The sequence below is a fragment of the Micromonospora sp. IBHARD003 genome, from assembly GCF_056106285.1.
On record NZ_JBWBBX010000001.1, the window covers coordinates 5,450,982 to 5,566,324 of the forward strand.

The following is a 115,343-nucleotide window of genomic DNA, read 5'->3' on the forward strand; positions in this document are numbered from 1 at the left end:
CCCTCTCAGGCGCGCATCCGCGAGGAGTACGGGGTGTCGGACACCGTCGCTCTCGAAGCGCGCAAGGTGCTGATGGCCGAAGGGCTGGTCGAGGGCCGCTCGGGCTCCGGCACCTATGTGCGCGAGCGACCGGTGCCGCGCCGGATCGCCCGTTCCGGCTTCCTGTCCGCGTCCGGCGGTAACCCCTTCCGTCAGGAGCAGACGGCGGAGGGTGCCCAGGGCACGTGGGAGTCCAGCAGTGAGCAGGTGGAGGCGGGCACGGCCGTCGGCGTCCGGCTCGGAGTCGGCCCGGACGACCGGGTGATGCGCACCCGCTACGTCTTCCGCGACGCGGGGGAGGCGATGATGCTCTCGACCTCCTGGGAGCCGCTCGGCATCACGGGGCGCACGCCTGTGATGCTGCCCGAGGAGGGGCCGCTCGGCGGTTGCGGCGTCGTCGAGCGGATGGGCGCCATCGATGTCGTCGTGGACAACGTGGTGGAGGAGATCGGCGCGCGCCCGGGGCTGGCGGAGGAGCTCCTGACGCTCGGCGGTGTTCCCGGCCATGTGGTCATGGTCATCCAGCGGACTTACTACGCGTCGGGGCGTGCGGTGGAGACGGCGGACGTGGTCATCCCGGCGGACCGCTACCGGATCGCCTACCACCTTCCGGTGCGGTGACCGTCCCGCGGACACGGCCGTCCGCCGGGCTTGATCGCGCGTGAAGCGCCTCCCGGACCCGGCGCTGTAACTCACGCCCGCAGCGCCGGAGGGGTGTGCGCCGGGCAACTCGGTGGCGTCTTCCCTATTTCGTGACGCTGGAGCGGGGTGCGACGCGTGCCCCGGAGCCGACCGCCGGAACCGACCACCCCTCAGATCGTGGTCCACGGGCCCCGAATTCGTTCGACGGCGCTGCTCACCGCGGCGCTCTTCGTCGCCCTTGACATCGGACGGCAGTCTGTGAGGGGGGCGCCCGGCCATGCGCGCCCCCCTCCGCTCGTCCGGCTCCTGGCTGGATCCGTATCTCTTTGTGAAAACACGTAACCGCTGAGTAAATGTCAGGCGTAAGCTCGGGCATATGCAGAGTGCGGTTTCCTGGGGTTCGTCGAAGATGTGCAGGCAGGCGGCGGGAGGGTCGCGATGAGTGAGGACAGCGCGACACTGCCCTGGCTGGTGATCCGTCAGGACGACAACGGCAACCGCTATCGCGTCGGGAGGTACGCCACCGAGGGGGAGGCCCAGAGGATCGCGGACAGCCTCGGCGACCGCGGTCATCGGCAGCTCTACTGGGTGGAGCGCTTCGGCCAGGCCGCGCCCTCGCCCGACCGGGCGTAGAGGCCGGGGCCGTCGCCCCCCGGCTTCCCGCTGCCCGCGCCTGCGGTCCGCGGTCCTCACGCGCTCCTGCAGGGCGCTCCACGGCGCGAGCGGCGCAATGGCCGTCGCCCGGCGGGTTACGCTCCGGCGCATGACGGATCGCGTGACAGCCCGGGTCGTGGTGGCCGGAGCGGTGTACGACCAGGGGCGTCTGCTGGCCGCGCGCCGGAGCGCGCCGCCCGAGCTGGCCGGCCGCTGGGAGCTGCCCGGCGGCAAGCTGGAGCCGGGTGAGACACCCGAGCAGGCGCTCGTGCGGGAGCTGCGTGAGGAGCTCGGTGTCGAGACCGAGCCCCTCGAGCGGGTCCCCGGGCAATGGCCGCTCGGCCCCGGCTATGTGCTCCAGGTGTGGACGGTCCGGCTGCTCGGGGGCGAGCCCGTACCCCTGGAGGACCACGACGAACTGCGCTGGGTGGCTCCAGGGGAGCTGGACAGCGTGGACTGGCTGCCCCAGGACCGGCCCGCGGTCGACGCCGCCATGCGCCGGCTCTCCCCGGATTCCCCGCAGTGAGGGCCTCCATCCGGTGACAGGGCCCGTGACCCCTCACCCGCGGACCGGGTCTCCGTGCTCGGCGCGCGGACCGGGTGGCGCGCGGACCGGCACTGTCCACCATTCGCGCCACCGTGCTCATCCCACGGCGGTAGCTGCCCCAAATATCGGGTATGTGGTCAATGACCCTCCGGATTCAAGTGTGGTCAGAAGCCGTGGCCGGCCGTGGGAAGTGATCGGTGTGGGCGACATCGCTGACGACGTCGCCGAGTGGACCTTCCCTGGTGCGCCCGGTGCCGTACGTTCTGCCCGTCACGCCGTGCGCGGCGCACTGCGGACCTGGGGGCTGGACGCCGTTCTGGGCGATGTGACGGAACTGCTGGTCAGCGAGCTCGTGACCAATTCCCTTCGGTACGCCTCCGGCCCCATCGGCGTACGCCTCGTCCGGCTGAGCGTCGACGGCGACACCCCGCTACCGCGGCCCGCCCTCCTGGTCGAGGTCAGCGATCCCCTGCCGGATCCGCCCCTGGAACGCCCGGCCGGTCCCGACGACGAAGGCGGGCGAGGACTCCAGCTCGTGGCCTGCACGGCCAAGCGATGGGGCACACGTCACGGCAGAACCGGCAAGACAGTGTGGTTCGAGCTGCCTCTGCCTGGTTAGAAGTGTGAATGGACAACGATCATCGCGTTCTCGGCTCAAAATGAACGAGACCGCTCTGTGATCGTGAACGCCGTGTCGTCAGAAGCCGTAGTGCTGAATACTGCGGGGCATGGCCGGTCCGGTGCGGTGAGCTGGAGGGGACGGTCGCGTGAGCGAGATACCTGAGACGGCGAGCGGCGTGGTGTGGCAGAGCAGTCCGCCGGGCTCGATCTACGACTACATCAAGGTCGCGTCGTTCTCGATTGGACCGGACGGGCTGGTCGACCAATGGAGTCGGCGTGCCGCCGAGCAGTTCGGGCTCGAGCCCGCAGCCGTCATGGGCAAGGATCCGATCGAGGTGTTCATGCCCGCGGAGCTGCGCTCCCGGGGCCACCGCAAGATCGCCGAGATACTCGACGGCAAGGAATGGACGGGCCTCGTCCCCTTTCGTGTGCCTGACGGTGACGGCACCCACGGCGTGGCCGAGGTCTACGTCATGCCGAGCGAGACCGAGAGCGGTGAGCGTGCCGCGCTCTGCATCGTCGTCGATGTCCACGCATTGCGCGGTATAGAGACCGAACTGGCGGCATCGCAGGCCATTTTCGGTCAATCTCCTTTTGGCTTCCTCCTGTTCGGTCCCGACCTCACCGTCGTACGCGCCAACAAGCGTTTCGCGACCGTGTTCGGCGGCGCGGTGGCGGACCATCGCGGCCGTACCGTCTACGACTACCTCTCCCGGCCCGAGGCCGAGCGGATGACCGCCGCGCTCCGACGGGTGCTGGAGACCGGCGAGTCCGTCACCGATCTGCAGATCGTCGGCACCGTGCCCGGCGGTGGCGAGCGCCGTCACTGGTCCGTCAACCTCTACCGCGTCCACAGCGGGTCGGGGCGCCCCATAGGCGTCGCCGGACTCGGCGTCGACGTCACCCGCCGCCAGATCGCCGCGCGTGAGGCTGCCAGCGCCCGGCGCAATCTGGCCCTTCTCAACGAGGCCAGCGCCCGGATCGGCAACTCGCTCGACCTCGAGACCACGGCCCGCGAACTCCTCGACGTCGCCGTGCCCGGCTTCTGCGACCTCGCCTCCGTCGACCTCTACCAGGGTCTGCTCACCGGCGACGAGGCCCCGCCCGGACACTGGGGCTCGGCCCACCCCGACGGGTACGGCGGCGCCAGTGCCGAACTGCGCCGTGTCGCCTTCGCCAGCGCGGTCTCGGGCGCCCTGCTGCCCGAGGGCCCGGAAGGCTCCGCCGCGGGCACACCCGCGTCGCTCCCCGTCGGGGCCCTCCACCACTTCCCGTTCAGCTCCGCATCCGCCGTCGCCCTGCGCACCGCCCGGGTGCAGATGATCCCCGGGGAGGAAGGCTCCCTCGTCCAGTCCACCCTCGCCGTGCCGATGGTCGCGCACGACGCCGTGGTCGGGCTGGTTCAGTTCTCCCGGGCCAAGGGCAGCGAGCCCTTCGGCGAACGGGACCGGGCCCTCGCGATCGAGCTCGCGGCCCGGGCGGCCGTCTGCATGGACAACGCACGGCTCTACCGCCGCGAGCACGAACGGGCCCTGATCCTCCAGCGGAGCCTGCTGCCGCCGGGGGACCCCGAGGCGGCGGGACTCGACATCGCCTGCCGCTATCTGCCCGGCAACACCGCGACCGAGGTCGGCGGCGACTGGTTCGACGTCATCGAACTCCCCGGGCACCGCACCGCCCTGGTCGTCGGAGACGTCATGGGCCGCGGACTGCGCGCCGCCGTCGCGATGGGCGAACTGCGCACCGCCGTGCGGACCTTGGCACTCCTCGACCTGGAGCCGGCCGAAGTGCTCTCCGCGCTCGACGAGATCGCCCGGGGGCTCGGCAGCCCCAGCGGCGCCCAGCAGGCGTCCCGGGTGGCTCACAAGTCCCGCGGTCCCGAGCTCTCCGAGGTCTACCTCGCCACCTGCGTCTACGCCGTGTACGACCCGGTGACCAGACGCTGTACGTTCGCCAACGCCGGGCATCTGCCGCCCGTCCTCGTCGAGCCGGGTGAGGAGGCGCTGCTGCTCGACGTGCCGCCGGGCATGCCCCTCGGGGTCGGCGGCGAGCCCTTCGAAGAGGTCCAGGTCGAACTGCCGGAAGGCGCGCTGCTCGCGCTCTACACGGACGGACTCGTCGAGTCCCGGGACCATCCGCTGGACGAAGGCCTGAGCGCCTTCAAGGCGGCACTCACCGAGCCCTCACGTCCGCTGTCCGGCCGCCGGATCCCGTCCCAGGCGACACCCGACGACGCTCCGGTCGCCGAGGGGCCGGCCGGCCGCTCGCTCGAGGACATCTGCGACCACGTGCTGAACACCCTCGACACCCGGCACGGCGAGGACGACATCGCCCTGCTGATGGCCCGGATCCAGGGACTGCCGACCGAGGCCGTGGGGGACTGGCGGCTGCCCCGCGAACCCCGCTCGGTGGGCCGTGCCCGCGAACTCGCCCGGGCCCAGCTGGTCGCCTGGGACCTCGAACCGCTCGTGGACACCGTCGAGCTGCTCGTCAGCGAACTGGTCACCAACGCCCTGCGCTACGGCGAGGGGGAGATCCGTCTGCGGCTGCTGCGCGACCGCACCCTCGTCTGCGAGGTGTGGGACGCCGGTCTCGTACAGCCCAGACGGCGGCGTGCCCGGGACACCGACGAGGGCGGCCGCGGGCTGCAGCTCGTCGGACTCCTCAGCGCGGCCTGGGGCTCACGGCGCACCCCGCGGGGCAAGACGGTGTGGTTCGAACTCGCCCTGCCGGAAGGCGGCGCGGCGGCCGAGCCCAGCGTGGAGCAGCTGCTCAGCATGTTCTGACCGGGGGTCCCCAGGAACCGGCACGCACCCGGGACCACAGGACCCGGTACGTACCCGGGTCGGGGCCGCCGCCCGCGCCGCGCCGCGCGGGCTGATCCGTCCGCGCGGCGCCTCATGGTTATGCGGCCTTCAGGGCCGCGAGCCGCGCCTCGATCTCCGCGCTGTCGCCGAGGGCGTCCAACTGTTCGAACTGCGCGTCCAGCGAAGAGGCGGCGAGCTCCTGCTTGCCCAGAGCCCGGGCCTCCTCACGGCGTACCTTGTCCTCGAAGCGGCTCAGATCGCTCGTCGGGTCGAGCACGTCGATGTTCTTGACCGCGTCCATCATCTGGTTCTGCGCCTGGGCCGACCTGGAGCGGGCCACGAGCTCGTCGCGCTTCGCCTTCAGCTCACCGAGCTTGGCCTTCATCTGGTCGAGTCCGGACTTGAGCTTGTCCACGACCTGCGTCTGCGCGGCGATCGTCGGCTCGGCGGTCCTGGCCTCCCGTTCGGACTGCAACTGCCGCTGCAGTGCGACCTTCGCGAGATTGTCGAAGGTGTCGGCTTCCGCGCTCTGTCCGGACGACCTCAGCTCGTCGGCCTTCGTGCTCGCCGCGAGGGCCTTCCCGCCCCACTCCTTCGCCGCCTCCACGTCCTCCCGGTGGTCCTGCTCCATCAGACGCAGATTGCCGATGGTGGTCGCGACGGCCTGCTCGGCCTCCGCGATGTTGTTCGTGTAGTCGCGGATCAGCTGGTCGAGCATCTTCTGCGGGTCCTCGGCCTGATCCAGGAGCGCGTTGATGTTCGCCTTCGCCAACTGGGCGACCCGGCCGAGAATCGTCTGCTTGGTCATGGCGCTTCTCCTTGAGCGGACTTGCGAGTCGGACGACGTCGTGGAGCGCGGAGCTCGAGGGGTCGGTGCCCGGGGTCTGTGGCGCGGGCTGGGATCTGGGGTTCGGAACTCGGAATTCGGAATTCGGGATGCTGAAGGTGCCAGGGCGCTACCGCTTCAGAATCGGCCACCGCCTCCCAGCCGGCCGCGCGTGCCGCCGCCGCCGAAACTGCCGGGAAGACCACCGAAGCCGCCGTTTCCCGGACGGCCGCCGAAACCGCCCCCACCGCCCCGGTGCCCGCCTCCGCCGCCGAACAGGCCGCCGAGGATGATGCCGCCGAGCACGGCGCCCCCGAGCCCGCCCCCGCCGCTCGGGAAACCGCCCCCGTCGAACGGGCTTCCGTAGGAGCGGACGTCCTGCTCCGCGAGGCTCTGCGCTTGCCGTGCGAGCGCGTCCGCCTGCTGTGCCTCGGTCAGTGCGCCCTGGGCGTCCACGTCGGCGAGTTCCCGGGCCCGTTCCAGCCGGCGGTGGGCTTCGGCGAGCCGGGTACGTGCCGGGGCGCCGATCGCCCCCCGGTGCGTCGTGATGAAGTCGGTGGCCGCCGTGACCGCCGAGCGTGCGGTGAGCGTCGCCTGGTCGAGAAGGGCCCGGGTCCGCCGCGCGCCCTGCTCGTCCTGCCGGGCGTCCAGCAGAGCCTCGTCCAGCATGGCGTCCGCCTCCTCGACCCGGCGCAGCGCCTCTATCGGGTCGTACGGTCCGGCCTCCGCCTCCCGCCGTACCTCCGCGACGACCGTCTCCGCGCGGGCGATGCGGCCCTGCAGATCTGCCGTGGAGACGCCCGCCCCGGTCCCTTTGAGCAGGCCCCGGGCATCGGCCAGATCGGCATCCGTCTCGGTGAGCGCGCCCGGGAGCTTCCCCGCCGCCTCCGCAAGGTCCTGAGCGCGCCGGTCGACCGCGTCGATGAGGCGGGCCGCCTGGTCGACGGCGCCTTCGGCGGCCCTGATGCGGACGGCGGCGGCGGCCTTGTCCCCTGCGTCGCAGGACCGGCGTGCCTCGTCGAGCGTCGTGGACGCGAACAGCAGCCGCTGCCGGGCCTGTTCGACATCCCCGGCGACGGGGGCCGACGCGGACCCGGCATACCTCTGGCGCATCACGGTGAGCGTGGCCTCGGCCGTGTCCACCCGTCCGGTGAGCTCCCGGTACACCTCGTCCGCGGCGGCGAGAGCCTGGGGCGCGTTCTCCTCGAGGGCGCGCAGCCCGTCGAAGCTCTCGGTCTCGGCGTCGAGGCGCCGGTTGGCCTCCGCGCAGCGGGAGATGATCTCGTCCAGCATCTGCCGCCGGGTCGCGTCGTCCTCCGGATAGGCGTCGTCGAGTGCCTGCCGCAGCCGGAAGGCGGCCGTCAGCTCGCCCTGGGCGTACTCCAGCGCCTCGGTGAACGGCTTCGCGGCGTCCTCGCCGAACTGGGCGGTCGCGAACCCCAGTTCCTCGCGGCTCGTGCGGACCGCGTCGTCCGTCTCCACGAGCGTCTGCTTGGCCTGCGCGTCGAGTTCGGGCAGTTCGGGCAGCGGGGCCGCGGGACCCGGCGTCGCCTCCTCGGGCGAGGCCCCGCCCGCCCAGGAGGTGTCGCCCGGTGTCGTGCGCTCCACAGCCCGGCGTCTGCGCCGGTTGAAGGTGTACACGGCGAGCGCGCTCGCCCCGCCGAGCACGGCCAGCGGCACGATCAGATCCGTGCCGGACGCCCCTTCGCTTCCGGAGCCGCCCGGGTCGGCCACCCCGGGGGTGACGGAGACGGCGGGCACGGGTCGTCCGGACAGTACGGCGGCATAGCCGTTCGCGGCTCCGATCGCGGCGCCCGCCCAGTCGTTCTGCCGCAGTGCCGGTTCGATCGCCGTCCGGGCCACTTCGTCGAGCTGCGCCGCGGTGAGGGGGGAGCCGGGGTCCGCCGAGTAGGCGTACCGCCGGTCGTGTGTGGCGACCGCCAGCAGGACGTCGTCGCGACCCAGGCCGTTCTTCGTCGCGGTCTCGTCGGCCCAGGTCTGAGCGGGACGGCCGGAGAAGTCGTGCACGTACACGACGAACAGCTGGACGCGGTGGTCGTCGTAGAGCCCGTCCAGGGCCGCTGCCACCTGGCCGTCCAGATCGCCGAGCGCGTCCACGGGATCGGTGATCTGGCCCTGGCGCGACAGCTGCACCGGGTCCTCGGCACGTGCGGCGCCCTGAGCGGCGGGCACGAGGAGCCACCACGCCGCCACCAGCAGGGCGAGCAGGGCCCGGGTGGCTATTCGTGTCACGTTTGGGAGGTTATGTCCGCTCTTCGGGTCGCGCGACCGGACGAGGGGGCTGGATACGGACGGGCGGGGGCCCCGGAGTCGTAGGGAGCCCCGGCGGCCGCTCCCCGGCCCGGTGGCAGGGGGGAGACCGCGTGGCTGCGGGGTGCCGCAGGGGCATTACCCGTACGGCCGCATGGCACGCGATGGCGGGTAGTCGCCAGGATCGCCCCCTGAGGGTCGTCACTGTCAGTAGCGGAGTCTAGTGTTGGAGACCAATGCCAGTGCCAATGCCAGGTGCCAGTATCGGCATCGGTACGCACTGCCGAACCGGACACCACAGCTGACGGGGGATCTGTTGAAGGGACAACCGCGCGCCGTGATGCGGCGCGTTCGCGCACTGCTCGGGAGTCCGCGGCTGCGCTGGCCCCGGCGCATCGGGCTCGTGGTCGCCGTGCTCCTGGTCGTGCCCGTCACGACCGCGGGCGTGGCTCTGCGGCTGAACTACGCCGGGGAGTACGAGAAGGGCACCGGTACCCGCGGGAAGGACGCCGTCTGGCTCGGCCACGCCTGGGTCGACGGCCGGAAGAAGGACGCCGACCTCAAGGCCTTCGCCGGGCGGATACGGGGCACGGGGATACGCGATCTGTATGTGCACGCGGGCCCGTTGGAGCACGACGGGACGCTGCCCGCCGCCCGCTATGCACGGGCACGATGGCTGATCGACGGCGTGCACCGCACCATGCCCGGAGTGAGGGTGCAGGCATGGCTGGGCGACAGGCTTGCCACCGAATCACCGGACGGGTTGAGGTTGCCGGACAGAGCCACCCGTGACGCGGTGGTGCGTTCCACCGGCCAGGTGCTGGACGCCGGCTTCGACGGGGTCCACTTCGATCTGGAGCCCCTGCACTCGGGCGACCGTGACTATCTGTCACTGCTCGACGAACTCCGGGCGCTCACGACACGGCGTCGTGTTCCGCTCTCGGTGGCCGCCCACCAGATAGACCCGCTGCCGGCCGCGCATGCGGTCAACAGCGCGCTCACCGGACGGGGCAAGTGGTGGTCGCAGGAGTTCTTCGGCGAGGTGGCCCGCCGGGTGGACCAGATAGCCGTGATGTCGTACGACACCTGGATGCCGCTCGAGAGCCTCTACGGCGGCTATGTCGCCCAGCAGACCTCGCTCGCGCTCGAAGCGGCTCCGGAGGGCACCGATGTGCTCATGGGGCTGCCGTTCTTCCATGAGGACGACCTCGGGCACTGGGAGAACGCCGAGTCGGTGGCCGCCGCGGTCCGCGGCACCCGTCTGGGGCTCGGGCGTACGGACCCCGGACGGGAGCGGTTCGGCGTGGCGCTCTACGTCGACTTCGCTGCAGAGGAGGGGGACTGGGAGGCCTATCGCAAGGGGTGGCTCTGACGGGCCGCCCGGCGCCGTCACGAGAGGGCGCCGGGCACTGCCCAGTGCCGCGTCACGGGGTGCGGCGGCGGATCTTGCTCCCCAGCCAGACCAACGGGTCGTACTTGCGGTCCACGGCGCGTTCCTTCAGCGGGATCAGCGCATTGTCGGTGATCTTGATGCCCTCGGGGCACACCTCCGTACAGCACTTGGTGATGTTGCAGTAGCCCAGACCGTGTTCCTCCTGGGCCGCGCGCTTGCGGTCCAGACCGGACTCGGCGGCGGCGTCCAGGGGATGCATGTCCAGCTCCGCGACACGCATGAGGAACCGTGGCCCCGCGAAGGCGGGTTTGTTCTCCTCGTGGTCACGGACCACATGACAGGTGTCCTGGCACAGGAAGCACTCGATGCACTTCCGGAACTCCTGGGAGCGATCCACGTCGGCCTGCTGCATCCGGTATTCGCCCGCGGCGACACCGGGCGGCGGCACGAACGCGGGGACCTCACGGGCTTTGGCGTAGTTGAAGGAGACGTCTGTCACCAGATCGCGCACCACGGGGAAGGCCCGCAGCGGTGTCACAGAGATCGTCTCCTCGCGCGAGAAGACCGACATCCGGGTCATGCACAGCAGCCGCGGACGTCCGTTGATCTCCGCACTGCACGAACCGCACTTGCCCGCCTTGCAATTCCAGCGCACCGCCAGATCGGGTGCCTGGGTGGCCTGCAGCCGGTGGATGATGTCGAGGACGACCTCGCCGTCGTGCACCTCGACCGTGAAGTCCGTGAGTTCACCCCCCGCCTGGTCGCCCCGCCAGACCCTGAACCGAGCGTCGTACGTGCTCATGCGTACAGCTCCTCTTCGGCGAGGTACTTGACCAGCTCCTCTTTCTCGAAAAGGGCGAGCAGGTCGTTGCGGATGGGCTCCGTGGTCTTCCGTACGAGTTCGATCCGGCCCCGTGCCGGGTCGCTGACCGCGAGCGCACCCGTGGGGTCGGCGAGCCGGCACAGCAGATTGATCCTGCGCCACTCGCGTTCCATCCCCGGGAAGTCCTCGCGGGTGTGCCCGCCGCGGCTCTCGGCGCGCTCCAGCGCCGAGCGGGCGATGCACTCGCTGACCAGCAGCATGTTGCGCAGATCCAGGGAGAGGTGCCAGCCCGGGTTGAACTGCCGGTGCCCCTCCACCCCCGCGCGCCGTGCCCGGACCCTGAGCTCGGCCAGCTTCTTCAGAGCCTGCACCATCTCCGCCTCGCGCCGGATGATGCCGACGAGATCGTTCATGGCCTGCTGGAGTTCCTGGTGCAGGGTGTACGGATTCTCGGGAGCCTCGCCCGGTTCCTGGCCCTCCGGGCTGAAGGGCCGCAGCGCCTCGGCCGCGGCCGTGTCGATCTGGGCCCCGTCCACCACCGGCCTGGTCCCGCCGAGCGCGGACGCGTACTGCGCGGCGTACAGACCCGCCCGTCGGCCGAACACCAGCAGATCGGAGAGCGAGTTGCCGCCGAGCCGGTTGGAGCCGTGCATACCGCCCGCGACCTCGCCCGCCGCGTACAGCCCGGGCACGCCGACCGCCGCCGCCGTTTCGGAGTCGACGGCGATACCGCCCATCACGTAGTGACAGGTCGGCCCGACCTCCATCGCCTCCGCCGTGATGTCCACGTCGGCCAGCTCCTTGAACTGGTGGTACATGGACGGCAGCCGCCTGCGGATGACCTCGCCGGGCATCCGTGTCGACACGTCGAGGAACACCCCGCCGTGCGGGGATCCCCGTCCTGCCTTCACCTCGGCGTTGATGGCACGCGCGACCTCGTCACGGGGGAGCAGTTCGGGCGGCCGGCGGTTGTTGTCCGGGTCCTCGTACCAGCGGTCGCCCTCCGCCTCGGACTCCGCGTACTTCTCCTTGAAGACATCCGGGATGTAGTCGAACATGAACCGCTTGCCGTCGCTGTTGCGTAGCACCCCTCCGTCGCCACGCACCGACTCGGTGACGAGAATGCCCTTCACCGACGGCGGCCAGACCATCCCGGTCGGATGGAACTGCACGAACTCCATGTTGAGCAGGGGAGCACCGGCGAGCAGGGCCAGCGCATGCCCGTCGCCCGTGTACTCCCACGAGTTGGACGTCACCTTGAAGGACTTGCCGATGCCACCGGTGGCCAGCACGACCGCGGGCGCCTCCAGTACGAAGAAGCGGCCCGACTCGCGCTCGTAGCAGAAGACCCCCGAAATCCTTCCCCCGGGACTGAGGCCGGAGGGTGCCCCCTCCTCGCTTTGCTCGCCGTCCTTGAGCACGCGCGTCACCGTGCACTCCTGGAAGACCTTCAGCCGCGCCTCGTAGTCGCCGAACTCGGCCTTGTCCTCCTGCTGCAGGGAGACGATCTTCTGCTGGAGGGTCCTGATCAGCTCCAGGCCGGTCCGGTCGCCGACATGGGCGAGGCGCGGGTACTCGTGCCCGCCGAAGTTGCGCTGGGAGATCTTCCCGTCCTTCGTGCGGTCGAAGAGCGCGCCCCACGTCTCCAGTTCCCACACCCGCTCGGGCGCCTCCTGGGCGTGCAGCTCCGCCATCCGCCACTGGTTGAGGAACTTCCCGCCGCGCATCGTGTCTCGGAAGTGGACCTGCCAGTTGTCGTGGGCGTTCACATTGGCCATGGAGGCGGCGATCCCCCCTTCCGCCATGACCGTATGCGCCTTGCCGAACAGCGACTTGCAGATCACGGCGGTACGGGCGCCCTGCTCGCGGGCCTCGATGGCGGCGCGCAGTCCCGCGCCGCCCGCGCCGACCACGACGACGTCCCACTCCTGGCGTTCCAGCTCGGTCATCGATGAGCACCTTCCCTAGAAGAAGCGCGGATCGGCGAAGGCGCCGGTGGCGAGCAGATACACATAGAAGTCCGCGAGCGCGACGCTGACCAACGACGCCCAGGCGAGCAGCATGTGGCGCTCGTTCAGCCTGCTCACCAGGCCCCACAGCCGATAGCGCACGGGGTTCTTGGAGAAGTGCTTCAACCGCCCGCCGATGATGTGCCGGCAGGAGTGACAGGAGAGGGTGTACGCCCAGATCAGCACGATGTTGACGAGGAAGACGACGGTGCCGAGACCCATGTGGCCCCAGGCGTAGTGCTCGTCGCGGAACGCCAGCACCGTGTCGTAGGTGAGGATGCCCGCGACCGGCAGCGCCAGATAGAAGAAGTACCGGTGGATGTTCTGCAGGATCAGCGGGAACCGGGTCTCGCCCGTGTACTTCCGGTGCGGCTCGGCGACCGCACAGGCCGGGGGAGACGCCCAGAAGCCCCGGTAGTAGGCCTTGCGGTAGTAGTAGCAGGTCAGCCGGAAGCCGAGCGGGAAGATCAGGATCAGCAGCGCAGGGGAAAGGCTCCACCAGCTGCCGAAGATCTCCCAGTTGGGTCCGCCCCTCATCGTCTCGCAGTTCTCGGCGAGGCAGGGCGAGTAGAACGGTGAGACGTACGGCGCGGCGTAGTAGTCGCTGTTGGCGAAGGCCCGCCAGGTCGAGTAGACGACGAAGGCGAGCAGACCGGCCGCGGTGACGGCGGGCGCCAGCCACCAGCGGTCGGTCCGGAGATGGCGGGGTGCGATGGCGGCGCGCGAGGCGTCGTGCACGCCCGTTTCGCTATGAGGTTGGGTGCCTGTGGCCAACGAGGTCTCCTAGGACATGTCCTTCGGGTCGTGTGCGTGCCTCGGCACGCGAACCCGGCAAGGTCCGGAAGACACCCCCCTAGGGCGCGTGTCGGTCGCGCGCGCCCAGACCCTCGTCGTCCGAATCCGTCCACAGCGTGCTGTCGTACGGAGTGTCGGGAATGCTGACCAGGTCCTCGGGGCGGTGGGCCGACTTGGCAGGGGGGGCGTCCCCACGCATGTGGGTGAGGCTCCGCTCCAGCCGATCGACCGTACGGACCAGGTCGTCGAGACTGCGCTTGACGGCAGTCAAATCGTCCTGCAGGGACATGTATTGCCCTCACTTCCGCGGTCGCGGGTGGCATGCGGGTGTCTGGGGGTCGCTCCCCAGAGGGCTCTTTGTGCGCCTGGCAGTGTCGCGCGTCACATCCCCTGTTGTGAAGGCGCGTGCACCGATTCGCGGCGCGCGCCACCCGGAAGGGGGCGTCCCCGGTGGGCCGCACGGGTGGGCTTACGAGCGGTTCCGCCGTGTCGGCGGCACGCCCCGCCCGCCGTGCCTTTCAGTGTAGGCGCAATAGGTGTGATCATCTCCAAATTCCCGAACCAGGACGAAGAGGTACAGGCCATGTCCGACGTCGTCGCCTTGCGCCGGTTGCGCCGCAGGACCCTGCGCTCCGTCGCCCTGATCGCCGGCGGTGTGATCGCGCTGCCCGCGCTGACCGGATGCACCACATCGCAGCTGGGGTCCCGCGAGAAGCCGGTGCCCATGGACATCGGCCCCGTCGCCCGTGAGCAGCTCGACGACGGCGGCACCCTGCGCTGGGCCGTCGAGGTCGTGCCCGCCACGTTCAACGCCTTCCAGGCCGACGCCGACGCCGGCACCTCCCGTGTCACCGGCGCGGTGCTCCCCTCCCTCTTCACGCTCGACGAGCGCGGCCGTCCGCAGCGCAACGCGGACTATCTGGCATCGGCCGAGATCGTGGCGCGCGAGCCCAAGCAGGTCGTCGTCTACAAGATCAGCCAGCAGGCGGTCTGGAGCAACGGCCGTGAGCTCGGAGCGCCCGACTTCGTCGCCCAGTGGCAGGCGCTGAGCGGCAGGAACACGGCGTACTGGAGCGCGCGCAACGCCGGCTACGACCGGATCGAGAAGATCGAGCGCGGCAAGAACGACCTGGAGGTCCGGGTCACCTTCGCCAAGCCGTACGCCGACTGGCAGGCCCTGTTCACCCCGCTCTACCCCAAGGAGATCATGGGGGCGCCGAACGCCTTCAACGACGAGGCCCGGAACGCGCTGAAGACCTCGGCCGGCCCCTTCATGCTGCAGGCGGCCGACCGCAACGCCGGCACGGTGACGCTGGTGCGCAACCCGCGCTGGTGGGGCGAGCCCGCCAGGCTCGACTCGGTCGTCCTGCGTGCCGTCCCGCGCGACCAGCGCGCCGCGGCGCTCGCCAGGGGGACCGTCGACGTGGCGGATATCGACCGGAACGTCGCCGACCGGATCGCCGTCGCCGTACGGGACGGGAAGAACGGACCCGCTGGCCGGTCTCCGGGCGCGGGAGGAGCCGGGTCCGCGACGCAGTCCCTGGCCAAGGCCTACGGCGCCGACGAGGACGAGGCCGAGACGGCGCAGCTGGCGGGCGGACGGGGGGAGGCCGCGTTCGCGGAGTACGTGACCGAGCAGAACGCGCTCCGCGACTTCACCGTCCGCAAGTCGCTGGAGCCCGCGTACACCCAGCTCGCGCTCAACGGGGAGTCCGGGCCGCTGTCGGACGAGCGGGTCCGTCGCGCCGTCGCCCGCGCGCTCGACCGCAAGGCGCTCGCGGAGATCGCGCTCAAGCCGCTCGGCCTGCCCGCGCAGCCGGTCGGCAGCCATCTGGCGCTCGCGGGGCAGCAGGCGTATGCCGACAGCAGCGCGGCGCTCGGCGGCCATGACACCGAGGAAGCCCAGGCCCTGCTCGCCGACGCGGGCTGGACCAGGGAGGGAGCGCGCGAGAAGGCGCCCGACGGGACCAAGGCCGGGGCGGGGGCGGACGCCGACAGGGGCCGGACGCCCAAGAGCCCCGCCGCGAAGAGCCCGGCCGGCGGCGGTCCCGCCGGGCAGAGCCCCGGCACCGCGGCGCCGGACGGCGGTGCCTCCGACGGCGTCGCCGGGGACGGCTCGGCGACCGGAAACGGTTCGGCGACCGGGGGCGGCGCCTGGACCCACGACGGATCCGAGAGCCAGTACGGCACCGGAGCCGGGGTGGATGCGGACGGCCGCGACGACTCCGCATCCGCGGAAGGCGCCGAGGGTACGGACACCATGGCGGCGAACCCCACGTCGGACGACGAGGCGGACGGCTACGCGGAGGACGACGCGTCCGACGACGGCCCCTACGCCGTCGGCGACGACGACAAACCGGGAGACGTGGTCCCCCGCCGTGAGGCCGGATGGAACGTCCTCGCCCCCGCCCGCACCGCCGCCCTGCAGCGCGCGGCCCTGCGCCGCCAGGCCGACGCCCTCGACAGCGCCCCCGTTCCGGACGGGCACTTCGGTGACGGGACGTACGACGACTCCGCCGCCGGTGACAGGGACGCGGACGCGAAGCAGGGCGGCGGCATGGCCGGCGCGTACGCCCCGATCGGCACTCGTGCACCCGCCCCCGCCGGCTCGGCCGGACGCCCGGCGCGCGGCCCGCTCGGCAAGGACGGCAAGCCGCTCACCCTGCGGTTCGTCGTCCCCTCGGGAGCGGGCTCGGGGACCTTGCGCAGTGTCGGCAACCGGATCGTCCGCATGCTGGAGGACGTCGGCATCCGCACCGAGATCACCAAGGTCGCCGACGAGAGCTACTTCAGGGACCACATCGCGTCCGGCGACTACGACCTCGCCCTCTACTCCTGGCCCACCAGCGCGTTCCCCGCGACCGACGCCCGGCCGATCTTCGCCAAGCCCCGGCCGGCCGCGGACGGCTCGCTGCTCGTGGAGCTGAACTACACCCGGGTCGGCACGGACCGTATCGACCAATTGTTCGAGAAGGCGCTGTCCGAACTCGACCAGAAGGACTCCGTGGAGCTGGTGAAGCAGGCGGACGCGCACATCTGGGCCGCCGCGGGCTCGATTCCGCTCTATCAGCGCCCGCAGCTGGTGGCGGTCAAGAACGATCTCGCCAACGTGGGCGCCTTCGGATTCGCGTCACCGCGCTACCAGGACATCGGATTCCGGGAGTCGAAAAACACAACGAACCAGAAGAACCGGAAGAACGAGATGCCCTAGCCGGTATCGCGGCACGGTTGCCGCGCCGCGCGCCGCGCACCAGGGCAGCACACCGGGAACCTCAGAACCAGCTCAAGTCCCTTGCCCGCCGGAGCCCCCGGCGGGCAAGGTCATGTCTGACTCTTGACCCGAGTACCCGAGTACCCGAGCCTCGCGCTCGCTGTTTTCCCGCGTCTTTTCCGCGTCTTTTCCGAACGGCTCCGTAGCTTCCCCAAGCAGCTCCGCAGCTTCCCCGCACGGCTCCCCAGCCCTCCTCGGATCGGGCCGGGGAGCCCCTTTCCCGGCCCGCCCCGTACCATGGACAGAGCCGTGGCGCGTCCGCCCGGCGGGCGTACGAGCACACAGACGCCGCATCCCACGATCCGAGAGAAGCGCAAGCCACCCATGCCCACGCGCCACGACATCCGCAACGTCGCCATCGTCGCCCACGTCGACCACGGCAAGACGACCATCGTCGACGCCATGCTGAAGCAGGCCGGAGCCTTCGCCGCGCACCAGCTCGACTCCGTCGACGACCGGGTCATGGACTCGAACGACCTGGAGCGTGAGAAGGGCATCACGATCCTCGCCAAGAACACGGCGGTGAAGTACCACCCCAAGGATGGCGGGGCCCCGATCACGATCAACATCATCGACACCCCAGGCCACGCCGACTTCGGCGGCGAGGTCGAGCGCGGACTGTCGATGGTCGACGGCGTGGTGCTCCTGGTGGACGCCTCCGAGGGTCCGCTGCCGCAGACCCGCTTCGTGCTCCGCAAGGCGCTGCAGCGCCGGATGCCGGTCATCCTGTGCATCAACAAGACGGACCGTCCGGACTCCCGGATCGACGAGGTCGTCAACGAGACCTACGACCTCTTCCTCGACCTGGACGCCGACGAGGAACAGATCGAGTTCCCGATCGTCTATGCCTGCGGCCGTGACGGCATCGCCTCGCTGACCAAGCCGGAGGACGGCACCGTCCCGGCGGACAGCGAGAGCCTGGAGCCGTTCTTCTCCACGATCCTGGAGCACATCCCGGCCCCGACGTACGACGACGAGGCGCCGCTCCAGGCCCATGTCACCAACCTCGACGCCGACAACTTCCTCGGCCGTATCGCGCTGCTCCGCGTCGAGGAGGGCGAGCTGCGCAAGGGCCAGACCGTCGCCTGGATCAAGCGGGACGGCTCGATCGCCAACGTCCGCATCACCGAGCTGATGATGACCGAGGCGCTCACCCGCAAGCCGGCCGAGAAGGCGGGCCCGGGCGACATCTGCGCCGTCGCCGGTATCCCCGACATCATGATCGGCGAGACGCTGGCCGACCCGGAGAACCCGGTCGCGCTGCCGCTGATCACGGTCGACGAGCCCGCGATCTCGATGACCATCGGCACGAACACCTCGCCGCTGGTCGGCCGCGGCGGCACCGGAAAGGGCGCGGACAACAAGGCCGCGGTCAAGGACCGCAAGGTCACCGCCCGCCAGGTCAAGGACCGTCTCGACCGCGAGCTGATCGGTAACGTCTCGCTGCGCGTTCTCGACACCGAGCGCCCCGACGCCTGGGAGGTCCAGGGCCGCGGCGAGCTGGCGCTGGCCATCCTGGTCGAGCAGATGCGCCGTGAGGGCTTCGAGCTGACCATCGGCAAGCCGCAGGTCGTCACCAAGGAGGTCGACGGCAAGGTCCACGAGCCGGTCGAGCGCATGACGATCGACGTGCCCGAGGAGCACATGGGTGCGGTCACGCAGCTCATGGGCGTCCGCAAGGGCCGGATGGACAACATGTCCAACCACGGCTCCGGCTGGGTCCGTATGGAGTTCGTCGTGCCCTCCCGTGGCCTCATCGGCTTCCGTACGGAGTTCCTGACCAACACCCGCGGCACCGGTATCGCGCACTCCATCCACGAGGGCCACGAGCCCTGGTTCGGCACCCTGACGACCCGTAACAACGGCTCGCTGGTCGCCGACCGCTCTGGGTCCGTCACCGGCTTCGCGATGACGAACCTCCAGGAGCGCGGCGTTCTCTTCGTGGAGCCGGGCACCGAGGTCTACGAGGGCATGATCGTCGGCGAGAACTCGCGCTCCGACGACATGGACGTGAACATCACCAAGGAGAAGAAGCTCACCAACATGCGCTCCTCCACGGCCGATGTCGCGGAGTCCATCGTGCCGCCGCGCAAGCTCTCGCTGGAGCAGTCCCTGGAGTTCTGCCGCGACGACGAGTGCGTGGAGGTCACCCCGGAGGCCGTGCGTATCCGCAAGGTGAACCTGGACGCGCGCGAGCGTGCCCGCGCGGCGTCGCGCGCCAAGCACGGCTGAACCACCCCGCGCACCGAGCGCGGTTGACGCACGCAGGAAGGCTGCGGCCGGGTTTCCCGGCCGCAGCCTTCGCCGTTGGCACGTCGTAGCCGCCGGGGTCCCAAACGAGGCCGGGAGCGCCCGGGAGCGTCTCGGGAACGCCCCGGAGGGCGATCCGGGCGTGTATGCGGGCGGAGCCGCGGACGGCGGGGCTGCGGACGGCGGGACCGCGAACGACGGGGCTGCGAACGACGGTCGTGGGCTACGTCGTTCGACGGCACCGCGTCAAGCTGTCTTTCGGCCATCTCGGGACCACCGTGGGCGGGTGTGCGGTACCGTCTGCTTCTTCCGGGTGCTACCTGGCGGGCCGATAGGCGTCTTCGTGCACCTCGTGGGGCAGGCCTGCGGCCTGAACCCGGGGCTCGTGGGCAGGTCCGCACACGACGGAGCGAGTGCCGCGGTACCGATACGGCCGTTCCCGGTGGTGCGGATGCTGTGGCCGGACGGGCTCGGCGCCGTGGATCTTGCGGTCGAACGGCCTCCGCGGTCAATCCATTTTCTGCACCCGAGCGTGGGCGAAGTGTCCGTTTATCGAACGCCGCCCTCCGGAATCATGTGTTAACGGTCCGTTTCGCGGGTGTCTGTCTGTTATCGTTTTGTCCGGATTTTGGGCCGGTTCGCTGCACTGATGTTGTCAAAACGAGACCCTTTAAGTGTGGTTTACAGCTCAGACCTCCTTAATAGTTGGCTCCACTGAGCTCGGGTCAATGGGTCACGCGCTGTTGGGGAGCGCCGACTCACGAGCACTCGGGGTACCGGAAGTCATCGCCGTCAGGGGTGTCGGCGATCTTTTTGTGCCTTTCTTGATGTGACAACTCATGAGGAGGAACCCATGCGCGGTGCCAAGAGCGCCAAGTGGGTCGTGGGCGCGATCATCGTTGCCCTTTCTGCGACCGCCTGTGGCGGTGGCAAGGACAGCGGTTCTGACGCCAAGGGCGAAGTGGACCCGAACGGCATCTTCTCCGTCGAGCTCGGTGAGCCGGAGAAGCTGCTGTACACCGGCGACACCATGGAGTCCAACGGCTCCGCGGTCATGGCGGGTCTGTACTCGCAGCTCGTCGACTACAAGGCCGACGGCTCGCTGGAGATGATCAACGCCGAGTCGGTGGACACCAAAGACTCGAAGACGTGGACCGTCAAGCTCAAGAAGGGCTGGACCTTCCACGACGGCACCCCGGTGACCGCCAAGTCCTACGTGGACGCGTGGAACTGGAACGCCAACGTCAAGAACGCCATGGGCCTGTCCTCCTGGTTCGCGGACATCAAGGGCTTCGACGCCGTCCACCCGGAGAAGGAAGGCGCCAAGCCGACCGCCGAGGCCATGGAGGGTCTGAAGGTCGTCGACGACAGCACCTTCACCATCGAGCTGGCGAAGCCCACCCCGGCCTTCGGCCACAAGCTCGCCTACATCGTCTTCGCCCCGCTGCCGGCGTCCTTCTACAAGGACCCGAAGGCCGCCGCGGAGAAGCCGGTCGGCAACGGTCCCTACAAGTTCGAGAGCTGGGACCACAAGAAGCAGATCAAGATCGTCCGCTACGACGCCTACAAGGGCCCGAACAAGGCGAAGAACGGCGGTGTGGTCTTCAAGAACTACACCACCCTCGAGGCCGCCTACGAGGACCTGAAGTCCGGCAACGTCGACGTCCTGCGCCAGATCGGCCCGAAGGACCTGCCGGTCTACCGCCAGGACCTCGGTGCCCGCGCCGTGGACCAGGCCTACTCGGCCGTCCAGACGCTGGCCATCGCCTTCTACGCGGACCAGTGGAAGAAGCCGAAGGCTGTCGACCCGAAGGTCGTCCAGGGTCTGTCCATGGCGATCGACCGCGACACGATCACCAAGACGGTGCTCCAGGGCACCCGCGAGCCGGCCACCGGCTGGGTCGCCAAGGGCGTCCTGGGCTTCCAGGAGAACGCCGCGGGCGACGTCACCAAGTTCGACCCGGCCAAGGCCAAGGAGCTCATCAAGGCCGGCGGTGGCGTCCCGAACAACGCCATCACCATCCAGTTCAACGCGGACGGCGGCCACAAGGAGTGGGTCGACGCCGTCTGCAACAGCATCACCCAGGCCACCGGCGTCAAGTGCACCGGTGACAGCAAGCCCGATTTCCAGGCCGACCTGACCGCTCGTAAGAACCAGCAGGTCAAGTCGATCTACCGGTCCGGCTGGGTGCTGGACTACCCCGTCAACTCCAACTTCATCAGTGACCTGTTCCGCACCGGTGCGGCGGGCAACCAGGGTGGATTCACCAACAAGACGCTCGACACGAAGATCGCGGCCGCGGACACCGCCGCCACGCTCGACGAGTCGGTGAAGCAGTTCCAGGCCATCGAGAAGGACCTGGTCAACTACATGCCGTCGATCCCGCTCTGGTACTACAAGGTCAACGCGGGCTACTCGGAGAAGGTCTCCGGCGTCAAGTACGGCCAGGACGGCGACCCGATCCTGACCGGCGTCGAGGTCAAGAAGTAAGCGCCCAGGCGTAGTCCGCAGCCGCTGCGGGGATGGCGTTCCGGCCATCCCCGCAACGGCGCCTTACGTAGTGGCTGGGGGGCCCTTCCACGCCGTTCGTGTGCCCGAGAGGTGCGCGGACGGCGGGGGAGGGCCGTTCGGCTGCGGCTGTCACATCTCAACGGAGGCATGATGGGGCGCTATGTCGCACGACGACTGCTCCAGATGATCCCGGTATTTCTCGGGACAACCTTTCTGATCTTCTTCATGGTCTACAGCCTGCCCGGCGACCCTGTGCTGGGCCTGTTCGGCGACAAGGGCGCAGACCCGGCGACGCTCGCCAGGAAGAGACACGAACTGGGGCTGGATCTGCCGATCTGGCAGCAGTACTGGAACTACATGATCGACATCATCCTGCACTTCGACTTCGGCAACCAGATCCGCAATGGTCGCCCGGTCACCGAAGTGATGGCTGGTGCGTTCCCCATCACGTTGCAGCTCGCGGCCCTGGCCTTTGTCTTCGAGCTCGTCTTCGGCATCGGCCTCGGCATCGTCGGCGGCCTGCGGGCCGGCCGTCTCGCCGACAACGCGATCCTGATCTTCACCCTGCTGATCATCGCGATCCCGGTGTTCGTGCTCGGCTACATCATCAAGGTGGTCTTCGCCTTCCAACTGCACTGGATCGATCCGAACGTCAGCAACGACCAGTTGCTCTCCGAGATGATCGCCCCCGCCATCGTGCTGGGTGGTCTGTCACTCGCCTATGTGGCCAGGCTCACCCGGACCTCCATGGCGGAGAACCTGCGTGCCGACTACATGCGCACGGCTGTCGCCAAGGGCCTGCCCAAGCGCCGGGTGATCGGTGTGCACCTGATGCGCAACTCGATGATCCCCGTCGTCACCTTCCTCGGCACCGACATCGGCGCCCTCATGGGCGGCGCGGTCGTCACCGAAGGCATCTTCAACGTCAAGGGCGTCGGCGGGCTCATCTACGAGTCCATCAGCCGGCGTGAGGGCACCACCCTCGTCGGCCTCGTCACCATCCTGGTGCTCGTCTACCTGGTCACCAGCCTGCTCATCGACCTGCTGTACGCGGTCCTGGACCCGAGGATCCGGTATGCCTGACGCGACCAAGACCGCCGCCCCGTCGACGGAGCCCGTGGACGCGGCAGCCGTGGCGGAGGCCGCGCCCGCGAAGCAGGAGAAGCCGCGCAGCCTCTGGGGAGATGCCTGGCGGGACCTGCGCCGCAACCCGTACTTCCTGGTGTCGTCCGTTCTCATCGTGCTGCTGCTGGTGATCACGGCCTTCCCCACCTGGTTCACCGGCGTCTCGCCCACGGCGGGCGACCTGGTGCACCACTACCTGGGCAAGCCGGAGCTGAGCAAGATCGGCTCGGACAGCTGGCTGGGTTGGGACGGCCAGGGCCGTTCCGTGTACGCCCGGCTGATCCACGGCACGCGTGCCTCGATCATCGTGGGCGTCTGCGTCACCCTGATCGTCACGGTCTTCGGCGGCATCCTGGGCATGATCGCCGGCTACTTCGGCGGCATCCTCGACGCGGTGCTCTCCCGGCTCACCGACATCTTCTTCGGCATCCCGTTCCTGCTCGGCGCCATGGTCGTCCTCCAGTCCTTCACGGAGCGCACCATCTGGGTGGTCGTCTTCGCCCTGGCGTTCCTCGGCTGGACCCAGATCACCCGCGTCATGCGCGGTGCGGTGATCACCGTCAAGGAAGCCGACTACGTCCACGCGGCCAAGGCGCTCGGCGCAGGGACGACCCGGATCCTGTTCCGGCACATCCTGCCCAACGCCATGGCTCCGGTGATCGTCGTCGCGACCATCGCGCTCGGTGCCTACATCTCCGCCGAAGCGACCCTGTCCTACCTGGGCCTGGGCCTCGCCTCGCCGATCGTCTCCTGGGGTGTCGACATCTCCGCCGGCGTCGCGCAGATCCGTACGGCGCCGCACATCCTGCTGTTCCCGTCGATCATGCTGACCCTCACCGTTCTGGCGTTCATCATGCTCGGCGAAGCCGTCCGCAACGCCCTCGACCCGAAGCTGCGCTGAGGAGGGCGTACGTGACCATCATCGACAAGACCGCGCCCGTCCCCGCACCTCGGGGCGGAGAGGACCACGAAGGTCCGCTGCTCGAAGTACGCGACCTGCACGTGGAGTTCCATACCCGGGACGGTGTGGCCAAGGCCGTCAACGGAGTCAACTACTCGGTGAACGCCGGGGAGACACTTGCCGTGCTGGGCGAGTCCGGCTCCGGCAAGTCCGTCACCGCGCAGGCCATCATGGGCATCCTCGACATGCCGCCCGGAAAGATCCCGCGGGGCGAGATCCTCTTCCGCGGCCAGGACATGCTCAAGATGTCCTTCGAGGAGCGCCGGCAGATCCGCGGCCAGAAGATCGCCATGATCTTCCAGGACGCGCTGTCCTCCCTCAACCCGGTGCTCACCGTCGGCTACCAGCTCGGCGAGATGTTCCGGGTGCACCAGGGCCTCTCCAAGAAGGAGGCCAAGGCCAGGGCCATCGAACTGATGGAGAAGGTCAAGATCCCGGCCGCCGCGGCACGGGTCAACGACTACCCGCACCAGTTCTCCGGCGGTATGCGCCAGCGCATCATGATCGCCATGGCGCTGGCGCTGGAGCCGGACCTGATCATCGCGGACGAGCCCACGACCGCGCTCGACGTGACCGTGCAGGCCCAGGTCATGGACCTGCTCGCGGAGCTCCAGCGCGAATACAACATGGGTCTGATCCTGATCACCCACGACCTCGGTGTCGTCGCCGACGTCGCGGACAAGATCGCCGTGATGTACGCGGGCCGCATCGTGGAGCAGGCGCCGGTGCACGAGCTGTACAAGCGCCCTGCCCACCCGTACACCAGGGGTCTGCTCGACTCGATCCCGCGCCTGGACCAGAAGGGCCAGGAGCTCTACGCGATCAAGGGCCTGCCGCCCAACCTGCTCCACGTGCCGACCGGCTGCGCCTTCAACCCGCGCTGCCCGAAGGCCGAGGACATCTGCCGCACGGAGATCCCCGCTCTGCACCCGGTGTCGGAGCAGGACGGAACCGACCTGCCCGGCCGCGGCAGCGCGTGTCACTTCTGGAAGGAGACGATCCATGGCTGAGGCCAGCAGGAAGGATGAGGCCGTGGACGCGACCCCGAACACCACCGAGGTCGAGACGGTCGACGCGAGCAGCGAGGCCGAGGCCGTAGCGGCCATCGAGGCTCCGGTCGACCGCGGCGAGCCGATCCTCCAGGTGCGCAACCTGGTCAAGCACTTCCCGCTGACCCAGGGCATCCTCTTCAAGAAGCAGATCGGCGCCGTCAAGGCCGTGGACGGGGTCTCCTTCGACCTCTACCAGGGCGAGACCCTCGGCATCGTGGGCGAGTCCGGCTGCGGCAAGTCCACCGTCGCCAAGCTGCTGATGTCGCTGGAGCGGGCGACCTCCGGCGAGGTCTTCTACAAGGGCCAGGACATCACCCGGCTGTCGGGACGGGCGCTGAAGGCGGTCCGCCGGAACATCCAGATGGTGTTCCAGGACCCCTACACCTCGCTGAACCCGCGTATGACGGTCGGCGACATCATCGGCGAGCCCTTCGACATCCACCCCGAGGTGGCTCCGAAGGGCGACCGGCGCCGCAAGGTGCAGGAGCTGCTCGACGTCGTCGGTCTGAACCCGGAGTACATCAACCGGTACCCGCACCAGTTCTCCGGCGGCCAGCGCCAGCGCATCGGCATCGCCCGTGGTCTGGCGCTCAACCCGGAGATCATCATCTGCGACGAGCCGGTCTCCGCGCTCGACGTCTCCGTGCAGGCGCAGGTCATCAACCTGATGGAGAAGCTCCAGGACGAGTTCAACCTGTCCTATGTCTTCATCGCCCACGACCTGTCGATCGTCCGGCACATCTCCGACCGGGTCGGCGTGATGTACCTCGGCAAGATGGCCGAGATCGGTACGGACGTGCAGATCTACGACCACCCGACGCACCCCTACACCCAGGCGCTGCTGTCGGCGGTCCCGGTTCCTGACCCGGATGCCCGTGAGGGCCGCGAGCGGATCATCCTCACCGGTGACGTCCCGTCGCCGGCGAACCCGCCGTCCGGCTGCCGCTTCCGGACCCGCTGCTGGAAGGCCGAGGAGAAGTGCGCCACCGAGGTGCCGCTGCTGGCGGTCCCCGAGCGCTTCCAGGGCGCGGACACGCCGGCCGCGCACGAGTCGGCGTGCCACTTCGCCGAGGAGAAGGACGTGGTCCACGCGGCCTGAGCGGCGACCGGGCCAGGCCACCGAGGTACACCGTCCAAGGGCGCCCTTCCTCCGGGAGGGGCGCCCTTGGGCATGTCCGGGTGCCGTGCCGCTGCTCCTGGGGCCTGTCCGGGCGGACAGGGCCTCGGAGTCACCCCGACACCATGACTGCGCGTAATGTCAGGTTTTGGGGTGATAGTGAGGTCTACTTGTCTCCCCGGACCCGAGGAGGCACCCATGCGCCCGGTCGTGCATGCCCCACCTGCCGCGCGGGCCGCCGCCGCGATCGCTCTCGCACTCGCGACGGCGGCCTGCGGCGGCGGGAGCGGGGGCGGCACCGGGGCCGACGGCATCGTCAGCTCGTCCTGGGGTGACCCGCAGAATCCGCTGGAGCCTGCGAACACCAACGAGGTCCAGGGTGGCAAGGTCCTCGACATGATCTTCCGTGGTCTCAAGCGCTACGACCCGAAGACCGGCGAGGCGCAGAACATGCTCGCCGAGAAGATCGACACCACGGACTCGACCACCTTCACCGTCACCGTCAAGGACGGCTGGACCTTCTCCAACGGAGAGCCCGTCACCGCGCAGTCCTTCGTGAACGCCTGGAACTACGGCGCGCATCTGAAGAACAACCAGCGCAACGCCTACTTCTTCGGCTACATCGAGGGCTACGACCAGGTCCACCCCACCTCCGGCGAGCCCACTGCCCAGACCCTGTCCGGCCTCAAGGTGACCGGCCCGCAGACCTTCACGGTGACGCTCAGTCAGAAGTTCTCCACCTGGCCCGAGACCCTCGGCTACGCCGCCTTCTCGCCGTTGCCCGAGAGCTTCTTCACCGACCACGACGCCTGGCTGAACAAGCCCGTCGGCAACGGCCCGTACACCGTCGACTCCTACGCCAAGGGCTCGCAGATGTCCCTGCGCCGCTGGGACGGGTACCCAGGGGACGACAGGGCACAGAACGGCGGGATCGACCTCAGGGTCTACACGGACAACAACACCGCCTACACGGATCTGACGGCCGGAAACCTCGACCTCGTCGACGACATCCCCGCCTCGCAGCTGGGGAACGTGAAGGCCGACCTCGGCGACCGCTACATCAACACCCCCGCCGGCATCATCCAGACCCTGGCCTTCCCGTACTACGACCCGGCCTGGAACAAGCCCGGTCAGGAGAAGGTCAGACAGGGCCTGTCCATGGCGATCAACCGCCCGCAGATCACCGACACGATCTTCATGAAGACCCGCACCCCCGCCAAGGACTGGACCTCGCCCGTACTCGGACCCGACGGGGGTTTCGACGACTCGCTCTGCGGCACGTACTGCACCTACGACCCGGCCGAGGCGAAGAAACTGATCGCCGAGGGAGGCGGTATCCCCGGCGGCAGCCTGACGATCTCGTACAACGCGGACGCCGGCTCGCACAAGGAGTGGGTCGACGCCGTGTGCAACTCCATCAACAACGCCCTCGGCAACAACCGGGCCTGCACCGGAAACCCGGTGGGGACCTTCGCCGACTACCGCAACCGGATCACCCAGTCCAAGATGAGCGGCCCCTTCCGGGCCGGCTGGCAGATGGACTATCCCCTGATCCAGAACTTCCTCCAGCCGCTCTACTACACGGGCGCCTCCTCCAACGACGGCAAGTGGACGAACGAGGAGTTCGACCGGCTCGTCGACGAGGCCAACGCCGAGACCGATCAGGCGAAGGCCGTCGGCACCTTCAAGAAGGCCGAGGGCGTCCTGCGGGACCAGATGGGGGCGATCCCGCTCTGGTACCAGAACGGCAGCGCCGGCTATTCGGACCGGATCGCCGATGTCTCGCTGAACCAGTTCAGCGTCCCCGTCTACAACGAGATCAAGGTCGCCGGCTGACGGGCGGCCTCCCGGCCCGCTCGCCCGGACCCGCACGACCCCAGGGAGTCCGTGATGGGACGCTATGTGATCCGGCGTCTGCTGCAGATGGTCCCCGTCTTCTTCGGCGCCACACTGCTGATCTTCCTGATGGTGAACGTGATGGGCGACCCCGTCGCCGGCCTGTGCGGAGAGCGCCAGTGCGATCCGGCGACCGCCGCCCAGCTGCGCAGGGAGTTCGGACTCGACAAGCCCGTCTGGCAGCAATACCTGACCTACATGGGCAATGTCTTCACCGGTGACTTCGGCACGGCCTTCAACGGACAGCCCGTCACCGAGCTGATGGGCACCGCCTTCCCGGTCACCATCCGGCTCACCCTCGTCGCGATCTTCTTCGAGATCGTCATCGGCATCACCCTCGGCGTGCTCACCGGACTGCGGCGCGGGCGGCCCGTCGACACCTCCGTGCTGGTGCTGACCCTGGTCGTCATCTCCGTCCCCACCTTCGTGACCGGACTGCTGCTGCAACTGCTTCTCGGCGTCGAGTGGGGCTGGATCCGGCCCTCCGTGTCCTCCGAGGCGCCGCTGGGTGAGCTGATCGTCCCCGGGCTGGTCCTCGCCTCCGTGTCCCTCGCCTATGTCACCCGGCTCACCCGGACGTCCATCGCCGAGAACCGGCGCGCCGACTACGTCCGCACCGCGATCGCCAAAGGGCTCCCGCGCCACCGGGTGATCGGCCGCCATCTGCTGCGCAACTCGCTGATCCCGGTGGTCACCTTCATCGGCGCCGACATCGGCGCGCTGATGGGCGGAGCGATCGTCACCGAGCGCATCTTCAACATCCATGGCGTCGGCTACCAGCTCTACCAGGGCATCCTCCGCCAGAACACCCAGACCGTCGTCGGCTTCGTCACCGTGCTGGTGCTGGTGTTCCTGGTGGTGAATCTGCTGGTCGACCTGCTGTACGCCGTACTCGACCCGAGGATCCGCTATGCATGAGCCGCGATACGACGACCGGGGAACCGGTGGCGCCGGGGGAGCGGGGGGAGCTGGGGGAGCCATCGCCCCGACCGGTGCCGGGGGTGCGATGGACCTCGCGACGAGCGAGGGCGGGACCCTGGAGCAGGGCGCGGCGGGACCTGGTGCCCCGTTCGGCGCCGGACCGAAGGGGCGCCCCCGGAGCCTGTGGTCCGACGCCTGGCGCGATCTGCGCCGCAACCCCGTCTTCGTCCTCTCCGCCCTGGTCATCCTCTTCCTGGTCGTCATCTCGGTGTGGCCCTCGCTGATCGCCTCCGGCAATCCGCTCGACTGCGACCTCGCCAAGGCCCAGCAGGGCTCCCAGCCCGGCCATCCCTTCGGCTTCGACGGCCAGGGCTGCGACGTCTACACCCGGGTCGTCTACGGCGCCCGCACCTCGATGACCGTCGGGGTCTGCGCGACCATGGGAGTGGCGCTGCTCGGGTCCGTACTCGGCGGGATCGCGGGGTACTTCGGCGGTGCGGCGGACTCCCTGCTTTCCCGGCTCACCGACGTCTTCTTCGCCATCCCCGTCGTCCTCGGCGGACTTGTCCTGCTGTCCGTCGTCACCAGCAACACGGTCTGGCCGGTGATCGGATTCATGGTGCTGCTGGGCTGGCCGCAGATCACCCGCATCGCCCGGGGCGCGGTGATCACCGTCAGACAGAACGACTACGTCCAGGCCGCGCGGGCGCTCGGCGCGTCGCACACACGGCTGCTGCTTCGGCACATCGCGCCCAACGCGGTGGCACCGGTGATCGTCGTGGCGACCATCGCGCTCGGTACGTACGTCGCCCTGGAGGCGACCCTCTCCTACCTCGGCGTCGGGCTCCGGCCGCCCAGCGTGTCCTGGGGTATCGAGATCTCCGCCGCTTCCCCGTACATCCGCAACGCCCCGCACATGCTGCTCTGGCCGGCCGGTGCGCTCGCCGTCACCGTCCTCGCGTTCATCATGCTCGGCGACGCGGTCCGTGACGCTCTCGACCCCAGACTGCGCTGAGGAGCCCGCCGACATGCTGCTCGAAGTACGCGATCTGCACGTGGAGTTCCGCACCAGGGACGGTGTCGCCAGGGCCGTCGACGGCGTCAGCTGCGCGGTGGACGCGGGTGAGACCCTCGCGGTGCTCGGCGAGTCGGGCTCCGGGAAGTCCGTCACGGCCCAGGCCGTCATGGGCATCCTCGACACCCCGCCCGGCCGGGTCACCGGCGGTGAGGTCCTCTTCCAGGGACGGGATCTGCTGAAACTCCGGGAGGACGAGCGGCGGCGGATCCGCGGCGCCGCCATGGCCATGATCTTCCAGGACGCCCTGTCGGCCCTCAACCCGGTGCTGACCGTGGGCGACCAGATCGGCGAGATGTTCACCGTGCACCGGGGCATGTCGCGCAAGGACGCGAGGGCCCGGGCCGTCGAACTGATGGACCGGGTGCGGATTCCCGCGGCCAAGGAGCGTGCCGGCCAGTATCCGCACCAGTTCTCCGGCGGTATGCGCCAGCGCGTCATGATCGCCATGGCGCTGGCCCTGGAGCCGGACCTGATCATCGCCGACGAGCCCACCACCGCGCTCGACGTCACCGTCCAGGCGCAGGTGATGGACCTGCTGGCGGAGCTCCGGCGCGAGTACCGCATGGGACTGGTCCTGATCACGCACGACCTGGGGGTCGTCGCCGACGTCGCGGACAAGATCGCGGTGATGTACGCCGGCCGGATCGTGGAGACCGCGCCCGTCCACGACCTCTACAAGGCGCCCGCCCACCCGTACACACGCGGTCTGCTCGACTCGATCCCGCGTCTGGACCGGAAGGGGCGGGAGCTGTACGCGATCAAGGGGCTGCCGCCGAACCCGATGGACATCCCGTCCGGCTGCGCCTTCCATCCGCGCTGCCCGATGGCCAGGGACGTGTGCAGGACGGACGAGCCGGAGCTCGCCGAAGTGGACCGGGACCGGCGTAGCGCCTGCTTCTTCTGGAGGGAGTGCCTCCGTGGCTGAGCCGATCATCGAGGTGCGCGGGCTCCACAAGCACTACCCGCTCACCCGCGGCATCCTGTTCAAGAAGCAGGTGGGTCAGGTCAGGGCCGTCGACGGGGTCGACGTCGACCTCTTCCCGGGCGAGACGCTGGGCATCGTCGGTGAGTCGGGTTGCGGGAAGTCGACGCTCGCGAGGCTGCTGGTGCATCTGGAGCGGCCGACGAGCGGGCGGATCCGCTACAAGGGCGACGACATCACCACGCTGTCCGGCCGGGCGCTCAAGGCGGTCCGCCGCCAGATCCAGATGGTGTTCCAGGACCCCTACACCTCGCTGAACCCGCGTATGACGGTCGGCGACATCATCGGGGAGCCCTACGAGATCCATCCGGAGGTGGCGCCGAAGGGCGACCGGCGGCGCCGGGTGCGGGAGTTGCTGGAAGTCGTGGGGCTCGACCCGGAGTACGTCAACCGCTACCCGCACCAGTTCTCGGGCGGTCAGCGCCAGCGCATCGGCATCGCCCGCGGTCTGGCACTGCGGCCGGAGGTCATCGTGGCGGACGAGCCCGTGTCCGCCCTCGATGTGTCCGTGCAGGCGCAGGTCGTCAATCTGCTGGAGAAACTGCAGGACGAGTTCAGGCTCAGCTATGTGTTCATCTCCCACGACCTGTCGATCGTGCGTCATATCTCCGACAGGGTGGGGGTGATGTACCTGGGCAAGATCGTGGAGATCGGCGACGACCAGGGGATCTACGAGCATCCGACGCATCCGTACACCCAGGCGCTGCTGTCGGCTGTCCCGGTGCCGGACCCCGGGGCGCGCGAGCGCGCCGGCGGCCGGAGGATCGTCCTCACCGGCGACGTCCCGTCCCCGGCGGACATCCCTTCCGGCTGCCGCTTCCGCACCCGCTGCTGGAAGGCACAGCAGCGGTGCGCCGTCGAGGTGCCCGCACTGGCGGTCCCGGAAGTGTTCCACCGGTCGGAAGGACCTGTGAGGCACGACTCGGCGTGCCACTTCGCCGAGGAGAAGCGGGTGGTGCCCGGGACGGAAGAGGGGGAGGAGTGAGCCGGGTGGCGCGCCGGCCGCACCGCCGGGGGGTTCAGGCGTACGCGGCCTCGACCGTCGCCCGGTCGAGCAGGACCAGCCGGGCCCGCTTCTGCGGCAGGAACACCTCGGGGAGGTCGACCTCGGGCAGCACGACCTCGGGGCCGAGCTCGAAACCGCTGCGCACGAGCCGCTCGATCGCCTTCGCGTTCCGCAGATCGGGTTCCGCCACGACCCTCCGGACGCCAGGGTCCCGGAAGACGAAGCCGACGAGGAAGGACAGCAGGGAGCGGGTGTAGCCCGGGAGCCCGGGGCCCTCGGGGGCCCCGGTCATCAGATGGAAGCCGATGTCGCCGGGTCTGACCTCGTAGCACTCGCCGACACGGTCGGCCCCGGGATCGTAGGTCTGGAAGAGCATCACGGGTCTGCCCCCGCACTCGACCATCCATGCGTGATGTGTGGTCAGCGAGTCCAGGTGCCGGTACATGTCGCGGACCATGTCACGTGTCAGCTCGCCCATGCCCCAGAAGGCGGCGCGCTCCTGGACGCCCCAGGAGTGGATGGTGCCGGCGTCGTGCTCCGGGTCCACGGGACGGACGCCGATCGTCCCGAAGCCGTCGACGGTCTGCTCGTAGACGGCCGTGCGGTACGCGGGTTCAGCGGACATGTCTCTCCTTGGTTGGGTGCTCGGGGGTGAGCCGGTCGAAGTCGGTGACGACAGGGACGAGTTCGCCGCGCAGCCAGCGGGGCAGCTGGTCGCGGTGGTGGGGATCGCCCGGGATGCCGCGGGCGCCCAGCGGGACGACCCAGAGGCTGTCCTCGCGCCGCGCGAGGTCCCAGACATAGCGGGCCGCCGGACCGCGTGCGCCGTGGTCCGTGACCCCGGGAACGCTGGAGGTGGCCAGGACGCAGTCGTGGTCGCCGGCCATGCCGGGCCACTGCTCCTCGGCCAGGGGCAGCGCCTGCCAGGGCGCCAGCCGGTGCCGTTCGCCCCACGCGGCGGGCTCCGGAGCCGCCGCGACCTCCTCGAGTGCCTGGCGCACGACGTCGGCCCGGTCGATGCCCGGCAGCAGTTCCGTCGCCAGCAGTCCCTCCAGGGCGAAACCGACCTTCACGACGAGGGCGAGCCACGGCTGGAAGACCGCCGGGTACGGCAGCGGGCCCGAGAGGCAGTCCAGCTCCGGGTGGGCGGCTATCCGCCGGACCACCGCGTGCCGTACATCGGCGTACACGGCGGCGGTCGTGCTGTCGGCGTCCATCCGCCGGTCCCAGGCCAGCAGCCGCTCCCGCAGGGCGGCGGCTGCCGGGCCGAGTCCGTCGAGACCCGCGATCAGGTCGAGGAGCGGGCGGGCGGACGCCAGATGCGTGTCCATGTGGACCGCCGCCATTCCGGGGGCGTTCCAGCTGTCCGACGCGCGCAGCAACTCGGCGATGCGGTCCGCGCGGTGCGGGGGTGCGAACTCCACGCCGAGGGGACCGGCCAGGACCCGCTCGTTGGCCATGACCGCGAAGTCCGTCACCTCGGAGCGCGGCATCGGCTCGTGCATGCCCTGCCACTCGTGTCCGTGCTCCCAGGCCGGCACCACCCGCAGCCGGTTGTCCCGCTGACGCAGCGGCACCCGGCCCGCGGTGCGGTGCAGCAGCCCGCCCGAGGTATCGGCGGCCAGTACCACGTTCACCGGTTCGACCCAGCGCTCGAAGGCCCGGTCCACGTCCGCGACGCTGCGCGCCCTGAGCAGCTCGGCGATCGCGGTGAAGCCGAGATCGGCGGTGACACGAGGGACGTAGCGCAGGCTGATGGCCTCCACGGCTTCGTCGCCGTCCGGTGCCTCGCCGATGATGACCGGTCCGCGTTCGGTCTCGATCACCTCGACGGCGACCGGATCCCCGCCGGCCACCTCGACCGTCTCGGTGTGGTGCGCGGCCGGGCGCCAGCCGTCGGGGCCGAGGGCCTCGACGCCGTCGGCCGTACGCCGCAGCCGCTCCCGGTACAGGTCCTGGTAGTCGGCCATGGCATTGGTGATCGCCCAGGCGACGGTGCCGGTGTGGGCGAAGTGGGCGACGCCCGGCACTCCGGGGAAGGCAAGGCCGACGACGTCGTATTCGGGGCAGACCAGATGGACCTGCTGATAGACCCCGGGATCCTCGATGAAGCGGTGCGGATCGCCCGCGATCACCGGGGCGCCGGTGCGGGTGCGTCCGGTGGACACGAGCCAGCCGTTGGAGCCGGCGGTGCCGGGACCGTCCACGGCGAACAGCTCGATCGCCTCGTCACCGAGCCGCCGTGCGACCTCATCGCGCCACAGCTTGGTGGGGAAGCCGGCGAAGAGGATGTGCGTGGACAGCCAGATCGCCAGTGGGGTCCAGGGCCGCCATTCACCCGGGGCGAGCCCGCTCTTCGCGAACTCCGGTGCGGCCGCGGCGCCTTCCGCGAGACCCGAGCGCACCCCTTCGACATAGGCGGCGACCCAGTCGCGGGTCCCCGAGTCGAGGGCCTCGTAGCAGCGGCGGGCGGTGTCCTCGAGCCGCGCCTGCCGGGCGAAGCGGTCCCAGGCGAGTGCCTCGGCGCCCAGGAAGGCGGCTGTGGTGCCCTGCGCCCGGTGCCGCTCGACCTCCAGTTGCCAGGCGCGGTCGAGGGCTGCGTTGTGCCCCTGGGCGTAGGCGAGTTCGTTCACGCTGCCCGCACGCAGATGCGGGATACCCCACGCGTCACGGAAGACCTCGGTCCTCACACTAGCTCTCCTTTAGGTTAGGCTGTCCTAACCTTAACCGGCGGGATGGCGAGGAGAACACGGTGGGGCACGGGTGGGAGGGCGTCGTCCTCAAGCTGATGCGGGGCAGGGACTTCGCCTTCACGGTGACCGGCGCCGAGCAGGTCACCGAGGAGTACCGGCGTGTGCATCTCAGCGACGGAGGCATGCTCCGGGCGACCGGGGTGCATCCCACGATGTGGGTGCGGCTCTGGTTCGAGAACGACGGCAAGCCGCACCAGCGCGCCTACACCCTGGTGAACCCGGATCCGGATGCCGGAACGTTCAGCCTGGAGTTCGCCCTGCACGACGGACGCGCGAGCGACTGGGCCCGTACGGCGCAGCCGGGCGACACGATCGAGGCGACCGTCCAGGGCAGCGGCTTCACCGCGCCCGATCCGCGGCCGTCCCGGCTGTTCGTGATCGGCGACCCCGCCTCGCTGCCGGCGATCAACTCCCTGCTCGACTCCCTGCCGGGGATCCCCGCCACCATCTGGTTCGAGAGTCCCTACGAGTCCGACGCCGGACTTCCCCTCCGGATCGACATGGAGCACCACGACCTGCGCAGGGTGCCCCGCCGGGACGGCGGCGCCCACCTGGTCGAGGAGGTACGGGCCGCACTTCCGGGGCTGCTCGGCGACGACCGGTCCGGGGCCTTCGTCTGGATCGCCTGCGACACCGCGACCACCCGCAGCCTCACTTCGTACCTACGCAAGGACCTGGCCGTCCCCAAGGACCGGGTGACCGCCCTCGGCTACTGGCGTGCCGCCTGACTCCGGCGAACGGCCCTTGTGTGGTGGCGTCCGGCCAACGGCCCTGTGCGGCCGCCGTGTTCGTTAACGCCGGGGCAACGTCGCCGAAGCCACTCCGATATAGGGACGCGGCACGCTGAGTACGTACGGCCGTGCGGGTGCCGTTGACCGGCCGGGGCGCCAACCGCCCCGGCCGGTCGCCCTCCGGCCCGACCAGGGCGAAGGGCTCCGGGCTCCCTCGCTCCGGTCCCCTCAGACGTTTCCGTCCCGGCGCATCCCCAGGGACCGCTTGAGGAAGTCCACCTGAAGCAGCAGCAGATTCTCGGCGACTTCCTCCTGCGGCGTCATATGGGTGACCCCACTGAGCGGCAGCAGCTCATGGGGACGGCCCGCCGCCAGCAGGGCCGACGACAGCCGAAGGCTGTGTGCCATCACGACGTTGTCGTCCGCCAGACCATGGATGATCATCAACGGCCTGGCCGGCTCCACGGCACCGCTCAGCCCGTCGTCCGTGACCAGGGAATTCCCGGCGTACACCGTCGCCCGCTCCTGAGGCAGGCCCAGATAGCGCTCGGTGTAATGCGTGTCGTACAGCCGCCAGTCGCTCACCGGTGCCCCGGCGACGGCCGCGTGGAACACATCGGGCCGGCGCAGCACCGCCAGCGCCGCCAGATACCCCCCGTACGACCAGCCGCGGATCGCCACCCGCTCCAGATCCAGCGGGAATCGCCCGGCGAGCGCGTGCAGCGCCTCGATCTGGTCGTCCAGCGTGCAGGTGAAGTCGTTCTCGATCGCCTTCTCCCAGGCGGGGGAGCGGCCCGGAGTACCCCGGCCGTCGGCGACGACGACCGCGAAGCCCTGCTCGGCGAACCACTGAGAGGTGAGATGCGGATGGTGTGCGGCAAACACACGCTGGCCGTGCGGTCCGCCGTAGGGGTCCAGCAGCACCGGCAGCGGACCATCCGACTCCCGCCAGGCGGACGGGAGCAGCACCGCGCACGGAATCCTCCGCGTGCCCCCCTCGGTGAGCTCCATGCGCGGGGACAGAACCGGCCGCTCGGCGTACGAGGTGATGCCGGCCACCGGACTTCCGTCCTTCAGCACCCGCACCGTCGTACCGCTCACATCCGGCCGCGCCGACGCGAGGACGGTGACCCCGCCCGAACGCACCGCGGAGTGCACCCCGATGCCCTCGGAGACCCGCTCCGCACCGAGGTCGTCGACCCGGTACACATGGATCTCGCCGGTCTCCGGGTCCGTCGCCCCCTCACCGGACGAGGCCGAGACCAGGACGTCCGACGCGCCGATGTCGAGCACCGCCCGCACATGCAACCGGTCACCGGTCAGCGGCCTGCCGCCCACGGCCAGCACCCGGGCTCCGCCCTCGTCCGCGATCCGCACCAGCTGCCCGTCCGGCGTCCACGCGGGCACCCCGTCACGCAGCTCGATCCAGCGGGGGTCCTCGTCCGTGTGGACCGTGCGGGTCGTGCCCGTGGCGGTGTCCACGGTGAGGTGCAGCGCCGTGCCCTGGCCCCGCTCCTGCACCAGAAGCAGCGGAGCTCCGGACGCCGACCAGTGCACCCGGGCCAGATACGGGTACCGCTCCCGGTCCCATACGACCTCGGTCCGCGCCCCGTCGAGACCGACCAGACAGAGCCGTACTTCCGCGTTGGCCGTGCCCGCCGCCGGATATCCGACCGGCGCAGGCTCCCGGTCCGGATGCGCCGGGTCGGCGATCCACCAGCGCCGCACCGGGGATTCGTCGACGCGCGCCACCAGCAGCCGGTCGCTTTCGGGCGCCCACCAGAATCCGCGCGTACGTTCCATCTCCTCGGCCGCGACGAACTCCGCCACGCCGTAGGAGACCTGGGCGTCCTCCGGCTCGGCCAGGGCCCGGTCCCCGTCGCCCTCCGCGCCGATCACCCTCAGGGCGCCCTGCGCCGCGTAGGCCACGAAGCGCCCGTCCGGCGACGGCCGGGGGTCGATCACCGGTCCGGCCGCAGGCAGTTCACGTGTGGTCCCGGCCCGAAGCTCGGCCGTGAACAGACGCCCCGACAGCGCGAACGCCGCCAACTCCGCCTCCCGGTCCACGGCGTAGCCGACGATGCCCCCGGACCCCTCGCGGACGCGCTCCCGCCGTGCCTGTTCCTCGGCGGACAGCTCCTCGTCCGCCCCGCCCAGCAGAACGTCCGGATCTGCCGCCACCCGCTCCCGTCCCTCTGCCCCGAGGTCCAGCACCCACAGCCGGTGCGACCGGTCCGTCCCCGATGACGAACGCAGGAACACCACTCGCGAACCGTCCGGGGACACCGTGAACGCGCGCGGGGAGCCCAGGGCGAAGCGCTGGGTCCTGGCGTACTGCCGGGGGAACGAGAGCGGTGCGGAAGAGGTGGGGGAGTGCTGCTGCCTCGAGGTCATGTGGCCGAATCTAGTGCCGTGCGCCCCCGTGTGCTGCCGTGCACCGATCGATGCGTGCCCATGGATAGTTATGATCCCTAGCGCGAGGTGGGTATGACTCCTCCGGCACATGCGATCCGCCCCTTACCGGCCGAATATCTGTGGAGGTGAACCGCCGTGGCACTCTCGATTTCGGCGGTGGTGCTGCTGGCGATCATCGTCTTCCTGCTGGTCAAGAAATCAGGCCTGAAGGCGGGACACGCGGCGGTCTGCATGCTGCTCGGCTTCTATCTCGCGAGCTCGTCCATCGCGCCCACGATCAGCGAGCTGACCACGAACGTCGCGGGCATGATCGGCGGCCTCAAGTTCTAGGTCCTGTCGCCCGGACAGGACCTGTAGCCCGCGGTCGCGACGTGCGCACCCGCCCGGAACGTAGGCGAGAGGTGTGTGCCGGGGTCGTGACCCTGCGGTATCCGCACGGCAGGCCCCTGCCGTGCGCCTCGTAGGCTGGGGTCATGACGGACCTCCCAGCCCGTCGTCTGCTGCTGGTGCACGCGCACCCCGACGACGAGTCGATCAACAACGGCGCCACGATGGCGCGGTATGCCTCCGAGGGTGCCCAGGTCACCCTGGTGACGTGCACCCTCGGCGAGGAAGGCGAGGTCATCCCGCCCGCGCTCGCCCATCTCACCGCCGACAAGGAGGGCGGACTCGGCGAGTATCGGATCGGGGAACTGGCCGCCGCCATGGGCGAGCTGGGTGTCGCCGACCACCGCTTCCTCGGCGGCCCCGGCCGCTTCCGTGACTCCGGGATGATGGGTCTCCCGCAGAACGACCGCCCCGGCGCCTTCTGGAGCACGGACGTGGACGAGGCGGCGCCGTACCTCGTCGAGGTGATCCGTGCGGTGAAGCCGCAGGTGCTCGTCACCTACGACCCGGACGGCGGCTACGGCCACCCCGACCACATCATGGCGCACCGTGTCGCGATGCGGGCCGCCGAACTGGCCGCCGACGGCGCCTTCCGGCGCGACCTCGGTGACCCGCATTCCATCGCCAAGGTCTACTGGAACCGGGTGCCGAGAACGGCCGCCGAAGAGGGCTTCGCCGGCCTCCGCGCCGACGGGCGGTCCGGTGACTTTCCCGGGGTCGCCGACATCGGCGACATCCCCGGCATCGTGGATGATCCGGAGATCACCGCCGAGATCGACGGCCGTGCGCACGCGGCCCGGAAGGCGGCCGCGATGCGCGCCCATGCCACCCAGATTGTGGTGGACGGTCCGTTCTTCGCACTCTCCAACGGTCTCGGTCAGCCTCTGTTCACCACCGAGTACTACCAGTTGGCGCGTGGCACGTCCGGCGCTCCCGCCGGAGAGCGTGAGCACGACCTGTTCGAGGGAGTTGCCTCATGACCCAGCCCGGAGTGTCCGAGCCCGGAGCCTGGCCGGCCAGAGCCCCGAAACCCGGACGGATCGCCGGATATCTTGCCCTGCTGGTCCTCGGGTTCGTGGTCGGGGCCGCCGGGTCCCTGGTCCAAGCCGCATGGTTCCCCGCCGGGTTGGCGCTGGCCCTGCTCGCCTCCGCCGGGCTCTTCTACGGGGGCGTGCGTGCGACCGGGACGCAGCTGGGAGCGGTGGCCCCGGCCGCCGGCTGGATGGCGGCGGTGCTGCTGCTGAGCGCCGGACGGCCCGAAGGCGACGGCCTCTTCGCGGGCGGCGTCGGCGAGATCGTGTTCCTGGTGGGCGGCATGGCCGTGGCTGTGATCTGCGCCACCATGTCACGGTCGCGGTCATCCGGGGGGCGGGTCGGCCGACTTGGCCCGTGAGGTGTCCTTCTCTGGCCGGAATGACCCCGGATGGGGTGGCGGAAGCAGCACACCGCTTCCCCTGGGCCATCGGTGCCGACCGGCATCGGCCAGTATGGTGGTGCGCGCCGCCGAGCCGCCCGAAGCAGTGGTACCAGGAGGAACGGGCGTCGGAGCCGATCAGGAGAACCAGCTTTGAGTCGTGAAACTGACAGTTCGTCCTCCGGCCCCCAGGGGGGCGGCGGAGCCGCGTATCCCTCGGGTACACCGCCGTACGGATCCCGCCAGTATCCGTCGCTGCACCCCACGCAGGACGCCCCGGACGAGAGAGCCGAGCCTGCTCCGGAGCCGGACGAGCCCAGGACCGAGACCACGCTCACCACGCGTATCCGGATCAACATCCCGGGCTCCCGGCCGATTCCGCCGGTCGTCATGCGTACACCGATGAGTGATGTGGACGCACGCCGTAAGGCGGGCAGCACAAACGGCGCAGAAGGTGCGAACAGCGCAAACGGCGCGACGGGGGCGCAGAACGGGGAGCGTGCGGCCGAACGCACCGCCGGCATTCCGCGGCCGCCGGCCGCCGAGGCCCCGGCTGCCCCGGCCCGCCCTCGCGAGGAGCCCCCTGCCGCCGAGCCGGAGAGCCCGGCGGACAAGCCGGCCGCGGAGGAGAAGACGAGCGACTGGTTCGCCCCGCGCAAGCCGTCGCCCACCCAGGCCTCCGTTCCGGCCCAGGCCGCGCCTCACACTCCGTCCGCTCCCGGGGCGCCGGGCGGGACCACGGGGCCCGGAGCGCAGACCGCCGGCCCGAGGAGCGCGCTGAGCGACCTCGGCGCGCACGCGGACGCCCCGGCGGCCGGACGGCCCCAGCCGGGTCCGCGCCCTCCCGCGGGAACCGGACCCGTCGCCCCCAGCGGTCCCACCACCGGCCCGGTGACAGGCAGCTCGCCGTTCGCTCCGGGAGGCGGTGCCGGCGCCGGTGTGCCGAGGATGAGCGACGACACGGCCGTACTGACGCCGCAGAAGTCGGGCCCCGAGTCCGGGCCCACCTCCATGCCGGGACCGTCCACCCCCGCGGGGAACGTCTCCGGTGACACGCTGACGAGCGGTATCCCCGTGGTCCCGCCCCAGCAGCGCTCTCCCTTCGCGCCGCCGGAGCGTGCTGTCCCGCCGAGCGGTCCGGACGTGAGCCCCTGGCCGTCGTCCGGTCCCGTCGAGGACTTCGTCGTACCGGACTTCCCCGGCTCGGCGGGCCCGGGGCATATCGAGCCCGAGGCCCCGGCGGCCCCTGCGCCGTCCTCGTCGGCCCCGTCGTCCCGCCCCGCCAAGAAGGGCCGCTCCAAGGCCGTCCTCGCGGGCGCGGGCGTGTTCGGCCTGCTGGCCGTCGCGTACGGCGCCGGCCTGCTGCTCGACCACGCCGATGTCCCCAAGGGCACCACGGTCCTCGGTGTCGACATCGGCGGCGGCACCAAGGAGGACGCTGTCACCAAGCTGGACCGGGCCCTGGGCCGCCGTGCCGCCGCACCGCTCCAGCTCGCGGTCAGCGGCAAGAAGGCGCAACTCGCCCCTGAGAAGGCGGGCCTCACCCTGGACGGCCAGGCAACCGTGCGCGGCGCCGCGGGAGCCGACTACAACCCCGTCTCCGTCATCGGCTCGCTCTTCGGGGTCGAGCGGGTCGCCCAGCCCGTCTTCCCGGTCGACGAGGAGAAGCTCCAGGTCGCACTCGCCGACCTCGCCGGCACCTCCGGATCGGCCGTCGAGGGCACGATCCGGTTCCAGCCGAACAAGGCCGTCCCCGTACCCGGCAAGGCGGGCACGTCGCTGGACGTCCGGCAGTCGATGATCTCGGTGAAGGACGCCTACCGCGCCCAGGTCGAGACAGGCCGCTCGAACCCGGTCGAACTGCCCGTCGGCACCCGCCAGCCCACCATCACCAAGGCCGAACTGGACCGGGCGATGGAGAAGTTCGCCGAGCCCGCGATGTCCGGACTCGTGACGATCAAGGCGGGCGGCAAGCAGATCCAGTTCGGCCCCGCACGCTCGCTGCCGAAGATCCTCTCGATGAAGCCCATCAACGGCCGGCTCGTCGAGGTGTACAACAAGAAGGCGATCACCGAGCTCCTGGACGGTGTCTTCGACGGCATCACCATCACCAAGCGGGACGGCAAGGAGCGCCCGGTGTCCGCCGACGACGTCGCCTGGGCGATGCAGAAGGCGCTGCTCGGCACGACCCCGCAAGAGCGGACCCAGGAGATCCCGCTCGACTGACGCGACGCCGTAAGAGCCTCGAGCCCCGCGGTCCCTGCTCCCGTCACGACGGGACCGGGACGGTGGGGCTCGGCGCTTTCGTCGGCGCTGCGGCGCCGGCTCGGCCGGCGACGCCGTTCAGGCCGTCGAGGTGTTCAGCCGGATCGGTCCACCGGTCGCACGGTCCGCGGCCCCGCGCACCGTGCCCCGAACGCCGTGACGCGTTCACGCAGCTCGCGGTCGGCGGTGACGACCACGCAGTCCCGGCCCGCGTACTCGGCGGCCAGCTCCACGATCCGGTCGTCCCCGCTGCCCGGCGCGGCATCCACGCGCACACCGGGCACGGACCCGACACCGCGCGCGGCGCCCTCGACGACCAGGATGATCTCGTCGTCCCCGCCGCGCGCCACCAGTTGATCGCGCAGCCGCTCGGCGGCGCCCCTGCGGTCCTTCCACCAGCCGTCGGGCACGGATCCGACGACGTTCGCCCCGTCCACGATCACGACAGCCATGTGCCCATTATGGTTCCGGTGCTCATATCGCGGATGGCAGGTGGTCGGCCGTGCCGATGATGGCAGGGCCGAAGTCGTCGGGCGTCAGTTCAGCATCGACCTGGCCGCGTGCGCCCGTTGCCGGACCGTCGCCGCCGTCGCAGGCTCCACCGCCGTGACGATGTCCGCGTACGCGTCCATCTCCGCCGCGCCCGTGAGGAAGTCGCCGCGCTGGACGAGGAGTTGGGCGCGCTCGAAGCGGAGGCGGGCGGGGTGGGAGGGGAGGAGGAGGGAGAGTTCGACGGCCCACAGGGCGACGTCCGTGCGTTCCGGGCGGGCGGCGGACCAGGCGCGGATGTTGTTGAGGATCCGCAGGACGATCTCGAGGGGCCCGGTGGGGACCAGCATCGAGGGATCGAGGGGGCCACCGGTCGCTCCTGCGACGAGGAGCTCGGCGTCCGTGCCGGTGAGAAGACGGCCGCCCGCGAAGGGGTCGGCCAGTACCGGCTCGGCCGGGTCGCCGAAGCCGATGACGAAATGGCCCGGCAGAGCGACGCCGTACGCCGGTGCGCCCGCACGGCGGGCCACCTCGAGCCAGACGACGGAGAGCAGGATGGGCAGCCCCCGGCGGCGCCTCAGCACCTCGTGCAGCAGCGAGGACTCCAGGCGCTGGTAGCAGCCGGGGGTGCCGTGGAAGCCGCAGCGCTCGCCGAGCAGCGAGGCGAGGGCCGCCACCCAGGACTCCGGCCCGCTGACGCCGTACGGCAGCAGACCCGCGAGCCGGTCCAGCTCGATCTCGGCCGCGTCCAGACCGTGCTCGTACAGGGCCGGCTCCGCCTCCGCGCCTATGAGCAGGCACAGGGTCGCGAGGTCGGGCCGCTCGGAGCGGGCCTCATCGGCGAACCGGCTGCGCCACGGGGTGGACTCGGGCTGTGGCGGGTGCATACGCGTCTCGTACCCGTTCAGGAAGATCGGGAGCAGCGGAAGTAGTGGTAGAGGTGATGGACCGCGAAGCCCATCCCCTCGTACATCGTTCGGGCGGCGTCGTTGTCGGTCTCGACCTGCAGCCACGCCGCCGACGCCCCCTCCTCCAGGGCCCGGCGTGCGAGCGCCGCCATCACGGCCTTCGCCAGCCCCTGCCTGCGGCGGGCCGGATCGACCTCCACCGCCATGAACCCCGCCCAGCGTCCGTCCACCACGCAGCGGCCGATGGCCGCGGGGACCTCGGACCCGCCCGGCACGGTGGCGAACCACACCGACGGGCCGCTGGACAGCACCGCCCGCACATGGGGCCCGGGCACGCCGGACCGGTGGTACCGCTGCAGCCAGGCCGCGCCCGTGTCGTCGAGCGACCGGTCCAGCCGCACCCGGGACACGTCGGCGTCCAGGTCCCCGACCCGTGCGAGCCCTCCCGTCCGCAGCTCCGTGGTCATCTCGCGCTCCCAGCCGCGCTGCTCCAGCGAGGCGCAGAGCCCCTCCTGGGTGCCCTCCGCGCCGGTCGCGGTCTGGATGTACGCCGGCAGGTCCCGCTCCGCGTACCAGGCGCGCACCCGCTCCAGAGCGGTGTCCAGTGGCATCCCGGGGTCGCCCAGGGGCAGCACCGAGTTCGCCCGGCGGGTGAATCCCGACGCGGCCCGCAGCAGCCAGTCGCCGAGCGCCTCGCTCTCGACCGGCTGCCAAGCCCGGGCCGAGACCCGCGCAAGCTCCTCGAACGAGGCTGCCGGGAGACCTCGTCCGCGCGCCCTTCCCGCCGACGGCCCGGAGGGACGTGATCCTTGGCGGGTGGGCGGGACGACCTTGCCCGCGACCAGGGAGGATTCCGGGATCCGGACGGTCTCGCCGGTCCTTCTTGTGATCAACAGCACACCGTTGTCCCATGATGCGAGAACCCCGACCGTGTCGGTGAATTTCCCGTCATCGGTACCGGTGTCGGCGAGCCGCCGCACTGAGACGCGTTTTCCCACGTCAGAAGGGGTGATGCGGACCTCCCAATGTCCGCTCGCAGTGAATTCCACAGCTCGGTCCGCCCCTCCTGTTCGGATCATCCCCAGGAACGGAGATACTAGGTGCGGGCATCGACGACGCCGCGCTCCCGCGCAGCCCCGCGGCGAGCCGCAGACCGGACGCCGCGCCCTACGGAGGAGGAACGACAGCGTGACTTACGTCATTGCGCAGCCTTGTGTCGACGTCAAGGACAAGGCGTGCATCGAGGAGTGCCCCGTCGACTGCATCTACGAGGGCCAGCGGTCCTTGTACATCCACCCGGACGAATGCGTCGACTGTGGTGCTTGCGAGCCGGTCTGCCCGGTCGAGGCGATCTTCTACGAGGACGACACTCCTGAGGAGTGGAAGGACTACTACAAGGCGAACGTCGAGTTCTTCGACGAGCTCGGTTCGCCCGGTGGTGCCTCCAAGCTGGGCCTGATCGAGCGCGACCACCCCTTCATCGCCGCCCTGCCGCCGCAGAACGGCTGATCGTGGCGATCTCGGTCCCGTACGGTGCGTCCGCCGTGCGGGGCCGAGGCGTTTGAGCGGAGTGCCTGCCGCGCCCCGGAGCCGGCCGGGCCGTACGTACGAGAAAGTGAGCACCGTGTCCGCAGTCTCCTCGCGCCTCCCCGTCTTCCCCTGGGACAAGCTGGAGCCGTACAAGGCCACCGCCGCGGCCCATCCGGACGGCATCGTCGACCTCTCGGTCGGGACGCCCGTCGACCCGGTACCGGCCCTGGTCCAGCAGGCCCTGGTGGCGGCGGCGGACACGCCCGGCTATCCGACGGTGTGGGGGACGGTCGCACTCCGTGACGCACTGGTCGGCTGGTGCGAGCGCCGGATCGGCGCAGAGTCGCTCGCGCATGTGAACGTGCTTCCCGTGGTGGGCTCCAAGGAACTGGTGGCATGGCTGCCGACCCAGCTGGGCCTGGGCCCCGGCGACACGGTCGCGTATCCGCGCCTGGCCTACCCGACGTACGAGGTCGGCGCCCGGCTGTGCGGGGCGACGCCGGTCGTCTACGACGACCCCACGGAGCTGGACCCCAGCGGGCTGAAGCTGCTCTGGCTGAACTCCCCGTCGAACCCGACCGGCCGGGTCCTGCCGAAGGACGAGCTGATCCGCATCGTGGCCTGGGCGCGTGAGCACGGTGTGCTCGTCTTCAGCGACGAGTGCTATCTGGAGCTGGGCTGGGAGGCCGAGCCCGTCTCCGTGCTCCACCCGGACGTCTGCGGCGGGACGTACGAGGGCATCGTCTCCGTGCATTCGCTGTCCAAGCGCTCGAATCTGGCGGGCTACCGCGCCGCGTTCATCGCCGGAGACGCCGCCGTGCTCGGTGAGCTGCTGCAGATCCGCAAGCACGGCGGGATGATGACACCGGCACCGGTCCAGGCGGCGACCGTCGCCGCGCTCGGCGACGACACCCATGTCGGCGAGCAGCGGGCGCGATACGCGGCCCGCCGTGACGCGCTGCGCGGGGCGCTGCTGAAGCACGGCTTCCGGATCGAGCACAGCGAGGCGAGCCTTTATCTGTGGGCGACCCGCGACGAGCCCTGCTGGGACACGGTCGCCCACCTCGCGGAGCGGGGGATCCTCGTGGCACCGGGAGATTTCTACGGCTCGGCCGGCGAACGCTTCGTGCGCGTCGCCTTCACGGCGACCGACGAGCGGGTCGAGGCGGCGGTGAAGCGCCTGGGCTGACGCCCTGGCCGACGCCCGGTCCGCGGAAGGACCGGTTGCCGAGAAGCGCGGACGGAAGCGCAACGGACGGAAGCGCAACGGACGGAAGGGCTCTGGGAGAGCGACTGCTCGCTCTCCCAGAGCCCTTCCGTGTTCATGCTCACCGGTTCACGCCCACGGCCGTGTGCGGGCCGCGGATGCCGCTGCCGTGTGCCGCGACGCTGCGCACAGGCACGGCAGGGGAACGCTCGTCCGTGCGGCGCCCGTGTCCGCGACGAGCCTGCGGCTACTGGCCCAGCAGCGGGGTGCCGGGCAGCGTGTTGGTCGGAAGCGGGGTGCCGGGCAGCGTGTTGGTCGGCAGGGTGTTGGTCGGAAGCGGGGTGCCGGGCAGGGCGTTGGTGGGCAGCGTGTTGGTCGGAAGCGGGGTGCCGGGCAGCGTGTTGGTCGGCAGGGTGTTGGTCGGAAGCGGGGTGCCGGGCAGGGCGTTGGTCGGCAGGGTGTCGGTCGGAAGCGTGGCGCCGGGCAGGGGAGCACCGGGCAGGGCACCGGCCGGGAGCGTGGTGACCGGCAGCTGAGCGGCGGACAGCTGATCCGTCGACAGCGGCGTGGCGGACAGGGCGTCGGCCGGCAGAGGAGCGGCCGGCAGCGTGGCGCCGGTGTGCGGGACGCCGGCGGCGGGCAGCCCCTGCCCGGTCGCCGTGGTCTCACCCAGCAGACCGGTCGCAGAGCCGAGGGTCTCGCCGGCGGTCTCCTGGGCGGCGGGCACGCCGGTGCGGGCCGTCTGGCCGAGGGCGCCGCTCGCGACCGGGAGGGCCGTGCCGACCAGCCTCCCGCCGGCCTCCTGCGCCGTCATGGCCGCCTGCTGTGCCGTGCCGTCCGTGGTGTCGCCGACCGCGATGCCGTCGACCTGGGTCAGGCCGCCGCTCAGATCCTGGGTAGGCGCGAGGTCCGCGGCGCTTGCGGAGCCGGCCGCACCGACCACGGGAGCTGCACCCGCTGCGACGAGCAGCGCGGCACGGGCGATCCGACGGGTCAGGGGGAGGGACATGGTGCTCCTTCGACGAGAGAACGTTGGATGTTGCGTGTTCGGCGATCGGACTCCATGACAACCGTTCTTGGGCCCGGGATGGTTGCGGTACCCCGAGGTAAAGAGTCGGTAATGCATCGCATAATCGGCTGTGGACAAAAATGGGCGAACAATGCCCGTCCCGACAGTCTGCTGAACCGTCACTTCCCTTTTCCCGCAGGGCAATTGGCGATTCGAGGCGAACGCCGTCGAACGGGGTGGAGAAATACCGCCCGGCATGGCGGCGATACCCACCGACGAGTGACGGACCGGATGTGTGCCCGATGTGCGATTGCCCGGACAGGACCTACCGCACGAGGCGGATCCTGACCTCGGCCGCCGTACCGCGGCCCGGCTTCACCCGCCGCCAGCCCTCGTCCGCCGCCGCCGAGCCCCACACCCGGTCCGCGTAACCGACTTCGGCGATGTGCAGCTCGTAGGCCTTCGCCACCGCCCAGTGCGCCAGCTCCCAGCCGCGCCGTGCCGCGGCATCGGCGTTCCCGCCCCTGGCCGTGGTCACCGGGATCCTCAGCTCGGCGCGGTGCGGGGCACCGGCGCGGCCGGTGCCGGGGGGCGGGGGCAGCACCTCCACGCCGAAACTGCGGGTCAGCCCGGCACGTACCCTCGCCGGGTTCCCGGGCCCCGGCTTCCGGGCCGCGGTACAGGTCAGCGCGGCGGAGGCCCGCCCGGTGAGGGCCGCCGCCAGCAGGGCGGCCTCGGGCTCGTGCCTGGCATAGGCCAACGGGAAGCCACTGCGCTGGACGTGCTGGGCGGCTTCGGTCAGGGGCATCGACGTGTAGCCGGCCACCTCGGCGAGGTGGTCGTAGAACTTCCCCGCGGAGTAGGCGGGGTCGAGGATCTGCTGCGGGCTTCCCCAGCCCATCGAGGGCCGCTGCTGGAACAGACCGAGCGAGTCCCGGTCGCCGTGTCCGACGTTGCGCAGCTCGGACTCCTGCAGCGCGGTCGCCAGCGCGATCGTGACCGCACGCTCCGGCATCCCCCGGCTGGTGCCTACCGCCGAGATCGTGGCGGCGTTCGCGGCCATCTCCAAGGTCAGCTCGTACGAGTCGGGGCCCGAGCGGGTGCCGGCACCCGGCCCGCCGGCCGCGCGCACCACGCAGCCCGGCGCGCCCCCGGCCCCGCTGCCATACTCCATGACCACATACGCGACGAGTGCCAGCAGCACGCTCAGCGCGGCCGCGATACGCATCGCGCGGCCGCGCCGGACGGGGGTGGCGGTCTCGGTCACGCGGCACACCGTACCGGCCCCGGAGACGGGTGACGCCGGGAGCGGCGGATGCGGGGCGCGCTAGGGTTTCGGGCATGCCCGAAACCCCGCTGGACCTCACCCTGGACGCCCCGGCACTGACCGCACGCCTCGTCGACTTCCCCTCGGTCAGCGGCAACGAGAAGGCTCTCGCCGACGCGATCGAGCAGGCGCTGCGCCCGCTGCCGCACCTCACGGTCGACCGGCACGGCAACAACGTCGTGGCCCGTACGCGGCTGGGCCGGGCCGAGCGTGTCGTCCTCGCCGGGCACATCGACACCGTGCCGATCGCAGGCAATGTGCCCTCACGGCTGGACGAGGACGGGATCCTGTGGGGCTGCGGCACCTCGGACATGAAGTCGGGGGTGGCCGTGCAGCTGCGGATCGCCGCCACCGTGCCCGCGCCCAACCGCGATCTCACCTTCGTCTTCTACGACAACGAAGAGGTCGCCGCGCACCTCAACGGCCTCGGGCACGTCGCCGATGCCCACCCCGACTGGCTGGCAGGTGACTTCGCCGTACTCCTGGAGCCCTCCGACGCCCAGGTCGAGGGCGGCTGCCAGGGCACCCTGCGGGTCCGTCTCCGGCTGACGGGGGAGCGCGCGCACTCGGCGCGCGGCTGGATGGGGTCCAACGCCATCCACGCGGCCGGACCGGTGCTCGCCCGGCTCGCCTCGTACGAGCCGCGCCGCCCGGTGATCGACGGGCTCGAGTACCGCGAGGGGCTCAACGCCGTGGGTATCGAGGGCGGGGTCGCCACCAACGTCATCCCCGACGAGTGCACCGTGGTGATCAACTACCGCTATGCCCCGGACCGTGGCATGGACGAGGCGGAGGCCCACGTCCGCGAGGTCTTCGCGGACTGCGGCGTCGCCGAGTTCGTCGTCGACGACCACACCGGTGGAGCGCTTCCGGGGCTCTCGCACCCGGCGGCCGCCGCGTTCATGGAGGCGGTGGGGGGCACGGCCCAGCCCAAGTTCGGCTGGACGGACGTCTCGCGGTTCAGCGGGCTCGGCGTTCCCGCGGTGAACTACGGGCCGGGAGACGCGCTCTTCGCCCACAAGCGGGACGAGCATGTGGCCATCGACAAGATCACGCACTGCGAGGAGCGGCTCAGGGACTGGCTCACCTCCTGAGCCCTCGCCCGACCTCTGTGCGACCTCTGTCCGTCCGACCACCGGAATTCGGCTCCCGTCCACCTCAGTGGACCTACGCTGACCTGGAACGAGCATGCAGCGGAGGGAGCAGGTCATGGGCAACCCCGACGAAGCACGGCCGGAGGAGCAGCGGCTGGGGCCGGTGCTGCGCCGCAGAGAGCAGGTCCAGCCCGGCACCACGGACCAGCGCCTTCTGGACACGGAGGGTGATTCGGAGTGGGTGCACACCGATCCCTGGCGGGTCATGCGCATCCAGTCGGAGTTCGTGGAGGGCTTCGGCGCCCTCGCCGAGCTGCCCAGCGCCATCAGCGTCTTCGGGTCCGCCCGGACCACACCCGGCAGCCCCGAGTACGAGGCGGGCGTCCGCATCGGTACGGCGCTCGCCGACGCGGGCTTCGCGGTGATCACCGGCGGCGGTCCCGGCTCGATGGAGGCGGCGAACAAGGGCGTGAGGGAGGCCGGTGGCATCTCCGTCGGACTCGGTATCGAGCTGCCCTTCGAGCAGGGGCTCAATCCGCACGTCGACATCGGTGTGAACTTCCGCTACTTCTTCGTCCGCAAGACGATGTTCGTGAAGTACGCGCAGGGCTTCGTCGTGCTGCCCGGGGGTCTCGGCACCCTGGACGAGCTCTTCGAGGCGCTCACGCTCGTCCAGACCCGCAAGGTGACGCGTTTCCCGATCGTGCTGTTCGGCACGGCCTACTGGAGGGGCCTGGTCGACTGGCTGCGGGACACGGTGGTCGCGCAGGGCAAGGCGTCGGAACACGACCTGTTGCTCTTCCACGTCACCGACGACGTGGACGAGGCGGTCGCCCTGGTCTCGAAGGAGACGGGCCCGCCCGTCCCCGCGCCCTTCGAGGGCTACGAGGCCTGACCGGGCACTGCTCAGGCGAGCCGGGCTTAGGGGGCTTCTGATGGATCTCCGCGGCGTCGCGACGCCCGGCACTCACTCTCGCCGCACCGGCCGAAAGCCCAAGTACGTCCCAGTACGAGGGCTTCCAGCCGGCACTCCGAGAGCACGCGCCGGACGCCGCTCCTTCCTCCACGGAGATCCATCAGAAACCCCCTAGGGGGCTTCCTCCGTCGCTCGGGCCAGGCCCCGGTCGTCGCATGGGCCAGGCCCCGGTCGTCGCTCAGGCCAGGCCCCGGCGGGCGACGGCCGGCGGCCTGTGGCCGGCGATGGAGGCGACCATGTCCAGCACCTGGCGGGTCTCGGCCACCTCGTGCACGCGGTAGACCCGGGCGCCGAGCCACGCCGACACCGCCGTCGTCGCCAGCGTGCCGATCACCCGCTCCTTCACCGGACGGTCCAGGGTCTCTCCGACGAAGTCCTTGTTGGACAGTGAGACCAGCACCGGCCAGCCCGTCTCGACCATCTCGCCGAGGCGGCGGGTGGCCTCCAGCGAGTGCCGGGTGTTCTTCCCGAAGTCATGGCCGGGGTCGATGAGGATGGCGTCCCGGCGCACCCCGAGCTCCGCCGCCCGTTCGGCCAGTCCGGTCGTCACCCGCAGGATGTCCGCCATCACGTCGTCGTAGGCGATCCGGTGCGGACGGGTCCTCGGCTCCGCCCCGCCGGCGTGCGTGCATACGAGCCCCACGTCATAGCGGGCCGCCACCTCGGCCAGCTTCGGGTCCACCCCGCCCCATGCGTCGTTGAGGACGTCAGCGCCCGCCTCGCAGACCGCGGCTCCCACGTCGTGCCGCCAGGTGTCGACGCTGATCACCACATCGGGGAAGCGGCGACGTACCTCGGCGACGAAGCCGACCGTACGGCGGGCCTCCTCCTCGGCCGACACCTCCTCGCCGGGGCCGGCCTTGACCCCTCCGATGTCGATGATGGCGGCGCCCTCGGACACCGCCTGCTCGACCCGGGCGAGCGCGGGCTCGTCATGGAAGGTGGCGCCCTGGTCGTAGAAGGAGTCCGGGGTCCGGTTCACGATCGCCATGACCACCGGGTCGTGCGCGTCGAATTCGCGCCGACCCAGCCGCAGAGTTCCGCCGCGCATCCCGTGATTCCTCCTTGCGTCCTGTCGCCTGCGACCTTAACCGTCGGTGGCGCATGGCACGATCGGCGGCAGACGGTTTCCTGCTCCGGGGAGAGGCGCGCTGTGTTCTGGTTCTTGCTGATCGCGATGGTCGTTGTCGTCACCGCGGTCACGCTCGCGGTGGTCGGCGGCGGTGGGAATGAGGTGCTTCCGGAGGTGGCGCCCGAGCAACCCGTGGACCCTTTGCCGACGGCGCGCCCGGTGGGGTTCGCGGACATCGAGGCGCTGCGGCTGCCGCTGGCGCCCCGGGGCTACCGGATGGCCGATGTCGACGATGTGCTCGACCGGCTGGGGGCCGAGCTCACGGAGAGGGACGCACGGATCGCCGAGCTCGAGTCGGCGCTCGCGGGCTCGCGGCCGGCGCAGACGGCACGGCCCGAGGCCTTCGACGAGCGGCCCGCCGGAATGTTCGACAAGCGGCCGCGGGCCGAGGGACCGGAGGATGCCCCTCCGGGTGGCGAGGTCCCCGAGGGGCATCCCGGTGGGCAGGGATACGACGGGCCGGGTGATCTGCGTGGTGAGCAGCCCGGTCACCGGCCGGGTGAGGAGCGCGAGGGATGAGCGGCGGTGCGATCGCGGGCCCGGACGGGCGGCTGCGCTGCCCCTGGGGCCTGACGGCCGAGGACTACCTCGGCTACCACGACGAGGAGTGGGGCCGCCCGGTCCATGGTGACGACGCCCTGTTCGAGCGGCTGTGCCTGGAGGCGTTCCAGTCGGGACTCTCCTGGATCACGATCCTGCGGCGGCGCGAGACGTTCCGGAAGGCCTTCGACGGCTTCCGGATCGCCTCGGTCGCGTCCTTCACCGACGCCGACCGGGAGCGCCTGCTCGGCGACCCCGGGATCATCCGCAACCGCGCCAAGGTCGACGCGACGCTCGCCAACGCCCGGGTGCTCGCGGACTGGGCTCCCGGCGAGCTGGACACGCTGATCTGGTCGTACGCACCCGATCCCGCGACGCGCGCCGCACCGCGCACCCTCGCGGACGTCCCGGCCGTCACGGACCAGTCCAAGGCCCTGTCCAAGGACCTCAAGAAGCGCGGGCTGCGCTTCGTCGGCCCGACGACCGCGTACGCCCTGATGCAGGCCTGCGGACTTGTCGACGACCATCTCGAGGACTGCGTCGCCCGGGGCCCGTATCGGGCCTGAGGGCGGCCCCGCTTCCTCGGGAACAGCCCGGACGTCATGGGGCCCGGCCCGGGGGCTTGTCTGCCCCCGGGCCGGGCCCGAAGCGCGTCGGCCCCCGGTGATGCCCGAGGCGGCACCCCGCGCCGGCCGCCGATGACCGGCGTACGGCCCTCAGCGTCCGAGGTACTGCGGCTTCTGCTTGTTGAGGAAGGCCTCGACCGCGATCCCGTGGTCCTCGGAGGCACCGGCCCTGCTCTGCAGCTCGTCCTCCTTCTCCAGCGTCTCGGCGAGCGAGTGGGCGGCGCCGAACGCCAGTGACTCCTTGATCGCCGCGTAGGCGAGGGTCGGGCCCTCGGCCAGGGCCCGGGCGACCGCCTCGGCCTCGGCCGCGAGCCGGTCAGCCGGTACGAGCCGGTTCGCGATGCCCAGGTCGTAGGCCTCCTGTGCCGAGATCGACCGGGGGAAGAGCAGCAGATCGGCGGCGCGGCTCGCCCCGATCAGCCGGGGCAGGGTCCACGAGACGCCCGAGTCGGCGGTGAGTGCGACGCCGGCGAACGAGGTCGTGAACTTCGCCGTGTCGGCAACGACCCGGTAGTCGGCGGCCAGCGCGAAGCCGAACCCGGCTCCGGCCGCGACCCCGTTCACCCCGGCGACCACCGGCTTCGGCATCTCGGTAAGCGCCCGCACGATGGGGTTGTAGTGATCACGCACCGTGTTCATGGTGTGGCTGGTGCCCGACTCCTTGTCGGACATCAGCAGCGACACATGCTCCTTGAGATCCTGGCCCACACAGAACGCCTTGCCTGTGGCGGTCAGCAGCACCGCCCGTACGGCAGGGTCCGTTGCGGCGGCCCGCAGGCTGTCCCGGAGTGCCTCCTTGGCCTCGATGCTCATCGCGTTCATGGCTTCGGGCCGGTTGATCGTGATGGTCGCGAGTGCGTCCTTCACCTCGTACAGCACGGTGTCGGCCATGGCGGTGTCCCCTTTGCGGCTGGTTCTCGGCTCGGCGTTGCGAGGGTGTCGAGCACAGCATGGCGGAGATCGCCGGGGCGGGACATACGGACCGGTATGTGACCTGCGTCAAAGGAAAAAATGCGGCCCGTGTGAGAGCGCGGTGGCGAAGTATCGCAGGCGGATCCCCGAATTGGGTGGTTTTGCGAAAGCGCGTTGCGCAAGCGATGCAGACCGATGTTGGTCATCGGGTCCCGCCATGCGGGATAATGGCTGGGAAGCAATGTGTTCGATGCCGGTGACGTGTGCCCACCCAGGGGGCCGTCGGCTGACGATGAGCTGGTTTCAGGAAGGGGAACGAGCATGGCGGCCATGAAGCCGCGGACGGGCGACGGCCCGCTCGAGGTGACCAAGGAGGGGCGGGGCATCGTCATGCGCGTTCCGCTCGAAGGCGGGGGTCGGCTTGTCGTCGAGCTGACGCCGGACGAGGCCGACGCCCTCGGCGATGCCCTCAAGAAGGTCGTCGGCTGACGCGGAGAGCGCCCGCACCTTTCTGCACTGCCCCGGCGTGGTACGTCCGCGCCGGGGCACTGTCGTTCCCGGGATCGTCACCGGGAGTAATCGCCGGGCATGGTCTCCGGCTCCCGCTCCTGGCACCGCATTCGCCACTCACGCCTCGGACGCCTCTGATATGCCGAAGGTGCCAGGCGCCTCAGCCGCGGCGCACCGCGCACAGCAGTCCGTCGCCCACCGGCAGCAGCGACGGCAGCAGCTCCTGGCTTTCCCGCACCGTCCGCAGCAGCTCCCGCATCCGCAGCACATCGAGCGGCTGCGCTGCCGCGTCGACCGTCCGGCCGTCCGCGAAGGCGCCTTCGAAGCAGACAAGACCCCCAGGTCGCAGCAGGCGCAACGATTCAGCGAGATAGTCCAGCAGCTCCATCCGGTCGCCATCGCAGAAGACGAGGTCATAGCCCCCGTCGGCGAGCCGGGGCAGGACGTCCAGGGCGCGGCCGGGGATGAATCGTGCCCTGTTGGCGGCGAAGCCCGCGGCCCTGAAGGCCTCGCGGGCGAACTGCTGCCGCTCCGGCTCCGGGTCCACGGTCGTCAGGACGCCGTCGGGCCGCATGCCCTGGAGGAGATAGATACCGGAGACGCCGGTGCCCGTACCGATCTCGGCCACCGCCTTGGCGTCGGCCGTCGCGGCCAGCAGTCGCAGGGCGGCGCCGGTGCCTGGAGACACCGAGGGCAGCGCTGCTTCCCTGGCCCGCTCACGGGCCCAGCGCAGCGCTTCGTCCTCGGCGACAAAGGCGTCGGCGAACGCCCAGCTCGTCTGCCGGTTGGCGGTAATGGCCCTCTCCTGTTCCCGTAGTTGGCGCAACGGTGACTGTATCCGCTACGCGCGGGAACCCGCAGATGGGACCGGGCGTTATGGAGAAGCGGAAGGAATACGCGGGCGACCGCCGAGTGGTCCCAAATTCGCGTAAAGATTCTTATCCGGAGCTAACGGGCGAGGTGGCTATGGTAGGGGCTCCACTGGACACCACCAGAGCCGACAGGGGAGGTGCGGCTGCGCCTGTGGATCGGAAAGGGGTGCTGCGGCGCCTGCTCCGGTCGGCGGGTGAGCCGAAATCCGTGACCGACACCGCTGACGCCGCCCGTTCGGGCCACGCCGACTCCGTTCCCACCGCGACCTTCGCACCGGATGCGGAATCGCCGACGTGGACTCCTCCCACCTGGGAGGACATCGTCAGCACGCACAGCGGCCGGGTCTACCGTCTCGCCTACCGTCTGACCGGAAACCAGCACGACGCCGAGGACCTGACCCAGGAGGTCTTCGTCCGCGTCTTCCGCTCGCTGTCGACGTACACACCGGGGACGTTCGAGGGCTGGCTGCACCGCATCACGACCAACCTGTTCCTGGACATGGTCCGCCGCAAGCAGCGGATCCGGTTCGACGCGCTCGGCGACGACGCGGCCGAGCGCCTGCCCAGCCGTGAGCCTTCCCCGCAGCAGGTCTTCCACGACACCCACTTCGACGCCGACGTACAGCAGGCGCTGGACACGCTCGCGCCCGAATTCCGTGCGGCCGTGGTGCTGTGCGACATCGAGGGCCTCTCGTACGAGGAGATCGCGGCCACGCTCGGCGTCAAGCTCGGCACCGTGCGCAGCCGTATCCACCGCGGGCGCTCCCACCTGCGCAAGGCGCTGCAGCACCGCTCCCCGGAGGCGCGCGCGGAGCAGCGCGCCATGGCGGGCGTGGCGGGGGAGGGCGGTCCGCAGTGAGCGGTATCGATCCGACCCCGGCGGAGCAGCATCTCGGAGACAGGCTCGCCGCTCTGATCGACGGCGAGCTGAAACACGACACGCGCGACCGGGTGCTCGCGCATCTGGCGACCTGTTCCAAATGCAAGGCCGAAGCCGACGCACAGCGCCGGCTCAAGAGCGTGTTCGCGGCGACCGCGCCCCCGCCTCCTTCCGAAGGGTTCCTCGCACGGCTGCAGGGCTTGCCCGGCGGGCCGTCCGAAGGGCGGTCCGCCGATGAAGACGACCGCGGGCCCTTCGGCGGAGGGGGTCTCGCCGGAGGCGTCTTCGGCGTGACACCGGAAGGCTTCGGCTACGCACCGGGTCACGAGTCCGGCTTCCGCATCCACGATGTGGGACGTCAGGAGGCCGAGCGCTCCGTGTGGCGCGGCCGCAGGTTCGCGCTCACGGCGGCCAGTGCGGTGTCGTTCGCCGCGATCGCCCTGAGCGGGACGCTGCCCATGGCCCCCCCGGGCGACACGTCCGTCCGGGGCGACGGCCGCGGGAACAACGTGACGCCGCAGCGGAGCATGTCTCCCTCGAACGGGGCGGGCGCGGACGGGCGGCGGCGCACCGGAGCGCCGGCGGCACGGCAGTCCTCCGGTGTGGTCGCCCAGTCGTCGTCGGCGCAGGGCCAGCCGCTGTCCCATCCGTTCGCGCCGTCGAGCCTGTTCAGCGCCGCGCCATCGGCACTGATACGGCCCACGGGCTCGGCGTTCCAGTTCGCCGTCGCCCCGCGACCGACCGACACGGCCAGCCCGTACCCGACTCAGCTCACGGCTCCCCGCGGGCGCTGACATCGGGTGCGGTCCGCCGTACTGTGTGACGCCATCCGCAAACCTGGTTGAATCCAGGGGTGGGGTGCCCGGCGGGGCGCATGGACAGCAGTTGCGGGGAGAGCATGGAGCACGGGAAGCAGTCGGGGCTCAAGCCGAAGTGGTGGAGCCGGCCACGTCCGGACTCCGCGGAGCAGGGCCTCGAGGACACGGTTCCGGCCCCGGATCCCGCTCTTGCGGACCCCGCTCCTGCGAATCCCGCCGTGCCGCCCGTTGCGGACGGCATCAAGGACGACCAGGCCGAGTACACCCTCGCGGCACCGGCACCCGTGCCGGCCGGCGCGTCCTTGTCCGCGGCCGACGGCGTCTCCGAGCCGGACCCCGGCCCCGCCCCGGGTCCGGTCGCCGCCCGGGCCCAGGCACCGGGCCCCGCACAGGGCCGCCCGCAGCCCCCCGCCCCCGGTGCGGTGCTGCCCGCCCCCAGGGCGGACCAGGAGGGCGTGTCCGAGGCTCCGAGCCCTGCCGTCCCGGCCCCGTCTCCGGGTGGGCAGCCGCTCCACGAGCCCGACGAGTACCGCACGCCTCCCTACGGCGGTCCCGGGCCATGGGCCCCCGCCCCGCCGGTCCAGCGACCGGTCGGCACCCCTGCGCACGGCACGGCCGTCCCCGCTCGGCACCCGACGGGCGGGTACGCTCCGCCCACACCGGCGACCGCGCCTCCCGCGCAGCCGCTCCAGTGGAGCCAGTACGACCCCTGGGGCGCCCCCGGCACGGCGGCACTGAGCCAGACCGGCGAGCCGCCCAGGAAGAGGTCCCGCAGGGGTGTCGCGCTCGTCGGGGCCCTGCTGTTCGCCCTGCTCGCCGCAGTCCTCGGCGGCGGAGTCGGCGCGTACCTCGAGCGCAACGGCGGCATCACCACCCTTGAGCTGCCGCAGGCCGGTCCCGACGGCGGCGGGAGGGCCCCCGACAGCATCGCGGGCATCGCCGCGAGCGCCCTGCCCAGTGTCGTCACCCTGCATGTGAGCGGCAGCGGTGAGCAGGGCACCGGCACCGGCTTCGTCCTCGACGAACAGGGCCACATCCTCACCAACAACCATGTCGTCGCCCCGGCCGGCAGCTCCGGCAACATCAGCGTCACCTTCAGCGGCGGGGAGACCGCCGCCGCCAAGCTGGTCGGCAAGGACAGCGGCTACGACCTCGCCGTCGTCAAGGTCAGCGGCGTCTCCGGGCTCAAGCCGCTGCCCCTCGGCAACTCGGACAACGTCCGGGTCGGCGACCCGGTCGTCGCCATCGGCGCGCCCTTCGACCTGCAGAACACCGTCACCGCCGGGATCATCAGCGCCAAGGAGCGCCCCATCACCGCCGGTGGGGAGAAGGGCGACGGCAGCGATGTCAGCTACGTCGACGCCCTGCAGACCGACGCCCCCATAAACCCCGGCAACTCGGGCGGCCCGCTCGTCGACGCCAAGGCCCGCGTCATCGGTATCAACAGCGCCATCCGGGCCGCGGACACCGGGGCCGGCCCCGAGAGCGGCGGCGGCCAGGCCGGATCCATCGGCCTCGGCTTCGCGATCCCCATCAACCAGGGCAAGCGGGTCGCCGAGGAGCTCATCAACACCGGCAAGGCCACCCACCCGGTCATCGGTGTCAGCCTCGACATGAAATACACGGGCGACGGTGCGCGGGTCGGGGCGAAGGGCAAGGGCGACGCCCCGTCCGTCACCGCCGGCGGCCCCGCGGCCAAGGCCGGTATCCGGTCGGGGGACGTGATCACCAAGGTCGACGGGCAGCGGGTGCACAACGGTGAGGAGCTCATCGTCAAGATCCGCGCACACCGTCCGGGAGACAAGCTGGAGCTCACCGTGGTGCGCGGGGGCAAGGAGCAGACCAGGACGCTGACGCTCGGCTCGGCCAGTGGCACGTGACGGACATCCCGAAGGTACCGTTCCGACAGATTCGGCGGGTACCGTGGAGCGGGTCGCATTCCGCCGGCCGGCGGTACGTCGTGCTTCGACGGCACCCGGTCTTCCGGGTCTTCCGGCGGTCCGCGGTCCCCGGTCGGTGGGCACGGAGAACACGAACACAAGGAGCAGCGGGTGTTCAATGACATAGGCGCACTCGAGCTCGTCACGCTCGTGGTGCTCGCCGTGCTCGTCTTCGGCCCCGACAAGCTGCCGAAAGTCGTTCAGGACGCCTCGCGCTTCATCCGCAAGATCCGGGAATTCTCCGACAGCGCGAAGCACGACATCCGCAAGGAACTGGGCCCGGAATTCAAGGACTTCGAGTTCGACGACCTCAATCCCAAGGCGTTCATCCGCAAACAGCTGGCGGAGAACGACGACCTCAAGGACATCCGCGGCAGCCTCGACTTCCGCAAGGATCTGAACGACGTCTCGGACGCGGTCAACGACAGGGAGACCAGCGCATCCACCGCGGCCTCGGTCAACGGGTCGCCGGGCGCCGGGGACCGGCTCAAGAAGCGCGAAACCGTCGATCAGGGCGAGCGCCCACCCTTCGACGCAGACGCCACCTGAGCGTCCCGAGCGCCATCAATCCCGACGAGCCGGTCCGAGGGGTGGCTATCCTCCATCTGTCCGGAATCGATGACGCCCGCGGGGGGCGGGCCACTCCGGACCCTGGTGAACGAGGAGGCGGCCGGATAGATGGAGACGACGAGTCGGGTAGGGGCGGCGCAGAGCACGCCCAGCACATCCGCTGCCGAGGAGGTGCCCGCGGCCCGGCGTACGGTCGACGGCTATCTGCGCGCACCGTTCCCCTGGTACGGACTGGACGAGGCCTTCGACGGACCGCGCTGGCTGATGCAGGTCGGCACCGCCGCCGACGGCACGGTGCAGCACGGGTCCGTGGGCCATGGCGACGAGCCGACGATAAAGTCCGACGCCTCGTCCGCCGAGAAGGAACGCTTCGCGGTGGTCGTGACGGTCGCGGCCAGCCCGGTGCGCGGCACCGGCGACGGCACGGGGGTCCTGGACGCCACCACGGTGTCCTCCGCGGCGTGGCTGGCCGGTTCCGGGCTGCTGGCCTACACCTGGCCGGGACAGCTGGACCACACGCTGCGTGACGACTGGCTGAACCAGCAGACCGAGACCGCGTTCGAGCTGGCGGACGACCTCGAAGGACCGGCCTGGTCGGAGCTGTCGCTGCCCGTGGACGGGGTGCCGATGCCGTTCCACTACCGGGAGTCGGAGTTCGGCTGGGTGCTGGCCGGCACGTCGCAGAACGGTGTGCACATCGGTGCCTACGGGCGCGGGATGAGCGCGTACGGGCTGGGCTTCTCCGTGGTACGCGACCTCGCCACATACGCGTAGACCGCGCCCGCACAGCCCCCGTACGCACAGCTCGCGCCCGCACGGCCCGTCCGCGCACACGCGTGACCGCGTACGACCCGGATGCCCGGACACGCACGAGGGGCACCGTTCCAGGTGAACGGTGCCCCTCGGTGCTTCGGCGTTCGTGCGTCCGGGCGTCCGGGCGTCCGAACGTCCGAACGTCAGAACTTGTTGCGCGGGGTGATGCCCAGCGACATCCCCGACAGGCCGCGCTGGCGGCCGCCGAGCTTGCCGGCGATGGACCGCAGCGCCGCGCCCGCCGGGGAATCGGGATCGGTCAGGACCACCGGCTTGCCCTCGTCGCCGCCTTCGCGCAGCCGGACGTCGATCGGGATCTGGCCCAGCACCGGCACCGTCGCACCGGTCGTCTTCGTCAGGCCGTCGGCGACCAGCTGGCCGCCGCCCGTGCCGAAGACGTCGACCATCTCGTCGCAGTGGGGGCACGGCAGGCCCGACATGTTCTCGACGACGCCGACGATCTTCTGATGGGTCTGTACGGCGATGGAGCCCGCCCGCTCCGCGACCTCGGCCGCGGCCTGCTGCGGGGTGGTGACGACCAGGATCTCCGCGTTCGGCACCAGCTGGGCCACGGAGATCGCGATGTCGCCGGTGCCCGGGGGCAGGTCCAGCAGCAGGACGTCCAGGTCGCCCCAGTACACATCCGCCAGGAACTGCTGCAGCGCCCGGTGCAGCATGGGGCCGCGCCAGACCACCGGCGCGTTGCCCGGGGTGAACATGCCGATCGAGATGACCTTCACGCCGTTCGCCGACGGCGGCATGATCATGTTCTCGACCTGGGTCGGACGGCCGTCAGCGCCCAGCATGCGGGGCACGCTGTGGCCGTAGATGTCGGCGTCGACGACGCCGACCTTCAGCCCGTCGGCCGCCATCGCGGCTGCCAGGTTCACGGTCACGGAGGACTTGCCCACACCGCCCTTGCCGGACGCCACCGCGTAGACGCGGGTCAGCGAACCGGGCTTGGCGAACGGCACCTCGCGCTCAGCGGTGGTGCCGCGCAGCGAGGCCGCGAGCTCGCGCCGCTGCTCGTCGCTCATCACGTCCAGGGACACGTCGACCCGGGTGACGCCGTCGACACTGGAGACGGCATCGGTGACGCGCTGGGTGATCGTCTCGCGCATCGGACAACCGGAGACGGTGAGGTAGACCGTGACGGCCACCGCGCCGTCGTCCCCGATCCCGACCGATTTGACCATGCCGAGGTCCGTGATCGGCTTGTTGATCTCGGGGTCGTTCACCGTCGCCAGTGCTTCGCGCACCGCGTCTTCCGTAACCATACGGACGATGGTACGGCGCCGGATACCGGCCCGGGGACGTCTGTCAGCGGTCGCCTTCGTCACGTACCCGACGTGCCTCGGCCGGGAATACCCCGGGCCGGTCGGCCAGGTCCTTCAGCAGATCCTCGAACTCCGACCGGATCCAGTCACGGGTCGCGACCTCGCCGAGCCCCATCCGCAGCGCCGCGATCTCCCGGGTCAGATACTCGGTGTCGGCGATCGACCGCTCGTTCTGCGCGCGGTCCTGTTCCAGATTGACCCGGTCGCGGTCGTCCTGGCGGTTCTGCGCCAGCAGGATCAGCGGGGCCGCGTACGACGCCTGGAGCGACAGCATCAGCGTCAGGAAGATGAACGGGTACTCGTCGAAGCGCAGCCCGTCCGGCGCGAAGATGTTCCACAGCACCCAGACGATGATCGTGAGGGTCATCCAGACGATGAACCGCCCGGTCCCCAGAAAGCGGGCGATCTTCTCGGACAGCCGCCCGAAAGCCTCCGGGTCGTACTCGGGAAGCACCTTGCGCCGGGGCGCTCGGGGGACGTCCAACCGGGTCCGTGGCCGCTGCCCACCCGACTGCCGCTCGCGCTCCCGCTCCCTTTCGCGGTCCCGGTCCCGGTCCCTGCCGTCACCGCGCTCGGTGAAGCCGTACTCACTCATCGGCGGCCCCCGTCCCCTCGAACTCGGCCTCGCGCCAGTCTTCGGGCAGCAGATGGTCGAGGACGTCGTCCACCGTCACCGCGCCGAGCAGCGACCCGCTCTCGTCCACGACCGGCGCCGCGACCATGTTGTACGTGGCCAGATAGCTGGTGATCGCAGGCAGCCCGGTGCCCGGCGCGAGCGGCGGCAGATCGCTTTCGACGATGGAGCTGACCAGCGTGAACGGCGGGTCCCGCAGCAGTCTCTGAAAGTGCACGGTGCCCAGGTACTTGCCGGTGGGGGTCTCGTCGGGCGGCCGGCAGACGTAGACCTGCGCGGCGAGCGCGGGGGAGAGGTCCTGCTGGCGCACCCGTGCCAGGGCGTCCGCCACCGTGGCGTCGGGGCGCAGCACGATCGGCTCGGGCGTCATCAGCCCGCCGGCCGTGCGCTCCTCGTAGGACAGCAGCCGGCGTACATCGGCGGCGTCGTCCGGGCGCATCAGCATGAGCAGCCGTTCCTTGTCCTCCTCCGGCAGCTCCGAGAGCAGGTCGGCGGCGTCGTCCGGGTCCATCGCCTCCAGGACGTCCGCGGCCCGCTCCTCCTTGAGCTTCCCGATGATCTCCACCTGCTCGTCCTCGGGCAGCTCCTCCAGGACATCGGCGAGCCGGTCGTCGTCGAGGGCCGCGGCGACCTCCGCACGCCGCTTGGGCGAGAGATGGTGCAGGGCGTTGGCGACATCGGCAGGCCGCAACCGCTCGAAGGTGGCGACCAGGCTCTCGGCCCCCTGTGCGGCTTCGTCCAGCGAGAAACCGGTGACCCCGGACCACTCGACGGTCAGCGTCTCGCCCTTGCGGCGCAGCGCCCCGCCCTTCCCCTTGCGTACGAAGACCTTGTCGATCTCCCAGTCACGACGGGCGGGGAGCTGCTGGATCGCGATGTCCAGCACGGTGACTTCCTCACCGGGTTCCCCCGACTCCACCAGACGGACACGCCGGTCCAGCAGCTCGCCGAGGACGAGACGCTCGGTGGGGCGCTGCTCGAAGCGCCTCATATTGACGACGCCGGTGGTGATGACCTGGCCGGACTCGACCCCCGTCACCCGGGTCATGGGGAGGAAGATCCGGCGGCGGCCGTGCACCTCCACGACCAGGCCGAGCAGCCGGGGCGGGCGTCGCGCGATGCGGAGCATGGCCACCAGATCGCGCACACGTCCGACCTGGTCGCCGTTGGGGTCGAAGACCGGTACTCCGGCGAGGTGCGAGACGAAGATCCGGGGGGCGCCTGCCGCCATTGCTCCGCTCCTCCTCTGCCACCCTGCCGAGAAATGCCCCGTAATGTCACTTTTCGACTGGTTCAGGCTAGCCCGCGCCGGTCCATGCCGCCCCTGTGGGCGGTCCGGACGGCTCGCCTCCCTGCGGCCCCATGACCTTGGGTACTCTGCCCTCTTGCCACCCCACACCAGCACGAGAGGCAGTGCGCACGTGACCGCTCTTCCCCCCGCTGCCACGGCCCGGGCCCGCCGGGCCGCACTGTCGGTCGCACTCTGCGCGGGGCTCGCCGCCGCCCTCACGGCCTGCGGAGAGGACCCGGACGCGGGGACGAACGGAGTCGGCAAGCTGGAGGCCCCCGCCATCGAGGCGAAGGCCAAGGCCGCTGCGAACGGTGCGCAGGCGGTACGCCTGTCCGGGTCGCTGGTGTCCAAGGGGGGCACGTTCAAGCTGAACATGCGGCTCAAGAAGACCGGCGGCAGCGGTTCCGTCACCACGAAGAACTCCACCTTCGAGCTGCTGAGGGTCGGTGACGCCCTCTATATGAAAGCCGACGCGGGCTTCTGGTCCCAGGCGGGTGCCGACGGCAAGGGTGCGTCCCAGCCGCCCACCAAGGAGGACTCGACCGCGGCGGACAAGCTGGACGACATGTATGTGAAGGTCCCGCAGGACGATCCGTCGTACAAGCAGCTGCGCGGCTTCACGGAGATGGCCGTGCTGCTGGACGGACTCCTCGGGCTGCACGGGAAGCTCAGCAAGGGCGACCGCGACAAGGTGGACGGTATCCGCACCATCAAGGTCATCGGCGGGGAGGGAAGCGGGGGGACGCTCGACGTGTCCCTGGAGGGGACGCCGTACCCGCTTCGGTTCGCCCGGGCGGGCGGCGCGGGGGTGCTGACGCTCGCCGAATGGAACAAGGACTTCGGGCTGCAGCCTCCGTCGAAGCAAGAAACGGTCGACTACGGGCACGAGCTGCCGCGCACCAACAAGTAGGTGCTGTCCGGCTACGGCCACTTCGGGACGCGCGTCACACCGCAGCGCACCGCGCCGCGTCGATCAGCCCGTACGCTTACGGCCGCGCCGCAGCAGCAGACGCGGCAGCGCCGCCGGGATCGGCCGGCGGGTCGTCGCGGACGTCGGCAGCGGGGCCGCGGCCAGTGACTCCTCGGGGTGCTCCGTCGTCGCCCCGCGCGGCTCCAGCCGCAGCAGCCGGCATTCCCGAGCCCACCGCTCCGTCATCTGCTCGCCGTCCGGCGCGTTCAGCCGCTTGCCCTTCAGCTCCGCGACCGCGGCCTCCCACGCCTCGGACCCCGGTGCCAGCTCGCTCACCGCAGCGGTCCACGCCACGAGACGGCCGCCCTTGTCCTTGCTGCGCACGGTCACCTCGGCGGTGGAGCCGGCCGTGAGACCCGGCAGCGGCTGCTCGCCGGGCCCGTCGCCGACGACGTGTGCCGCGCCCTCGTGCCACACGTGCCACAGCGCACGGGCGGGCCCGTCGCCCCGGACCCAGATGAGACCGGACTTCTTGGTGGCCTCCTCGACCAGAGCCTGGTCGAGGAGCGAGGTGGCGTCAGTCATGCCCGCAGCCTATTAGAGCCAGCCGTTGCGCTTGAGCGTGCGATGAATGGTGAGACAGGCCCCCACGATGCCGACGAGCACCATCGGGTAGCCGTACCGCCAGTGCAGCTCCGGCATGTGGTCGAAGTTCATGCCGTAGATACCGCACACCGCCGTCGGAACGGCGATGATCGCGGCCCAGGACGTGATCTTGCGCATGTCCTCGTTCTGCGTGACCGTCGCCTGCGCCAGATTTGCCTGCAGGATCGAGTTCAGCAGCTCGTCGAAGCCGATGACCTGCTCCTGGACGCGGGCGAGGTGGTCGGCGACGTCGCGGAAGTACTTCTGGATGTCCGGGTCGACCAGCCGCATGGGCCGCTCGCTCAGCAACTGCATGGGACGCAGCAGCGGTGTCACCGCCCGCTTGAACTCCAGCACCTCGCGCTTGAGCTGGTAGATGCGTCCGGTGTCGGTGCCCCGGGTGCTGCCCTTCGCGGGGGCCGAGAAGACGTCGATCTCGATCTCGTCGATGTCCACCTGCACGGCGTCCGCCACCGCGATGTACCCGTCCACGACATGGTCGGCGATGGCGTGCAGCACCGCCGAAGGGCCCTTGGCCAGCAGCTCCGGGTCGTCCTGCAGCCGGTGCCGGAGATTGCGCAACGAGCCCTGCCCGCCGTGCCGCACGGTGATGACGAAGTCGGGCCCGGTGAAGCACATCACCTCGCCGGTCTCGACGACCTCGCTGGTCGCCGTCAGCTCGGTGTGCTCCACGTAGTGGATGGTCTTGAAGACGGTGAAGAGGGTGTCGTCGTACCGCTCCAGCTTCGGGCGCTGGTGGGCGTGGACGGCGTCCTCCACGGCCAGCGGGTGGAGTCCGAACTCCGCGGCGATACCGGCGAACTCCTCCTCCGTCGGTTCGTGCAGCCCGATCCAGGCGAAGCCGCCGCCCTCGCGTACCCGCAGCATCGCCTGGTGCGGCGTGAGGCACGAACCGTCCACCAGACGCTTGCCGTCGCGGTAGACGGCGCAGTCCACCACGGCGCTGGAGGCGGAGGGGTCACGGGTGGTGTCGTACGAGCTGTACGGGCTGCTGGTCTTGCGCAGCGCGGGGCGGACCGCTTCACGCAGGTCACGGATCATCGACATGGCAGGCTCCTTCACGGAAGGCCGCCGGTGCGAGGCGTGGCGCAGCCCGGAATGAGGACGTTGTGTGGATACGTCCGCAAAGCGGGCGGCACCGCAGGACGCGGTGACGGCGTTCGCTACAGACAGTCAGGCAAGGGCGATGTGCTCTTCCGACGTGCGCGGTGCCATGGAACAGAGCGACGCGACTGGTCTCCGGGCCGGACGGTCCAGTCCACTCCGGGGGAGGAGAAGGCCGGTCAGGCGACGAGGAAGTGAGCGGAAGAGCGGTTGGTACTGCACGATCGACTTCGATCCACCGCAGCCCCACCTCCTCCGGCCGGTCCCCCGTGGGGGATGACGTGTCGTCGGGACCGAGCGCCAATCTCCGGATACCTCGGAGAGGCGCCTTCACGCATATGTTGTCCCGAGCAGGCGGCCAAGACTATCAGCCGACTGAGGGTCAATCCCTTCCTTTGCCCGTTCCTGAGGCGATCTATGCTCGCGGGATGGGAGAAATTCTTGCTCGGGTCGAGGCCCGTCTGCTCACCGCGCTCGGCGAACCCGAGGCGCGCGCCGCGGTGACCTTCCTCGGCACGGACCGGATCGAAGTGCTCCGTTTCACCGACGGGGACATCGTCCGGTACGCGACGCTGGGCATGTCGGCCCAGCCCATGAACGACCCCGAGGACCTGCTCGCCGACCCGGTGAAGGGGCCGCGCGCGGAGTTGCTGCTGTCGGTGCGCGCCGGGCTCGCCGACACCGACAAGGTGCTGCGTCCGCTCGCCGTGCTGGCCTCGTCGCCGCAGGTGGAAGGCGTGATCGTGGCGCCGGGCAATTCGCTGGACGTCGGTGGGCCGCTCTGGCCGCAGGCGCCGTTCTCCGCCGTGCTGGTCGCCGAGTCCGGCGGGCTGGTCGAGGACCTGGAGCTGGACGACCCCATGGACCCGGTGCGCTTTCTGCCGCTGCTGCCGATGACGCCGAACGAGGCCGCCTGGAAGCGGGTGCACGGCGCGGCGGCTCTCCAGGAGCGCTGGTTGCGGCACGGCACGGATCTGCGGGACCCGCTGCGCCGGTCCGTCTCGCTGACGTGACGTCAGGCCGGAGCGTCCGGGAAGTGACCTTTCTCATGTACGGGGTTGGGTGGCCGGGCGTGCCGCCGGCAGCCGCGCTGCGGTGTTGCGCCGACTGCGCGGCGCCGGTGCCGGGTGCGCTGCGCGAGGGCGGGTCGGCCCGTCCCCGCGGCGTGCGCGTCGCCGTCGAATCGGCCTGATGACGGATCAGTCCGCGAAGACCGCGGCCGCGTCCTGAGCCTTGGGCGCCGGCTCGGCTTCACCCTCCCGGTGGCCGAGGGACGCGCGCCGCGCCCCGACGATGCCCGCTCCCACCACGGCCGCCGCCCCGGCGACCGCGAACGGCATCCGGTCGCCGCCCCATTCGGCGATCTCGGACGCCAGGTACGGGGCCGCGGCGGCCGCGAACCAGCGGACGAAGTTGTAGCCCGCGCTCGCCACCGGGCGGGGTGCCTCCGAGACCCCGATCGCCAACTCGGTGAAGAGCGTGTTGTTCACGCCGATGAACGCGCCGGACAGGACCGTGCAGACGACGGCCGTGGCGTGGTCCCCGTACCCGAGCACCACCACGTCCACGGCGAGCAGCAGCAGCGAGCCGCCCAGCACACCGGTCGTGCCGTAGTGCCTCTGGAGGACCGGCGCGACGAGCACCGAGGAGAACGCGAGCAGTACGCCCCAGGCGAAGAACACCGCCCCGGATGTGTGCGGCGTCATGTCCAGCACGAAGGGGGTGAAGGCCAGCACCGTGAAGAAGGCGTAGTTGTAGAAGAACGCCGACGCGGCAGCGGTCGCGAGGCCGCCGTGGCCGAGGGCCTTCAGCGGGTCGAGGAGTGAGATCCGGCGGACGGGCTTCGGCTGCTCGTCGAGGAAGGCCGTGATGCACAGGAAGCCGATCGCCATCAGGGCGGCGGTGCCGAAGAAGGGGTAGCGCCAGCTCGCGTCGCCCAGCACCGCTCCGAGCAGGGGCCCGCAGGCCATGCCGAGTCCGAGCGCCGACTCGTAGAGCAGGATCGCGGTCGCGGTCCCCCGCGGTCCGCCGCCGTGGGCCCCGTCGCCGCCCGGCCCTCCGCCGGGTCGCGCCGCCGCACCGATGATCACGGCGAGCGAGGTCGAGACGAAGAGCGCGTTGCCGAGTCCCCAGCCGGCGCGGAAGCCGACGAGTTCGCCCACCGAGTCCGAGGCACCGGACAGTGCCGCGAAGACCACGACGAGCGCGAGGCCCGCCAGCAGCGTCCGGCGCCCGCCGATCCTGCTGGAGACGAATCCGGTGACCAGCATGGCGAGGGCGGTGATCAGGAAGTACGAGGTGAACAGCAGCGAGACCTGACGCGGTGTGGCGTCGAGGCCCTTGGCGATGGACGGCAGGATCGGGTCGACGAGGCCGATGCCCATGAAGGCCACGACGGACGCCCCTGCCGTGGCCCAGACGGCCTTCGGCTGGCGCAGAATTCCTCCCGGTCCCGCCGCTTCGGCTTTGCCTGCGTCGATCGGCTCCTCTGTGCGCATGAGCGCCCCTCCTGCCTGCCGAAAAGATCGTTGTGACATGCACATAATAAGTTAGACTGTCTAATGAGTGCAATGTGCATCTAATTTTGCCTGGTGAACCAGGGTGAAACCGCCGTACCGGACGGGTGATCGTCCTTGACGCGACGCCGAGCGGGTAGGACCGTTGAGCGCTATGAGGGGCGAACCCAGTTGCCCGAAGTGCGGTGGCCGGGTCAGGGCGCCCGGTCTCTTCGCCGATACGTGGCAGTGCGACGTGCACGGTTCCGTGCATCCGCTGCAACCGGTGATCCCGCCCAGTGTCGAAGCCCTCAGCGTCGTGGTGGCCCGTGCCCGGGTGCCGGTGTGGATGCCGTGGCCGCTCCCGGTCGGCTGGCTCTTCACGGGTGTCGCCTACGCGGGTGACGACCGCAGTGGCGGCCGTGCGACGGCCGTCGCCTGCTCCGGGCCCGGACCGCTGGGCGGCGTGGGGGAGTTGCTGCTGGTCGCCGAAGAGCTCGGGGTCGGTCTCGGTGCCCGGTTCGCGGGGATCGACGGGCCGGACCCCGGCCCGTACATGACCGTCGACAAACCGGCTCAGGCCAAGGTCCTGGCGGCAGGTCGGCCGACCCCGCTCTGGCACGTCAACGATGTGCCGGATGATCGTGCGGTCTTCGCGGGCGAGGCGCGGGGCCTGTGGCTGTGGGCGGTCGTCTGGCCCGAGTCGACGGGGCTGCTGATGTACGACGAGCTGATACTGACGGATCTGCGGGACGCGGGCTCGGAGGTGGACCTGCTGCCGTGCGGGGCGTTGTCGCCGCGGCTTCTGCTGTGAGCGGCGGGCGGCTCCGCCGGCCGCCGGGGCCTGCCGTGGGCCGGCGCGGGTGTGCCGGCCGTCGTGACCGGGAGGGAGTGGCCGTCTGCCAGGGCGCATGAGTGCCACGGCGTACGGCAGCGCCGGTAACGGCTGCTCCGGCACCGGAACGTCGCGGCCCACGGGGCGGCGCGTCGCTCACCCCTGCAGTGACGGCAGTCACCGGTGCGGTGGTCCAGGGGTGTTCGACGCCCCGTTACGATGGAATGTCCCCTGCCGTTCCGAACCCTGGAGTCATGCGTCGTGCGTATCGATCTGCACACCCATTCCACGGCTTCGGACGGCACGGACACCCCGGCCGAGCTGGTCCGGGGCGCTGTCGCCGCCGGACTCGACGTCGTCGCGCTGACCGACCACGACACCGTCGGCGGTCATGCCGAGGCGGTCGCCGCCCTCGCCGGGCTCCCGGCGCCCCTCACCCTCGTCACCGGTGCCGAACTCTCCTGCCGTATCGACGGCGTGAGCCTGCACATGCTGGCGTACCTCTTCGACCCCGAGGAGCCCGAGCTCGCACGCGAGCGCGAACTCGTCCGGGACGACCGGGTGCCGCGCGCCCAGGCCATGATCGCCAAGCTGCGGCAGCTGGGCGTGCCGGTCACCTGGGAGCAGGTGGCGCGTATCGCCGGAGTCCCGGACACCGCGGACGAGACTGCCGGTCAGCCGCCGGCCGGAGCCGGCACGGTCGCCGTCGGCCGGCCGCACATCGCCTCCGCGCTGGTCGAGCTCGGCGTCGTCCCGGACGTCTCGGCCGCCTTCACGCCCGACTGGCTCGCCAACGACGGACGCGCCTACGTCGAGAAGCACGAACTCGACCCCTTCGAGGCCATCCGCCTGGTGAAGGCCGCCGGCGGCGTCACGGTCTTCGCGCACCCCCTCGCCGTCACCCGTGGTGAGGTCGTGCCCGAGGGCACGATCGCCCGGCTTGCCGAGGCAGGCCTCGACGGCGTCGAGGTCGACCACATGGACCATGACGAGGCGTCGCGCGCACGGCTGCGCGCACTCGCGGCCGACCTCGGACTGCTGACCACCGGTTCCAGCGACTACCACGGCAGTCGCAAGACCTGCCGGCTCGGCGAGTTCACGACCGACCCGGAAATCTACGGGGAGATCACACGCCGAGCGACCGGTGCCTTCCCCGTCCCGGGTGCCGGGGGAACGCCCCGCAGCTGATCCGGCACCCGCGCGGAACCCGCCGGAGGGGCTTTTCGCCCCCTCGTTCGCCTGCGTCACGCGGGCCCCAGCGCACCTCGCGGTGCGCCGTCCGCGGCCGGGGCTCAGGCGTCATGGCCGGGCGGTTCAGCGCATCGGGTCCGTCCGCGTACATATCCCGCACACCCCTACACCCGACACCCACCACACCCCTGCAAGGCATCACTGTGTTCGACGTCGCCGTCTTCGGTTCCCTCTTCCTCACCCTCTTCGTGATCATGGATCCCCCCGGGATCACACCGATCTTCCTCGCCCTCACCTCCGGCCGTCCCGCCAGGGTGCAGCGCCGGATGGCCTGGCAGGCCGTGGCGGTGGCCTTCGCCGTCATCACCGTCTTCGGCATCCTCGGCCAGCAGATCCTGGCGTACCTCCATGTCTCCGTCCCCGCCCTGATGATCGCGGGAGGTCTGCTTCTGCTGCTCATCGCGCTCGACCTGCTGACCGGCAAGACCGACGAGCCCAAGCAGACCAAGGACGTCAATGTCGCCCTCGTACCGCTCGGTATGCCGCTTCTCGCCGGGCCGGGTGCGATCGTCTCGGTGATCCTCGCGGTGCAGCACGCCGACGGGGCCGCGGAGCAGGCCTCGGTGTGGGCGGCGATCGTGGCGATGCACTGCGTGCTGTGGCTGACGCTGCGTTACTCGCTGCTCATCATCAGGGTCATCAAGGACGGCGGCGTCGTCCTGGTGACCAGGCTCGCGGGCATGATGCTGTCGGCTATCGCCGTGCAGCAGATCATCAACGGCGTCACCCAGGTGATCCAGGGCTCATGACGAGGCAGGGGCGCCCGCGTCGCCCCGGCAGACAGCACATCGCCCCCGTGCGGAGGTTCCGCGCGGGGGCGATCTGCGCTCGGCTCATGGTCGACCGAGCCGATGGCGCCGTCGGTTACGAGGCAGTGCTTTCAGCCGGGCGGATGTAGATACGCTGGCCGATCGCGGCGGCCTGCAGAACCATCCGGTTGACGGAGGCGGCGTCCACAACGGTGCTGTCCACGGCCGTGCCGTCGACGTCGTCGAGTCGCATGATCTCGAAGCGCATAAAGGGCTTCTCCCTTCTGTCCGTCTCTGTTCCACTCGTTCCCAACACGATCGGGACCTTGAACATTCCCTACGCTAAAGAAAATTTTCGGGTGGCTAACTAGTGGCGGGTATCGTGCGGCCTGCAGACAATGAGGTCCATATGAAAGACATGAACGACGACGATGAGCTCGTCCGCATCAGCGCCCGCCTGGAGCGCACCAACGAGCTGCTCCAGCGCATGCTCGCCGAGGTCGCGAAGACCCCGTCCACGCATGCCATCTTCGTCGACGCCGGTTACGTCTATGCTGCGGCCGGGTTGCTTGTGGCCGGTATCGAGGACCGGCGCTCCTTCGACCTCGACGCCGAAGGGCTGATCGAGGCCTTCATCGACAAAGCCCGCACGATCTTCGCGGACAGCCGGCTGCTGCGGGTCTACTGGTACGACGGCGCCAGACGCCGTATCCACACCGCCGAGCAGCAGGCCATCGCCGAACTCCCGGACGTCAAGGTCAGGCTCGGCAACCTCAACGCCAACAACCAGCAGAAGGGTGTCGACTCCCTCATCCGCTCCGACCTGGAGTCACTCGCCCGGCACCGGGCGATCAGCGACGCGGCGCTGGTCGGCGGAGACGAGGACCTGGTCTCCGCCGTGGAAGCGGCGCAGGGCTACGGGGCACGCGTCCACCTCTGGGGCATCGAGGCGGCGGACGGCCGCAACCAGGCGGAGCCACTGCTCTGGGAGGTCGACAGCCAGCGCACCTTCGACCTCGACTTCTGCCGTCCGTACGTCACCCGGCGGTCGGTCACCACCTACGAGGACGACACCCCGACCCCCTCGCGTGACGAAGTGCGCTTCGTCGGCGCCCAGATAGCGGCCACCTGGCTGGCCGAGCGCGGCCGGGCGACCATGGCGGAGCTGCTGCCGGGGCACCCCTATCTGCCCGGACCGGTTGACCAGGACCTGCTCATGGAGGCGGAGAAACTGCTCCAGCACTCACTGCGCGGCTACGCCCATCTGCGGCGTGCCCTGCGCGACGGCTTCTGGCACCACCTGCAGAGCCAGTATTAGTGCCGCGTCGGTCACGGTTTGCCTGTCAGGCCTCGTCGCCGGGATCCCCCGGCGGCTTCACCTACTGACGCCAGAATCCGGCGAGCGCCGCCGCGGTTTCCACCGGGCAGTCGGTGTTGGGCGAGTGCTCGGCGCCCTCGATCACCGTACGCCGCGCGTCCAGCCGTGCCGCCATCTCGTCGAGCAGGGACACGGGCCAGGTGTCGTCGCGTTCGCCGGAGACCACATGCTTGGGCAGGCGTACGGCGATCAGTTCGTCGACACGGTCGGGCTCGACCGTCAGCTGGCGGCCGGTGGCGAGGAGCTGGGACGGGTTGTGGAGCAGCCAGCGGCGTCGCAGGTCCTCCCGGTCCCCGTTGCGCTCCGCCTCCTCCGGCGGATCCAGCGCCCGCATCGCCTCCCAGACCTCGGTCATGCTCATGGTCGCCAGCGCATCGCTCAGCATCCCGACCTTGCTCCGCTGCTCGGGGGTGATCCGGGCCGGACCCGACGAGATCAGCGTCAGCGTGAGGAACGGCTCCGCGTCGGTCAGCACCGCCGCGCGGGCGATCTGTCCGCCGAGCGAGTGGCCGACCAGATGGACCGGGCCGCCGACCGCGGCCGCCTGCGCGAGCACGTCTCGCGCCAACTCGCCCTGGGCGTAGGCCTCTTGTGTCTCGGGTCCCTTGCTCTCGTACTGGCCCCGGCCGTCAACGGCGACGGCGCGGTATCCGGCGTCGGCCAGCGGCTCCAGCATCGCGATGAAGTCCTCCTTGCTCCCGGTGTAGCCGGGAAGCAGGAGCGCGGTGCCCTGCGGTGGCCCGCTCGGCTCGGCGTCCAGCACGGCGAACGCGCCGCGTGAGGTCTCGAGCATCCGGGACCGGGCGCAGGCGGGGGGCACGAAGGTGGGTGGCCGACTCATGCAACGAGGCTACCCACGACACGCCGAGGGCCCGCACCCCACCCGGGGTACGGGCCCTCAGTCTCACACTCGTCCGGACCAGGCTCAGGCCTCCGTCTGGGCCGCGGCCTTCGTCCGTGTGCGCCGGCGACGCGGCTTCGCGCTCTCCTCGGCCGCGGTCTGCTCCGCGGCCTCGTCGGCGACGGCTGCGGCAGCGGGCTTGGCGGCAGCCGAGCGGGTGCGGCGGCGGCGCGGCTTGGCCGGCTCTTCGGCGGTGGCCGGCTCGCTCACGGTCTCCGCGACGGGGGCCGCGTCAACGGCCACCGGGGCGGACGCGCCCGCACGGGTGCGCCTGCGGCGCCGCGGGGTGGCCGAAGCCTCCGCGTCGTCCGCGGGCGTGCCGGACGCGACCGGATCGACGGTCTCGGCCGGAGCCGTGCCCGCCGCCTCGTCCACCGGCGCTCCGCTGCGCGTACGGCGCCGGCTGCGCGGCGTGCGCGTACGGGCCGGACCCGGCTCGGTCTTCGCGGTCTTCCCGCGCGCGGAGCGGCCACCGCGGCCCCCGGGCTCGCCGAGGTCCTCGAGCTCCTCCGCGTCGAGACCGGCGCGAGTGCGCTCTGCACGGGGCAGAACACCCTTGGTGCCCTCGGGGATGCCCAGCTCCTCGAAGAGGTGCGGCGACGTCGAGTAGGTCTCGACCGGGTCGTTGAAGGCCAGGTCCAGCGCCTTGTTGATCAGCTGCCAGCGCGGGATGTCGTCCCAGTCCACCAGCGTCACGGCCGTGCCGGACGCCCCCGCACGGCCGGTGCGGCCGATGCGGTGGAGGTAGGTCTTCTCGTCCTCCGGCGACTGGTAGTTGATCACATGGGTGACGCCCTCCACGTCGATGCCGCGGGCGGCGACGTCGGTGCAGACGAGGACGTCGACCTTGCCGTTGCGGAACGCGCGCAGGGCCTGCTCACGCGCTCCCTGGCCGAGGTCGCCGTGGACGGCGCCGGAGGCGAAGCCGCGCCGCGCGAGCTGGTCCGCGATGTCCGCGGCCGTCCGCTTCGTACGGCAGAAGACCATCGCGAGTCCGCGGCCATCGGCCTGGAGCATGCGCGCGACCAGCTCCGGCTTGTCCATCGAGTGGGCGCGGTAGACGCGCTGTGTGATGTTCGCGACCGTCGCGCCTTCGTCGTCCGGCGCTGTCGCACGGATGTGCGTCGGCTGCGACATATAGCGGCGGGCGAGCCCGATGACCGCGCCCGGCATGGTCGCCGAGAACAGCATGGTCTGCCGCTTGGCCGGCAGCAGCTGGATGATCTTCTCGACGTCGGGCAGGAAGCCGAGGTCGAGCATCTCGTCGGCCTCGTCGAGCACGAGCGCCTTGACCCGCGACAGGTCCAGCTTGCGCTGGCCCGCCAGGTCGAGCAGCCGCCCGGGGGTGCCGACGACGACGTCGACGCCCTTCTTCAGGGCCTCGACCTGCGGCTCGTACGCCCGGCCGCCGTAGATCGCCAGCACGCGCACGTTACGCACCTTGCCGGCGGTCAGCAGGTCATTGGTGACCTGCGTGCACAGCTCGCGGGTGGGGACGACCACCAGGGCCTGCGGTGCGTCCGTCAGCTGCTCGGGCTTCGCCCGGCCGGCCTCGACGTCCACGGGGACGGTGACACGATCCAGCAGCGGAAGGCCGAAGCCGAGGGTCTTGCCGGTGCCGGTCTTGGCCTGGCCGATGACGTCCGTGCCGGAGAGCGCGACGGGGAGGGTCATCTCCTGGATGGGGAAGGGGGACGTGATGCCGACGGCCTCGAGGGCCTCGGCGGTCTCGGGAAGGATCCCGAGCTCTCGGAAAGTCCTGGTCTGCGTAGTCAGGGTGTTGCCTCTTCTGTGAGACGCGACGCGAGGCGAACGCTGGGGGGTCCTCACCGCACCTTCTGGTACTGGTGGCCGGCCGTGGATTGGCCGGAAGGCGCGGGACCACTGCCGTCGCTCGAGCGCTCGTGCCGCTGAGGGTCCCTCGTGTACGAATGCGCACCGAGGGCTGTCGGGTCGGAGCCGATCGGGCCACCGACCGGGCATCCTCATTCATAGGGCCTGTCTGTGTATGCGACGTCTGTGTATGCGACGCGGCACCCTCGACAGGCTCTCATAGCACTGTACCCCGGAATCGCGCATGTGTGTTGGCCGAATTCCTGGGAGCCATGTTGCGGCTGGTGCTGACCAGGCCCTTCACCCGGCCGGACGGCGGGCTATTGTGCGCTGCATGGAGACGTCAGACAACGCCACCGCGCCGGTGCCCGGCACGGACGAGGAACTCACCGGGATCGCCGCCCAGGACTGGGCCGCAGCCTCCGCCGACCCCCAGTACCGCGCCGCGGTCGTGGATCTGCTGGGTGCGCTCGCGTACGGCGAGCTGGCGGCCTTCGAGAGGCTCGCCGAGGACGCGAAGCTGGCGCCGACGCTGGCCGACAAGGCGGAGCTGGCGAAGATGGCCGCCGCGGAGTTCCACCACTTCGAGCGGCTGAGGGACCGGCTGGCCGCGATCGACACGGAGCCGACGGCGGCCATGGAGCCGTTCGCGACCGCGCTGGACGACTTCCACCGGCAGACCGCTCCTTCGGACTGGCTGGAGGGCCTCGTCAAGGCCTACGTCGGCGACTCGATCGCCAGCGACTTCTACCGTGAGGTCGCCGTACGTCTGGATTCGGACAGCCGCAAGCTGGTGCTGTCGGTGCTCGACGACACCGGGCACGGCAACTTCGCCGTCGAGAAGGTGCGCGCCGCGATCGAGGCCGACCCGCGGGTCGGCGGCCGGCTCGCGCTCTGGGCGCGACGGCTCATGGGCGAGGCGCTGTCGCAGGCGCAGCGGGTCGTGGCGGAGCGGGACGCGCTGTCGACGATGCTGGTGGGCGGGGTCGCGGACGGCTTCGACCTGGCTGCGGTGGGCGAGATGTTCACCCGCATCACCAAGGCCCACACCAAGCGGATGGCGGCGCTGGGCCTGGCCGCGTAGAAACGCCTCGTACCGCCCGGGGGCCGCTCAGGCCGCGGCTGATCGCCGCAGCCGGCGTGCCGCCGGGCGGACCAGCAGCGACAGCGTCACACCCGCGACCAGCAGCGCCCCGAGCAGGGTGGCGAACAGCTGGCCGGATCCGATCGCCGTGTGCGTCAGATACGCCCCGAAGAGCGCCCCGAGCCCGCCCGTCGCGAAGACCGCGCGCGGTGCCGGAAGCCGCTCGGGGAGCCATCGGACGGCTGCCCAGGAGAGCGCGAGACCGAGCAGTACGGAGACCAGAGCTTCCAGGATCACCACGGATCACCTCACGTGCGCCGGCCGGGCATTTCGGGTCGTAGCCCGTCCTACCCGAACCCATCACGGAGCAACCCTCACCGCAACTCCGGCAACCACGGTGATCAGCGCCGTCCGCACCCGCACGATCCGCACGCGTACGGTCGCGCAGCGCGGGCGGCGGGAAGCCGCTCCCGGGCATGCGAAAGGCCCGGCGGTCGTCCGAGCTGTTGGTACCAACAGCGTCGTCGTCCACCGGGCCCTCGACGCAAAGAGGCGGAACTACACCGCCCCGAAGCCGACGCGGCGCGTCGCCGACTCGCCGATCTCCACGTAGGCGAGCCGGTCGGCAGGCACGAGCACCTTGCGGCCCTTGTCGTCCATCAAGCTGAGCAGCTGCGACTTCCCGGCCAGCGCGTCGGCCACGGCCTGCTCGACCTCCTGGGCGGTCTGACCGCTCTCCAGAACGATCTCCCGGGGCGCGTGCTGCACGCCGATCTTGACCTCCACGGCTTTGTCCCTCCGAACGGTCGGCAATGCGCGGTCAGCCGCGCCGTACGCTGCACACATTAGCCCGGTGAGGGGATGTGGCACGGCCCGGTCGTGCACGCCCGCAGCGAACAATGCGCCCGCCGGAGGCGTCAGTGGCCTTCGATGCCCTGCAGCGGGAAGCCGGCGATACCCCGCCACGCCAGCGACGTCAGCAGCTGCACGGCCTGGTCCCGCGGAATCGCCGACCGGCTCGACAGCCAGTAGCGGGCGACCACCTGCGACACGCCGCCCAGACCCACGGCGAGCAGCATGGACTCGTCCTCGGACAACGCGGTGTCCTCGGCGATGACCTCGGAGATCGCCTCCGCGCACTGCAGGGACACCCGCTCCACGCGCTCGCGCACCGCGGGCTCATTGGTCAGGTCGGACTCGAAGACCAGCCGGAACGCGCCGCCCTCGTCCTCCACGTAGGCGAAGTAGGCGTCCATCGTCGCCGCGACGCGCAGCTTGTTGTCCGTCGTCGACGCCAGCGCGCCTCGCACGGCCTGCAGCAGTGACTCGCAGTGCTGGTCCAGCAGCGCCAGGTACAGCTCCAGCTTCCCGGGGAAGTGCTGGTAGAGCACAGGCTTGCTGACACCGGCCCGCTCCGCGATGTCGTCCATCGCCGCCGAGTGGTACCCCTGGGCGACGAACACTTCCTGAGCCGCGCCCAGCAGCTGGTTGCGTCGGGCACGGCGCGGCAGGCGGGTGCCCCGCGGGCGTGCCGCCTCTGTCTGCTCGATGGCTGTCACGCCGCCTCCCACGTTCGATGTCACGAACACAGTGTCCTGTGCTGCGGCCAAAGCGCCGCGCCCGCCATCGTACTTTTGGGTAACCATGGTGTGCGCGGTGCGAGCGCAGAATTTCACGTACCGGACGCCCACGGAAGCCGGAGACGGACAGAAACCGAACAATTCAGCGGTAGTCGTCCTCGTCGAGGGTGACCACGCGGGCCTGTTCCGCCGCGTCCGCCTCGTTCGCGGCGTTGGTGTCGATCCGTGTCAGGGGGTCGTCCCTTTGCTGCCGCAGCTCCGTGTGCTGCTCGGCTGCATCCGCCTCGGGGACTTCCTCGTCGAGTTCCGTGAGTTCGGCGAGTTCGTCGCGAGCGATTGCCTGGTCCTGGTCATCCTCCGTAAAGGTTTCCGGGTCCGTCGGATCGACAGTCATCGGGGAATCCCTTTCCTGTGCGTTCCGGGCAGCAGGGGGCGGGGCGCGTGCCCTGTAGATACGAGCCTAGGAGTTCCTTCTTCCCGGCGCTATGCGGTGGAGTGTGCCGTTTCGGTGCCGTTCCCGTGCCGATGTGGCGTCGACGCCCGCTCCGGCCCCTGCTGTGGCTTCCGCTTCGGGTCCTCGCCGTCTTCGAAGCCACTCGCGTCGCGTCGATACGACTCCCTTGAAACGACCGGCTACCGGTTTCCGAGGCGACCGGCTTCGACGACTGAGACGACCGACTTCGACACGACTTCCGACACGACTCATGAGCAGCGTGCCCCGGTGTCCCGCGTGGGCCGGGTGGTGGCCCTGTGGTGCCCGGCGAGACGTGTGACGGCGAACACAGGTTTCATGGCGTGATCGTCTCGTAACATTGCCCCATGTCTTCGACCGAGCTGCCGGAATCCCGCGCCACCGCTCCGGCTCCGCGGGTCCGCGCCGTCCGGGTCGCGGCGGGCGAAGAGCTGCGCTCCGTCGCCCTGCCGGGTCTGACGCTCACCGTACGCACTCGCCCCCCGGCCTCCGCCGGACTGCCGCCCGCGCTGTATGTGCACGGCCTCGGCGGCTCCTCGCAGAACTGGTCCGCGCTGATGCGGCTGCTCGAGGGCCGGGTGGACGGCGAGGCCGTCGACCTGCCCGGCTTCGGGGACTCCCCGCCGCCGGACGACGGCAACTACTCGGTCACGGGGCACGCCCGCGCGGTCATCCGGATGCTCGACGCCGGCGGCCGCGGCCCCGTACACCTCCTGGGTAACTCCCTGGGCGGGGCGGTCTGTACGCGCGTCGCCGCCGTACGTCCCGACCTCGTCCGGACCCTCACGCTGGTCTCCCCGGCGCTGCCCGAGCTGCGCGCGCAGCGTTCCGCCTGGCCCACCGCGGCGCTCGCCGTGCCCGGAGTGGCCGCACTGTTCAGCCGTCTGACGAAGGGCTGGACGGCGGAGATGCGGGTCCGCGGAGTGATGGCCCTCTGCTACGGGGACCCCGGCCGCGTGTCCGAGCAGAGTCTCCGCGACGCGGTCGAGGAGATGGAGCGCCGGCTCGAACTGCCGTACTTCTGGGACGCGATGGCGCGCTCCTCCCGTGGCATCGTCGACGCCTATACGCTCGGCGGGCAGCACGGACTGTGGCGACAGGCCGAGCGGGTGCTCGCGCCGACACTGCTGGTGTACGGCTGCCGGGACCAGCTCGTCTCGTACCGGATGGCACGCAGGGCGGCGGCGGCGTTCCGCGACTCCCGCCTGCTGACCCTGCCGGATGCCGGGCACGTCGCCATGATGGAGTATCCGGAGGCGGTCGCTGCGGCCGTCAGGTCACTTCTCGACAACAGCGGCAGGAGCTGATCCGGGGCGTGGGACGACACAGCCGTAAGGGCCCCGCACCCAAGGCCGGCGACGGCAGGGCGGCGGGCGCGCCGGGCTCCTCGACAGGGGCGGGACCGGCCACCGCCACGACTCCGGGCGCGGGCAGGCGAAGGCCGCCCGCGTTCCCCGACCCCGGGCAGCACCTGGGCCAGGGTGGATACGGTGCCCAGGGGTACGGCACCCCCGCCCATGGGACGCCCGCGTACGGAACTCCCGCCCACGGGACCCCTGTCGGCCTTCCGGCCGACGCAACTCCCGCGCACGGCATTCCGTTCGACGGAACCCCGGCCCATGGTGTTCCCCATGTACGCGGCGGTCATCCCGAACAGCGTGAGCCGGGCATGGGGGGAAGCTGGGGCGTACCGCAGGGCAACACCCGGTACGGAGACTGGCAGGGCGCCCCGCGCGCGGACGCGGTGACCACGACGGGCCGGCACGCGGTCGTGCCTCCGGCGCGGCCGGAGCGCCAGGGTCCCGGGCCCGCACGGCAGGGCCCGCCGATCGGTGCCGGAGCCCGGATCCCCGGCCCCCGGCGGGAGTTCGTCGAGGCTTTCGAGGGGTCCGAACCCCGGGAGCAGGCCACTCCGGACGAGGGGACGGACGACGCCGCCCCGGCCAAGTCCGGCAAAGGCCGTTCGGTCACCGGCATCGCGGCAGCGGCCGTCACGACGGTCCTCGCGGTCATCGTCGCGGGACAGGCCGCCGACACCGGTGCGGACGAGCCGGATGCGCGGGCCGCGGGCCAGACGGACCGTGGCAGCGAGGACGGATCCGCCTCCCGGTCCGACAGCAGGATCGCCCCGCCGCAGCAGGCGGCGCCGGCCGCCCCGCTCACCTATCAACAGCTGATGGTCAAGCAGTTTCCGCTGGATCCGAAGCTCAAGGGGCCGGGGGACTTCGAAGCGGTGCCCGGCACCGACAAGGCGCCGGGGCAGGGCAAGAAGATCCGCTACCGGATCGATGTCGAGAAGGGCCTCGGCCTGGACACCAAGCTCTTCGCCAAGGCCGTCCAGCAGACCCTCAACGACAAGCGGAGCTGGGCCCACGACGGGGACATGACGTTCGAGCGCATCTCCTCGGGGGAGCCCGAGTTCGTGATCACCCTGGCCAGCCCGGGGACCACCGGGATCTGGTGTGCGAAGTCCGACCTGGACACCATCGTCGGCAATGTCTCGTGTAACTCCAACGAGACGGACCGTGTGATGATCAACGCCTATCGCTGGGCCCAGGGCTCCGAGACCTACGGGGCCAAGGCGATGCTCACGTACCGCCAGATGCTGATCAACCACGAGGTCGGGCACCGGCTCGGGCACAGTCATGTGAACTGCAAGACGCCGGGTGCCCTCGCGCCCGTGATGCAGCAGCAGACCAAGTCGCTCAACATCGACGGAATCCGCTGCCGCCCCAACCCCTGGGTGTACCCGGACAACTGACGCAAGGTCACCCGGTATCTCGTAGCGCCACGGAACGCCACGAGCCCGGGAAAGTTACGTGCATTCACCCCTTCCGGTGGCGCGACGGACAACCGTCCGTCGCGCCACCCGCATGTCCGCATAACGTCGTCCCGCTGCGAGCCGCCGGGACCACCGGCGGCCGTCCACAAGAGAGATCGGGGGTGCGCTCGTGCGGATCGGACTGCTTACGGAAGGTGGCTATCCGTATGCGACGGGTGAGTCCAGGCTCTGGTGTGACCGGCTTGTGCGCGGGCTCACGCAGCACGACTTCGACGTCTACGCCCTCAGCCGGAGCGCCGAGCAGGAAGACGCCGGCTGGATCGCACTGCCACCACAGGTCGAGCGGGTGCGCACGGCGCCGCTGTGGGCGCCGGAAGACGACGGCCACAGCTACGCCCGGCGCGAGCGCAAGCGGTTCGCCTGCCACTTCGGCGAGCTGGCCGCGGCGGTCTGCGGCAGCGACGAGAGCGGCTTCGCCGACGGGCTCTACGGACTCGCCGAGCTGGCCAGGGAGCACGGCGGCCTCTATGCCGCCCTCCGCTCCGAACCGGCCGTGCGTGTCATGGAGTCCGCCTGCCGCGCACCCGGCGCCGCACGTCCCCTGCACGCCGCGACGGTGCCCGACTTCCTCGCCTTCGCGGACCTGCTGGAGCGGGCCCTGCGACCGCTGTCGCTCGACTGGTACGGAAACGACTCGCTCGGAGCCGTCGACCTCTGCCATGCCGCGTCCGGTGGATCCGCGGCGCTCCCCGGGCTGTTGGCCAAACGCTTCTTCGGTGTGCCGCTGCTGGTCACGGAGTACGGGGTGCAGCTGCGGGCCCACTACCTCGCGGCGGGAGGGGACGCCTCCGCCAGTGCGCCGGTCCGCGCCCTGATGGCGAGGTTCCACGGGCTGCTCGCCACCGAGGTCTACCGGCAGGCGTCGGTCATCACCCCCGGCAACACCCACGCCCGCCGCTGGCAGGAGCGCTGCGGTGCTGATCCCGCGAAGCTGCGCACCGTGTACCCGGGGATGGACGGCGGGCGCTTCGGCACCGTGGGGGAGGGCGAGCTCGGCGGCGACCCGCACACCCTGGTCTGGGTCGGCAGGATCGAACCCGCCAAGGACCTGATCGCACTGCTCCACGCCTTCGCACAGGTGCGCAGGGCGGAGCCGGACGCGCGGCTGCGGATCCTGGCCGCGCCGGTGCAGGAGCCCGAGGCCCTCGCCTATCTCGCGCACTGCGAGGCGCTCGCCGCGCAGTTGTTCCCCGACGAGGCCACCGGCGCGCACGCGGTCGGGGACAACCCCGTCTCGTTCGAGGAGATCGGCGGGCCCGAGGCACCGGAGCTCGTCGACGCCTACACGAGCGGAGCCGTCGTCGTCCTGTCGAGCGTCGTCGAGGGCTTCCCCATCAGCCTGGTCGAAGCGATGTTCTGCGGATGCGCCACGGTGTCCACCGACGCCGGTGCGGTCGTCGAGGTCATCGGCGGTACGGGACTGGTGGTGCCTCCCCGTAACCCGAAGGCGCTCGCGGATGCCTGCGTGGCGCTGCTGCGCGACCCCGAGCGCCGCGCACGCCTCGGTGCGGCGGCACGGGCGAGGGCGCTCGAGCTCTTCACCGTCGAGCAGAATCTCGCGGCATTTCGCGGCATCTACCTGGAGCTCCTGTCCCACAGCTCCCCGCACCGGGACATGGACGCCCCGTCCCTCCCCTTCGCCACCCCCGCCGAGGCCCATGTCCCGGGCCACTGGGCGGGGGGCCGCACCCGCCCCGCATGGGTGGTCGGCCCCCTCGCCGACCCGGCCACCGCAGGAGCCCCCGATGTCTGACACCACCTCCGAGACACCCCTCGATGTCACAGCGCCCGCCGATGCGTCGCCCGCCGGGGCAGCGGCGGCCTCCGCCCGCCGGGCGGGACGGGCGACGGCGGCGGACGGCACGACCGACGGCCCGCGTGAACGTGAGGCCGAGGCGACCCCCAGTCCGGGGACGTCCCCGGGGCGGCCCGGGGCACGCAGGCCCGCCGCGGGCCGCAGAGGACCCGCCGACCCCGTGAAAACGCTCATGCACCGGCATCGCGAGCTCTGCGAACGGGCCGTCGATCCACTGGAGATCGCGGCGGGGCTCGAGGCGCACGGGATGACCGACCGTACCGCCGCTCGTTTCCGGCACCGTGACGTGTTCGCCCTGGCCGAGGAGATGTACGCACGGGTGCCCCGCAGGGAGGCGGGACCGGTGCCCGCAGCGGATGACGGGCCGGGGCCTGGGGAGCAGGCCGGCCTGTCCGGGGCGCCGGCTCCGTCGATGCTGCCCTCGCTGCTGCCGGGCGCGGTCGCCGTCATCGCGGCGACCGCCCTGGACCTCACGGGCGGCGCGCTCCGCATCGCCGTGGCCGCGGCAGGGGCGGTGGGGCTCGCCGCCGCGTGCGCCCACAGTCTCCGGCGCGGCCCCCTGAGGGCTCCAGGCCGCACGATGCGCCGGGGCAGACTGTGGACCGGCTGGCTGCTGCTCTTCGCCCTGGTGGGCGGAAGTGTGCTGGAGCGGCTTCCGGGCGGCACGGTGTCCGCGCCGGCCTCTTCGGCGGTGTCCGGGGAGCTCTGGGCGTCGATGGCGGGGCTGCTCACGGCTCTCGCCCTCGCCATCGCCCCCGCGGCCTGGAGCGCACGGCTGTTCGCCGCCCACGCGCGCCGCAGGCTCGGCGGCAGCCGCGGCCTCGAGGAGTTCGCCGCCGGGGTCCGGCCGCTGCTGCTGGTCGTTGTCGCGCTGTACGGCGTCGCACTGCTCACCCTTGCGGCGCTCACCGGGCTGTTCCGGCCCGTGGCGCCGGCTCCCGCCGTCGCGCTCGGGATGCTGCTGTTCCTCGCACGGCTCCTCACGGTCCACGGATTCGCCCAGTCCGCCGCCGCCGGGCTCGGCGCCGCCGTCGCCCTGGAGGCATGCGTCCTGGGCTCGGTCCTGGCCGGCCGTCTCCCCGGCTGTGCCGTCCTGGCCCGGCCCGCCGAGGCCGCCGTAATGGCCTGGGGGCCGGGCGCCGTCGGCGTGCTCGCCTGTGGAGCCGCGGCTGCCGGCCTGCTGGTCCATGGAGCGGCCGTGCTGTCCCGGGCATCGGCTCACACCGGATGCCCCTGAGCATCCCCGCGCACCCCGGAGCCACCGCCTACCCCCACATACCCCCACGCCCCCGCGGAGCCGACGCCGCGGGCGTACCGGAATCAATCGAGTCAAAGCCTGAGGAGACGCACGACATGAACCCGTCCCATCCAGCACCGGCCGAGGCCGGCGCGGCCCGTCGGCAGCGAGGAGCAGTGCTGTGAGAGTGCTGCTGCTCGGAGCCAACGGATTTCTCGGCCGCTTCGTCGCCGAACGGCTGCTGGCCGACCCGGCGGTGCACCTCACCGCCCTGGGGCGAGGCGACGACGCCGACGTACGGTTCGATCTCTCGGGCGGCAGCCCGGGGGCGCTCACCCGCTTTCTGGACGCCGTCCACCCGGGCGTGGTGATCAACTGCGCCGGGGCGACCCGCGGCGGTGCCCGCGAACTCGCCCGTCACAACACCGTCGCCGTGGCCACCGTCTGCGAGGCCCTGCGCCGCAGCGGCTGCGGCGCCCGCCTCGTCCAGCTCGGCTGCGCGTCCGAGTACGGCCCGTCGCAGTCCGGCTCGTCCACGGCCGAAGACGCCGTGCCGCGCCCTGGCGGCCCGTACGGCGTCTCGAAGCTCGCCGCGACCGAGCTGGTGCTCGGCTCGGGACTGGACGCCGTCGTGCTCCGGGTCTTCTCGCCCGTCGGGCCCGGCACACCCGCCGGATCCCCGCTGGGACGTCTCGCCGAGGCCATGCGGCGCGCCATGCAGTCCGGCGACGGCGAGCTCAAGCTCAGCGGCCTGGGCGTGCAGCGTGACTTCGTCGACGTACGGGACGTGGCCCGCGCCGTGCACGCCGCCTCGCTGTCCGCGGCGCAAGGCGTCGTCAACATCGGCACCGGCCGCGCCGTGCGACTGCGTGACGCCGCGGCCGTGCTCGCCAGGGTCGCCGGATTCACGGGGGCGCTCCACGAAGTCGACACGCCCCCGGCCCGTCCCGGTCATGCCGCCATCGGCGCCCCGCGCGGCCCCGAGTCCCTCGCGGAGCAGCTGGGCGCCACACCGTTCCCCTACCCCGACGGCTGCGGCACCTGGCAGCAGGCGGACGTGCGCACGGCCCGCGACCGGCTCGGCTGGCGGCCGCGGATCAATCTGGAGGAGTCCCTGGCGGATATCTGGATGGAGGCGGCATGCCGTATCTGACCACCGGGTCCACCCTCTCCGCCCCAGGTGTCGAGCAGCTCGGCTTCGGCGTCCCGGGCTACGCCCACCCCCTGGTGGCCCCCGTGGAATGGGCCGAGCTGACCCGCCCCGGCGCCCCGCTGCACTGGGCGGTGCTCAATGTCGCGGACGGCGGCCCCGGCGCCCGGCCCGACCCGCACTGCCTGGAGGCCGCGGGACGACTGAACAACGCCGGGATCCGGGTGCTCGGCCACCTCGACCTGGCCCGGGGCGCGCGGTCGTTCGCCGAGATCGTCTCGGACGCCCACCGCTACCTCGACTGGTACCGGGTCCGGGGCTTCCTGCTGGACCGCTGCCCGGTCGACCGTGCGGAGCTGCCCGGGGTCCGGCGCCTGACGGCGACGCTCGAAGCCGTGCTCGACGGCGGACACCTGGTATTGGGCCATGGCACGCATCCTCATCCGGACTACGCGGAGGTGGCCGATCAGCTGGTCACCTTCTCCGGAGCCTGGAGCGACTACCGCTGGTCCCAGGTCGCGGAGTGGACCGCGAGCCATCCGCCCGGGAAGTTCGCCCACTTCGTGCACGGCGTCCCGCGGACACATCTCGACGAGGCGATGAGGATCGCCCGCTGGCAGGGAGCGGGCACGATCTTCTTCACCGACCGCACAGGACAAATGGGGGCCTTTGACTCCTTGCCCGGCTACTGGGACGAAATTGTCTCGAGGATTGGACCGGGTGTCTCGGAATGAGAAGGCGCGTGGCACTGTTACAGCCAGAACAACCGTACTGATGTCATGACCACCAGCCGCATTGATGAGGTCTCCGTGTCGCTGCCACCCCTGGTCGAGCCGGCTGCCGAGCTCACCGTAGACGAGGTCCGCAGGTACTCCCGCCACCTGATCATCCCGGATGTCGGGATGGACGGGCAGAAGCGGCTGAAGAACGCCAAGGTGCTCTGTGTGGGCGCGGGCGGACTCGGCTCGCCGGCGCTGATGTACCTGGCCGCGGCAGGTGTCGGCACGCTCGGCATCGTGGAGTTCGACGAGGTCGACGAGTCGAACCTGCAGCGCCAGATCATCCACAGCCAGGCGGACATCGGCCGCTCCAAGGCCGAGTCCGCGCGGGACAGCGTCACGGGCATCAACCCGTATGTGAACGTGGTCCTCCACGAAGAGCGGCTCGAGGCCGACAACGTGATGGACATCTTCAGCCAGTACGACCTCATCGTCGACGGCACGGACAACTTCGCCACCCGCTATCTGGTGAACGACGCGTGCGTGCTGCTCAACAAGCCGTATGTGTGGGGTTCGATCTACCGTTTCGACGGCCAGGCCTCCGTTTTCTGGTCCGAGCACGGTCCCTGCTACCGCTGCCTCTACCCGGAGCCCCCGCCGCCGGGCATGGTGCCCTCCTGCGCCGAGGGTGGTGTGCTGGGCGTGCTCTGCGCGTCCATCGGCTCCATCCAGGTCAACGAGGCGATCAAGCTGCTCGCCGGCATCGGTGAGCCGCTGGTCGGACGGCTGATGATCTACGACGCCCTGGAGATGCAGTACCGCCAGGTCAAGGTCCGCAAGGACCCGAACTGCGCGGTCTGCGGTGAGAACCCGACCGTCACCGAGCTCATCGACTACGAGGCATTCTGCGGCGTCGTATCCGAAGAGGCCCAGGAAGCGGCGCTCGGTTCGACGATCACTCCCAAGCAGCTCAAGGAGTGGATCGACGAGGGCGAGAACATCGACATCATCGATGTCCGCGAGCCGAACGAGTTCGAGATCGTCTCCATCCCCGGAGCGCGGCTGATCCCGAAGAACGAGTTCCTGATGGGCAACGCCCTCCAGGACCTGCCGCAGGACAAGAAGATCGTTCTGCACTGCAAGACGGGTGTTCGCAGCGCGGAGGTCCTCGCGGTGCTCAAGTCCGCGGGCTTCGCGGACGCGGTGCACGTCGGCGGCGGCGTGATCGGCTGGGTCAACCAGATCGAGCCGCAGAAGCCGGTCTACTAGGACCTGTCCGGGCAGGAGCTGGATTCCCGGGGACCGAGGTCCCCCGGTGGTCCTCGGAAGGGGCCGGCCAACGGGCCGGTCCCTTCCCTCGTTCGTTCCGGTGCTATCCGCAGGTCTTCCCGTCGGGCGGTACCCGGCCGTCCAGCAGATAGCCGTCCACGACGTCCTTCACACAGCGGTTCTCCGGGTTGTAGCCGCCATGGCCCTCGCCCTTGTTGGTGAGCAGCACCCCGACGCCCTTGCCCAGCTCGTCCGCCATCCGGCGGGCGCCCTCGTACGGCGTCGCCGGGTCGCCGGTCGTGCCGACCACCAGGATGGGGCCTGCCCCCGGCGCACTCGTCTCCGGTGTCACCCGCTCGCCCGGCACCGGCCACTTCGCACACCAGCCGGCCGTGTCCCAGGCCAGGAACTCGCCGAACACCGGAGATATCTTCCGGAACTCCGGCAGCAGCGCCCTTGCCTCGCCGGCGCTGGGACGCCCCTTGGAGTCGGCGCAGGATATCGCCCGCTGTGAATGGCTCTGTGTGCTGTAATGCCCGGTCGCGTCACGGTCGTTGTAGAAGTCGGCAAGGGTGAGGAGCTTGGTCCCGCGGCGGCGCTGCTCGGCCTCCTCCAGACCTGCGGTGAGCTTCGGCCACAGTCGCTCCGAGTAGAGCGCCATGACGATGCCGGTGAGTGCGAGGCTCTGGTTCAGCTCACGCCCGTCGTCGGCAGGCAGCGGCTGTGCGTCGATGCGCTTCAGCAGGCCCGCTATCCGCTGTGTCCCCTCCGCCGGATTCCCACCCTGCCCGGCGAGGTAGTTGTCGAGGGCGCGCTGGAAGCCGGTGGCCTGGTTGCGCGCATGACCGACGGCGTCGGCCGTCGGGTCGACTACCGCGTCCAGCACCGTCCGTCCCACGTTCTTCGGGAAGAGATGGGCATAGGTGCCGCCGAGCTCCGTGCCGTAGGAGATGCCGAAGTAGTTGAGCTCGCGGTCGCCCAGGACATGCCTGATCAGATCCATGTCGCGCGCGGCGTCGGCCGTGCCGACATGGGGGAGGACCTTGCCCGAGCGTGCCGCACAGCCCGCGCCGAAGCCCTCGGCGTCGCGAAGGTACGCGGCCTCCTCGGCCGGTGTGTCGGGAGTGAGGTCGACTCGGGTCGCGGACGCCTCCTGTTCCTGGTCGCTGCGACACACCACGCCTGCGCTCTTGGCGACTCCGCGCGGATCGAAACTCACCAGGTCGTAACGGGAGTTGAGAGTGGCGTACTCCTCGGCGAAGCCCGGCAGGCTCTCCACACCCGAGCCTCCGGGACCGCCGAAGTTGAACAGCAGGGAACCGATGCGCTTGTCCTGGTCCCGTGCTTCACGGCGGATGAGGGCGAGGGAGATGGTCTCACCGCCGGGGTCGTCGTAGTCGAGCGGGACCTTCACCTGCGCGCAGGCCCATCCGTCGCCCACGCAGGGCTGCCAGTCCGGCCGTTGCTCGACGAGCGCGCCGGGCAGCTTGCTCGCCACGTCGTCCTTCTCCACCGGCGCGGGAGCCCGGCGGCCGCTCCCCGAGCCCGCGCCGCCGTTCGCCCCTACGACGGTGTCACAGGCCGTCAGCACTCCGCCGGCCAGCGCCAGCGCGAGCGCCGCCGCCCCGGCCCTCGTACGCCATGTCATTCCAAGCCCCCCGCTGAAGGATCCGGCGAGATCCGGCCGAACCGGCCGGTCGGACCGACCCGACCCGACCCGATCGGACCGGTCCATGTGATCGACTGCTTCGCCATCCTAGGTGCCATCACTGCGCGTGACCATGCCTGTGGATAACGCCGGGTCTGATGACGGAACGTCATGGGGAGCAAGCGCCGACCGGTCGCCCGGGGTCTCACTTGCACACGGTCCCCGCGGGCGGGACGACGCCGTCCAGGAGGTATTTGTCGACTGCCGACTGCACACAGGCGCTGCCGCTGCCGTACGCGCCGTGCCCCTGGCCCTCGTACGTCATCTCGATGCCGACGCCCTTGCCGAGCTGCTCGGCCATGGCCCTGGCACCCGCGTACGGCGTCGCCGGGTCCCCGGTGTTGCCGATGACCAGGATCGGCGGCGCGCCCGGTGCCGCGACGTCAGGGTGCTCCCACTTGCCCGGCACGGGCCATTCGGAACACCCCATCAGGCCCCAGCCGAGGTATTCGCCGAAGACGGGCGACGCCTTGCGGAATTCGGGCAGTCTCGCCTTCGTCTCCGCCAGCGAGTAGCGCTCTTTGTAGTCGACGCAGTTGATCGCGGCGTTGGCTGCCTGGATGTTGCTGTACTGACCCTCCTGGTTGCGACCGTTCATGGCGTCGGAGAAGGCGAGGAGCAGTGCGCCGTTGCCGCCGTCCGCCTCGTCGAGGCCCTGCTCCAGCAGCGGCCAGTACTCCTTGGAGTACAGGGCCTGGGCTATGCCGTTCGTCGCCTGGGTCTGGGTCAGTTCACGGTCGCCGACGGCCGGGATCGGCTTCTTCTCCAGCCGTGCGAGCAGGCCGACGATGAACTGCTCGACCTCCTGCGGGGTGCTGCCCGGCAGCTGGCACTCGTCGCCGCGTGCGACGCAGTCCGCCGCGAAGTTGTCGAGCGCCAGCTGGAAGCCCTTGGCCTGGCCCAACGACCCCTGCTCGGACGTGCTGGTGGGGTCGACGACGGCGTCGAAGACCGCACGGCCGACGTTCTTCGGGAACAGGTGCGCGTAGACGCCGCCGAGTTCGGTGCCGTAGGAGAAGCCCACGTAGTGGAGCTTGTCGTCCCCGAGCACCTGGCGCATGAGATCCATGTCGCGTGCGGCGTTGGTGGTGCCGACGTGTGGCAGGTCCTCGCCGGAGTTGTTCTCGCAGCCCGAGGCGTACCAGCGCAGCCGGTCCGTGTAAGCGGTCTGCTCCTTGGCGGTGTCGGGGGTGGCGTCCTGGGCGTAGTACTCGTCGAGCTGCCGGTTGTCCGCGCACTCCACCGCCTGGCTGCGGCCCACCCCCCGCGGGTCGAAGCTCACCAGGTCATAGCGCTCGCGCAGCTTCTCGTAGTCCTTGGCGGACGGGGGCAGGGCGCTGACCCCGGAGCCGCCGGGGCCGCCGAAGTTGAATATGAGGGACCCGATCCGCTTGGACTGGTCACGGGCCTTGGCCCGGATGAGGGCCAGCTCGATCGTCTCGCCGTCCGGGTCGGCGTAGTCGCGCGGGACCTCCATGAAGGAGCACTCCCACTTGGTGCCGCCGGGCAGCGGTGAGGGCGGAGTGCCGCCGCCTTCCGCCTCCGAGGGGGCCGGGCAGGGCTGCCAGTCGAGCTTCTGTGCGCCGAGGTCGCGCTTGTCCCGCTCCGTCTCGCCGCTGCCGCTGTTTCCGCCGCCGGAACAGCCGGCGGTGACGAGGAGCACCGCCGCGGTCGTGGCGGCGAGCAGGGTCCCGGCCCGCCGGGTGGCCGACGTACGCCGACCGGGTGATCCACCCTGGCCCGGAGGCGGGACCTCGTCGCCCGCGGAGTGGGACGGGGGCGTGGGCGGACCGGGCCGCGCAGCGAAGCCGGAGACCTCGCGGGCGCCGGAGTCGTCCGGGTCGCCGGGAGAGGCCGGGGGATCGGGGGTGGAGGTCGGCATGAGCCCATCGTGCGGCGTTCTCGCACGGTCCGCCTGTCGGCGGCGGACCGTCCGATCGAGCGGCGGGCCGCCTCGCGCCGCAGGCCGGACCCGGCGCTCCGGCCGGGACGCCGGAGCGGGACCCGGCCCCGACTGCCGCGCGTCCCGACAGGGCCTGGAGCAGATCCAGAGCAGACCTAGAGCGAGCCCTTGCGGGTCAGGTGGTTGAAGCACACCCATCCCGGCAGCACCGGCAGCCACAGGGTCAGCAGGCGGTAGAGCAGCACCGCCGGCGCGGCGACCTCCGCCGGCAGCCCCACGGCGATCAGACCGAACGTCAGCGCACCTTCGACCGCGCCGATGCCGCCCGGTGTCGGCGCGGCCGAGCCGAGCGCATTGCCCGCCAGGAAGACCACGGCGATGCTGGCGTAGCTGAGCTGCTGGTTGCCGTTGTCGAAGGCCCGGATCGAGGCGTCCAGACACATCACGAAGGCGCCCGTCAGCATCAGCATCCCGCCGATGCCGGTGACCAGCTTCACCGGCCGCTGCAGCACGTCCAGCATGCGCGGTACGACGCCGACGAACAGCGAGCGCAGGCGTGTCGACACGAACTTGCGCAGGAACGGGATCGCGGTCACCACCAGCACCAGCACGGCCACGGTCAGCAGACCGGCGATGACCGTCCTCGACGGCGTCACCGGCGATGTCTTCTCCGTACCGGTCAGATAGCCGAAGGCCAGCAGCAGCATGATGTGCGCTCCGAGCCCGAAGAGCTGGGATGCGCCCACACTCGCCACCGCCAGCCCGGGGCGTACGCCGGAGCGCTGGAGGAAGCGGGTGTTGAGAGCGACCCCGCCGACCGCCGCCGGGGCGACGATCTTCACGAACGAGCCGGCGACCTGCGCCACGACCGTCCGGGGGAACGGCACCCGCTCCGGTACGAAGCCGAGCAGGCTCATCGCCGCCGCGATATAGCTCAGGGCCGAGAAGAGCACCGCCGCCGCCACCCAGCCCCAGTGGGCCTCCAAAACCACGGTGAAGTCGGTCCTGGTCAGCTGCGACAGCAGGAAGTACGCGGCGATGGCCCCGGCGATCAGCGAGACCAGCGTGCGCGGTTTGATCCGCTCCAGCCGGACCGGCTCGACCGGCGCCTGCGGCCGGATCAGCAGCACCTGCCGCCGGATCTGGGCCAGCAGGTCCTCCTCGCGCGCCTCGTCCAGGGCTTCGTCCATGGCGCGCTTCTCGGCCTGCTTCTCGGCACGCAGCGACTTCCGGTCGACCTTCCTGTCGTCCTTGCCGCCCTTGTCCTCGTCTCCCTCGCCCACCGCGTCCGAGACGGTCGCCTGCGCTCTTGCCTGCTTGGCCGTCTCGGCCGCCGCCAGCACCGCCTCGCGCTCGCGCTGTGAACGCTCCCGTGCGAGGCGCCGCAGGGTGGCCCGCGTGGAACGGCTCAACGCGATCGGCTGGAGGAGGGGGAGGCAGTCGGCGACCGCGTCCGGGCCCAGCACCTCGACGGCGGCGGCCACCGCGCGTTCGGCCCCGACGCGCAGCCCCAGCGTGGCCAGCAGCTGGGCGATGTCCATGCGCAGCACGATGTCGCCCGCGGCGATCTCACCACCCCGCAGATCGGTGAGGAGCACCTTGCCGGAACGATCCACCAAGATCGCGTCGCCGGTGAGCCTGCGGTGCGCGATGCGCCGCGACTGCAGCGCCCTCACCTGCTGGAAGGCGCCCCGCACGACCTCGTCCGTGACTTCCTCGTCGGGCAGGGAGTCCAGCGAGCGGCCGCCGAGGTGCTCGTACACGAGCATCACCGCGTCCGGCCCCAGCTCGGAGGTGGCGATCAGCTTGGGGGCATCGGCTCCGGCGGCGATCGCGGCGTATGCGAGGAGCGCCTCCTGCTCCAGTGCCTGGCGCAGCGACTGGATGGAGCGGCGGGTGAAGATGCCGCGCAGCGTGAGCCGGCGCCACACCCGGTAGAAGTAGCCCTGTGCCTGCTGCTCACGGTCGACGACCGTGACGTCGAGCGGAGGGCCGTCCTCGAGGGTGACGAGGTAGCGGCGGCCTCGGTCGCCGTTGTCGGTCGACTCGGGTACGTCCTCGGCGCGCATGGCGGTGACCGGGCGGAAGCCGACATGCCGCAGACCGGCCAGCAGGGTCTGCCCGGTGGGCTGGACGTTGGGCGAGCCGACCGCGTACAGCGTGCCGTAGGCGACGGTCCAGCCGATCAGCACGGTCAGGATGATCGAGAACGGGGTCGTGTAGCCCGCGACGAGCATCGCGAACGCGTCGAGCAGCAGCACGCCCCACAGCGCCACCCGCCAGCGCGGGCGCCTGGCCATGCCCACGGCCGTCATATAGGCGATCACAGGTGCGAGATAACCGTGGACGGGATCGGTGAGACCGCCGCCCGTCTGCGGCTGGGTCAGCGCGTCCTGGATCTGGCTCGGCGCGGCGTCGGCGACCCACAGATCGGTGGCCAGCGTCACGCCGTGGGCGAGCACGGCGGCGAGAACGCCGTCCGCGATCCGCAGCCCGTCCCGCTTGATCAGGCGCTCGATCGCGAAGGCCACGGGAACGAGGAGCACCGCGATGCTGGAGACCAGGCCGGCGAGCTTGACGAGCAGATCGGGGGCCTGCCCCGTGCCCTTGGAGATGTCCGACTCCAGGCCGGAGGTCGTGCCGTGGGCGAAGGCGGCGACCGCGAGGACGGCCGCGATCATGAGGATGCCGGCGAGCAGCCGCGTCAGGTCGGAAGGGCGGTGGACCCGGGCGGGGAGCAGCGGCTCGTCACCGGAGACCCGTTCGACGCTCGCCGGGGCGCCGTCGTCGGAGGACCCGTCGCCCTGCTCGTCGAGGCCCGGATGCACGCTCTCCTCGGGGGTGGGCGCGGGAGAAGAACCGGCGGACGCCTCCGGTGCTCCGGTCACGCCGGCGGCCTCGGCCGCACCTGTGGCACCGGTGGTTTCGGGCACTCCCGCCGCACCGGCCTCCTCGGACGGACCGGCCGCCGGGGCGGCACCCGGTCCGGACTCCGCGGTGTCACCGCGGCTCGGCTCGGCCGTTTCCGGGCGCGACTCGGTGCCGGAGGTGCTCGCCGTCCCAGGCTGCACGCCCCGCTCCTTCGCCGTGTGCGTCTCTTCTTGATCTCGTATCACCAGTCACCGCCCGGATGATGGTGGCATGCCGCACCGACGGACGGGGGCATCAGGGTGTCCGCTCGCTGTCGGTGCCATGGTGCAGGATGGGCCGGATGAGCGATGAGGTGCCGGGGCTGCGGGATGTGCCGGAGTTGCCGGAATATGCGGAGCGGGTGCTCGACGCCGCTGAGCGTATCCCGCCGGGCCGTGTCATGACCTACGGAGACGTGGCGGAGTGGCTGGGTGACGGGGGTCCGCGCCAGGTCGGCCGGGTCATGGCGCTGTACGGGGCCGCAGTGCCCTGGTGGCGCGTGGTGCGCTCGGACGGGGTGCTGCTGCCGGGACACGAGCTGAGGGCGCTCGACCACTACCGCGACGAGGGCACACCCCTGCGCGAGGCCGCCCGGGGTGCGCAGGGCCATCAGCCGCGCCTGGACATACGCGGGGCGCGCTGGGACGGCATCACGGACGCACCGGGCACGTCCGGAGGCAACGCGGACGGCCTGGGCGCACGGCGTCCGGGGGCGCAGGACGCCGCCACGACGGACACGAACGCGACTGACACAGAGGCTCACACCTGACAGCTTCCGCCATTCGGCGGTGCGATGAGTCCTCCGATCCCCATACGAGGTACGCGCCGGGTCACGGACCGGACTCCCTGCGGCCCGGGCTGCGCCTGGCGTAGCGTCGTCGGAGCCGTCCGCGGCACCTCCGTACTCCTCAGGCCCGTGCCGGCGCACCGGCCCACGACACCTCATCATCAGCACACCCACCAGGACCGGCGATCCACGTGAGTTCCTCCCCTTCCACCGGGCGTACACCGCACCGTCGGGTACGGCAGGGAGTCCTCCCACGCCCGCGAACGGGTGGCGGAAGGATCCCGGGCGCGTACCGACTGGTGCGTACCACGCCGGGCCCGGTGGATCCCCCTCACCTGGACGCGACCCAGCGGGCTGTGGTTGACCACGGCCGAGGACCGCTGCTCGTCCTCGCGGGACCGGGCACCGGGAAGACGACGACGCTGGTCGAGGCGGTCGCCGCACGGGTCGCGGCGGGTGCCGACCCGGAGCGGATGCTGGTGCTCACCTTCAGTCGCAAGGCGGCGGTCGAACTGCGCGACCGGATGTCCCTGCGGATCGAGGGCGCCGGCGACGGGCACCCGGCCGGCGTCGGTGGCGCACGGCGGAGCGCTGTGGCACGGGCGCCGCAGGCGACGACCTTCCACTCGTTCTGCTACGCCCTGGTCCGAGCCCATCAGGAGGCCGACCTGTTCGCCGAGCCCCTGCGGCTGCTGTCGGGCCCCGAGCAGGACGTGGCGGTCCGGGAGCTCCTCGCCGGGCAGCTGGATCTTGAGCGCGAGGGTCTGCCCGGCCGGGTCCGCTGGCCCGACGAGTTGCGCGCCTGCCTCACCACGCGCGGATTCGCCGACGAGGTGCGTGCCGTGCTCGCCCGCACCCGTGAACTGGGCCTCGGACCCGGCTCGCTCGCCCGCTTCGCGGCACGCGCGGGCCGCCGTGACTGGGGCGCCGCGGCCGCGTTCCTCGCCGAGTACCTGGACGTCCTCGACATGCAGGGGGTGCTCGACTACGCCGAGCTGGTCCACCGTGCGGTCCTGCTGGCGGAGACCGCCGCCCTGCCCGGCTACGACGCCGTGTTCGTGGACGAGTACCAGGACACCGACCCGGCGCAGGTGCGGCTGCTGCAGGCGCTCGCCGGGGGAGGGCGGACCCTGGTCGCGTTCGGAGACCCCGACCAGTCGATCTACGCGTTCCGGGGGGCCGACATGAACGGCATCCTCGACTTCCCCGGCGCCTTCCCGCAGGCCGACGGCCGCCCGGCCGCCGTCGCCGTGCTCGGCACATCGCGGCGCTCCGGTGCCGTGCTGCTCGCGGCGACCCGTCTGCTCACCCAGCGGATGCCGCTGCCCCGGCTGCCGGTGGACAAGGTCCGGGCGCACCGCGATCTGACCGCGGTCCGCCCGGGCGGCCGGGTCGAGGTGTCCACATACCCGACGGCCTCGGCCGAGCTGGACAACATCGCCGACATCCTGCGACGCGCGCACCTCGAGGACGGGGTGCCCTGGAACGACATGGCGGTCCTCGTCCGTGCCGGTGCCCGGACCCTTCCCTCCGTTCGCCGCGCCCTCACGTCCGTCGGGGTCCCCGTCGAGACGGACGGCGACGACATCCCGCTGCGCCACGAGCCGGCGGTCGCCCCTCTCCTGACGGCCCTGCGGACCGTGGCCACCCCGCTTCCCGAGCCCGAGCCCGGGCCCGATGCCGATGCCGATGCCGCATCCGGGCCCGAGCCCGGGCCCGACGGCGGGATCGCGGGCGACGACACGGAAGAGACGGAAGGTACGGCAGAGACCGGCGGTCCGGCCGGAACCGGCCGCCGGTCCGTCACCCATGACGGCGACGCGACCGAGGAAACCGGGGGCGCCGGGACGGTGGGAACCGAGGAAGGAGGCGCCGCGGCCGCCGGGCGGATCCCGCTCGACCCGGAGACCGCCCACACCCTCCTCACGTCCCCCCTCGGAGGCATGGACTCAGCCGACCTCCGCCGCCTCGGCCGCGCCCTGCGCGACGAGGAGCGTGCGGCGGGCCACCGGGTGCCCCCGCCCTCCGACACCCTCATCGCCCGGGCGCTCGCCGAGCCCGAGCGCCTCACCGCCCACGATCCCGCGTACGCCCGCGGAGCCCAGCGTCTGGCCGCACTGCTGCGCAAGGCGCGCGAACTCCTGCAGGGCGGAGGCACCGCCGAAGAGGCCCTCTGGGAGCTCTGGAACGGCACGTCCTGGCCGCAGCGTCTCCAGCGGTCCTCGCAGCGCGGCGGCGCCGCGGGCCGCAACGCCGACCGCGATCTGGACGCCGTATGCGCCCTGTTCGAAACCGCCGCCCGCGCCGAGGAGCGCACCGGCGGGCGTGGCGCGATCAATTTCCTGGAGGAACTGGAGGCCCAGGACATCGCCGCCGACACGCTCACCCGGCGAGGTGCCCGGCCCGCAGCCGTGCGCCTGATGACGGCGCACCGCTCCAAGGGACTCGAATGGGGACTCGTCGTCGTGGCCGGGGTGCAGGAGGGGCTCTGGCCCGATCTGCGCCGGCGCGGCTCCCTGCTCGAAGCCGACCGCATCGGCCGTGACGGCATCGCCGAACCTCTTCCTCCCGGCGCCCTGCTCGCGGAGGAGCGCCGCCTCTTCTACGTCGCCGCCACCCGCGCCCGTGAACGGCTCGTCGTCACCGCCGTCAGGGCTCCGGCCGACGACGGCGACCAGCCCTCGCGCTTCCTCACCGAACTCGGCACCGAGCCACGGGACGTCACCGGCCGCCCCCGCCGCCCGCTCGCCGTCGCTCCGCTCGTCGCCGAGCTCCGCGCCACCACCGTCGACCCGAACGCGTCCGACGAAGTGCGCGACGCCGCGGCCCGCCGCCTCGCCCGCCTCGCGGCGCTCACCGACGACGAGGGCCAGCCCCTCGTCCCGGCGGCGCACCCGTACCGCTGGTGGGGGATGAACGAGCCGACCCACAGCAGCGTGCCCCTGCGCGACCGGGATCTTCCCGTGGCCCTGTCCCCGAGCTCGCTCGAGAAACTCGCCGGCACCTGTGCGCTGCAGTGGTTCCTGGGCCGGGAGGTCAGGGCGGACGCACCCGCGAGCGCCGCCCAGGGCTTCGGCAACGTCGTCCACGTCCTCGCCGACGAGGTCGCATCGGGCCGCACGCCCGCCGACCTCGCCGTCCTCATGGAGCGCCTCGACTCGGTCTGGGACGGCCTCGCCTTCGACGCGCCGTGGAAGTCCGCTCAGGAGAAGGAGCACGCACGCGACGCACTCGAACGGTTCCTGCGCTGGCATGTGATGGACCGCGGCGGCCGCACCCCCGCCGCCACCGAGCACGCGTTCGACGTCACCCTGGAAGCGGGGTCCTACGAGGTACGGATCCGCGGTTCCATGGACCGGGTCGAACAGGACGAGCACGGCCGGGCGTACGTCGTCGACTTCAAGACCGGCAAGCAGGCGCCCACCAGGGACGAGGTCGCCCACCACCCCCAGCTCGCCGTCTACCAGCTCGCGGTCCGCGAAGGGGCCGTGGACGAGGTCTTCGGCGGCCACCGTCCCGAACCAGGGGGCGCCGAGCTCGTACAGCTGCGCCAGCCCGCCCCCAAGAAGGAGGGCGGAGACGCGCTGCCCAGGATCCAGGCCCAGGAGACGCCGGGCGGCGCATGGGTCGGCGAACTGCTCGCCACCGCGGCGGGCCGCGTCCTCGACGAACGCTTCACCCCCACCACCGGTACTCACTGCGGACAGTGCGCCTTCCGCGCCTCGTGCAGTGCCCGGCCCGAGGGGCGCCACGTGGTGGAGTGAGCGTCCTCCGGCCGTGGGGCCGGGGACGGCGGTCGGCGTTGTCGGTGGCGGCCGTTAGCCTCTCTGGGGTGTCCGCGCGCATCACCGACCCCGAAGAGCTCAAGGAGCTCCTCGGCATCCCGTTCACCCCGGAGCAGACGGCCTGCATCACGGCACCGCCAGCCCCGCAGGTCATCGTGGCCGGAGCGGGTTCGGGCAAGACGACGGTGATGGCGGCGCGCGTCGTCTGGCTCGTGGGCACCGGACAGGTCGCCCCGGAGCAGGTCCTCGGCCTGACGTTCACCAACAAGGCGGCCGGTGAGCTCGCCGAGCGCGTGCGCACCGCGCTGGTGCGCGCCGGGGTCACCGACCCGGACGCCTTCGGTGCCGCCCCACCGCCGTCCGGCCAGGCCCCCTCGACCGCGCAGCCGTTCTCCGAGGCCCTCCATCCGCCGGGCGAGCCCCGCATCTCCACGTACCACGCCTTCGCCGGACAGCTGCTCACCGACCACGGGCTGCGCATCGGTCTGGAGCCCACCTCCCGGCTCCTCGCGGACGCCACCCGCTTCCAGCTCGCCGCGCGGGTGCTGCGCGAGGCCCCAGGGCCCTATCCGGCGCTGACCAAATCGTTCCCCTCGCTGGTCAGTGACCTGCTCGCGCTCGACGCCGAGCTGTCGGAGCATCTCGTACGCCCCGAGCGGCTCGCCGCCCACGACTCCGCGCTGCTGCGCGACCTGGCGTCCGCCAAGCTGACCAACGCCGATCTGCGGAAGGTCCCCGAGGCCGCGGTGGCCCGCCGTGAGCTGCTCGACCTCGTCGTGCGCTACCGGGCCGCGAAGAAGGCCCGCGACCTGCTGGACTTCGGCGACCAGATCGCCCTCTCGGCCGAACTCGCGCTCACCCGTCCCGAGGTGGGCCGCATCCTGCGCGACGAGTTCCGGGTGGTCCTGCTCGACGAGTACCAGGACACGTCGGTGGCCCAGCGGCTGCTGCTCTCGGGCCTGTTCGGCAACGGTTCCGCCCGGGACGGCGCCCCCGGGGCGGGCGCGGGCCACGCGGTGACCGCGGTGGGCGACCCCTGCCAGGCGATCTACGGCTGGCGCGGTGCGTCCGTCGCCAACCTGGACGACTTCCCCGAGCACTTCCCGTTCGCGGACGGGCGCCCCGCCGCCCGGTTCTCCCTCAGTGAGAACCGCCGCAGCGGCGGCCGTCTGCTCGACCTGGCCAACGGTCTCGCCGAGCCGCTGCGCGCCATGCACGAGGGCGTCGAGGCGCTGCGGCCCGCCCCCGGCGCCGAGCGCGACGGATCCGTACGGATCGCGCTGCTGCCCGGCCACGCGGAGGAGATCGAATGGCTCGCGGACTCGATCGCCCACCTCGTCCGCACGGGGAAGGAGCCGGGCGAGATCGCGGTCCTGTGCCGTACGGCGGGAGACTTCGCCGCGATCCAGGGCGCCCTCGTCACCCGTGACGTCCCCGTGGAGGTCGTCGGCCTTTCCGGACTCCTCCATCTGCCCGAAGTCGCCGACCTGGTCGCGGTCTGCGACGTACTGCAGGACCCGGGCGCGAACGCCTCACTGGTCCGGATCCTGACAGGCCCGCGCTGGCGCATCGGTCCCCGCGACCTCGCCCTGCTCGGCCGCCGCGCCCGCATCCTCGTCCACCGCGAACGGGCGGACGCCGGCTCCGGCGCCGACGCGAACCAGCGGCTGGCCGAGGCCGTCGAAGGCACCGACCCCGCCGAAGTGATCTCACTCGCCGATGCGCTCGACACCTTCCTGGAGTCCGGCGGAGCCGACGACGGTCTGCCGTTCTCCCCGGACGCCCGCGTGAGGTTCGCCCGCCTCGCCCAGGAGCTGCGTGAGCTGCGGCGCTCGCTCGCCGATCCCCTGATGGACGTGCTGCATCGCGTCCTCGCCACCACCGGGCTGGAAGTCGAACTCTCCGCGTCCCCGCACGCCCTGGCGGCCCGCCGGCGCGAGACCCTCGCGAACTTCCTCGACATCGCGGCCTCGTTCGCCTCGCTGGACGGCGAGGCGAGCCTGCTCGCCTTCCTCGGCTTCCTGCGCACCGCCGAGCAGTACGAAAAGGGCCTGGACAATGCGCTCCCCGGTGGCGAGAACACGGTGAAGGTCCTCACCGCCCACAAGTCGAAGGGCCTGGAGTGGGACGTGGTCGCCGTGCCCGGGCTCGTCGCCGACCAGTTCCCGAGCACGCGCTCCCGCGAGTCCTGGACGTCCCAGCCGAAAGTCCTGCCGCATGCCCTGCGAGGGGACACCGACACGCTGCCGGACGTCGCCGCGTGGGACGCGAAGGGCCTCAAGGCCTTCAAAGCGGACATGAAGGACCATCAGCACATCGAGGAGCTCCGCCTCGGCTACGTGACCTTCACCAGACCCCGCTCCCTGCTGCTCGGCTCGGCCCACTGGTGGGGACCGGCCCAGAAGCGCCGGCGCGGCCCTTCCGCCTTCCTGCGCGCGCTGTACGACCACTGCGCGGCGGGCTTCGGCGAGATCGAGGCCTGGGCCGAGGAGCCGGACGAGGACGCCGAGAATCCAGCGCTGCACGACTCGGCCGCGGAGTACGCCTGGCCGCTCCCCCTGGACCCCACGGCGATGGCTCGCCGCCGCGCCGCCGCGGACACGGTGCTGGCTCATCTCTCCGCACTCATGGAGCCGGGCCCCGACCACGGTGTCCACGCCGGACCTTCGGATTTCGCACACGCACGGACGGCGTCCCATGACTCCGGTGTCCCCGGCGCCGCCCCCGGGCACGGCGGCGTGGGCGGACTGCCGGAAGCGGACGAGGACCTCTGGTCCGGGGAACTGCTGGATCCCGACGAGCCGGAGGAACTGCGGGAGCCCGACGAGGAGCCCTGGGAACCGGAGGACGCCGACTCCGTCGACGCCGACCTCGGACACGACGTACCGCGGCAGGCCGCCCGACCCGGACACGCCCTGTCTGGCGGCCCGCGCCGCCCCGCCTCCCTCACCCCCGAGGACGCCCGCGCCATCGCCTCCTGGGACCGCGACATCGAAGCGCTCAGCGGCGAGCTCCGCCGCGCCCGCGCCACAGTCCGGGAGGTCCAGGTCCCTCGGGCCCTCTCGGCATCCCAGCTTTTGCACCTGGCCGCCGATCCGGACGGCTTCGCCCAGGAGCTGGCCCGTCCGATGCCGCGTCCGCCCCAGCGGGCGGCCCGCAGGGGCACCCGTTTCCACGCCTGGGTGCAGTCACGCTTCCAGGAACTGCCCCTGCCGATGCTCGGTCCCGAGGAACTGCCGGGCCGAGACCCGGATGAACCGGATGAGGCGGACATCGTCGACGAACGCGATCTCGCGGTGCTCAAGGAGGCGTTCGAGCGCACGCCCTACGCCCACCGCGTCCCGTACCGCGTGGAGGTCCCGATCCAGCTCACCCTCGCGGGCCGGGTCATCAGGGGCCGTATCGACGCCGTCTACCGTGACGCGGACACCGGGGCGTTCGAGATCGTCGACTGGAAGACCGGCCGGGCGCGCGACGCCGACCCGCTGCAGCTCGCGGTCTACCGGCTCGCCTGGGCGGAGCAGCACGGTCTTGCGCCGGAATCCGTCGCGGCCGGTTTTGTGTACGTCCGCACGGGAGAGGTCGTCCGCCCGGATGCCCTGCCCGACCGGAGCGAACTGGAACGGATCCTCCTCGAGGATCCGGCAGCGGACCACGAGGTCGCGGACGATCACGTCGCGGCCGGTGCCGCTGCGGCGGACCGTGTCGCCGCGCACCCGCGGGACGGGCACCCGGTCGTCGGGCACCCCGACGCGGTTGCCCACGGCCCGGCATCCGACGCGGAGGACCCGCGCGAAGCGCCCCCGGCGCACGACCGCGCGGACGAGCCCGCCCCGGGCGCCGGATAGGCTCAGGGGCATGAGCGAGAGCCAGGACAACGCCGTCCGGACCTACATAGCGCGGCACAGCGCGGCCTTCCTCGACGACCTCGCCGAGTGGCTGCGCATTCCGTCCGTCTCCGCTCAGCCCGCACATGACGGGGACGTCAGGCGCAGCGCCGAGTGGCTCGCCGCCAAGCTCAAGGAGACCGGGTTCCCGGCCGCCGAGGTGTGGGAGGTTCCGTCGGCCTCGCCCGCCGCCCCCGCCGTCTTCGCCGAGTGGCCGTCCGGTGATCCGGACGCGCCGACCGTTCTGGTGTACGGCCATCACGACGTACAGCCCGCGGCGGTCGAGGACGGCTGGCACACGGACCCGTTCGAGCCGGTCGTCAAGGACGGCCGGATGTACGCCCGGGGCGCGGCCGACGACAAGGGCCAGGTCTTCTTCCACACCCTGGGCGTCCGCGCCCATCTCGCCGCCACCGGCCGCACCGCCCCGGCCGTCAATCTGAAGCTCCTCGTCGAGGGCGAGGAGGAGTCCGGCTCCCCGCACTTCCGGGCTCTCGTCGAGCGGCACCGCGACCGCCTCGCCGCCGATGTCGTGATCGTCTCCGACACCGGCATGTGGTCGGAGACCACACCCACCGTGTGCACCGGGATGCGCGGCCTCGCCGACTGCGAGATCGAGCTGTACGGCCCCGGGCAGGACATCCACTCCGGCTCCTTCGGGGGCGCGGTGCCCAATCCGGCCACCGTCGCCGCGCGCCTGGTCGCGGCGCTGCACGACGATCACGAGCGCGTGGCCGTTCCCGGCTTCTACGACGGCGTCGAGGAGCTCACCGGCACCGAGCGCGAGCTGCTCGCCGAGCTTCCCTTCGACGAGGACGAGTGGCTTCGCACGGCGAAGTCCCAGGCGACGCTGGGCGAGGCCGGCTACTCCACCCTGGAGCGCATCTGGGCCCGGCCGACCGCCGAGGTCAACGGCATCGGAGGCGGCTACCAGGGCCCCGGCGGGAAGACGATCATCCCGTCGTCCGCCGTGCTGAAGCTCTCCTTCCGGCTGGTCTCGGGTCAGGACCCCGACCGGGTGGAGGCGGCGGTGCGCGACTGGGTGGCGTCCCGGATCCCCGCAGGCATCCGCCATGAGATCACCTTCGGGGCCGCGACCCGCCCGTGTCTGACCCCGCTGGACCACTCCGCACTCCAGGCGGTCGTCCGGGCCATGAGCCGGGCCTTCGACGGCCGGAAGATCCGCTTCACACGCGAGGGAGGTTCCGGCCCCGCCGCCGACCTCCAGGACGTGCTCCGGGCGCCGGTGCTCTTCCTCGGGATCTCCGTGCCGTCCGACGGCTGGCACGCGCCCAACGAGAAAGTCGAGCTGAACCTGCTGCTCAAAGGCGTCGAGACCGCCGCCTACCTGTGGGGCGAACTGGCCCCCGCCCGCCGTTGACCGACAGAACTCCGAACGACCCGGGGGAGTGGAACGCACCCGTGAGCATCTTCCATCACGTTGCCGACGGCCGGCCCATCGCACTGACCGCGCCGAGCGGCATCGACCGCGCCGCTCACCACAGGCTGGACGAGGCCTGGCTGGCGGCGGCATGGAGCCATCCCTCGACCCGGGTGTTCGTGGTCTCCGGCGGGCAGGTGCTCGTCGACGACACACCGGACGGCGGTACCAAACTGGTGATGACTCCCGCCTTCGAGGCTCCCGTCACCGAGACCCACCGGTATTTCCTCGGCACCGACGACGACGGCGTCAGCTACTTCGCCCTGCAGAAGGACGCCCTGCCCGGGCGTATCGACCAGTCGGCGCGTCCCGCGGGGCTGCGCGAGGCCGGACTGCTCCTGTCCCCGCGTGACGCGGGCCTGATGGTGCATGCGGTCGCGCTCGAGAACTGGCAGCGGTTGCACCGCTTCTGCTCCCGCTGCGGCGAGCGCACGGTCATCGCCGCCGCGGGCCACGTCCGCCGCTGCCCGGCCTGCGGTGCCGAGCACTACCCGCGCACCGACCCGGCCGTGATCATGCTGGTCACGGACGAGGAGGACCGAGCGCTGCTGGGCCGTCAGGTGCACTGGCCGGAAGGGCGCTTCTCGACCCTGGCAGGCTTCGTCGAGCCGGGCGAGTCGATCGAGCAGGCGGTGGCCCGGGAGGTCCACGAGGAGGCGGGAGTCACAGTCGGCGAGGTCGAGTACGTCGCCAGCCAGCCGTGGCCCTTCCCGTCCAGCCTGATGCTGGGGTTCATGGCCCGCGCCACCACGTCGGAGATCAGGGTCGACGGCGAGGAGCTCCACGAGGCCCGCTGGTTCTCCCGGGAGGAGCTGCGCGCCGCCTTCGAGTCGGGGGAGGTGCTTCCTCCCTACGGCATCTCGATCGCGTCCCGCCTCATCGAGAACTGGTACGGCAAGCCCCTGCCCAGGCCCGGCTCGGCCGTCTGAGCCAGGGGCCGGTCGACGGGCCGGTCTCGAGGTCCTAGCCCCTCACGTCGTGGTCGATGTGGAGGACGACCTTGCCGCGCGGGTGGTCCGTCGCCAGCGCCTCGTAGGCCGCTCTTGTCTCGGTGAGCGGCATCACCCGGTCCACCACCGGGACGAGTCTGCCCTCGTCGATCAGCTCGGTGATGGCCACGAGTCCGGCGCGGTCGGGCTCGACGATGAAGAAGAGGCCGCGCGCCTCTCGCTCCCGGGCCTTCGCGGGATCCGGCGGCTGCACGATGCTGACGAGGGTGCCGCCCGGGCGCAGCACTGCCCAGGAGCGCGCCAGCGTGTCACCGCCGACCGTGTCGAGCACCACGTCGACGTCCCGTACGACGTCTTCGAATCGTTCGGCGCGGTAGTCGACGACCCGTTCGGCGCCCAGGTCCATGACGAAGCCGATGTCCCGGGCCGACGCGGTCGCGGTCACCCGGCCGCCCAGAGCCGCGGCGATCTGCACCGCGAAGGTGCCGACCCCTCCGGCCCCGCCATGGATCAGGACCTGCTGCCCCGGGCGCACCGCGGCATGGTCCGCGAGCGCCTGCCAGGCCGTGAGCGCGGCGAGCGGCACGGCGGCAGCGCTGTCGTGGTCCAGCTCGATCGGCTTCGCGGCGAGCAGCCGGGCGGGAACGGTGACGTACTCCGCCGCCGCGCCGTCGCGGGTGAACGGGATCAGACCGTAGACCTCCTCACCGACGCTGAGATCGGTCACGCCCGCGCCGACCGCGGCCACCTCGCCCGAGACCTCGTGCGACGGGACCGTGGGGGTGCGGTCGTGCCCGGTTCCGTCGAAGCTGTCGGTCCAGCTCGCGTCCCAGTCGAGCTCGCCGGCCGTGATGGCTGCGGCGTGCACGGCGACGAGCACTTCGCCGGCCGCCGGCTCGGGGCGCGGCACCGTCTCGTAGACGAACTGTTCCGGACCGCCGCGCCGGTGGGCGCGCACGGCGTGCATCGTGGTGGTCATGGGGTGATCACTCCCATGTGGCGGACCGCGTCAGTCGGGAAGGCGGCACCGGTCACCCCTTGGGGGCACGCACGGAAACGCCCTTCCGGTCCGGCGACCGGAAGGGCGTGGCGCGGGGCGCGGCAGGTCAGCTGGCGAGAGCCTGCTTGACCTGGGCCAGGCTCGGGTTCGTCATGACGATGTCCTCCCCGCCGCCCGGAGGGACCACGAGAACCGTGGGGACGGTCTGGTTGCCCCCGTTCGCCTTCTCGACGAACGCCGCCGACTCCGGGTCCTCCTCGATGTTGATCTCGACGTACGCGATGCCTTCCCGGTCGAGCTGGCTCTTCAGCCGCCGGCAGTAGCCGCACCAGGTCGTGCTGTACATCGTCAGAGATCCCTGCATGCTCTTCTCCCGCTCCTTGGGATCGTGGGGTGTCCGGGTACTCGAACGTACGCGACGCGGCACCCATTCCCGTCCACCCCGGCCGCCCCACGTGACCGCACGCCGTGACCGTCCCGCTCCGAACTCTCCCCGGTTCTTCCCGTCAGGCCGGCTGCCGTCCCGTGCCGTCCGGGCCGCGGATCGGTACGACTGTAAGCCCGGTCTTCCCCGCCTGTGGACAACCGTCCCGATGATCTCCGCGAACCTGGCAGCATGGCGGGGTGACAGCAGCAACGCACTCCACTCTCTTCCCTCAGGTCCCGGCGTCCGCCGACGCCGTGCTCGCCGGGCTCGACCCCGAGCAGCGCGAGGTCGCGACCGCCCTGACCGGTCCGGTGTGCGTCCTGGCGGGCGCCGGTACGGGCAAGACGCGGGCGATCACCCATCGCATCGCGTACGGAGTGCGCGCCGGGATACTCCAGCCCTCGAGCGTGCTGGCGGTGACGTTCACCAACCGTGCCGCAGGAGAGATGCGCGGCCGGCTGCGCCAGCTCGGCGCGGGCGGGGTGCAGGCCCGCACCTTCCACTCCGCCGCGCTGCGTCAGCTCCAGTACTTCTGGCCGAAAGCCGTCGGCGGTGAGTTGCCGAGGCTGCTCGAGCGCAAGATCCAGTTGGTCGCCGAGTCGGCGGCACGCTGCCGGATCCGGCTCGACCGCAACGAGCTCCGCGATGTGACCAGCGAGATCGAATGGGCCAAGGTCACTCAGACGGTGCCGGCGGACTATCCGGCGGCAGTCGCCAAGGCCCTCAGGGACGCCCCCCGCGACCCTGCCGAGATCGGCCAGATCTATGCGCTGTACGAGCAGCTGAAGCGCGACCGCTCGGTGATCGACTTCGAGGACGTCCTGCTGCTCACGGTCGGAATCCTGCAGGACCGCCACGACATCGCCGACCAGGTCCGCCGTCAGTACCAGCACTTCGTGGTGGACGAGTACCAGGACGTCTCGCCGCTCCAGCAGCGGCTGCTGGAGTTGTGGATGGGTGACCGCGACAGCCTGTGCGTCGTCGGCGACGCCAGCCAGACGATCTATTCCTTCACGGGGGCCACCCCGGACCATCTGCTGAACTTCCGCACCCGGCACCCGCACGCCACCGTGGTCAAGCTCGTCCGTGACTACCGCTCCACCCCGCAGGTGGTGCACCTCGCCAACGGTCTGCTGCGGCAGGCTCGCGGCCGCGCCGCCGAGCACCGGCTGGAGCTGGTCTCGCAGCGCGATGCGGGCCCCGAGCCCGCGTACACCGAGTACGGGGACGAGCCGGCCGAGGCCGAGGGCACCGCCCGCCGCATCCGTGATCTGATCGCCACGGGGGTCCCCGCGGGCGAGATCGCCGTGCTGTTCCGGGTCAACGCCCAGTCCGAGGTCTATGAGCAGGCCCTCGCCGATGCCGGCGTGCCCTATCAGCTGCGCGGCGCCGAGCGGTTCTTCGAGCGGGCCGAGGTCCGGGAGGCAGGGGTCGCCTTGCGCGGCGCCGCCCGGGCAGGGGGGAACGACCCGTTGCTGGACGATGCCGGCGACCTGGGATCCCAGGTGCGCGCGGTGCTCTCCACCAAGGGCTGGACCACCGAGCCGCCGTCCGGCTCCGGGGCCGTCCGTGACCGCTGGGAGTCGCTGGCCGCGCTGGTCCGGCTCGCCGAGGACTTCGCCCGCGTGAAGCCGGAGGCGACCCTTGCCGACCTCGTCGCCGAGCTCGACGAACGGGCAGCGGCACAGCACGCCCCGACCGTTCAGGGGGTCACCCTCGCCTCGCTGCACTCGGCGAAGGGCCTGGAGTGGGACGCGGTGTTCCTGGTCGGTCTCATCGAAGGCATGATGCCGATCACCTATGCCAAGACCGACGAACAGGTCGAGGAAGAGCGCCGGCTGCTCTATGTGGGAGTGACCCGCGCACGGCTCCATCTGTCGCTGTCCTGGGCCCTGTCCCGCTCACCCGGTGGTCGGGCCTCCCGTCGTCCCACCCGCTTCCTGGCCGGGCTGCGCCCCGGCTCCTCGGCCCCCGGCACCGGCAGCGCGGGCGGTGCCGGCGGCATCGAACGGGGCAGCGGGCCCGCCCGGCGCCGGCGGCGCGGACCGATCCTGTGCCGCGTCTGCGGCAAGACGCTCACGGACGCGGGCGAGATGAAGCTGATGCGCTGTGAGGACTGCCCCTCCGACATGGACGAGGCGCTGTACGAGCGGCTGCGTGAGTGGCGCTCCGAGCAGGCCAGGGAGCTCGGCCAGCCCGCGTACTGCGTCTTCACGGACAAGACCCTGATGGCGATCGCCGAGGCAGTCCCCGGCAGCGAGGGGGAGCTGGCCGGGATCTCCGGCGTCGGGGGACGCAAGCTGGAGCGCTTCGGAGTCGATGTCCTGGCCATCTGTGCAGGTCAGGACGTTGAGGCGGGTGACAGTGAGGACTGATACAAACTCGTCGAAAAAATAGTTTGCGCCCGCCCTGGTCATCCCCATAGGTTCTTAACCACGAGCACAGAGCTTCTTTGAAGCCCTGTCCTCGTGCTGTACTTATCCGAATAGCGCGATCGGCCCCGGCCGGTCCCAGAGACGCCGAGAGGAGGCGATTCCAGTGATCAGCATCAACACCAGCTCCATCCGCACCACCGCCAAAATGACCGATCGCTCGGTCGTCTCCGCCTGCTTGCTCGGCCTCTCCGGTCCGGCGTTCATTGGCACCGGTCTGTCCGGCTTCGCTGCCGAACTTCCGGTCTCTCTCCCTGCGGGTCTGCCCGTCCGGGAGCGCAATGAGCGACCGACCAAGGCACTGGAAGCAGGAGTAGCAGCGGCAGAGGCCAAGGCCTATGCCATTGCGGCGGCCAGTGCCGGCATGAAGCAGACGACGCAGCACCACACGATGTGGGCCTTCCGTGGGCTCGAACCCTGGAGTGATCCAGCCTGATCCAGGATCAGGCCGGCGCCTTCAGGGCCGCGGAACCCCACCCGGGATCCGCGGCCCTTCTGTTTTCCCCGATGAGGAAACGGAGCGAAGACGCCTCGGGACCAGCAAGACCCGGTACCAGCCGAAGCCCGGTCAACAGACCGGAACGACCAGACGAGGAAGACACCACCGTGCAACTCGAAGCGCACGCCCCGTCCGTACCGCCTTCCGAAACGATCCCCCCGCCCGGCCTCACGGAGGACTCCACCTTGACTCCGCTCACCGCGCTGACCGCGCTCGACGACGCCATCGAGAACCTCGGCGTACCCGTCCCCTGCCGTTCCTACGACCCGGAGGTCTTCTTCGCCGAGTCGCCGGCCGACGTCGAGTACGCCAAGTCCCTTTGCCGGACCTGCCCTCTGATGGCGGCCTGCCTCGCGGGCGCCAAGGAGCGGCGTGAGCCGTGGGGCGTCTGGGGCGGAGAGCTCTTCGTCCAGGGCGTCGTCGTCGCCCGCAAGCGGCCCCGTGGCCGCCCGCGCAAGAACCCGGTCGCGGCATGAACGCCGTCGGCACCATCGACCGTCCCCTCACGCACGATCCCCAGAAGCAGGCCCCGATGACCTCTTCCGCCAGCGAGCCGTCCGGCTCCGCTACCTCAGCCTTCACCACCATCGGCGCGAACCGCTCGCGTCAGAACAGGACCCGTGAGATGCAACTCATCCCAGAAGCCCTGGCTCGTGCCCATATGCACGACCGCATGCGGGAAGCCGACGCGGGACGTCAGGCCACGCGCCTGATCGCCGCCCGGCGGATGCAGCGGCGCGCCGAGCGCGTGTCGATGCGGGCGCGCCGCGCGCTGGCCATGGCGGTCATGAACTGACCGTCAGCCCGGCGGCACAACCGAGCACAGTTCCCACGTGGGGGTCGGTCCGAAAGGACCGGCCCCCGCGGTGCGTTGTCCCCCGGGCGGTGCGTTGTCCTGCCGAGCGGGCGGTACGGGGTTATCGTCACGAGGTGGACCAGCACACTCATCACCCTGTTCAGCCGGGTGCCGAGAACGTCGTGTGTTCCCGGTGCGGCAAGGTCGCCGAGGGCCCTCCACCGACCTGGATCTGCTCCGTCGAGAACGGCCGACGTCACTACTTCTGCGAGGACTGCGCCCGGGCCAACATCAGAGCCATCGAGGGACGGCTCGACTCGTCCTGGTGGTGACGGACGCCCCCGCAGCGAGCGCCGAACGGCCCGGTTGCCCGAACCCTCGTACGGAGCCGCGACGGCCGAAGCGCGGCGATGCACCGCGCCCGGTACTCCGGGAACCGCGCGGTGGGTCACGACGGCAGGCCACCGTGACACACCGCGCCCGCGCCGGGCTTCGTTCCCCCGGCCGGCGGAGCGCTGCGGCGTCAAGCCGCGGTCCTCCGACCGGCCGAGCGGGGCCGCGCCGCGCCGTGGTTCCGTGCGGCAGCCGTCAGGCTCCCGTGACCACCTCGTCCCCTTCGTCCACGGACCCGAGCTCCCCGTCCTCGGTTTCGGCTTCCTGCATGTCACCCGGCAGGAATCCCGGCAGCCATTCCTCCAGTTCGTCGCGGAGCCGGACGGTGGCGTTCAACTGGCACAGCACTCCGATGGTGCTCAGCGTCACCCGGTGGATCAGGAGATAAGCGGGCGGCAGATTGAGCTGCTTGCCCAACTGGTGGGCAGGGGAGCGGGGATCGGCGATCCGCGCCGCCTGACTGCGCATCCAGCCACGGGTGAAGGTGAACGTCTCGGCCTCGGCCGGCTCGATGATCGGCAGCAGATACTCGAGGACGGCATCAGGATCCAGATCGATCGACTCCTTGACGAAACCCTCCTCACACAGCAGCCCGTATACGGCCTCCGCCTCGCCCTCCAGGGTCATTCGCAGCGATGCGCCTATCGTGACCGGCAGCCCGCCGGGGAGCCGGTCGACCGTACCGAAGTCCAGCACCCCCAGGCGCCAGGCGCCAGGGCCGTCGCCGTCCTCGCCCATGTCGTCCGCCGGGAGCAGCCGGAAGTTCCCCGGATGCGGATCCGCGTGCAGCAGTCCCGTGCGGGCGGGCCCGGAGAAGAGGAAGCGGGCGAGCAACTGGCCGGCACGGTCGCGCTGCTCCTGCGTGCCGTCTCTGATCACCTCGGCGAGCGGTATGCCGTCGATCCATTCGGTCACCAGCACCTGATCGCTCTGGTGGACGACGCCCGGGACCACGACGTCCGGATCGTCGGTGAACTCGGCCGCGTGCTCCTGCTGGGCGCGGGCTTCCAGGTCGTAGTCGAGCTCTTCCGAGATCCGGTCCCGGAGCTCGGCGATCAGCGGTTTGACGTCCATCCCCGGAATCAGCGGGCCCAGCAGCCGGGCGAAGCGGCTCAGCTGGGTGAGGTCCGAGAGCAGTGCCTCACCGGCGCCCGGGTACTGCACCTTCACCGCTACCGCGCGCCCGTCGTGCCAGACGGCACGGTGGACCTGGCCGATCGACGCGGCAGCCGCCGGCTTGTCCCCGAACTCCAGGAAGAGATCCCGCCAGTCCTCGCCCAGCCGCGCCGCCAGCACCTCGTGGACCGTACGCGTCGGCATCGGGGGAGCGGCGTCCTGGAGCTTGGTCAGGGCGGCCCGGTAGGGGCCGGCGACCTCCTCGGGCAGGGCCGACTCGAAGACGGACAGGGCCTGCCCGAACTTCATCGCCCCGCCCTTGAGCTCGCCCAGTACCTTGAACAGCTGCTCGGCCGTGCGCTGTTGCAGTTCCCGGGCCACGATCTCCGCGGACTTGCCGCCGATCCGCTTACCCAGTCCCCAGGTGACCCGGCCGGCGAAGCCCAGAGGGAGGGCGGCCAACTTGGCGGTACGTGTGACCGCCTTCCGGGGAAGATCAGACATTGCGCCCCTCCAGATCCCAGACTGCCGTGCCGCGTACGGTGGTTACCCGGCCATTGTGTCGTGCGGTGTCCGGACCCCCGAGGCGCGCTCCCCCTCAGTCTGCCCAACCGCACCGCATGCGCAGTCCCGGTGACCCCTGAACTGCTCCGACCGCCATTCCAGCAGCGGTAGGGAAACCTCCCAGCGAGCCCCCGTGGTAGTGGGCAGATCGCCGTCGAGGAACGCCAGCGCATGTGCTGCCGCGAGTCCGGCGACGGCAGTGGCGAGCCCCGGATCGCAGGGTCCCACCGTGGTGGCGTGCCGGCCGGAGCGCCACTGCGCCAGCATCCGCGGCCACGCCGGATCGCGATCAGCCATCGTCAGATGCACACACATCGCGCAGGCGCTGCCGCCCGGAAGGACGAGCGGCCCGACCACACCCGTGGCCTCCGCCACCCCCGCATAGAGATGCGGAGTGCCCGTGCCGATCCACTGCTCGGCCGCCGCGGGATCCGGGGCGTACGCGGCGAGACCGTCCCGTGGTGCGATGACGACCAGGGACAGCGGGGGCTCGTCCAGCGGCGGTCCATCCGGCGGGCGGCACTCCTCTCGAGAGCTCCGGCACAGGGCGGACCGCCGTACCAGACGACGAGCCGCGGCGTCCCTGCGCTCTCCGACCGCGTCGGCCGTGAGCCCGCCGGGCGCCAGGTCCCACGGCTGCGTATGCCCTCCGTCCAGTACGTCCACCCGGCCCACCCCCGAGGCGGACAGCAGCGCGGCGAGCATCGCCCCGACCCGCCCCGCGCCGCGGACCTGGACACGCATGGCACCCCGCGCGGCCAGCCGGGCCATCGCGGCGCCCGGCTCCGGGTGCACGACGGAGAGGGAAGCGAGGTCGGGGCGCATCCGGTCGAGCGCGGTGCCGGCCCGCGTGCGCAGGGCGTCGGCCGCGGGTCCGCCGCCCGTGGAGTCGTCGACCAGACCCGCCTCGGTCAACCTGCCCAGCAACGCGTCCAGCTGGCCATCGGGCAGCCCCATCGCCCGGGCCTCGTCCCTCAGCGCCGGCAGCCCACGCGTCCCATCGAGCAGTGAGAGCAGGCTCCCGGTCGCCGTGTCCACCGGTCCGACGACCACCGCATGGGCGCGGGTCGTCCCGAACTGCACATACCGAAGATCCCGCCAAGCGCGTCGAAGTCCCTGCTTCACCATCGGATGCATGTCTCCCCCGTCCTTCCGGGCAGCGGGCCATAGCGCCCGGACCGCCGCACTGCCGGTCCACCCGCCGGTCTTCCGGGTGGCCCCTTCGGGCATCAGCATGCAGGCGCCGCGGAAGCCGGTGCGCAAAGTTGTCCACAGGCACGGGGTGTTAATCGTTCAAATGGTGCGCGCTGTCGAAGCCCGCCGAATGGATCAAGGCCCAACCGAGCAGGGGGCGGGACTTCGCCCGCGGGCAGCGGGTAACGTCGGGGCGTGTCCGCCGACCCACCGCACAGCGCCGAAAACCGGCAGCGCAGTGTGCCCCGACATCCGCCCCGGTCCCCCGTGACGAGCGCCGTCGAGGTCCGCAGAAGCGCCCGGCGCCGCCGAACGGTCTCCGCATACCGGGAAGGCGACCGGACCATCGTGCTCATCCCGGCCCGGATGTCCGAGGCCGAGGAGCAGCGCTGGGTGACGGTGATGCTCGACAAGCTCGCGGCGCAGGAGAGCAAGCGGACCCTCGGCGACGCGGAACTCGCCGAGCGCGCCCGGCGGCTGTCCGAGCTGTACTTCGACGGACGGGCCAGACCCGCGACCGTGCGCTGGGTGACCAACCAGAACACCCGCTGGGGCTCCTGCACCCCCGCCGAGGGCAGCATCCGCCTCTCCCACCGGCTGCAGGGCATGCCCGAGTACGTGGTCGACTACGTCCTGGTCCATGAGCTCGCCCATCTGCTCGTACCGGGGCACGGACCGCGTTTCTGGCAGCTCCTCGAGGCCTATCCGCGCACCGAACGGGCGCGCGGCTATCTCGAGGGCGTGGCCGCGGCGAGCCGGCTCCCGCGCCCGCCCGCCGAGCCGGGCGACGAAACCGCGGACGACCGGCGGCCCGTGAACGACGAGTGAGTTCACCGATCCTGTACCGAATGCGTACCGGCTTGGCTCAATGTCGTCGCCAGCGGCTAGCCTGGCGCGACGTATTCACATGTCGTCGGGATGGGGGACGGTCGTTACGCATGGCCAGGGAATTCCAACGGGGCCACAAGGCCAAGATCAGTGATCTTACTCCGGGGACGGATCTGTACGTGGGCGTGCAGATCGCGGCACCGGGACTGACCTTCGACATCAGCTGCTTCGGTCTGGATGCGAACGAGCAGCTCTCGGACGACCGGTATTTCATCTTCTTCAACCAGCCGAAGTCGCCGGAGGAGTCGATCCAGCTGCTCGGTGCGCAGGCCGGTGACACCGAGTCGTTCCGGGTCACGCTGGACCGGATTCCGGCGAGCATCCAGAAGCTCTCGTTCACGGCGACGATCGACGGCGCCGGGCAGATGTCCCAGATCGGTCCGGGGCACATCCGGATCGTGGCCGGCGGCGAAGAAGTCGTCCGGTACGCCTTCACGGGCTCGGAGTTCTCCACCGAACGCGCCGTGATGCTGGGCGACTTCTACCTCAAGGACGTATGGCGGTTCGCCGCCGTCGGCCAGGGCTTCGACGGCGGTCTCGACGCGCTGCTGAAGAACTTCGGCGGCGAAGTGGCCGAGGAGGAGCCCGCGGCGCAGCCGCAGCAGCAGGCGGTACCGGGCTTCGCCCCGCCGGCGCAGACGGCACCGCCCGCGCCGGCCCCGTCGTTCGGTGCCCCCGGCACGCCGCAGGCGCCCCAGGCCCCCTTGCCGCCGCAGCCGGCCCCCACGTTCGGTGCGCCCGCAGCAGCGGCCCCCGGCCCAGCCCCCGCGCCCGCACCGGCGAACCCGCAGATTCACTCGGCGCCCACGATCGCCGCTCCGATGGCCCCGCCGACGGGAACGGTCCCGCCGCAGGCCCCGCCGTCCCCGTACGGCCAGCCGCCGCAGCAGCCGTTCGGTCAGGTCCCCGGGCACGGCACCGCCCAGATGCCCGGTCAGGTCCCGGGCGCCCCGGCGCCCTTCGGTGCGCAGGGCGCCCCCTTCGGCCAGCCCGGTGTGCCCCAGGGCGTCCCGCAAGGAGTCCCGCCGGGCGGTGCAGGCCTCCAGGCGGCCCTGCAGCCGTACAAGGAGCTGGCCACCGGCCAGCGCTGGACCCCGCAGAACCAGCAGCTCATGCGGGTCGATCTGGGTATGGGCGGCACGCCCGTACTCGCCCGTCAGGGCAGCATGGTCATGTACCAGGGCAAGGTCGACTTCAGCTACAAGGGCGCCGGATTCGCCGGCCGCATCGTCGGCAACGCCACGGGCCAGGAGATGCAGCTGATGCGCTGCACCGGCCGTGGCCAGGTCTTCCTCGCCGAGGAAGGGGCCCATCTGCACCCCATCGAGCTGCAGGGGGACGGAATCTGCGTCTCCGCGGAGAGCGTGCTCGCGTTCGACGAGTCGCTCCAGCAC

The 115,343-nt window shown here is 71.0% G+C and carries 96 protein-coding genes and 2 pseudogenes (2 of these 98 cut by a window edge); 61 read left to right on the plus strand and 37 right to left on the minus strand.

Annotation, left to right across the window (positions count from 1 at the left end; translation table 11 throughout):
* The 5 genes from ACTWOL_RS24300 to ACTWOL_RS24320 form a co-directional block, all read left to right on the plus strand.
* Positions 1 to 660, plus strand: the 3' portion of a protein-coding gene (locus tag ACTWOL_RS24300; protein WP_474298888.1) for a GntR family transcriptional regulator. Its footprint begins 93 nt before the window's first position; 660 of the gene's 753 nt are visible here — the last part of the coding sequence; its start codon lies off the left edge, out of view; the stop codon is at positions 658 to 660.
* 459 nt (positions 661 to 1,119) lie between these two features.
* Positions 1,120 to 1,314: a hypothetical protein gene (locus ACTWOL_RS24305; protein WP_474298889.1), complete on the plus strand. Its 195-nt coding sequence runs from the start codon at positions 1,120 to 1,122 to the stop codon at positions 1,312 to 1,314.
* A gap of 130 nt (positions 1,315 to 1,444) precedes the next feature.
* Positions 1,445 to 1,861 carry a (deoxy)nucleoside triphosphate pyrophosphohydrolase gene (locus ACTWOL_RS24310; protein WP_474298890.1) on the plus strand — a complete coding sequence of 139 codons (417 nt, stop codon included), beginning with the start codon at positions 1,445 to 1,447 and terminating at the stop codon, positions 1,859 to 1,861.
* A gap of 220 nt (positions 1,862 to 2,081) precedes the next feature.
* On the plus strand, positions 2,082 to 2,501 hold the full coding sequence (locus ACTWOL_RS24315) for an ATP-binding protein (RefSeq protein ID WP_474298891.1): 420 nt from the start codon (positions 2,082 to 2,084) through the stop codon (positions 2,499 to 2,501).
* A 148-nt stretch (positions 2,502 to 2,649) separates the two neighbouring features.
* The gene (locus ACTWOL_RS24320) at positions 2,650 to 5,289 is read left to right on the plus strand and encodes a SpoIIE family protein phosphatase (RefSeq protein WP_474298892.1); all 2,640 of its coding nucleotides are present in this window, start codon (positions 2,650 to 2,652) and stop codon (positions 5,287 to 5,289) included.
* A 118-nt stretch (positions 5,290 to 5,407) separates the two neighbouring features.
* Here ACTWOL_RS24320 and ACTWOL_RS24325 read toward each other — a convergent pair whose 3' ends face one another.
* Both ACTWOL_RS24325 and ACTWOL_RS24330 read right to left on the minus strand, forming a co-directional pair.
* Complete coding sequence (locus ACTWOL_RS24325) at positions 5,408 to 6,118, minus strand: PspA/IM30 family protein (RefSeq protein WP_474298893.1); 711 nt, start codon at positions 6,116 to 6,118, stop codon at positions 5,408 to 5,410.
* Positions 6,119 to 6,274: 156 nt separating this feature from the next.
* Positions 6,275 to 8,389 (minus strand): TPM domain-containing protein, encoded by a 2,115-nt coding sequence (locus ACTWOL_RS24330; protein ID WP_474298894.1) that lies wholly within the window; start codon positions 8,387 to 8,389, stop codon positions 6,275 to 6,277.
* Between the two features lie 358 nt (positions 8,390 to 8,747).
* On the opposite strand from ACTWOL_RS24330, the gene ACTWOL_RS24335 reads away from it, so the two are divergent.
* Complete coding sequence (locus ACTWOL_RS24335; protein WP_474298895.1) at positions 8,748 to 9,779, plus strand: glycoside hydrolase family 18 protein; 1,032 nt, start codon at positions 8,748 to 8,750, stop codon at positions 9,777 to 9,779.
* A gap of 61 nt (positions 9,780 to 9,840) precedes the next feature.
* Here the strand turns inward: ACTWOL_RS24335 and ACTWOL_RS24340 are convergent.
* The 4 genes and pseudogenes from ACTWOL_RS24340 to ACTWOL_RS24355 form a co-directional block, all read right to left on the minus strand.
* A pseudogene (locus ACTWOL_RS24340) lies at positions 9,841 to 10,602 on the minus strand (succinate dehydrogenase/fumarate reductase iron-sulfur subunit); the annotation flags it as partial.
* Positions 10,599 to 12,572, minus strand: a complete 1,974-nt coding sequence (locus ACTWOL_RS24345) for a fumarate reductase/succinate dehydrogenase flavoprotein subunit (RefSeq protein WP_474298896.1) — start codon at positions 12,570 to 12,572, stop codon at positions 10,599 to 10,601. The pseudogene ACTWOL_RS24340 and the gene ACTWOL_RS24345, both read right to left, overlap by 4 nt.
* Positions 12,573 to 12,587: 15 nt before the next feature.
* On the minus strand, positions 12,588 to 13,370 hold the full coding sequence (locus tag ACTWOL_RS24350; RefSeq protein ID WP_474298897.1) for a hypothetical protein: 783 nt from the start codon (positions 13,368 to 13,370) through the stop codon (positions 12,588 to 12,590).
* A gap of 115 nt (positions 13,371 to 13,485) precedes the next feature.
* The gene (locus tag ACTWOL_RS24355; protein ID WP_474298898.1) at positions 13,486 to 13,716 is read right to left on the minus strand and encodes a hypothetical protein; all 231 of its coding nucleotides are present in this window, start codon (positions 13,714 to 13,716) and stop codon (positions 13,486 to 13,488) included.
* 249 nt (positions 13,717 to 13,965) lie between these two features.
* Between ACTWOL_RS24355 and ACTWOL_RS24360 the strand changes: the two genes are divergently transcribed.
* The 12 genes from ACTWOL_RS24360 to ACTWOL_RS24415 all read left to right on the plus strand — a co-directional run bounded on the left by ACTWOL_RS24360 (position 13,966) and on the right by ACTWOL_RS24415 (position 31,577).
* A complete protein-coding gene (locus ACTWOL_RS24360; RefSeq protein WP_474298899.1) occupies positions 13,966 to 16,638 on the plus strand; it encodes an ABC transporter substrate-binding protein in 2,673 nt (890 codons plus the stop codon).
* A 384-nt stretch (positions 16,639 to 17,022) separates the two neighbouring features.
* A complete protein-coding gene (gene typA, locus ACTWOL_RS24365; protein WP_474298900.1) occupies positions 17,023 to 18,930 on the plus strand; it encodes a translational GTPase TypA in 1,908 nt (635 codons plus the stop codon).
* Between the two features lie 871 nt (positions 18,931 to 19,801).
* Positions 19,802 to 21,439 (plus strand): peptide ABC transporter substrate-binding protein, encoded by a 1,638-nt coding sequence (locus ACTWOL_RS24370; protein ID WP_474298901.1) that lies wholly within the window; start codon positions 19,802 to 19,804, stop codon positions 21,437 to 21,439.
* Positions 21,440 to 21,607: 168 nt separating this feature from the next.
* Positions 21,608 to 22,543: an ABC transporter permease gene (locus tag ACTWOL_RS24375; protein WP_474298903.1), complete on the plus strand. Its 936-nt coding sequence runs from the start codon at positions 21,608 to 21,610 to the stop codon at positions 22,541 to 22,543.
* Entirely contained in the window at positions 22,536 to 23,486 is a 951-nt protein-coding gene (locus ACTWOL_RS24380) for an ABC transporter permease (protein ID WP_474298904.1), read from the plus strand. The genes ACTWOL_RS24375 and ACTWOL_RS24380 overlap by 8 nt, the downstream gene beginning before the upstream one ends.
* Before the next feature lie 17 nt (positions 23,487 to 23,503).
* Entirely contained in the window at positions 23,504 to 24,556 is a 1,053-nt protein-coding gene (locus ACTWOL_RS24385; protein ID WP_474301247.1) for an ABC transporter ATP-binding protein, read from the plus strand.
* On the plus strand, positions 24,549 to 25,697 hold the full coding sequence (locus ACTWOL_RS24390; RefSeq protein WP_474298905.1) for an ABC transporter ATP-binding protein: 1,149 nt from the start codon (positions 24,549 to 24,551) through the stop codon (positions 25,695 to 25,697). Before ACTWOL_RS24385 ends, ACTWOL_RS24390 begins: the two co-directional genes overlap by 8 nt.
* Positions 25,698 to 25,913: 216 nt before the next feature.
* Entirely contained in the window at positions 25,914 to 27,551 is a 1,638-nt protein-coding gene (locus ACTWOL_RS24395; protein WP_474298906.1) for a peptide ABC transporter substrate-binding protein, read from the plus strand.
* Between the two features lie 54 nt (positions 27,552 to 27,605).
* Positions 27,606 to 28,529 carry an ABC transporter permease gene (locus ACTWOL_RS24400; RefSeq protein ID WP_474298908.1) on the plus strand — a complete coding sequence of 308 codons (924 nt, stop codon included), beginning with the start codon at positions 27,606 to 27,608 and terminating at the stop codon, positions 28,527 to 28,529.
* Positions 28,522 to 29,547, plus strand: a complete 1,026-nt coding sequence (locus tag ACTWOL_RS24405) for an ABC transporter permease (protein ID WP_474298909.1) — start codon at positions 28,522 to 28,524, stop codon at positions 29,545 to 29,547. Before ACTWOL_RS24400 ends, ACTWOL_RS24405 begins: the two co-directional genes overlap by 8 nt.
* A 13-nt stretch (positions 29,548 to 29,560) precedes the next feature.
* Complete coding sequence (locus ACTWOL_RS24410) at positions 29,561 to 30,535, plus strand: ABC transporter ATP-binding protein (protein WP_474298910.1); 975 nt, start codon at positions 29,561 to 29,563, stop codon at positions 30,533 to 30,535.
* On the plus strand, positions 30,528 to 31,577 hold the full coding sequence (locus tag ACTWOL_RS24415; RefSeq protein ID WP_474298911.1) for an ABC transporter ATP-binding protein: 1,050 nt from the start codon (positions 30,528 to 30,530) through the stop codon (positions 31,575 to 31,577). Before ACTWOL_RS24410 ends, ACTWOL_RS24415 begins: the two co-directional genes overlap by 8 nt.
* Before the next feature lie 34 nt (positions 31,578 to 31,611).
* On the opposite strand, the gene ACTWOL_RS24420 is transcribed toward ACTWOL_RS24415, so the two are convergent.
* The gene (locus tag ACTWOL_RS24420) at positions 31,612 to 32,223 is read right to left on the minus strand and encodes a GNAT family N-acetyltransferase (protein ID WP_474298912.1); all 612 of its coding nucleotides are present in this window, start codon (positions 32,221 to 32,223) and stop codon (positions 31,612 to 31,614) included.
* On the minus strand, positions 32,213 to 34,288 hold the full coding sequence (locus ACTWOL_RS24425) for a penicillin acylase family protein (protein WP_474298913.1): 2,076 nt from the start codon (positions 34,286 to 34,288) through the stop codon (positions 32,213 to 32,215). Before ACTWOL_RS24425 ends, ACTWOL_RS24420 begins: the two co-directional genes overlap by 11 nt.
* A 62-nt stretch (positions 34,289 to 34,350) precedes the next feature.
* Here ACTWOL_RS24425 and ACTWOL_RS24430 point away from each other — a divergent pair, with 62 nt between their 5' ends.
* Complete coding sequence (locus ACTWOL_RS24430; protein WP_474298914.1) at positions 34,351 to 35,079, plus strand: siderophore-interacting protein; 729 nt, start codon at positions 34,351 to 34,353, stop codon at positions 35,077 to 35,079.
* Between the two features lie 231 nt (positions 35,080 to 35,310).
* Here the strand turns inward: ACTWOL_RS24430 and ACTWOL_RS24435 are convergent, their stop codons facing one another.
* Positions 35,311 to 37,476, minus strand: a complete 2,166-nt coding sequence (locus ACTWOL_RS24435) for a S9 family peptidase (RefSeq protein WP_474298915.1) — start codon at positions 37,474 to 37,476, stop codon at positions 35,311 to 35,313.
* 156 nt (positions 37,477 to 37,632) lie between these two features.
* On the opposite strand from ACTWOL_RS24435, the gene ACTWOL_RS24440 reads away from it, so the two are divergent.
* The 4 genes from ACTWOL_RS24440 (at position 37,633) to ACTWOL_RS24455 (ending at position 41,524) form a co-directional block, all read left to right on the plus strand.
* Complete coding sequence (locus ACTWOL_RS24440) at positions 37,633 to 37,827, plus strand: hypothetical protein (protein ID WP_474298916.1); 195 nt, start codon at positions 37,633 to 37,635, stop codon at positions 37,825 to 37,827.
* A gap of 143 nt (positions 37,828 to 37,970) precedes the next feature.
* On the plus strand, positions 37,971 to 38,864 hold the full coding sequence (gene mshB, locus ACTWOL_RS24445) for an N-acetyl-1-D-myo-inositol-2-amino-2-deoxy-alpha-D-glucopyranoside deacetylase (RefSeq protein WP_474298917.1): 894 nt from the start codon (positions 37,971 to 37,973) through the stop codon (positions 38,862 to 38,864).
* A complete protein-coding gene (locus ACTWOL_RS24450; protein WP_474298918.1) occupies positions 38,861 to 39,277 on the plus strand; it encodes a DUF6113 family protein in 417 nt (138 codons plus the stop codon). Before mshB ends, ACTWOL_RS24450 begins: the two co-directional genes overlap by 4 nt.
* A 174-nt stretch (positions 39,278 to 39,451) precedes the next feature.
* On the plus strand, positions 39,452 to 41,524 hold the full coding sequence (locus ACTWOL_RS24455) for a hypothetical protein (protein WP_474298919.1): 2,073 nt from the start codon (positions 39,452 to 39,454) through the stop codon (positions 41,522 to 41,524).
* Between the two features lie 134 nt (positions 41,525 to 41,658).
* Here ACTWOL_RS24455 and ACTWOL_RS24460 read toward each other — a convergent pair whose 3' ends face one another.
* The 3 genes from ACTWOL_RS24460 to ACTWOL_RS24470 form a co-directional block, all read right to left on the minus strand.
* Positions 41,659 to 42,015 (minus strand): PIN domain-containing protein, encoded by a 357-nt coding sequence (locus tag ACTWOL_RS24460; protein ID WP_474298920.1) that lies wholly within the window; start codon positions 42,013 to 42,015, stop codon positions 41,659 to 41,661.
* Positions 42,016 to 42,099: 84 nt separating this feature from the next.
* Positions 42,100 to 42,939, minus strand: a complete 840-nt coding sequence (locus ACTWOL_RS24465) for a transglutaminase family protein (RefSeq protein WP_474298921.1) — start codon at positions 42,937 to 42,939, stop codon at positions 42,100 to 42,102.
* Positions 42,940 to 42,956: 17 nt separating this feature from the next.
* On the minus strand, positions 42,957 to 43,853 hold the full coding sequence (locus tag ACTWOL_RS24470) for a GNAT family N-acetyltransferase (RefSeq protein ID WP_474298922.1): 897 nt from the start codon (positions 43,851 to 43,853) through the stop codon (positions 42,957 to 42,959).
* A gap of 295 nt (positions 43,854 to 44,148) precedes the next feature.
* Between ACTWOL_RS24470 and fdxA the strand changes: the two genes are divergently transcribed.
* A complete protein-coding gene (gene fdxA / locus ACTWOL_RS24475) occupies positions 44,149 to 44,469 on the plus strand; it encodes a ferredoxin (protein WP_010474859.1) in 321 nt (106 codons plus the stop codon).
* Between the two features lie 115 nt (positions 44,470 to 44,584).
* Positions 44,585 to 45,679, plus strand: a complete 1,095-nt coding sequence (locus ACTWOL_RS24480) for a bifunctional succinyldiaminopimelate transaminase/glutamate-prephenate aminotransferase (RefSeq protein ID WP_474298923.1) — start codon at positions 44,585 to 44,587, stop codon at positions 45,677 to 45,679.
* Positions 45,680 to 45,944: 265 nt separating this feature from the next.
* Here ACTWOL_RS24480 and ACTWOL_RS24485 read toward each other — a convergent pair whose 3' ends face one another.
* Together ACTWOL_RS24485 and ACTWOL_RS24490 are read right to left on the minus strand one after the other, a co-directional pair.
* Complete coding sequence (locus ACTWOL_RS24485) at positions 45,945 to 46,706, minus strand: hypothetical protein (RefSeq protein ID WP_474298924.1); 762 nt, start codon at positions 46,704 to 46,706, stop codon at positions 45,945 to 45,947.
* A gap of 325 nt (positions 46,707 to 47,031) precedes the next feature.
* Entirely contained in the window at positions 47,032 to 47,973 is a 942-nt protein-coding gene (locus tag ACTWOL_RS24490; protein ID WP_474298925.1) for a VldE C-terminal domain-containing protein, read from the minus strand.
* Between the two features lie 74 nt (positions 47,974 to 48,047).
* Here ACTWOL_RS24490 and dapE point away from each other — a divergent pair, with 74 nt between their 5' ends.
* Positions 48,048 to 49,127: a succinyl-diaminopimelate desuccinylase gene (gene dapE, locus ACTWOL_RS24495; protein ID WP_474298926.1), complete on the plus strand. Its 1,080-nt coding sequence runs from the start codon at positions 48,048 to 48,050 to the stop codon at positions 49,125 to 49,127.
* A gap of 115 nt (positions 49,128 to 49,242) precedes the next feature.
* A complete protein-coding gene (locus tag ACTWOL_RS24500) occupies positions 49,243 to 50,022 on the plus strand; it encodes an LOG family protein (protein WP_474298927.1) in 780 nt (259 codons plus the stop codon).
* A 259-nt stretch (positions 50,023 to 50,281) separates the two neighbouring features.
* On the opposite strand, the gene folP is transcribed toward ACTWOL_RS24500, so the two are convergent.
* Positions 50,282 to 51,154, minus strand: coding sequence for a dihydropteroate synthase (gene folP / locus ACTWOL_RS24505; RefSeq protein WP_474298928.1), 873 nt, complete (start codon positions 51,152 to 51,154; stop codon positions 50,282 to 50,284).
* A gap of 102 nt (positions 51,155 to 51,256) precedes the next feature.
* Here folP and ACTWOL_RS24510 point away from each other — a divergent pair, with 102 nt between their 5' ends.
* Complete coding sequence (locus ACTWOL_RS24510) at positions 51,257 to 51,754, plus strand: DivIVA domain-containing protein (RefSeq protein WP_474298930.1); 498 nt, start codon at positions 51,257 to 51,259, stop codon at positions 51,752 to 51,754.
* A complete protein-coding gene (locus ACTWOL_RS24515; RefSeq protein ID WP_474298931.1) occupies positions 51,751 to 52,341 on the plus strand; it encodes a DNA-3-methyladenine glycosylase I in 591 nt (196 codons plus the stop codon). The genes ACTWOL_RS24510 and ACTWOL_RS24515 overlap by 4 nt, the downstream gene beginning before the upstream one ends.
* A 150-nt stretch (positions 52,342 to 52,491) precedes the next feature.
* Here the strand turns inward: ACTWOL_RS24515 and chcB are convergent, their stop codons facing one another.
* The gene (gene chcB / locus ACTWOL_RS24520; RefSeq protein ID WP_474298932.1) at positions 52,492 to 53,292 is read right to left on the minus strand and encodes a 2-cyclohexenylcarbonyl CoA isomerase; all 801 of its coding nucleotides are present in this window, start codon (positions 53,290 to 53,292) and stop codon (positions 52,492 to 52,494) included.
* Between the two features lie 342 nt (positions 53,293 to 53,634).
* On the opposite strand from chcB, the gene ACTWOL_RS24525 reads away from it, so the two are divergent.
* Positions 53,635 to 53,802: a DUF3117 domain-containing protein gene (locus tag ACTWOL_RS24525; protein WP_003966491.1), complete on the plus strand. Its 168-nt coding sequence runs from the start codon at positions 53,635 to 53,637 to the stop codon at positions 53,800 to 53,802.
* A 181-nt stretch (positions 53,803 to 53,983) separates the two neighbouring features.
* Here ACTWOL_RS24525 and ACTWOL_RS24530 read toward each other — a convergent pair whose 3' ends face one another.
* Positions 53,984 to 54,556: an O-methyltransferase gene (locus tag ACTWOL_RS24530; RefSeq protein WP_474301248.1), complete on the minus strand. Its 573-nt coding sequence runs from the start codon at positions 54,554 to 54,556 to the stop codon at positions 53,984 to 53,986.
* A 347-nt stretch (positions 54,557 to 54,903) separates the two neighbouring features.
* On the opposite strand from ACTWOL_RS24530, the gene sigE reads away from it, so the two are divergent.
* From sigE to ACTWOL_RS24555, 5 genes are all read left to right on the plus strand, one after another.
* The gene (sigE, locus tag ACTWOL_RS24535; RefSeq protein WP_474298935.1) at positions 54,904 to 55,554 is read left to right on the plus strand and encodes an RNA polymerase sigma factor SigE; all 651 of its coding nucleotides are present in this window, start codon (positions 54,904 to 54,906) and stop codon (positions 55,552 to 55,554) included.
* Complete coding sequence (locus tag ACTWOL_RS24540; protein ID WP_474298936.1) at positions 55,551 to 56,369, plus strand: anti-sigma factor family protein; 819 nt, start codon at positions 55,551 to 55,553, stop codon at positions 56,367 to 56,369. Before sigE ends, ACTWOL_RS24540 begins: the two co-directional genes overlap by 4 nt.
* Positions 56,370 to 56,473: 104 nt before the next feature.
* Positions 56,474 to 58,273, plus strand: coding sequence for a S1C family serine protease (locus ACTWOL_RS24545; protein WP_474298937.1), 1,800 nt, complete (start codon positions 56,474 to 56,476; stop codon positions 58,271 to 58,273).
* 171 nt (positions 58,274 to 58,444) lie between these two features.
* Positions 58,445 to 58,882: a sec-independent translocase gene (locus ACTWOL_RS24550; RefSeq protein WP_474298939.1), complete on the plus strand. Its 438-nt coding sequence runs from the start codon at positions 58,445 to 58,447 to the stop codon at positions 58,880 to 58,882.
* A 129-nt stretch (positions 58,883 to 59,011) separates the two neighbouring features.
* A complete protein-coding gene (locus tag ACTWOL_RS24555) occupies positions 59,012 to 59,677 on the plus strand; it encodes a hypothetical protein (protein ID WP_474298940.1) in 666 nt (221 codons plus the stop codon).
* 182 nt (positions 59,678 to 59,859) lie between these two features.
* On the opposite strand, the gene ACTWOL_RS24560 is transcribed toward ACTWOL_RS24555, so the two are convergent.
* From ACTWOL_RS24560 to ACTWOL_RS24570, 3 genes are read right to left on the minus strand one after another with little or no spacing between them, the layout of a single operon-like run.
* Complete coding sequence (locus ACTWOL_RS24560; RefSeq protein WP_474298941.1) at positions 59,860 to 60,993, minus strand: Mrp/NBP35 family ATP-binding protein; 1,134 nt, start codon at positions 60,991 to 60,993, stop codon at positions 59,860 to 59,862.
* 43 nt (positions 60,994 to 61,036) lie between these two features.
* A complete protein-coding gene (locus ACTWOL_RS24565) occupies positions 61,037 to 61,648 on the minus strand; it encodes a DUF1003 domain-containing protein (protein WP_474298943.1) in 612 nt (203 codons plus the stop codon).
* The gene (locus tag ACTWOL_RS24570) at positions 61,641 to 62,918 is read right to left on the minus strand and encodes a magnesium transporter MgtE N-terminal domain-containing protein (protein ID WP_474298944.1); all 1,278 of its coding nucleotides are present in this window, start codon (positions 62,916 to 62,918) and stop codon (positions 61,641 to 61,643) included. Before ACTWOL_RS24570 ends, ACTWOL_RS24565 begins: the two co-directional genes overlap by 8 nt.
* A 190-nt stretch (positions 62,919 to 63,108) precedes the next feature.
* Here ACTWOL_RS24570 and ACTWOL_RS24575 point away from each other — a divergent pair, with 190 nt between their 5' ends.
* Positions 63,109 to 63,888 carry a hypothetical protein gene (locus ACTWOL_RS24575; protein WP_474298945.1) on the plus strand — a complete coding sequence of 260 codons (780 nt, stop codon included), beginning with the start codon at positions 63,109 to 63,111 and terminating at the stop codon, positions 63,886 to 63,888.
* A gap of 63 nt (positions 63,889 to 63,951) precedes the next feature.
* Here ACTWOL_RS24575 and ACTWOL_RS24580 read toward each other — a convergent pair whose 3' ends face one another.
* Both ACTWOL_RS24580 and ACTWOL_RS24585 read right to left on the minus strand, forming a co-directional pair.
* On the minus strand, positions 63,952 to 64,473 hold the full coding sequence (locus tag ACTWOL_RS24580; RefSeq protein WP_474298946.1) for a hypothetical protein: 522 nt from the start codon (positions 64,471 to 64,473) through the stop codon (positions 63,952 to 63,954).
* 12 nt (positions 64,474 to 64,485) lie between these two features.
* Positions 64,486 to 65,601 (minus strand): magnesium and cobalt transport protein CorA, encoded by a 1,116-nt coding sequence (locus ACTWOL_RS24585; RefSeq protein ID WP_474298947.1) that lies wholly within the window; start codon positions 65,599 to 65,601, stop codon positions 64,486 to 64,488.
* A 485-nt stretch (positions 65,602 to 66,086) separates the two neighbouring features.
* On the opposite strand from ACTWOL_RS24585, the gene ACTWOL_RS24590 reads away from it, so the two are divergent.
* Positions 66,087 to 66,671: a suppressor of fused domain protein gene (locus tag ACTWOL_RS24590; protein ID WP_474298948.1), complete on the plus strand. Its 585-nt coding sequence runs from the start codon at positions 66,087 to 66,089 to the stop codon at positions 66,669 to 66,671.
* A gap of 186 nt (positions 66,672 to 66,857) precedes the next feature.
* Here the strand turns inward: ACTWOL_RS24590 and ACTWOL_RS24595 are convergent, their stop codons facing one another.
* Positions 66,858 to 68,156, minus strand: a complete 1,299-nt coding sequence (locus tag ACTWOL_RS24595; RefSeq protein WP_474298949.1) for an MFS transporter — start codon at positions 68,154 to 68,156, stop codon at positions 66,858 to 66,860.
* Positions 68,157 to 68,328: 172 nt separating this feature from the next.
* Here ACTWOL_RS24595 and ACTWOL_RS24600 point away from each other — a divergent pair, with 172 nt between their 5' ends.
* The 3 genes from ACTWOL_RS24600 (at position 68,329) to ACTWOL_RS24610 (ending at position 70,988) form a co-directional block, all read left to right on the plus strand.
* Positions 68,329 to 68,967 carry a DUF6758 family protein gene (locus ACTWOL_RS24600; RefSeq protein WP_474298950.1) on the plus strand — a complete coding sequence of 213 codons (639 nt, stop codon included), beginning with the start codon at positions 68,329 to 68,331 and terminating at the stop codon, positions 68,965 to 68,967.
* A gap of 240 nt (positions 68,968 to 69,207) precedes the next feature.
* A complete protein-coding gene (locus tag ACTWOL_RS24605; RefSeq protein WP_474298951.1) occupies positions 69,208 to 70,176 on the plus strand; it encodes a PHP domain-containing protein in 969 nt (322 codons plus the stop codon).
* Positions 70,177 to 70,382: 206 nt separating this feature from the next.
* Complete coding sequence (locus tag ACTWOL_RS24610) at positions 70,383 to 70,988, plus strand: MarC family protein (protein WP_474298952.1); 606 nt, start codon at positions 70,383 to 70,385, stop codon at positions 70,986 to 70,988.
* 115 nt (positions 70,989 to 71,103) lie between these two features.
* On the opposite strand, the gene ACTWOL_RS24615 is transcribed toward ACTWOL_RS24610, so the two are convergent.
* Complete coding sequence (locus ACTWOL_RS24615) at positions 71,104 to 71,256, minus strand: hypothetical protein (protein ID WP_474298953.1); 153 nt, start codon at positions 71,254 to 71,256, stop codon at positions 71,104 to 71,106.
* Positions 71,257 to 71,397: 141 nt separating this feature from the next.
* Here ACTWOL_RS24615 and ACTWOL_RS24620 point away from each other — a divergent pair, with 141 nt between their 5' ends.
* The gene (locus ACTWOL_RS24620) at positions 71,398 to 72,306 is read left to right on the plus strand and encodes an NYN domain-containing protein (protein WP_474298954.1); all 909 of its coding nucleotides are present in this window, start codon (positions 71,398 to 71,400) and stop codon (positions 72,304 to 72,306) included.
* 61 nt (positions 72,307 to 72,367) lie between these two features.
* Here ACTWOL_RS24620 and ACTWOL_RS24625 read toward each other — a convergent pair whose 3' ends face one another.
* Together ACTWOL_RS24625 and ACTWOL_RS24630 are read right to left on the minus strand one after the other, a co-directional pair.
* Complete coding sequence (locus tag ACTWOL_RS24625; protein WP_474298955.1) at positions 72,368 to 73,207, minus strand: alpha/beta fold hydrolase; 840 nt, start codon at positions 73,205 to 73,207, stop codon at positions 72,368 to 72,370.
* Positions 73,208 to 73,291: 84 nt separating this feature from the next.
* A complete protein-coding gene (locus ACTWOL_RS24630; protein ID WP_474301249.1) occupies positions 73,292 to 75,043 on the minus strand; it encodes a DEAD/DEAH box helicase in 1,752 nt (583 codons plus the stop codon).
* A 391-nt stretch (positions 75,044 to 75,434) separates the two neighbouring features.
* On the opposite strand from ACTWOL_RS24630, the gene ACTWOL_RS24635 reads away from it, so the two are divergent.
* A complete protein-coding gene (locus ACTWOL_RS24635) occupies positions 75,435 to 76,184 on the plus strand; it encodes a ferritin-like fold-containing protein (protein ID WP_474298956.1) in 750 nt (249 codons plus the stop codon).
* A 27-nt stretch (positions 76,185 to 76,211) separates the two neighbouring features.
* Here ACTWOL_RS24635 and ACTWOL_RS24640 read toward each other — a convergent pair whose 3' ends face one another.
* The 4 genes from ACTWOL_RS24640 to ACTWOL_RS24655 all read right to left on the minus strand — a co-directional run bounded on the left by ACTWOL_RS24640 (position 76,212) and on the right by ACTWOL_RS24655 (position 78,158).
* Positions 76,212 to 76,481, minus strand: coding sequence for a hypothetical protein (locus ACTWOL_RS24640; RefSeq protein WP_474298957.1), 270 nt, complete (start codon positions 76,479 to 76,481; stop codon positions 76,212 to 76,214).
* A gap of 261 nt (positions 76,482 to 76,742) precedes the next feature.
* Positions 76,743 to 76,970, minus strand: a complete 228-nt coding sequence (locus tag ACTWOL_RS24645; RefSeq protein ID WP_474298958.1) for a DUF3107 domain-containing protein — start codon at positions 76,968 to 76,970, stop codon at positions 76,743 to 76,745.
* A gap of 131 nt (positions 76,971 to 77,101) precedes the next feature.
* Positions 77,102 to 77,743 (minus strand): TetR/AcrR family transcriptional regulator, encoded by a 642-nt coding sequence (locus ACTWOL_RS24650; protein WP_474301250.1) that lies wholly within the window; start codon positions 77,741 to 77,743, stop codon positions 77,102 to 77,104.
* Between the two features lie 163 nt (positions 77,744 to 77,906).
* A complete protein-coding gene (locus ACTWOL_RS24655) occupies positions 77,907 to 78,158 on the minus strand; it encodes a hypothetical protein (RefSeq protein WP_474298959.1) in 252 nt (83 codons plus the stop codon).
* Positions 78,159 to 78,583: 425 nt separating this feature from the next.
* Between ACTWOL_RS24655 and ACTWOL_RS24660 the strand changes: the two genes are divergently transcribed.
* From ACTWOL_RS24660 to moeZ, 7 genes are all read left to right on the plus strand, one after another.
* Entirely contained in the window at positions 78,584 to 79,543 is a 960-nt protein-coding gene (locus ACTWOL_RS24660; RefSeq protein ID WP_474298960.1) for an alpha/beta fold hydrolase, read from the plus strand.
* An 8-nt stretch (positions 79,544 to 79,551) separates the two neighbouring features.
* On the plus strand, positions 79,552 to 80,997 hold the full coding sequence (locus ACTWOL_RS24665) for a DUF3152 domain-containing protein (protein WP_474298961.1): 1,446 nt from the start codon (positions 79,552 to 79,554) through the stop codon (positions 80,995 to 80,997).
* Positions 80,998 to 81,187: 190 nt separating this feature from the next.
* A complete protein-coding gene (locus ACTWOL_RS24670) occupies positions 81,188 to 82,831 on the plus strand; it encodes a DUF3492 domain-containing protein (RefSeq protein ID WP_474298962.1) in 1,644 nt (547 codons plus the stop codon).
* Complete coding sequence (locus ACTWOL_RS24675; RefSeq protein WP_474298963.1) at positions 82,824 to 84,131, plus strand: hypothetical protein; 1,308 nt, start codon at positions 82,824 to 82,826, stop codon at positions 84,129 to 84,131. The genes ACTWOL_RS24670 and ACTWOL_RS24675 overlap by 8 nt, the downstream gene beginning before the upstream one ends.
* Positions 84,132 to 84,312: 181 nt before the next feature.
* Positions 84,313 to 85,284 carry an NAD-dependent epimerase/dehydratase family protein gene (locus ACTWOL_RS24680; RefSeq protein ID WP_474298964.1) on the plus strand — a complete coding sequence of 324 codons (972 nt, stop codon included), beginning with the start codon at positions 84,313 to 84,315 and terminating at the stop codon, positions 85,282 to 85,284.
* Complete coding sequence (locus ACTWOL_RS24685; RefSeq protein WP_474298965.1) at positions 85,272 to 86,015, plus strand: spherulation-specific family 4 protein; 744 nt, start codon at positions 85,272 to 85,274, stop codon at positions 86,013 to 86,015. Before ACTWOL_RS24680 ends, ACTWOL_RS24685 begins: the two co-directional genes overlap by 13 nt.
* Positions 86,016 to 86,060: 45 nt before the next feature.
* A complete protein-coding gene (moeZ, locus tag ACTWOL_RS24690) occupies positions 86,061 to 87,269 on the plus strand; it encodes an adenylyltransferase/sulfurtransferase MoeZ (RefSeq protein WP_474298966.1) in 1,209 nt (402 codons plus the stop codon).
* 103 nt (positions 87,270 to 87,372) lie between these two features.
* Here the strand turns inward: moeZ and ACTWOL_RS24695 are convergent, their stop codons facing one another.
* The 3 genes from ACTWOL_RS24695 to ACTWOL_RS24705 all read right to left on the minus strand — a co-directional run bounded on the left by ACTWOL_RS24695 (position 87,373) and on the right by ACTWOL_RS24705 (position 93,951).
* Positions 87,373 to 88,917, minus strand: a complete 1,545-nt coding sequence (locus tag ACTWOL_RS24695) for an alpha/beta hydrolase (RefSeq protein ID WP_474298967.1) — start codon at positions 88,915 to 88,917, stop codon at positions 87,373 to 87,375.
* A 205-nt stretch (positions 88,918 to 89,122) separates the two neighbouring features.
* Positions 89,123 to 90,859 (minus strand): alpha/beta hydrolase, encoded by a 1,737-nt coding sequence (locus tag ACTWOL_RS24700; RefSeq protein WP_474298968.1) that lies wholly within the window; start codon positions 90,857 to 90,859, stop codon positions 89,123 to 89,125.
* Positions 90,860 to 91,035: 176 nt separating this feature from the next.
* Positions 91,036 to 93,951, minus strand: coding sequence for a lysylphosphatidylglycerol synthase transmembrane domain-containing protein (locus tag ACTWOL_RS24705; RefSeq protein ID WP_474298969.1), 2,916 nt, complete (start codon positions 93,949 to 93,951; stop codon positions 91,036 to 91,038).
* A 140-nt stretch (positions 93,952 to 94,091) separates the two neighbouring features.
* Between ACTWOL_RS24705 and ACTWOL_RS24710 the strand changes: the two are divergent.
* The 5 genes and pseudogenes from ACTWOL_RS24710 to nudC form a co-directional block, all read left to right on the plus strand.
* Positions 94,092 to 94,433 (plus strand): annotated as a pseudogene (locus ACTWOL_RS24710) (MGMT family protein); the annotation flags it as partial.
* A 464-nt stretch (positions 94,434 to 94,897) separates the two neighbouring features.
* The gene (locus tag ACTWOL_RS24715) at positions 94,898 to 98,341 is read left to right on the plus strand and encodes an ATP-dependent helicase (RefSeq protein ID WP_474298970.1); all 3,444 of its coding nucleotides are present in this window, start codon (positions 94,898 to 94,900) and stop codon (positions 98,339 to 98,341) included.
* Between the two features lie 68 nt (positions 98,342 to 98,409).
* Entirely contained in the window at positions 98,410 to 102,210 is a 3,801-nt protein-coding gene (locus ACTWOL_RS24720) for an ATP-dependent helicase (protein ID WP_474298971.1), read from the plus strand.
* A gap of 10 nt (positions 102,211 to 102,220) precedes the next feature.
* On the plus strand, positions 102,221 to 103,630 hold the full coding sequence (locus tag ACTWOL_RS24725; protein ID WP_474298972.1) for a dipeptidase: 1,410 nt from the start codon (positions 102,221 to 102,223) through the stop codon (positions 103,628 to 103,630).
* A 41-nt stretch (positions 103,631 to 103,671) separates the two neighbouring features.
* Complete coding sequence (gene nudC, locus ACTWOL_RS24730; RefSeq protein WP_474298973.1) at positions 103,672 to 104,619, plus strand: NAD(+) diphosphatase; 948 nt, start codon at positions 103,672 to 103,674, stop codon at positions 104,617 to 104,619.
* A 34-nt stretch (positions 104,620 to 104,653) separates the two neighbouring features.
* On the opposite strand, the gene ACTWOL_RS24735 is transcribed toward nudC, so the two are convergent.
* Both ACTWOL_RS24735 and ACTWOL_RS24740 read right to left on the minus strand, forming a co-directional pair.
* Positions 104,654 to 105,619 (minus strand): NADP-dependent oxidoreductase, encoded by a 966-nt coding sequence (locus ACTWOL_RS24735; protein ID WP_474298974.1) that lies wholly within the window; start codon positions 105,617 to 105,619, stop codon positions 104,654 to 104,656.
* 127 nt (positions 105,620 to 105,746) lie between these two features.
* Complete coding sequence (locus ACTWOL_RS24740; RefSeq protein ID WP_474298975.1) at positions 105,747 to 106,004, minus strand: glutaredoxin family protein; 258 nt, start codon at positions 106,002 to 106,004, stop codon at positions 105,747 to 105,749.
* A gap of 260 nt (positions 106,005 to 106,264) precedes the next feature.
* Between ACTWOL_RS24740 and ACTWOL_RS24745 the strand changes: the two genes are divergently transcribed.
* From ACTWOL_RS24745 to ACTWOL_RS24765, 5 genes are all read left to right on the plus strand, one after another.
* Positions 106,265 to 108,442: an ATP-dependent DNA helicase UvrD2 gene (locus tag ACTWOL_RS24745; RefSeq protein WP_474298976.1), complete on the plus strand. Its 2,178-nt coding sequence runs from the start codon at positions 106,265 to 106,267 to the stop codon at positions 108,440 to 108,442.
* Positions 108,443 to 108,605: 163 nt separating this feature from the next.
* On the plus strand, positions 108,606 to 108,935 hold the full coding sequence (locus tag ACTWOL_RS24750) for a hypothetical protein (RefSeq protein ID WP_474298977.1): 330 nt from the start codon (positions 108,606 to 108,608) through the stop codon (positions 108,933 to 108,935).
* 248 nt (positions 108,936 to 109,183) lie between these two features.
* Positions 109,184 to 109,474, plus strand: coding sequence for a WhiB family transcriptional regulator (locus tag ACTWOL_RS24755; RefSeq protein ID WP_202528499.1), 291 nt, complete (start codon positions 109,184 to 109,186; stop codon positions 109,472 to 109,474).
* The gene (locus ACTWOL_RS24760) at positions 109,471 to 109,794 is read left to right on the plus strand and encodes a hypothetical protein (RefSeq protein WP_474298978.1); all 324 of its coding nucleotides are present in this window, start codon (positions 109,471 to 109,473) and stop codon (positions 109,792 to 109,794) included. The genes ACTWOL_RS24755 and ACTWOL_RS24760 overlap by 4 nt, the downstream gene beginning before the upstream one ends.
* Before the next feature lie 134 nt (positions 109,795 to 109,928).
* Entirely contained in the window at positions 109,929 to 110,126 is a 198-nt protein-coding gene (locus tag ACTWOL_RS24765) for a hypothetical protein (protein WP_474298979.1), read from the plus strand.
* Between the two features lie 256 nt (positions 110,127 to 110,382).
* Here the strand turns inward: ACTWOL_RS24765 and ACTWOL_RS24770 are convergent, their stop codons facing one another.
* Positions 110,383 to 111,807 carry an ABC1 kinase family protein gene (locus ACTWOL_RS24770; protein ID WP_474298980.1) on the minus strand — a complete coding sequence of 475 codons (1,425 nt, stop codon included), beginning with the start codon at positions 111,805 to 111,807 and terminating at the stop codon, positions 110,383 to 110,385.
* Between the two features lie 42 nt (positions 111,808 to 111,849).
* The gene (locus ACTWOL_RS24775) at positions 111,850 to 112,950 is read right to left on the minus strand and encodes a ThiF family adenylyltransferase (protein WP_474298981.1); all 1,101 of its coding nucleotides are present in this window, start codon (positions 112,948 to 112,950) and stop codon (positions 111,850 to 111,852) included.
* Positions 112,951 to 113,301: 351 nt separating this feature from the next.
* Here ACTWOL_RS24775 and ACTWOL_RS24780 point away from each other — a divergent pair, with 351 nt between their 5' ends.
* On the plus strand, positions 113,302 to 113,889 hold the full coding sequence (locus tag ACTWOL_RS24780) for a M48 metallopeptidase family protein (protein WP_474301251.1): 588 nt from the start codon (positions 113,302 to 113,304) through the stop codon (positions 113,887 to 113,889).
* A 110-nt stretch (positions 113,890 to 113,999) separates the two neighbouring features.
* Positions 114,000 to 115,343: the 5' portion of a TerD family protein gene (locus tag ACTWOL_RS24785; protein ID WP_474298982.1), read on the plus strand. It continues 300 nt past the right edge of the window; only the first 1,344 of its 1,644 coding nucleotides appear in the window; it begins with the start codon at positions 114,000 to 114,002; the stop codon falls past the right edge of the window.

What these genes read in the sequence shown, in the direction of transcription:
- ACTWOL_RS24305 (WP_474298889.1), top strand. Translation starts at nt 1,120, where the DNA reads ATGAGTGAGGACAGCGCGACACTGCCCTGGCTGGTGATCCGTCAGGAC.
- ACTWOL_RS24310 (WP_474298890.1), top strand. Translation starts at nt 1,445, where the DNA reads ATGACGGATCGCGTGACAGCCCGGGTCGTGGTGGCCGGAGCGGTGTAC.
- ACTWOL_RS24325 (WP_474298893.1), bottom strand. Translation starts at nt 6,118, where the DNA reads ATGACCAAGCAGACGATTCTCGGCCGGGTCGCCCAGTTGGCGAAGGCG.
- ACTWOL_RS24335 (WP_474298895.1), top strand. Translation starts at nt 8,748, where the DNA reads ATGCGGCGCGTTCGCGCACTGCTCGGGAGTCCGCGGCTGCGCTGGCCC.
- ACTWOL_RS24345 (WP_474298896.1), bottom strand. Translation starts at nt 12,572, where the DNA reads ATGACCGAGCTGGAACGCCAGGAGTGGGACGTCGTCGTGGTCGGCGCG.
- ACTWOL_RS24355 (WP_474298898.1), bottom strand. Translation starts at nt 13,716, where the DNA reads ATGTCCCTGCAGGACGATTTGACTGCCGTCAAGCGCAGTCTCGACGAC.
- typA (WP_474298900.1), top strand. Translation starts at nt 17,023, where the DNA reads ATGCCCACGCGCCACGACATCCGCAACGTCGCCATCGTCGCCCACGTC.
- ACTWOL_RS24370 (WP_474298901.1), top strand. Translation starts at nt 19,802, where the DNA reads ATGCGCGGTGCCAAGAGCGCCAAGTGGGTCGTGGGCGCGATCATCGTT.
- ACTWOL_RS24375 (WP_474298903.1), top strand. Translation starts at nt 21,608, where the DNA reads ATGATGGGGCGCTATGTCGCACGACGACTGCTCCAGATGATCCCGGTA.
- ACTWOL_RS24380 (WP_474298904.1), top strand. Translation starts at nt 22,536, where the DNA reads ATGCCTGACGCGACCAAGACCGCCGCCCCGTCGACGGAGCCCGTGGAC.
- ACTWOL_RS24390 (WP_474298905.1), top strand. Translation starts at nt 24,549, where the DNA reads ATGGCTGAGGCCAGCAGGAAGGATGAGGCCGTGGACGCGACCCCGAAC.
- ACTWOL_RS24395 (WP_474298906.1), top strand. Translation starts at nt 25,914, where the DNA reads ATGCGCCCGGTCGTGCATGCCCCACCTGCCGCGCGGGCCGCCGCCGCG.
- ACTWOL_RS24400 (WP_474298908.1), top strand. Translation starts at nt 27,606, where the DNA reads ATGGGACGCTATGTGATCCGGCGTCTGCTGCAGATGGTCCCCGTCTTC.
- ACTWOL_RS24405 (WP_474298909.1), top strand. Translation starts at nt 28,522, where the DNA reads ATGCATGAGCCGCGATACGACGACCGGGGAACCGGTGGCGCCGGGGGA.
- ACTWOL_RS24410 (WP_474298910.1), top strand. Translation starts at nt 29,561, where the DNA reads ATGCTGCTCGAAGTACGCGATCTGCACGTGGAGTTCCGCACCAGGGAC.
- ACTWOL_RS24420 (WP_474298912.1), bottom strand. Translation starts at nt 32,223, where the DNA reads ATGTCCGCTGAACCCGCGTACCGCACGGCCGTCTACGAGCAGACCGTC.
- ACTWOL_RS24435 (WP_474298915.1), bottom strand. Translation starts at nt 37,476, where the DNA reads ATGACCTCGAGGCAGCAGCACTCCCCCACCTCTTCCGCACCGCTCTCG.
- mshB (WP_474298917.1), top strand. Translation starts at nt 37,971, where the DNA reads ATGACGGACCTCCCAGCCCGTCGTCTGCTGCTGGTGCACGCGCACCCC.
- ACTWOL_RS24450 (WP_474298918.1), top strand. Translation starts at nt 38,861, where the DNA reads ATGACCCAGCCCGGAGTGTCCGAGCCCGGAGCCTGGCCGGCCAGAGCC.
- ACTWOL_RS24460 (WP_474298920.1), bottom strand. Translation starts at nt 42,015, where the DNA reads ATGGCTGTCGTGATCGTGGACGGGGCGAACGTCGTCGGATCCGTGCCC.
- ACTWOL_RS24465 (WP_474298921.1), bottom strand. Translation starts at nt 42,939, where the DNA reads ATGCACCCGCCACAGCCCGAGTCCACCCCGTGGCGCAGCCGGTTCGCC.
- ACTWOL_RS24485 (WP_474298924.1), bottom strand. Translation starts at nt 46,706, where the DNA reads ATGTCCCTCCCCCTGACCCGTCGGATCGCCCGTGCCGCGCTGCTCGTC.
- dapE (WP_474298926.1), top strand. Translation starts at nt 48,048, where the DNA reads ATGCCCGAAACCCCGCTGGACCTCACCCTGGACGCCCCGGCACTGACC.
- ACTWOL_RS24500 (WP_474298927.1), top strand. Translation starts at nt 49,243, where the DNA reads ATGGGCAACCCCGACGAAGCACGGCCGGAGGAGCAGCGGCTGGGGCCG.
- folP (WP_474298928.1), bottom strand. Translation starts at nt 51,154, where the DNA reads ATGCGCGGCGGAACTCTGCGGCTGGGTCGGCGCGAATTCGACGCGCAC.
- ACTWOL_RS24515 (WP_474298931.1), top strand. Translation starts at nt 51,751, where the DNA reads ATGAGCGGCGGTGCGATCGCGGGCCCGGACGGGCGGCTGCGCTGCCCC.
- chcB (WP_474298932.1), bottom strand. Translation starts at nt 53,292, where the DNA reads ATGGCCGACACCGTGCTGTACGAGGTGAAGGACGCACTCGCGACCATC.
- ACTWOL_RS24525 (WP_003966491.1), top strand. Translation starts at nt 53,635, where the DNA reads ATGGCGGCCATGAAGCCGCGGACGGGCGACGGCCCGCTCGAGGTGACC.
- ACTWOL_RS24545 (WP_474298937.1), top strand. Translation starts at nt 56,474, where the DNA reads ATGGAGCACGGGAAGCAGTCGGGGCTCAAGCCGAAGTGGTGGAGCCGG.
- ACTWOL_RS24555 (WP_474298940.1), top strand. Translation starts at nt 59,012, where the DNA reads ATGGAGACGACGAGTCGGGTAGGGGCGGCGCAGAGCACGCCCAGCACA.
- ACTWOL_RS24560 (WP_474298941.1), bottom strand. Translation starts at nt 60,993, where the DNA reads ATGGTTACGGAAGACGCGGTGCGCGAAGCACTGGCGACGGTGAACGAC.
- ACTWOL_RS24565 (WP_474298943.1), bottom strand. Translation starts at nt 61,648, where the DNA reads ATGAGTGAGTACGGCTTCACCGAGCGCGGTGACGGCAGGGACCGGGAC.
- ACTWOL_RS24570 (WP_474298944.1), bottom strand. Translation starts at nt 62,918, where the DNA reads ATGGCGGCAGGCGCCCCCCGGATCTTCGTCTCGCACCTCGCCGGAGTA.
- ACTWOL_RS24580 (WP_474298946.1), bottom strand. Translation starts at nt 64,473, where the DNA reads ATGACTGACGCCACCTCGCTCCTCGACCAGGCTCTGGTCGAGGAGGCC.
- ACTWOL_RS24585 (WP_474298947.1), bottom strand. Translation starts at nt 65,601, where the DNA reads ATGTCGATGATCCGTGACCTGCGTGAAGCGGTCCGCCCCGCGCTGCGC.
- ACTWOL_RS24590 (WP_474298948.1), top strand. Translation starts at nt 66,087, where the DNA reads ATGGGAGAAATTCTTGCTCGGGTCGAGGCCCGTCTGCTCACCGCGCTC.
- ACTWOL_RS24595 (WP_474298949.1), bottom strand. Translation starts at nt 68,156, where the DNA reads ATGCGCACAGAGGAGCCGATCGACGCAGGCAAAGCCGAAGCGGCGGGA.
- ACTWOL_RS24600 (WP_474298950.1), top strand. Translation starts at nt 68,329, where the DNA reads ATGAGGGGCGAACCCAGTTGCCCGAAGTGCGGTGGCCGGGTCAGGGCG.
- ACTWOL_RS24605 (WP_474298951.1), top strand. Translation starts at nt 69,208, where the DNA reads ATGGAATGTCCCCTGCCGTTCCGAACCCTGGAGTCATGCGTCGTGCGT.
- ACTWOL_RS24615 (WP_474298953.1), bottom strand. Translation starts at nt 71,256, where the DNA reads ATGCGCTTCGAGATCATGCGACTCGACGACGTCGACGGCACGGCCGTG.
- ACTWOL_RS24620 (WP_474298954.1), top strand. Translation starts at nt 71,398, where the DNA reads ATGAAAGACATGAACGACGACGATGAGCTCGTCCGCATCAGCGCCCGC.
- ACTWOL_RS24625 (WP_474298955.1), bottom strand. Translation starts at nt 73,207, where the DNA reads ATGAGTCGGCCACCCACCTTCGTGCCCCCCGCCTGCGCCCGGTCCCGG.
- ACTWOL_RS24635 (WP_474298956.1), top strand. Translation starts at nt 75,435, where the DNA reads ATGGAGACGTCAGACAACGCCACCGCGCCGGTGCCCGGCACGGACGAG.
- ACTWOL_RS24655 (WP_474298959.1), bottom strand. Translation starts at nt 78,158, where the DNA reads ATGACTGTCGATCCGACGGACCCGGAAACCTTTACGGAGGATGACCAG.
- ACTWOL_RS24660 (WP_474298960.1), top strand. Translation starts at nt 78,584, where the DNA reads ATGTCTTCGACCGAGCTGCCGGAATCCCGCGCCACCGCTCCGGCTCCG.
- ACTWOL_RS24675 (WP_474298963.1), top strand. Translation starts at nt 82,824, where the DNA reads ATGTCTGACACCACCTCCGAGACACCCCTCGATGTCACAGCGCCCGCC.
- ACTWOL_RS24685 (WP_474298965.1), top strand. Translation starts at nt 85,272, where the DNA reads ATGCCGTATCTGACCACCGGGTCCACCCTCTCCGCCCCAGGTGTCGAG.
- moeZ (WP_474298966.1), top strand. Translation starts at nt 86,061, where the DNA reads ATGACCACCAGCCGCATTGATGAGGTCTCCGTGTCGCTGCCACCCCTG.
- ACTWOL_RS24695 (WP_474298967.1), bottom strand. Translation starts at nt 88,917, where the DNA reads ATGACATGGCGTACGAGGGCCGGGGCGGCGGCGCTCGCGCTGGCGCTG.
- ACTWOL_RS24700 (WP_474298968.1), bottom strand. Translation starts at nt 90,859, where the DNA reads ATGCCGACCTCCACCCCCGATCCCCCGGCCTCTCCCGGCGACCCGGAC.
- ACTWOL_RS24725 (WP_474298972.1), top strand. Translation starts at nt 102,221, where the DNA reads ATGAGCGAGAGCCAGGACAACGCCGTCCGGACCTACATAGCGCGGCAC.
- ACTWOL_RS24735 (WP_474298974.1), bottom strand. Translation starts at nt 105,619, where the DNA reads ATGACCACCACGATGCACGCCGTGCGCGCCCACCGGCGCGGCGGTCCG.
- ACTWOL_RS24740 (WP_474298975.1), bottom strand. Translation starts at nt 106,004, where the DNA reads ATGCAGGGATCTCTGACGATGTACAGCACGACCTGGTGCGGCTACTGC.
- ACTWOL_RS24760 (WP_474298978.1), top strand. Translation starts at nt 109,471, where the DNA reads ATGAACGCCGTCGGCACCATCGACCGTCCCCTCACGCACGATCCCCAG.
- ACTWOL_RS24770 (WP_474298980.1), bottom strand. Translation starts at nt 111,807, where the DNA reads ATGTCTGATCTTCCCCGGAAGGCGGTCACACGTACCGCCAAGTTGGCC.